Consider the following 113,247-nt stretch of genomic DNA (forward strand, 5'->3'; position numbering starts at 1 on the left):
AGACTGAGCGAGGCGGTAATGAAAAGGGGGAGCAGACCTAGTCTGCTCCCCCTTTTTTGCGCCTTGTAATCGCCGAAACCGGCTTACATGTCAGCCGTTGATTCCAGTTGCCTTACCTGCGCATTCACCCAGTCTTCGGCACGCTGATTGAGCTCGGCAACCGCTCGGGGCCCTTCGCTTTCAGCGTGCATGGGTGGGCCAATCACGACCTTGATCGTACCGGGCTTTTTTCCCCAGCCAGACTTCGGCCAATACACTCCAGCATTGTGGGCGATGGGCAGCACGGGCAGCTTGGCATTCACTGCGAGCGAGGCCCCACTACGAGAGAACTTGCCAGTCTGGCCGACCGGCACACGTGTACCCTCCGGAAAAATCAGCACCCAGGCGCCCTGATCCAAACGCTCTTGTCCCTGCTTGGCCACCTGACGCAGCGCTGCCTTGGGGTTTTCACGGTCGATCGCGATGGGCTTGAGCAGCATGATTGCCCAGCCGAAGAAGGGCACATAGAGCAACTCTCGCTTGAGAACCTGACTCAGCGGTTCAAAGTACGCCGAGAGAAAAAATGTCTCCCAGGTGCTCTGGTGCTTGGAGAGAATCACGCAGGGCTTCTGCGGGATGTTCTCCTGTCCGCTGACTTCGTAGCGCAACCCGACCACCGTCTTGGCCAGCCAAATTGCACTGCGGCACCAGGTCTGCACCACGAACCGGTAGCGCTTACGAAAAGACAGGAAAGGCGCGAAGACCAGGCTGATCAGGCACCAGGCGAATGCAGTGAATGCCAGCAGCAAGTAGAACAGCACCACGCGTATTGGCAGCAACGCACTCATGCGCCCGCTCCCAACAGGTGTTCGGCCACTGCAGCCAGGTCATCGAACACCTGAGTACCTGGAGGTAGCTCGCCCTTCTGGGTCTTCAGACCTTTACCGGTACGAACCAGGTAGGGTGCCCCTCCCAGTTGCGTTCCAGCTTGCAAATCGCGAAGGCTGTCACCCACCACCGGAACTCCATCGAGGTTGTCCAGATGAAAGTGGTCAGCGACCTGCTGGAACAAGCCAGGCAGCGGCTTGCGGCAGACGCAACCGTCATCGGGCCCATGAGGACAGTGCACGATCAGATCGACGCGGCCGCCCTCCTCCATCGCCAGCCGCTGCATCTTGAAATGCATGTCGTCGAGCGTCATCGGGTCGAACAACCCGCGCGCCAGGCCCGACTGGTTGGTGGCGACCGCCACTGTCCAGCCTGCCTCGCACAGCTTCGCTATAGCCTGGAGCGAACCCGCTATAGGAATCCATTCATCCGGGTTTTTCACGAAAGCGTCGGAGTCTTCATTGATGACTCCGTCGCGGTCGAGCACGATGAGTTTCACCGGTTTAGCCAAGTGCGGAAATGTCGGCGACGCCAAGGAACAGTCCTCTCAACCGGGCAAGCAAGGCATAGCGGTTGGCACGTACCGAAGCGTCTTCGGCATTGACCAGTACCGCCTCGAAGAAGGCATCCACCGGGCCGCGTAGATGCGCGAGACGCTCTAGCGCCTCACGATACTGACGCGCAGCTGCAAGTGGCTGAACAGCCTGCTCGGCCTGTTGCAAGGCCGAGTACAGCGAGAACTCGGTGGCATTATCGAAGTAGCGTGGTTCGACCGTCTCAGGCAGCTTCGCCTCGAACTTGCTCAGAAGATTCGAAACTCGCTTGTTGGCCGCCGCCAGGGCGTCGGCCTCTGGCAGCCTGCGGAATGCCTGCACGGCTTGCACACGCTGGTCGAAGTCCAGTGCTGAACCAGGTTGTACTGCACGAACGGCGAGATAGGACGCTACCTCGACGCCCTCGTCCTCATAACGGGCGCGAAGGCGATCGAAGATGAATTCCAGCACTTGGTCAGCCAGGCCTTGGGCCTTGACCTGATTACCGAACTGGCCAACGGAGAAGCGCACGGCCTCAACCAGATTCAGGTCCAGCTGCTTCTCGATCAGGATCCGCAGAATGCCTAATGCCGCACGGCGAAGCGCATAGGGGTCTTTGCTTCCGGTTGGCAGCATGCCGATGCCGAAGATGCCCACCAGCGTGTCGAGCTTGTCGGCCACGGCGAGGATGGCACCGGTACCGGTTTTGGGCAGTTCAGCGCCCGCTCCCCGCGGCATGTACTGCTCGTCGAGCGCGGAGGCGACGTCTTCGGGCTCGCCATCATTCAAGGCGTAGTAGTAACCGGCCACACCTTGCATCTCAGGGAACTCACCAACCATTTCAGTGGCGAGGTCGCACTTGCTCAACAGGCCCGCACGGGCTGCCCACTGCGCGTTGCCTGCTGTGCGCTCGGCGATGAACGACGCGAGCCTGGATACCCGCACGGCTTTGTCGTACACCGTGCCCAGCTGGGCCTGGAAGATCACATTCTTGAGGCGTTCGTTGAAGGTTTCGAGCTTCTGCTTCTTGTCCTGCTTGAAGAAGAATTCGGCATCCGTAAGACGAGGACGCACGACCTTCTCGTTGCCTGCAACAATCTGAGCCGCATCTGTGGATTCGATGTTGGCCACGGTGATGAAGCGTGGAAGCAGCTTGCCGTTGCCGTCGAGCAGACAGAAGTACTTCTGATTGTCCTGCATGGTGGTGATGAGCGCTTCCTGCGGCACCTCAAGGAAGCGTTCTTCGAATGAGCAAACCAGCGGCACCGGCCATTCGACCAGTGCGGTGACTTCATCGAGCAGCGCAGGCGGCACGATAGCGCTGCCGTTTTGTTCGCCAGCAAGATGCTCGACGCGCTTTGCGATCAGCTCACGGCGTTCGGCGAAATCGGCGATCACGTGGGCACTACGCAAATCCTCCAGATAACTCGTCGGCTTGCTGATACGAACCGGACTCGGGCTGTGGAAACGATGGCCACGGGATTCGCGACCTGCGCGCTGAGTGAGGATGGTGCAGTCAACGACCTGATCACCGAACAGCATGACCAGCCATTGGGTCGGCCGAACGAACTCTTCCTTGCGCGCCGCCCAACGCATGCGTTTGGGGATCGGCAGGTCATTGAGGGAAGTCTCGACGATGGTCGGCAACAGCGTGGCGGTCAGCTGGCCGGGGATCGAACGGCTGTAGCGAAGTTTCGGCCCGCTGCGATCGATTTCCGCCAGGTCCACCCCGCATTTACGGGCAAAGCCCAGCGCAGCCTGGGTCGGCTCACCTTCGGCGTCGAATGCTGCCTGCAGCGGCGGGCCATCGAGGTTGATGCTGCGATCAGGCTGCTCGGTATCGAGCTGCTCGATCAGCACTGCAAGTCGTCGCGGCGCAGCAAATGCCTGTACCCGACCATGCGCGAGGCCGGCTTCCTTCAAGCCCTTTTCGATGCCGGAACGGAAGGCGTCGGAAAGCTTGCCCAGCGCTTTGGGTGGCAGCTCTTCGGTGCCGAGCTCAACCAGAAAATCCAATGCACTCATTCTGCAGCCTCCAGCTTGGCCAATACTTCGTCACGCAGATCGGGGGTCGCCATCGGGAAGCCCAACTTGGCGCGCGCCTGCAGGTAACTTTGTGCGACGGAGCGAGCCAGTGCACGTACGCGCAGGATGTATTGCTGACGGGCCGTGACCGAAATGGCCCGACGGGCATCAAGCAGGTTGAAGGTATGCGAGGCCTTGAGCACCATTTCGTAGGTCGGTAGAGGCAGCTCCAGCTCAATCAGGCGGTTGGCCTCGGACTCGTAGAAATCGAACAGTTCGAACAGTTTGTCGACATTGGCATGCTCGAAGTTGTACGTGGACTGCTCGACTTCGTTCTGGTGGAACACATCGCCATAGGTAACCTTGCCGAACGGGCCGTCGGTCCAGATCAGGTCGTAAACCGAATCCACGCCCTGCAGGTACATTGCCAGACGCTCGAGGCCATAGGTGATCTCACCGGTAACCGGATAGCACTCGATGCCGCCCACCTGCTGGAAATAGGTGAACTGGGTGACTTCCATACCGTTCAGCCAGACTTCCCAGCCGAGACCCCAGGCGCCCAGCGTCGGTGACTCCCAGTTGTCCTCGACGAAGCGAACGTCATGCACCAGCGTGTCCACGCCAATACGGCGCAGCGACTCGAGGTAAAGCTCCTGAAAGTTTTCAGGGTTTGGTTTGAGTACCACCTGGAACTGGTAATAGTGCTGCAGGCGGTTGGGGTTCTCGCCATAGCGGCCATCGGTAGGGCGGCGTGAGGGTTGCACGTAGGCAGCATTCCAGGTCTCCGGGCCAATGGATCGCAGGAACGTGGCCGTGTGGAATGTACCGGCACCCACCTCCATGTCATAGGGTTGCAGAACGACGCACCCCTGCTCTGCCCAGTAACTTTGCAGGGCGAGAATCAGGTCTTGGAAGGTGCGCACGGCAGGCGTAGGCTGGGTCAAAATTTCACCTGTGCTGGCTTCGACAGAAAGCTCCGGAGTATACCCGATAACCGCTTCAACCCGTGGCGGCGCTTGCCCTGCGGGTGTAGCCAGGAAGATGCTACCGGTCTGTTTAGCTGCACATTCAAGGATGGGAAAATGCCGCGTTGCGCCTGGTGCAGTGACGATCCGCTGTACATCGAGTACCACGACCATGAGTGGGGCGTGCCCACCCGTGATCCGCAAATGCTTTTTGAGTTTCTCATTCTCGAGGGCGCCCAGGCTGGCCTTTCCTGGATCACCGTGCTGCGCAAGCGAGAGCGTTATCGCCAGGTGCTGTTCGGATTCGATCCCGCGCGCTTGGCGCGGATGACCGATGCCGAGATCGACGAGCGCATGCTCGATCCGGGCATCATCCGTAACCGCCGCAAGCTCGAGTCCACCCGCCGCAACGCGCAGCTCTGGCTGGAATTGGACGATCCGGCTGGCTGGCTCTGGTCATTCGTCGGGGGTGAGCCAAAGATCAATCACTTCACGTCCATTGCTCAGGTTCCGGCGGTGACGGTTGAAGCACAGGCCATGAGCCGCGCGCTCAAGAAGGCTGGCTTCAGCTTTATCGGCCCGACCATCTGCTACGCCTTCATGCAGGCCTGCGGCATGGTCATGGATCACACCCTCGACTGTGATCGCTACCGGGTTCTTGCCGCACCTGAAGCCAGCTAAAAGCCGAGACTTCCGGATGACTAGCGCAACGCCCTAAGCAGTTACACTAGCGCCTTTGATTTTTCGGGAGAGATCCTTGGACAAGTTCAAAGGTGCCCTGTTGGTCGGCTTTCTGCGTCTGTTCGCCCTGCTGCCCTGGGCTGCGGTGCAGGCATTAGGCGGCTGCATCGGCTGGTTGATGTGGAAGCTGCCCAATCGGTCCCGCGAGGTTGCCCGAACAAACCTGTCCAAGTGCTTCCCCGAACTTGGTCCCGCCGAGCTGGACCGGCTGCTCGGGCAGAGCTTGCGTCAGATCGGCAAGACCTTCACCGAAAGCGCATGCGCCTGGATCTGGCCAGCCGACAAGACGTTGCGGCTGATAAAGGAAGTTGAGGGCCTCGACGTTCTGGAGCAGGCGCTTGCCTCTGGCAAGGGTGTTGTTGGGATCACCAGTCACCTCGGTAACTGGGAAGTGCTCAATCACTTCTACTGCGCGCAGTGCAAACCCATCATTTTCTACCGTCCGCCAAAGCTCAAGGCCGTGGATGATCTGCTGCAACGCCAGCGAGTTCAGCTAGGTAACAAAGTTGCGCCTTCGACACGCGAAGGCATCATCAGTGTGATCAAGGAAGTGCGCAAAGGCGGCGCTGTGGGGATTCCAGCCGACCCGGAGCCCAGCGAGGGCGCCGGCGTATTCGTGCCCTTCCTCGCTACGCAAGCCCTGACCAGCAAGTTCGTGCCCGGCATGCTCACGGGTGGCAAGGCAGTGGGTGTCTTTCTTCACGCGTTGCGTCTGGAGGACGGTTCGGGCTACAAGGTGATACTCGAAGCGGCGCCGCCGGCCATGTACGACGAAAACGTTGAAGTCGCGGTCGCGGCCATGAGCGGGGTTGTCGAGCGCTACGTTCGTACCTGGCCGAGCCAATACATGTGGACGATGAAGCGCTTCAAGAAGCGTCCGGCCGGTGAAAAGCGCTGGTATTGACCACAGCTAACGCAACACAACAGGGACAGTCATGGGAAACCCGAATCAGCGTCAACATCCCCGCGCACCGATGAAGTGCCGCATCCGCATCACGCATGAATCCTTCGGCGAGGTGTTTGCGCATACCCGCGATCTGTCGGACGGTGGGGTCTATGTAAAGCATCCACAGCTGACTGAATTGCAGCTTGGAATGATCGTCAGCGGCCAGGTGCAGGATCTACCAATCCCTGCACCCGTACTGCAGATGGAAGTCATGCGGGTTGATGGTGAAGGCGTGGGGCTGCGCTTCATTCAGGATGAGTAGGTTGAACCGAAAGCTTTGCTTAGCCGGGCGGTTGCAGCCCGGCCTGCTTGTCGAGTTTGCGTAGAAACACGGTCATTTCCTTCTCTGCCTGCTTGTCGCCCTGCGCTTGAGCGGTAGCCAAGCCCTGCTCCCAGGCGCGACGTGCGCCCTCTTCGTCAGCATTGGCCTGCAACGCCTTGCCGAGCAGCTTCCAGGCCGCCGAGTATTTCGGATTTTGTTCAACGCATCGCTGCAGATGCGTTGCCGCCTGGGTGGCCTCACCCGCGTCCAGATAACCCTTGCCAAGGCCGAAGCGCAGCATGGGATTGTCCATGCCTTGGGCCAGCATCTTCTGCAGTGATTCGAGCATTGTGTTCCCCTGAAAAAGCCTATTGCGTGTCTGCGTCCATCTTGAACGACACGCCTCGCTCTAAGCCTAGCTCGCCTGGGTCACCGCACTGAGAAATTCCTGCGTACGGGTTTCCTGCGGGTTGCCGAACAGCTCATCCGGCGTGCCCTGTTCATGAATTCGGCCTTCGTTGAAAAAGCATACGCGGTCGGCGAATTCCCGGGCAAAACCCATCTGATGCGTAACCATCAGCATCGTCAGGCTGTGTGCTTCCCCAAGCCGGCGTATGACATTGAGCACTTCGCCGCAGAGTTCCGGGTCAAGCGCCGAGGTGACCTCGTCGAACAGCATTACCTTGGGCCGCATTGCCAGTGCCCGGGCGATGGCCACCCGCTGCTGCTGGCCGCCGGACAGTTGCGATGGATAGTGATCGAGCTTGTCGTCCAGGCCCACCATGGCCAGTAATTCTTCGGCACGCTCACGGGCTTCTTTCTTCGATAGGCCCAGCACCTGCACCGGCGCCTCCATCACGTTCTGCCGGGTGCTCATGTGCGGAAACAGGTTGAAGCTCTGAAATACCATGCCGACCTTTCCCCGAACGCGGCGAAGATGCCGCGCATTGGCGCGCACCAGCTCGCCGTTGGTGTCCGGCATATGGGTCAACGGCTCGTCGTCGACCATGATCACGCCTTCGTCGATGTCTTCTAGCGTCATCAGAGCACGCAGCAGCGTGGATTTGCCTGAGCCGCTGGGGCCGATGATGGCGACTTTCTCACCCGTTCTGACATCTAGATCGAGGTGGTTCAGGACGGTCAGATCACCGAAGTGCTTGCTCACATCGCGAAACTGCACCATCAGCTCGGGTTCGTTGGAAGTGCTGGTCGGGTCGCCGGCAGTAATCGGTGCGTTCATCGGGCTAGCTCCATACGGTGTTCCAGTCGGCGCACGAACCAGGCGAGGCCGAGGCTGAGAATGAGGAAGAACAGGCCGACCATGGTGATCGGTTCAAGATAGCGAAAGTGTTCCGAGCCGATGTTCTTGGCCCGTTGCATGATCTCCACCACGGTGATGGCCGATAGCACTGGCGTGTCTTTGAGCATCGAGATCATGTAATTGCCCAGCGCCGGCAGAATCGGTCGCAGTGCCTGTGGCAGGATCACCTTGCGATAGGCCACCAGCGGCTTCATGTTCAGCGCCGTCACCGCCTCCCACTGCGCGCGGGGCACCGCATCGAGCCCGGCGCGGTACACCTCTGCCGTGTAGCAGGCGTAGTGCAGCGCAATGCCGATGATGCCCGCCTGCAATGCAGTGAGATTGAAGCCGTAGTTGGGCAGCACGAAAAACAGGAAATACACTTGGATCAGCAATGGCGTGCTGCGGATGAACTCGATCAGGCCGGTCATCGGCCAGGACAGCCAGCGGTAACGGCTGCGGCGTCCAACCGCCAGGAACAAACCCAGGACGATGGCGATGGAAAAGCCGGCAATGGTGATGCCGATGGTTTTCAGCGATGCGTCGAGCAGTCTGGGAAGAATTTCCCAGGCGAACTGCCAGTCGAAGAAGTTCATGACATTCCTCCGCGCATGCGTCCGCGCGCCAGGCGTTTCTCCAGCGTGCGCATGGAAAAGTTGATGATCTGCGCCAGGATGAAATACATCACCAGCGCGAGGCCGAAGATTTCCAGAGTCATCAGCGTGGCCTGGTCCAGCTGACGCGCGCGGAAGGCCAGATCCGACAGGGTGATCAGCGAAACCAGCGAGGTGTTCTTCAGCAGCTCGATCAGCAGATTGGTGCCTGGAGGGATCGCGGCCAGCAGCGCTTGAGGCAGGATGACCCGACGCAAACGCTGCCAGGCGGTCATGTTCAGCGCCTGGCACGCCTCGTATTGCCCTTCATGGACAGACCGGATGGCGCCGCGCAGCACCTCTGCCCCGTAGGAGCCGATGTTCAGGCCCAGCCCTATGACTGCCACGTTGAAGGCACTCATGCTGATGTTGAAAGGTGGCATCGGCAGGACGAAGTAAAGCCAGAACAATTGCACCAGCAGTGAACTGCCTCGGAACACTTCGATGTAAGCGATGGCCAGCCAGCGCAGCGGAGCGATGGGCGAAAGGCGGCCCAAGGCGCCGATCAGCGCAGCGACGATCGCCAGCAAGGAGCCCCAGAAGGTGATCTGCACGGTCACCCAGGCCCCTTCCAGCATGAGGGGGAGTAGTTCGTTCATCTTGGATATCCGGTTTGGCGGCGCGACAACGCGAGCAAATCGCCGGTCAGGCTTTGCTGCGTGAGGAGAAATGACCCCGCGCCGGGAAGCGTTCTGGGACTGCCTAGAGGCCAGTCGAAAGCGGTCACGTCGCGGTGTTGCGACGGGGCCGAAGAGGAGGCGTGGAGTTATCTGAAGGCTATTCACATGGAAGGCCGGCGTGGGCTGATACCCACGCCGATTCCTTGTTTATGCACCACTGGCTCAGGCGCTGCAGAGTTCCTCGGCGGTCTTGTCGGTGACGTTGGAGCGGTCGAAGCCAAAGGGTTCGACGGTCTTCAGGTGATCATCACTGCCGAGCCACTTCTTCAGCTCGGCATTGACTGCATCGCGCAGCTCCTTGTCCTGCGGACGGAACGCCAGTGCGCCGTAACCGGTGTTGGCCGGATCGTCCTTGAAGTCGTCCGTAGCTTCGACCTGGTCGCCTGCCTTCTCGGCCAGGCCTCTCATGGTCAGCTGCGTGCCGACCGCTGCGTCGGCTCGCCCGGTGCGCACGGCTTGCAACTGAGAGGTGGTGTCGGGCACCTGGACGATCTGCGAATCCTTGATGCCTGCCTTGCGCGCGTAGTTGAGGTTGACGGTGCCGGACATGATCGCGAGCTTGATCGACTCGTCCTTGGCAATGTCCTCATAGCTGCCCAGTTGCTTGGGATTGCCGGCCTTTACCAGCAGCGTGTCCTGAAGCTGATAGTGCGGGTCGGTAAACAGCACCTGCTTGCAACGCTCGGGCGTGATGTACATGCCGGCGGCAATCAGATCGAAACGGCTGGCGCGCAATCCGGGGATCAGCGAGCCCCACTCGGTAAGCACCGGATTGATGGTTTCGATGCCCATCTTCTGGAAGATCTTCTCGACGATTTCCGGTGACTCGCCTGTCACGCTGCCGTCGGTGGCGGTGTACGCGAAGGGCGTCTCGTTGGCATAGCCAATGCGGACGCTGCTGTCCGACTTGATCTTGTCGAGCGTGTCAGCCTGTGCCAGACCGCCGATGGAGAAGCCGGTCAGTACGGCGGATGCCAACAATAGCTTTCCGAAATGGAATGGTCGTGCGCGATTCATCATGAATTCTCCTGTGCTTTTTTATGGTCCGCAGGCGAGCCTGCTATTCGGAGGGCAGCTTCAAGAGCATCAGGACAGGGCGCTCCCTGCCTCGGCGCGGCTTCTATCGTCTTTTAATCGAAGACGTGCCGCGTTTCGCTGACCGAGGATAGCAAAGGCAGTTTTCTCCATAGGATTGCACTAGGACAATTGCATGACATTGCGCTTCGCCTGATCCTGTCGCCTCGACAGAGGTGGACCCCATGCGTAATTGGAAAGAGGCCTTGGTTGCCGATCATGGCGGCGGGTCGAAATACAAGCTGTTGGTCACGGCCATCGCGACCGATATCGAGCGGGGCGAGTTGAAGGATGGCGATCGCCTGCCGCCGCAGCGGTTGCTGGCTGCGGAGCTTGGGATCAGCGTGCAAACCGTCACAAACGCCTATAAGGAGCTGGAGCGCCAGGGCTGGGTGCGCTGTGAGGTCGGCCGTGGCAGCTTTGTCAGCCGGCGGATCAGTGAGCGGGTGGCCACGTCCATGCTCGACCGCGGCGAGCACGCGCTGCTCGACTTTTCTACCGTGCGTATCGTTCATACCGAGCTTCATGACCGCTACTGGCGACAGACCTGCGCGGAGCTGGCAGCCGAGCATGAGCAGCCGTGGATACACGCCTGTCGCCCCATCGCTGGTTTCGAACATCATCGCGAGGTCGGCGCGCGATGGCTCGCTGGCCTGGGACTCACCGTAGAGCCGCGGGACCTGCTGCTGACCAACGGCACTTCCCAGGCCATTTTCCTCGCGCTGGCGTCCTTGGCGGGGCCGGATGATCTGGTGCTCTGCGAGAGCTGCACCGACCACGGCGTGATCGGCACTGCGCAAGTGCTCGGCTTCAAGCTCCAGGGTGTGGATGCCGACCGCCATGGGCTAGATCCGGAACACTTCGAGGATCTCTGCGGTAATGAGCGCGTCACTGCGTTAGTGTGCACGCCGAATCTGAACAACCCCACCAGCAGCCTGATGCCCGATTCGCGCCGGCGCGAGATAGCCGAGATCGCCCGGCGCTATGGTGTCTTCGTGATCGAGGACGACGTTTACGGGCCTCTGCTTGGTGATGCTCGGGAAGCGCCGCCCATCAGCCACTATCTGCCCGAACTGTCTTTCTATTGCACCAGCCTGACCAAATCGGTTTTGACCGGCCTGCGTCTCGGTTACCTGGCCATGCCTCGGCGGCTGGCGCTGCGCACCGAAAGCATCTTCCGGGTGAACAGCTGGATGGCCGCTCCCCTGCTCGGCGAAATCGCCACGCGCTGGATAGAGCGGGGTCGTGCTGCCGAATTGGTGAACCTGCAGCGCAATCTGATCGCCGGTCGGCAGGCTGCGGTGACTGCAGAATTGGGTGATTACTTGCGCGGCAACCATCCTGCATCACTCAGCGCCTGGCTCGAGGTGCCCGAGCATTGGGAGCTCGATGCCCTGCAGCATGAGTTGCGGGAACGCGGCATTGCGCTGACGTTGCCTGATCCCTTCTTGCCGCCGGGTAGCCAGCGGCCAAGGGCGATGCGCCTGTGCATAGGTGCAGAGTGCGGGGATGAACGGCTGCGCAAGGGTTTGGCGAGCATCCGCGACGTCTTCGAGCAGTACCCGGAAATTCACGAATTTCGCGGCGCGCGTTGATCCGACAGATGCGCAGCCGCCGTTATCCGGTGCGGCTAGAGAGACCTAGCCAGATGACATTCCGACCGGCGCGCTACCGTCAGCATCGAAATGCCACTAGAATGCGCGCCGCTCCGGCCATGTCGGTCGGGCAATGGGTTCCCTAACCCCATCACTCCAAAAAGGAAATGCCATGTTGCAGATCCCTTCAACGGTCCGCCGTGCCACGCTGGCCGGGCTGATCGCGTTTCACATTCTCATCATCATCGCCAGCAACTATCTGGTACAGCTGCCAATCACCCTGTTCGGCTGGCACACCACCTGGGGCGCATTCAGCTTTCCGTTCATCTTTCTGGCCACCGACCTGACCGTGCGCCTGCTGGGCAAAGGCCCGGCGCGACGGGTGATCGCTCAGGTCATGCTGCCGGCGCTGGTAGCGTCCTACGTGATATCGGTGCTGTTCCATCAGGGCGCATTTGCCGGCCTTGCGTCGCTGGGCGAGTTCAACCTGTTCGTTTTCCGCATCGCGATTGCCAGCTTCCTCGCCTATGCGCTTGGCCAGATTCTCGACATTCAGGTGTTCGATCGCCTGCGCGGCTTGCGCCAGTGGTGGATCGCGCCGAGCGCCTCGACCATTTTTGGCAACCTGCTCGACACCTTCCTGTTCTTCTCTATCGCCTTCTGGCATAGCGACGACCCGTTCATGGCGGCGAACTGGGTGGAAATTGCCAGCGTCGATTACGCCATCAAACTGATCGTCAGCCTGGCGTTGTTTGTGCCGCTGTACGGCATGTTGCTCAACGCTATCGTGCGCATGCTGCCCGGTCAGCGGACCGCTACGGTTTAGGCCTCACGCCGCCCACAGGCACTGATGAGCTACTAGAAATGACCACTCGCCGCGGGTGGTCATTCGGCGCTGCCGGAACCGGCAGCCGCATCAGAAGAACGTCAAGCCGGCCTGGAACAGCCGCTCCACATCACGGATGTGACGTTTATCCACCAGGAACAGGATGACGTGGTCGCCCGATTCGATGACGGTGTTGTCATGGGCGATCAACACTTGCTCGTCGCGGATGATGGCGCCGATGGTGGTGCCCGGTGGCAAGGCAATCTTGCCGATGGCGCGACCGACCACTTTGCTCGAGCGCGAGTCGCCGTGCGCAATCACCTCGATGGCCTCGGCCGCGCCCCGGCGCAATGAGTGGGCGCTGACGATATCGCCACGGCGCACGTGGGTCAGCAGCGTACCGATGGTGGCCAGCTGCGGGCTGATGGCGATATCGATCTCGCCGCCCTGGACCAGGTCGACATATGCCGGATTGTTGATGATGCACATCACCTTGCGCGCGCCCAGCCGCTTGGCCAGCAGCGAGGACATGATGTTGGCCTCATCGTCGTTGGTCAGGGCCAGGAAGACGTCGGCGTCGTTGATGTTTTCTTCAACCAGCAGATCGCGATCCGACGCGCTGCCCTGAAGGATGATGGTGCTGTCGAGGGTATCGGAGAGATAGCGGCAACGCGCCGGATTCATCTCGATGATCTTCACCTGGTAGCGGCTTTCAATGGCTTCGGCCAGGCGCTCGCCGATGTGCCCGCCGCCAGCGATCACAATGCGCTTGTAGTTGTCATCGAGGCGACGCATCTCGCTCATCACCGCACGGATATGCCCGCGAGCAGCGATGAAAAACACCTCGTCATCGGCTTCGATCACCGTGTCGCCCTGCGGCAGGATGGCCTGATTCCGGCGGAAGATCGCAGCGACACGGGTATCGACATTCGGCATGTGGTTGCGCAGCTGGCGGAGTTCCTGCCCCACCAGCGGCCCGCCGTAATAAGCCCGTACCGCGACCAGCTGAGCCTTGCCACCGGCGAAGTCGATGACCTGCAACGAGCCCGGGTGCTCGATCAGACGCTTGATGTAGTTGGTCACCACCTGCTCGGGGCTGATCAGAACGTCGACTGGTATCGCCTCGTTGCTGAACAGGCCGGAGCGGGTCAGGTAGACCGACTCGCGTACCCGGGCGATCTTGGTAGGGGTATGGAACAGCGTGTAGGCGACCTGACAGGCGACCATGTTGGTCTCGTCGCTATTGGTCACTGCCACCAGCATGTCGGCGTCGTCCGCACCCGCCTGGCGCAGCACGGTTGGAAAGGACCCACGGCCAACCACGGTGCGAATGTCCAGGCGATCGCCGAGGTCCCGCAGACGATCGGCATCGGTGTCCACAACGGTAATGTCGTTGGCTTCACTGGCGAGGTTCTCCGCAAGCGTGCCGCCTACCTGCCCTGCACCGAGAATGATGATCTTCACGCGATCGCTCCTGAAAGGCGGCTGTTACCCGCCACTTCCATGATGGCCAAGGCGTCTGCCTGGCTCATTGACTGGTTCCGGCCTTGGGTTGGGCCGCGATTTTGATCAGTTTGGCGTAGTAGAAACCGTCGTGGCCTTCATCCTGCGGCAGCAACTGACGCCCATGAGACTGCGCGACGCCGAATCCGCTCGGCAAATCCAGCTCCCTGGCACCGGGCATGCGTGCCAGAAATGACGCGATGACCTCGCGGTTCTCGGTCGGTAGCACCGAGCAGGTGGCATACAGCAGCACCCCTCCGACCGCGAGCGTTGGCCAGAGTGCATCGAGCATCTCGCCCTGCAGAAGGGCCAGCGGCGCGATGTCATCAGCCTGGCGGGCAAGTTTGATGTCGGGGTGGCGCCGGATCACACCGGTTGCCGAACAAGGTGCATCGAGAAGAATGCGTTGAAACGGCTGCCCATCCCACCATTGCTCGGTTGCGCGTGCATCAGCCGCCACCAGCTTGGCCCCGAGTTGCAGGCGATCAAGGTTTTCCTGCACGCGCTGGAGCCGTTTGGACTCCAGATCCAGTGCGACAACCTCAGCCAGGCCTGGCTCGCGTTCGAGGATATGACAGGTTTTCCCGCCGGGCGCGCAACAGGCGTCCAGCACTCGCTGGCCGGCGGCCAGGTCGAGCAGGCCCGCGGCCAGTTGCGCGGCTTCGTCCTGGACACTGACGTGGCCTTCGGCAAATCCCGGCAACTGCGTGACGTCGCAAGCCTCGGCCAAACGTATGCCGTCCTCGCTGTGGTGGCAGGCGAAGGCTTCGATGCCGGCGGCCTGCAGCTCGGCAAGATAGCTGTCACGGTTGGCCTTACGACGGTTGACCCGAAGCATCATGGGAGGGTGCGCATTGTTGGCGACGCAAATCGCTTCCCAGTCGTCAGGCCAGTGCGCCTTGAGCGACTTCTGCAGCCAGCGTGGGTGGGCGAAACGGATGACCGGGTCACGCTCGAGCTCGGCAAAGATCGCCTCGCCTTCGCGCTGGGCGTTGCGCAGCACGGCGTTGAGCAGCCCCTTGGCCCAAGGCTTCTTGAGTTTTTCAACGCAGCCGACGGTTTCGCCTATGGCGGCGTGTGGCGGTATGCGTGTGTAGAACAGCTGGTAAAGACCGACAAGCAGCAAAGCCTCAACGTCGCGATCGGCAGCCTTGAACGGCTTTTGCAACAGTCGCTCGGCAAGGCCCGAGAGACGCGGCTGCCAGCGGGCAGTGCCGAATGCCAGCTCTTGGGTGAGGCCACGATCACGGGCGTCCACCTTGCCCAGTACATCGGGCAGGCTGCTGCCCAGCGATGCCTTGCCGGAGAGCACGACGCTCAATGCGCGGGCAGCGGCCAGGCGCGGATTCATCGACATTATTCGAACGCCTTGCCGGGTGTGAATTGCTCTCGCCTGCTATTGAACAGATCGCTGAACGCCAGTGGCTTGCCGCCAGCCAATTGAATACGTGTCAGCCGCAGCGACCCGGCACCGCAGGCCACCTCCAGGCCATCCTTACCGACGTCGATGATCTGCCCTGGCGCCCCTTGCCCGGAGGCCGACTCGGCGGCGTGAACTTTCACAGCGGCGCCATCGAGCACGCTGTGGCAGATCGGCCAGGGATGGAAGGCTCGTACTAGCCGTTCGAGCTCGACCGCCGGGCGTGTCCAGTCAAGGCGTGCTTCGTCTTTGTTCAGTTTGTGGGCGTAGGTTGCCAGGCTGTCGTCCTGCACCTCGCCAACGAGCGTGCCAGCTTCTAGCGCGGCGACCGCATCGACCACGGCGCTGGAGCCCAGCGTTGCGAGCCGGTCGTGCAGGCTGCCGCCGGTATCGTCGTCGGCAATCGGCGTGCTGACCTTGAGCAGCATTGGCCCGGTATCGAGCCCTGCTTCCATCTGCATCACCGTCACCCCGGATTCGGCATCACCAGCTTCAACGGCGCGCTGAATCGGCGCGGCACCCCTCCAGCGCGGCAGCAGCGAAGCGTGGCTGTTGATGCAGCCTAAACGCGGCATGTCCAACACGGCTTGCGGCAGAATTAAGCCATAGGCCACCACAATCATCAGGTCCGCCTGCAGAGAAGCCAGTTCAGCCTGGGCGTCAGGATCGCGCAGCGTTTGCGGCTGATGAACCGGAATCTCGTGTTGCAGTGCGAGCTGTTTGACCGGGCTGGGCATCAGCTTCTGACCGCGACCGGCTGGGCGGTCCGGCTGGGTGTAAACCGCGATCACGTTGCGACCGGTCTCGATCAGGGCCTGCAAGTGCTGGGCGGCAAATTCCGGAGTACCGGCAAAAACGATGCGCATTGAATAACTCGTCAATAAAAAAGGCTTGCTGCTGCAAGCCTTTGGGTCGGAATCAAGCCTGCTGACGATGAAGCTTTTCCAGCTTCTTCTTGATCCGGTCGCGCTTGAGATTGGACAGGTAGTCGACGAAAAGCTTGCCGTTGAGGTGATCGCACTCATGCTGGATGCACACGGCGAGCAGGCCTTCGGCAATCAGTTCGTAGGGCTGGCCGTCGCGGTCCAGCGCCTTGATCTTCACCTTCTGCGGCCGATCGACATTTTCATAGAAGCCAGGTACCGAAAGGCAACCTTCCTGGTACTGCTCCATCTCGTCGGTCAGGTATTCGAACTCGGGATTGATGAAAACCCGCGGCTCGGACTTGTCCTCGGACAGATCCATCACCACTACCCGCTTGTGCACGTTTACCTGCGTAGCTGCCAGGCCGATGCCCGGCGCGTCGTACATGGTCTCGAACATGTCGTCGATGAGCTGACGAATGCCGTCGTCGACCACGTCCACCGATTTGGCGATGGTGCGCAGGCGCGGATCAGGAAATTCTAAGATGTTCAGGATTGCCATATGCGTTTGTGATGCACTTATGGAATAAAGTCAAAAGCCGCTGCTAAGATGCCGGGCAGCTTGTAAACGGCTTAACGCCGCTTTCCACAAGGGTTTCTGCGGCGCTAGGGCGCTTTACGTGAAGGCACATCATAAAGGGATTCACCACATGAGGAAATCACTACTCGCCCTGCTGCTGGTGGCGGTTGGCGGCATGGCGCAGGCCGCTGTGGAGCTGAAGGATGGCCATCCTGAGCAATACACCGTAGTGAAGGGCGACACACTCTGGGACATATCCGCTCGTTTCCTCAGCGAACCGTGGAAATGGCCGGAGCTTTGGCATGCCAACCCGCAGGTGGAAAATCCACACCTGATCTACCCAGGCGACAGCCTGAGCCTGGTCTACGTCGACGGCCAGCCGCGGGTCATGCTCAACCGCGGCACATCGCGCGGCACCATCAAACTTTCTCCATCCGTTCGCAGCACGCCCATGGCCGAGGCGATCAGCACGATTCCGTTGGAAGCGATCAACAGCTTTCTGCTGAGCAATCGCATCGTCGACAGCGCAGCCGAGTTCCAGGCAGCGCCGTATATCGTTGCCGGCAATGCAGAGCGGGTGATCAGCGGCTCCGGTGATCGGATCTATGGTCGCGGCGAATTCCAGGACAACATCAACATCTACGGCATCTTCCGCCAGGGTAAGACCTACGCTGATCCCGAAACCAATGAGTTTCTGGGCATCAACGCCGATGACGTCGGCACGGCCGAGCGGCTCGAGATGGAAGGTGACATCGCCACCATGATGCTCACCCGAGTCACTCAGGAAGCGCGCATCGGCGATCGCATGTTCCCAAGCGAAGAGCGTGCGGTTAACTCGACCTTCATGCCGAGCGAGCCGAAGGAAGAGGTCAACGGTGTGATTCTGGACGTGCCTCGCGGCGTTACCCAGATCGGCCAGTTCGACGTGGTTACGTTGAACAAGGGCGCGCGGGATGGCCTGAAGATCGGCAACGTCCTGGCTGTCTACAAAACCGGTGAAACCGTCCGTGACCGCGTTACCGGCGAGAACGTTAAGATCCCGGACGAGCGTTCCGGTTTGCTGATGGTCTTCCGCACCTACGACAAGCTGAGCTATGGATTGGTATTGCAGGCGACCCGCTCGCTGGCGGTGATGGACAAGGTCCGCAACCCCTGAGTTACCCGAGCCCCGCACAAGCGGGGCTTTTTTCTGCTGCCCTCACCGCATGGATGCGGTGCGACGAGACAAGGACGTTCTCTGATGCCCTCGATTTCCCCTGCCGAACTTGAAGCCCGCCTACGCCTGCATTTGCTGCCGGAGGTTGGTCCTCGGCGTCTGCAAAAGCTGTTCAGCGCATTCCCCAACGCCTCATCTGCACTCAGCGCGCCTGCCTCCGCCTGGCGTGCGCTTGGGTTGCCAGCAAGCTGCGCCGAGCCCAGACGCAGCCCCGAGATCCGCGAGCGTGCCGCACTGGCGTTGAGCTGGCTTGAGCAGCCTGGCCATCAGGTGCTGATGTGGGACGACGCGCACTATCCTGCATTGCTGGGAGAGCTGCCAGACGCGCCGCCACTGCTATTTGTTGATGGAGACCCAAGCCTGCTCGAGCGACCCCAGCTGGCCATAGTGGGTAGCCGTCGTGCTTCCCGACCCGGATTGGACAACGCCACGGCCTTCGCAAGAAGCCTGGCGGGCGGCGGCTTCGTGATCACCAGCGGGCTCGCCTTGGGCATCGACGGCGCCGCGCATCAGGGCGCGCTGGATGTCGGCGGGAAGACCATCGCGGTGCTGGGCACCGGTCTGCAGCAACTATACCCACGTCGGCACCTTGGTCTTGCCGCCCGGATCGTCGAAGGCGGTGGCGCCCTGGTTTCAGAATTTCCGCTGGACTGTCCACCGCAGGCGACCAACTTCCCACGCCGTAATCGAATCATCAGCGGCCTTTCGCTGGGCGTGCTGGTGGTCGAGGCCAGCCCGTCCAGCGGGTCACTGATCACAGCTCGCCTCGCCGCCGAGCAGGGTCGAGAGGTCTACGCGATTCCTGGGTCGATTCATCATCCCGGCGCCCGCGGCTGTCACCAGTTGATACGACAGGGCGCGGCGTTAGTAGAGAGTGTCGAAGACGTGCTGCAGGCGCTGCGCGGCTGGCAGCAGGCACCTGTCACTTCCCAGCCGCACCATTCTCGACACTCTCATCCGTTGCTTGATCAACTGCACGCGGCGCCAATGACCAGCGAGACCCTCGCCATTGCAGTTGAGCAACCCTTGGCAGAGGTATTGGCAGATCTTACCGAGCTGGAGATCGAAGGGCTGGTCGCCTGCGAGAATGGCGTCTGGATCGCGCGCGCAAGCTGAGCCTGCTGGACGGCAACATGCGCTTGGGTACACTGCGCCGAACAAATCAGCGGAGGTCGCAATGGTCGGCAATTGGCGTGTGCAGCAGGCAGCCCGGGTGGTCCGGCGTGGCGGGGTAATCGCCTATCCGACCGAGGCGGTTTGGGGGTTGGGTTGCGATCCATGGGACAGCGACGCGGTGCACCGGCTGTTGGCCCTCAAGGAGCGCCCGGTGGAGAAGGGACTGATTCTGGTGGCAGATTGCATCGAACAGTTCGATTTTCTGCTCGAAGATTTACCCGAGCGCTGGTTGGATCGCCTGACCGGCACCTGGCCTGGGCCTAACACCTGGCTGGTGCCGCATCGAGATCGCCTGCCGGACTGGATCACGGGCAAGCACGACAGTGTAGCGTTGCGTGTCAGCGACCATCCGCTGGTGGCGCGACTCTGTGCCTTTACCGGTCCCCTGGTATCCACTTCCGCCAACCCTGCCGGTCGGCCTTCGGCACGCTCGCGGTTGCGGGTCGAGCAGTATTTTCCTGGCCAGCTGGACGGCGTACTGGGTGGCTCCCTGGGCGGCCGGCGCAACCCCAGCACCATCAGGGACCTGCGCAACGGCGAGGTGATTCGGCCGTCCTGAGCCGGGCCAGGGAGATACAGCCTACGGATGTATGGCTCAGGGCAGCAGGATCGTCGAACCGGTGGTCTTGCCTGCTGATAACTGTCGCTGCGCCTCGGCCGCGTCTGACAGGGCGTAACGCTGACCGATCTCAACCTTGATCTTGCCGCTGGCAATCATGTCGAACAGCTCGGTCGCCATGGCGCGCAGGCGCTCGGCGGTGTCCGCGTAGCCGGCCAGCACCGGACGAGTCACGTACAGCGAGCCTTTTTGCGCCAGCACGCCAAGATTCACGCCAGTAACCGCGCCCGAGGCATTGCCGAAGCTCACCAGCAGCCCGCGCGGCGCGACGCAATCAAGCGAGGTTTCCCAGCTGCTCTTGCCTACCGAGTCATAGACGACGGGACATTTCTTGCCATCGGTCAGCTCCAGCACGCGCTGCACGATATCTTCCTGGCTACGGTCGATGGTCGCCCAGGCTCCTAGTGATTTGGCCCGCTCGGCTTTTTCTGCCGAACCCACCACACCGATCAGCTGCGCGCCGATAGCCTTTGCCCACTGACAGGCGATAGAGCCAACTCCGCCTGCGGCGGCGTGGAAGAGCACTGTTTCGCCCGCTTTAAGCTGATAAACCTGCCGCAGCAGATATTGAGTGGTCAGGCCTTTGAGCATGACGGCCGCTGCTTGCTCGTAGCTGATGCTGTCGGGCAATTTCACCAGATGCCGGGCCGGCAAGCTGTGGTGTTCGCCATAAGCGCCCAAGGGCCCGGTGGCATAGGCGACACGGTCGCCAACCTGGAAGTCCGTGACGCCCTCGCCCACCGCCTCGATTTCTCCGGCACCTTCTGTACCCAGGCCTGACGGCAGGCTTGGCGGGACGTAGAGACCCCCCCGGAAATAGGTGTCGATGAAGTTCAGGCCTATCGCGTGGTTGCGTACACGAACCTCGCCTGCGCCTGGTGCGGCGACGGGCGCATCCACTTGCTCGAGAACCTCGGGACCACCGTGCTGGCTGAACTGGATGCGCTGCGACATATCGACTCCTGGGCAAATGCAAAGGAGCCTATCCAACGCTTCTGGGCCGCATTCGTCAATTGGACGGGTGATATGCTTGCCGGCCCAACCGTTCCAGCACTGGCGAACCGGTCCTGCCGAGGCGTCCGTGCAGCCACATTGCCAAGGTGAATTCGTGAACGAGCGTACCGAAGCCGTCAAAGCCTACCTGCTGGATCTGCAGGACCGTATCTGCGTTGCCCTTGAAGCCGAAGACGGTGGTGCGCGCTTCGTCGAGGATGCCTGGACCCGCCCCGCAGGCGGCGGTGGTCGGACCCGGGTGATCGAGAACGGCGCACTGATCGAAAAAGGCGGCGTGAACTTCTCCCACGTCCACGGCACGGGTTTGCCGCCATCGGCCAGTGCTCATCGCCCCGAGCTGGCAGGCCGCGGCTTCGAGGCGTTGGGTGTGTCCTTGGTGATCCACCCGGAAAATCCCTATGTGCCGACGTCTCATGCCAACGTGCGCTTTTTCATCGCCGAAAAGGAAGGCGAGGAGCCGGTCTGGTGGTTCGGTGGCGGTTTCGACCTGACGCCCTATTACGGCAACGAGGAAGACTGCCTTCATTGGCATCGGGTCGCCCGTGACGCCTGCGCGCCCTTCGGGGCCGATGTCTATCCGCGCTACAAGGAGTGGTGCGACCGCTACTTCCACATCAAGCACCGCAATGAGCCGCGCGGCGTTGGCGGATTGTTCTTCGACGATCTGAACGACTGGGACTTCGACACCAGCTTCGCCTTCATGCGCGCCGTCGGTGATGCTTACCTCAATGCCTACCTGCCTATCGTTCAGCGTCGCAAGGCGTTGGCGTTCGGCGAGCGCGAGCGCGAATTTCAGGAGCTGCGCCGCGGGCGCTACGTGGAATACAACCTGGTCTATGACCGCGGCACCCTGTTTGGCCTGCAGTCAGGTGGGCGCACCGAATCGATCCTCATGTCGCTGCCGCCGCTGGTGCGTTGGGGCTATGACAAGCACCCCGAGCCCGGCACCCCTGAAGCGCGACTGACTGATTACTTCCTGCAGGATCGCGACTGGCTCGGCGAGCAGCACTGACCCGCCCTTTTTGCTGTAATCGCACTGTATTCAGGAGCTTTCATGGACCGCTACGGCGTCTTCGGTAACCCCATCGGCCACAGCAAATCGCCACAGATCCATCGCCTGTTCGCCGAGCAGACCGGCCAGAGCCTCAGCTACGAGCCGCTCCTGGCGCCGCAGGATGACTTCCCAGGTTTTGCTCGGGAGTTCTTCTCGCACGGGCTGGGTGCCAACGTCACCGTGCCATTCAAGGAGCAAGCCTTTCGCCTGGCCGACCAGTTGAGCGAACGAGCGCAGCGAGCTGGCGCGGTCAATACCCTGAAAAAGCTCGATGACGGCACGCTTCTGGGCGACAACACAGATGGCATCGGCCTGGTTCGAGACCTGCTGGATAACGCCGGCGTGGCATTGCAGGGAAAGCGCATCCTGCTGCTTGGCGCGGGTGGCGCTGTGCGTGGCGTGCTGGAACCGCTGCTGGTGCAAAGGCCGGCAGAGCTGGTGATAGCCAACAGAACCTTGAGCAAGGCGCAGCAGCTGGCAAGCGAATTCGCTGAGCTGGGGCCGCTACGCGCCGCTGCCTTCGACCAACTGACCGGCTCGTTCGATGTGATCATCAACGGCACTTCGGCCAGCCTTGGTGGAGCGCTGCCACCGCTGAACGAAAGCCTGGTTCGCGCCGGTGAAACCTTCTGCTACGACATGATGTACGGGGCCGAACGGACGCCATTCTGCGCCTGGGCTGAGGGTCTTGGCGCGCTGGCGCGCGATGGCCTGGGCATGTTGGTCGAGCAGGCCGCGGCGGCATTCGAATTGTGGCGAGGGGTGCGACCGGAGTCGGCAGGCGTATTGGCGCAACTGCGCAGTCAGCTGACGGGCTGATTCAGCACTAGAGAACCTGGATCAGAAGCGGAAGTGAATCTGCTGATGCAGGTGCTGCGGGCTCTCCAGCTCATCAACCATGCCAGCAGCGATGCGCCGTAGCTGTACGCGACGATCCTCGGCAGCTAGCCCTTCAAGATTGCTGAAGTCCTCGATCGACAGGTCTTCACCCTCGGTTAGGGCGTCCACCAGCGTCCACTTGAGCGGATGTTCGGCCAGTCGCTGAAGGGCAGCGGCAACGTCCGGCTCTTCGCTGTGGGCGCTCAAGTCAGCCGTCAGCAGAAGCCGCTCGACACCGACTTTTGGAAGCCCGGTGAGCAAAGCATCTACCGCCTGATAGAAGCCCTGATGTTGCCCGGATTCGGCACGACCCGATGCGGTAGGAACCGACGGGCTGTCGAACAGGCAGATAACCGCGTCCATTCCAGCGACGCTCTGCGACACACTGATGCCGTCGAACAGGTCGCCGGGTTTGGCCCTGAGGCCCGGACGCACGGTCATGGAGTTGAGGTCGTCGACGAGCGCGACGACCTCATGCTGACGAGTCAGCAACTCACACAACAAGGCGTTGCCCAGACTCGAATGCGCTCCATAGAGCGCAAACTTGAGCCGGGGAGTCTCTGCGTTGAGCATGAGCGCAGCGGCTCTTAGCGGCGTGTAACCAGATAGCCGATCAGCGCTACAGCGCCGGCGGCCAGAGCCACAGTGCTCAGCGGATGTTCACGGGCGCAATCCTTGGCCATGCGGCTGGCTTCGCGGCTGCGCTTGGACAGATCACGGCGGTGCGAGTCGAAATCTGTGTCATTCCACAGCGACTCCGCGCGGGAACGCAGCGAATCGAAGCGATGCTTCGAGCTGCGGGTCGCGTCGTCCTTCAGCTCGTCGAGAGCAGCCATCAGGTTGTGGATTTCGCTTTCGATTTCGTCGCGGGTGGTGGGCTTGCGGCTGAAGCGGGACATAGTCTTTCTCCCCAGTGAGTGTGCAGGTTGGACCCCATCGTCGTCTGAAGGTGCAGCGACATTAGCGGCCCTGATAGGTAGCGGACCCGCTCTGCGCTTGGTGGTTCCCGTCGGTCAGCCCGATTCCTGGCAAGCGCTCTGACGCCGATAAGAGCTAAGCGCCCCCATTCGCATGCTTGGGCTCACCGGGGCTGCGGGCGCGGTGCGCTGGATCTTCTTCTACACTTCGATTGCACCGCGGCCGGTGCGCTGAATTGTCGCCCCGGTTGTTGCACCACTCGCCGTAGCTGAACCGAACAAGCGAAGCGGCGTGTCGTGAACAGGGCGGGAATGGCGTTGAACGCGCCGAAATTTAAAGCTGCAACCCCCTTATTTGTGAACGGGGTTTACCTATAATGCGCGCTGCGTCTGTTGTTGATCGGCGCTTCGTATTCAATTGCCAATTCATCGGTGTCTATCTTGAAAGTACGTCAAACCATCCTCGGCCTGCTGCTCGCGTGCGGCGGTGTCATGTTGTCCCCCTCCGTCACCGCTGCATCACAAACTGCCATGCAGCAGGAACTCGCCTCCGGCAGCGCGTTGGTCATCGACCTTAAAACCAACGAAGTGCTTTATTCCAGTAACCCTGACTTCGTCGTGCCTATCGCTTCGGTAACCAAGTTGATGACCGCCATGGTCACGCTGGATGCCAATCTTCCCCTGGATCAACGCCTGCCCGTGACCATCCGCGATGCGCGCGAAATGCAGGGCGTGTTCTCCCGAGTGCGGATCGGCAGCGAGATCAGTCGCCGGGAAATGCTCCTATTGACGCTGATGTCGTCCGAGAATCGCGCCGCTGCGAGCCTGGCACACCATTATCCGGGCGGCTACGGCGCCTTCATCAAGGCGATGAACGACAAGGCCGCGGCGCTGGGCATGACCCACACGCGCTATGTCGAACCCACCGGCCTGTCCGAACTGAACGTGTCCAGCGCGAATGATCTGGTCAAGCTGCTCAAGGCCAGCCAGGGCTACTCGCTGATCGAGCAGTTCAGCACTACCTCCGAGAAAACGGTCGCCTTTCAGAAGCCCAACTACACACTCGGCTTTCGTAACACCAACGCGCTGGTGCGCAAGCCCGACTGGAGCATTCAGCTGACCAAAACCGGCTTCACCAACGCCGCCGGGCACTGTCTGGTGATGCGCACAGTGATGAACAAGCGGCCGGTGGCCTTCGTGGTTCTCGACGCGTTCGGCAAGTACACCCACATGGCTGACGCCAACCGGCTCAAGAAGTGGATGGAGACCGGAAAGGTGACCCCGGTGGCACCGGCTGCGCTGGCCTACAAGCAGCAGAAAATGGCCGAGCGCCAGTTGGCTGGCCAACCGGGCGACGCGGCTGCTGCGGTATTGGGTACGCGTTGATAGGGCAAGGCCGTAACGCAACGCCTGGCTATTGTAGCCGGACGAAGATCGCTGCCACGCGGTAACGGCTGACCGGCTCGACGGCGACATCAGCCGCCGCGGTTGTCGTAGGCCGCTTCGCTGCTGTCCTGCTCCGCGGCCGCGTTCAATTCTTGCGTGAGGTGGGCTTTCAGGCGAATCAAGCCCTCCTCCCCCCAGCCTTCCGGCTCGGTCACTGTCATCCAGGCATCTATGTAGTCGCTTGGTGCATAAACGTGCCCGAAACCTGGTGGCGTGGGTGTCGTCACGGCCATGTCCACCGCCAGCTGCAGCATCGTGACCAGCGGAAACCAGCGCAGGCTGGGCGCGACATCCGGGCCGCGCGGTGCGCTCAGCCAGTCCGGACGGCGCCAGGCGTAGCGGTAGTCGAAGAAGGTGATGGGGTCACTGGCGTATTGCAGATAGAGCAGCCGCATCGGCCCCCAAGGGGCATCAGGCGGCTCAGGTGTTCCGTGCTGATTCATGAAGCGCACGAAGCGGCCGTCGCGGAACTGCGGTCGCCATTGCGGGCTGTCCGGGTCGCGGTCATTGGTGATCCGTCGCCACAGCTCGCTCTTGAACGGCGGGCCACTCCATAGCGCACCCTGGAAAGGGTCGCCGAGCAGCTCATGCAGCTCCCATGAACGTTGCGAGTGCAGCGCCCCGAGGCTCAGGCCGTGAAGGTATAGCCGTGGCCGCTGATCGCCAGGGAGCGCGCTCCAGTATCGGTACACCTCGGCAAACAACGCGCGTGCCACATCGGCGCCGTACTCGGCCTCTACCAACAGTGAGAGCGGGCTGTTCAGATAGGAATATTGCAGAGCAGCGCTGGCGATATCGCCGTCATGCAGGTACTCGACCGTATTCATGGCGGCGGGGTCGATCCAGCCAGTGCCGGTCGGAGTGACGAGCACCAACACCGAGCGATCGAATGCGCCGGTGCGCACCAGCTCGCGCAGGGCGAGCCGGGCACGTTCGGCAGGGGCCTCAGCGGCACGCAAGCCGACATAGACACGGATCGGCTCTTGCGCCGCACGCCCGGTCACCGCAGCGATTTCTTCGGCTGTCGGGCCAGATGCAATGTACTCGCGGCCGGTGCGGCCCAGTTCGTCCCAGCGCAGCAGCGACTCGCTGCTGCCACTTCTGAGCGGCGACTCGGGTTGCGCAGATTCCGGCTCGATCAGCGCATCGTACTGCGCAAAGGAGGCGTCCAACGCACGCAGCGCCTGGGTCACCAGCACATCGCTCACCAATGACCAGAACAGCGCCAAAGCCAGCAGCACACCCAGAACGTTGGCCACGCGACGCGGCAGGAAGCGATCCGCGTGGCGCGAGATGTAGCCCGACAACAGACTGTAGATACGGGCCAGGATCAGCAGAACCAGAAAGGTCGTCAGCGCGGTCAGCACCACTTCCAGCAGATGACCGCTGGTGACCGGTGCCATGCCCATCAGCAGGCGGACCGAGTTCTGCCAACCCGTCACCTGGCTGAGGAAGTACCCCGCAAGAGCTGCGCAGATGATGGCGATGACGACGTTTACGGGGCTGCGCAGGCGCTCTGGTGGCTCCGACAACCCCAGGTAGCGCCACAGCCAACGGAAAAACACGCCAACGCCATAGCCTGCGGCCAAGGCCGCACCGGCGAGCACACCTTGGCTCAGGGTCGAGCGCGGCAACAGCGAGGGCAGCAGCGCGGCACAGAAAAACAGCGTGCCCAGTAACAGGCCAAAACCGGACAACGTGCGCCAGGCGGATAACGATGCGCGAAGCCTCATCTGAACTCCCAAGCTTCGACAATGAGTGAAATGACGGCGGCTGCCGCTTGGTCTTTTCGAGGCGTCCGGGCCGTTGCGGTTCCCTTCTCAATCGACTCCCGCCTTGTTAGTGGCCAACGATATCCATCAGCCAGTACCGCCCCGCGCCGTCTGTAGGAGCCAGCTTGCTGGCGATCTTTTTGGGACACCGCGCAGGCGCTGATCGCCAGCAAGCTGGCTCCTACGAAAGCGTGGCCCGCGGTTTGACGTTGAGCTGGGTAGACGTGCTGCCGTCGCTGAAGGGGTGACCGTAAAAGAGCAACGATGTCCAGGATCTAGAATCACTCCGGCGCCGTCTGTAGGAGCCAGCTTGCTGGCGATCTTTTTGGAACACCGCGCAGGCGCGGATCGTCAGCGAGCTGGCTCCTACGAAAGCGTGGCCCGCGGTTTGACGTTGAGCTGGGTAGACGTGCTGCCGTCGCTGAAGGGGTAACCGGAAAAGAGCAACCATGTCCATGATCTTGAATCAGTCCGGCGCCGTCTGTAGGAGCCAGCTTGCTGGCGATCTTTTTGGAACAACGCGCAGGCGCGGATCGCCAGCGAGCTGGCTCCTACGAAAGCGTGGTGCGTGGCTTGGCGTTGAGCGGGGTGCAGCCATCCAGCTTTCGCTGAAGTGGTGATCCATGCGATTTCAATGCAACGATGCCGACCCGCTCTACTCAAACGTCTACATTTCCCCTCAGCGCACCGGGAACCAGACATCGTTATGAGCACACCAGACAACACCTATATCGAGTGGCTGGAAAGCCAGTCCATGCTAAAAGCCGCCCGCGACCGGGCCCGACTCTATGCAGGCCAGGCTCGCCTCTGGCAGCGGCCCTACGCGCAGGCGCGACCGCGCGATGCCAGCGCGATCTCCTCGGTATGGTTCACTGCCTACCCTGCGGCGATCATCACGCAAGAAGGTGGTTCGGTGCTGCAAGCGCTGGGGGATGATCGTCTCTGGAGCGCCTTGTCCGAGCTTGGCGTGCAAGGCATCCACAACGGGCCGATGAAGCGCTCCGGTGGGCTGCGCGGGCGTGACTACACGCCGACCATCGACGGCAACTTCGACCGCATCAGTTTCGAAATCGACCCCAACCTCGGCACCGAGGCGGAAATGCAGCAGCTCAGCCGTATGGCCGCTGCGCACAACGCCATCGTCATCGATGACATCGTGCCGGCGCACACCGGCAAGGGCGCGGATTTCCGCCTCGCCGAGATGGCCTACGGCGATTACCCCGGTCTCTACCATATGGTCGAGATCAACGAGGAAGACTGGCCGCTGCTGCCCGAAGTGCCCAAGGGACGCGACGCGATCAACCTGCCGCCGCCGGTGGTCGATCAGCTCAAGGAAAAGCACTACATCGTCGGTCAGTTGCAGCGGGTGATCTTCTTCGAACCCGGCATCAAGGACACCGACTGGAGCGTGACCGGCGTGGTGACCGGGGTCGACGGCAAGCGGCGGCGCTGGGTCTATCTGCACTACTTCAAGGAAGGCCAGCCGTCGCTCAACTGGCTCGACCCGACGTTTGCCGCCCAGCAGCTGATCATCGGCGATGCGCTGCACGCCATCGACGTATCGGGCGCGCGGGTGCTGCGCCTGGACGCCAACGGCTTCCTCGGTGTCGAGCGCCGCGCGGAAGGCACCGCCTGGTCGGAGAGCCATCCGCTTTCGGTGACCGGCAACCAGCTGATCGCGGGCGCCATTCGCAAGGCCGGCGGCTTCAGCTTCCAGGAGCTGAACCTGACCATCGACGACATCGCTTCGATGTCCCACGGCGGGGCCGATCTCTCTTATGACTTCATCACCCGCCCGGCGTATCACCACGCCCTGGTCACCGGCGATACCGAGTTCCTGCGGCTGATGCTGCGTGAGGTCCACGCGTTCGGCATCGACCCCGCTTCGCTGATCCACGCGATGCAGAACCACGACGAGCTGACCCTGGAGCTGGTGCATTTCTGGACGCTGCACGCGTACGACCATTATCACTACCACGGGCAGACCCTATCCGGCGGCGTGCTGCGCGAGCACATCCGCGAGGAAATGTACGAACGGCTGACCGGCGAACATGCGCCCTATAACCTCAAGTTCGTCACCAACGGCGTGTCCTGCACCACCGTTAGCGTCATCACCGCGGCACTGGGCATACGTGACCTCAACACCATCACCGCAGCGGATATTCAACAGATTCAGCGCCTGCATATCCTGCTGGTGATGTTCAATGCCATGCAGCCTGGCGTGTTCGCCCTCTCCGGCTGGGATCTTGTCGGCGCATTGCCGCTGGAAGCCGAGCAGGTCGAACATCTGATGGCCGAAGGCGATACCCGCTGGCTGCACCGCGGCGGCTACGACCTGGCCGATATCGCGCCGGAAATGGAAACCTCAAGCGAAGGCCTGCCCAAGGCGCGTTCGCTGTACGGCAGCCTGGTCGAGCAGCTGAAGAACACCGGTTCGTTCGCCTGCCAGCTCAAGCGCATCCTCAGCGTGCGGCGTGCCTACGACATCGCGGCAAGCAAGCAGATCCTGATTCCCGATGTACAGGCGCCCGGCCTGCTGGTGATGGTTCACGAACTGCCCGCGGGTAAAGGCGTGCAAATCACCGCACTGAACTTCAGCGCCGAGACCATCAGCGAGACGGTCACCCTCCCCGGCGTGGCGCCTGGCCCGGTGGTGGACATCATTCATGAAAGCATCGAAGGCGACCTCACCGAGAATGGCGAGATGACCTTCAACCTCGACCCTTACGAAGGTCTGGCGTTGCGTGTCGTGAGTGCGGCAGCGCCGGTGCTCTGATCCGATCGCGGCTCTTCGCCTGGCAGGCCGGCGCAGCTATAGTGCGCGCCGGTCGCCATGCCGGCGTGCCGCTGACCTTGGCGAGCCCTTCTCGTGACATTGTTCCGCTATCTGCAGGCAGCTCTGGCTGCCGTGCTAGCCGCGTTGGCTATTCCGTCTCATGCCCAAACCGCCTGCCCCAGCGGTCAGCAACCGATCTGTCTCGGCAGCTGCGTGTGCGTGCCGGTTTCCCCCCAGAACTACGAAGCGCTATCCGAAAGGGTGCATTGGCTGGCGGCCGCCGGACTTGAAACCTGGATTCGGCAATCACGCGATCAGCTGGCGCTCCAGGAAAGCCACCCCATCCCCTTGCACATTCGCTCGCAGCTGGAGCCTTATTACGACCTGGCGGTACTGGAAACGGCCCGATACCGGGTCGGCGACACCAGCGTGCTGACGGCGGCCAACACCCTTCTTCGCAACCCCGACATCGTCGCGGTGACGCTGATCGACATCATCGTCTTCCGCAACGAGGCCGATGCGCTGGATAACGTGGCCCTCTGGGCGCACGAGCTCAAGCACGTGGAGCAGTATCTGGAATGGGGTGTGGGCGAATTTGCCCGTCGCTACACCCGCGATTTCCGCAGCGTCGAACAGCCCGGCTATGCCATGGAACTGCAGATCGAGCGGGAAGCGGCCATGCGCGACGCCGACCAGAGCCGGCCGTAGCGCCGCTCAGCCGATTGCGCCGCCGGGATGGATCGGTTCCAGCCCGGCCCGGTCACAACCTTATCGTCCATTAGGAGTGCGCCATGTCAGTCACCGTGACCAAGCTTCAAGGCAACGACATCCCGCCCGATATGCGTGGACCTGACGTCGAAGTCGTCTTTCGCGTGATCGATCAGCAGGGCAACGAGCAATACCTGTTCGACGATGTCGAGGCCGCACAGGTGGCGGTGCGTGCAAGCGACGAAGACCTGCCTTCAAATAGCTGAGCCGTTCAGCGAAACATGCCGGATACGGCTGGCCCAGCCTTGATCACAGCTACGGCATAGTCCATTCGTCCGCCGGGTCATTCGAATATGACTAACCCGAAGCGTGGCCTGAATGAAGCCGCGACCGGCGGGGCGCCGGTCCCGGTTCGCTCCCGTCAGCTCGCTTGTGCGTTATCGCCGACCCAGCCGAGCAGCGCGTCGGCTTCCATCGGGCGGGCGATGTGATAGCCCTGCCCGTCATCACAACCCCACTCGGCCACGAGATCGCACACCGCTTGGGTTTCGATGCCCTCGGCCACAACTCGTAGTTCGAGGCGCTTCGCCAGGTCGATGATGGTCCGCACCAGGCGTCGATCCTTTTCATCGTCGCTCAGGTTGCGGATGAAGGACTGGTCCAGTTTGACCGTCGTGGCTGGCAGGTCGCGCAAATAGGTCCAGTTGCTGTAGCCCGTCCCGAAGTCATCGATCGCCACCTCCATGCCCAATGAGCGAAACCTCTGCAGCTGTCGACTTACTTCCTCAGGGTTCACCATCAGCGCGCTTTCGGTGAATTCCACTTCCAGATTTCGCGGGTCCAGTTGGTAACGGGCCAGCACCGCCGTGACGTGATCGGCAAACGCGGGGCCATCGAGATCGGATGCCGATACATTTATCGCAACCTTGAACGTCGCTCCATGCCGCTGCCACGCTGCCGACTGTTCGATCGCCCGTTCGGCCACCCAGAAGCTCAGCTCGCGGATCAGTGCGGTCTTTTCCGCCAGCGGGATGAATTCTGCAGGCCCGACCGGGCCGAGGGTCGGATGCGTCCAGCGCAACAGCGCTTCGACCGAGGTGCAACAGCCGCTCGCCAGGCTGATGCGCGGCTGATAGACAAGCCTCAGCTGGCCACCCGCATGCAGGGCTTGAGAGAGCCCGCTGAGCAATGTAAACGAGCGTTGCTGAGCGGCATCCAGCTGCGGCTCGTAGGCCGACCAACCAGTGCCGCATTCGCGTGCGTCATCGGCCGAGCTGATCGCCAGCCGCAGCCAATCCTGCTCGAGTACGCCTGTCTGTAGCGGCAGCACCCCCACACCAATCCGGGTTTTGACGGGGATGCCGTTGCACTGAATGGACGGCTCGAACGCGGCGATGATCTGGTCATACAAGGACGTCGGAGCTCCGTCCGGCCCTTCGGCAGTGAGAAAGGCAAATCGCGTTGGGCTGATGCGATACAGGCAGCTGCCTTCGGGAAGTTGCGCCTGCAGCCGCTCTTTCATGCTATGCATCAAGGCTTGAGAGAATTCGTAGCCCAATACCCGGACGATGTCGTTCAGGCGCGTCGGGGCGATCACGTCTGCCACCACCAGCACCATGCGCTGCTCGTCGTCGGCCGTGGCCTGAGCCACGTCGCCCTCCAGCCGTGCTCGATTGAACAGCCCGGTGGGTTGGTCGATGAAATTGGCCCGGCGCAACGACAGGATGCGAGCCATCGTCAACTTCGCCAGATGCCCCAGCATCGACAGTTCATGTGAACTCAAGGCGCCGCGTGGTTTGGTGTCGATCACGCAAAGGCTGCCCAGGCCCAGCCCCTCCGGGGTAACCAGGGGTACACCTGCATAGAATCGAATGCCCGGCTGGCCTGTCACCAACGGGTTGTCGCTGAAGCGGGGGTCCTGCGTCGCATCGAGTACCTGAAACGGCTCGTTAGCGAGGATCGCGTAGGCGCAGAACGAGTCCCGGCGCGGTGTCTCCTGCGCAGTGAGCCCCACCCTGGCGCTGAACCATTGCCGCTGCTCGTCGACGATCGAGATCAGCGCGATCGGCGCGTTGAAATACTCGGCCGTCATGGCGACGATCTGCTCGAACACGTCGTCAGGCGTCGAGTCCAGTCGACACAGCTGTGTCACCTGCAACTGACGCTGCGCTTCATTTATCGGGGTGGGGGCACCAGCCATAGGATCTACTGCCTGGAAACGAGTTGGCCGGCCATCCGGACAAGTGACGGGCGCGGCAAATGCAATGGATTCGAATCAAGACGCACTGATTGCGTCATTTCACGTATCGGCCGGCCCGCTTGTTCCTTGATGGGCGGCTCAACAAAGGATCATGTGGCGCAAAGATGTCCAACAGGCGATCCAGCCACTCCAGGCACTGAATTTCCGACCAACCGTCTGGCTGGGTCAATTACCGCCTTGTCCAGATTGCCGAATGGCAGTCGCAGTATGCGGCGATTGAACAATCGTGCCGGCACCCCAGCCTAATGGCTGGAACCCAAGGGTCAGCCCTGATCCGATAGCGCCGAGCCGGCGCGCGGGTTGGCATCGCGACCGCCGAGCACTACCGTGTGGCAACGACCCCTGAACGAAACGCGCCAATCTGGCATTGCAAAGGAGTAATTCATGACTGTGGAAACCATGCGCCATGTCGATCACCGTCCTGGTGGCGAAGCCGACTGTCTGCGGCTGGCCGAAGGTCCGGTGCCTGAGCCGGGCCCGCGCGACGTGCTGGTTCGCGTCGCCTACGCCGGGATCAATCGGCCGGACGTATTCCAGCGCTCGGGCAGCTACCCGCCGCCACCGGACGCCTCGCCATTGCTTGGTCTGGAAATCGCCGGAGAGATCGTTGCCCTGGGGGCCGAAGTCAGCGGTTGGAAAGTTGGCGACAAGGTCTGCGCCCTGACTCCTGGCGGCGGCTACGCCGAATATTGCGTTGCGCCGGCTGAACATTGCTTGCCGGTACCAACCGGGTTCTCCCTGCTCGAGGCGGCTGCCCTGCCCGAAACCTACTTCACCGTCTGGAGCAACGTCTTTGATCGTGGCCGTTTGCAGCCCGGCGAATCCTTCCTCGTCCACGGCGGCTCCAGCGGTATCGGGCTGACGGCGATCCAGCTCGCCAAACAGTTCGGTGCGAAGGTCTTCACCACCGTTGGCAATGGTGAGAAAGCCGAGGCCTGCCAGCGTGCCGGGGCGGATCGGGTGATCAACTATCACGAAGAGGATTTCGTCGAAGTGATCAAACAAGCCACCGACGGCAATGGCGTGGACGTCATCCTCGACATGGTGGGCGGCGACTACATCGCGCGCAATCTGAAGTCCCTCGCCATCGAAGGGCGGGTGGTACAGATCGCCTTCCTGAAAGGCAGCAAGGTCGAACTGGATACCTCGGCGATCATGCGTAAACGCCTCACCTTTACCGGCTCGACCCTGCGCCCCCGCAGCCGCGAGGACAAGGCAGGTATCGCCGATGCGTTGAAGGCGAAGGTCTGGCCGCTGCTGGAACAAGGCCTGTGTCACCCGGTGATCCACGCTACCTTTCCGCTGGCTGAGGCTGCGGATGCGCACCGGCTGATGGAAAGCAGCAAGCACATCGGCAAGATCATGCTCGAAGTCGCCCCCTGATCAGGGCAGCCAGCCCTGGAGCATTACTCTGCCGGGGCTGGCTGGCGTTAACGCGCCAGTCACGGCGGTGAATGTTACCGCCCTGCCCTCGGCACCGGGATCAAACCGCTCGTACAGCCCGGACGGACAGGATCAACCGCTGGTCAAGGGCGCCGAGTTCTGACTGGGGTGAAGCGCCGTAGTTGCATTATGCTTCCATGGCATGAACCCTTGAGCTGCCTCGCTTTCCAACCGCACAGCGGTCGTACACTGAGATGAGCGCGCGAAAGTGCCTGGATAGGCGCGTTCCACATTCCCATGCTGCCGCAACGCTGGCTTCAATACAGATCACCTGACCATGTCCGATTCGAGCATCAACCAGCCCGCCTTTCTTCTAGGCGGAGGTGAAATGGGCGCGCTGATGCGGGCACAGGATTGGGCGGCCACGCCCTTCGGTCCCGTAGATGGCTGGCCGCAATCCCTGCGCTCGATGGTCGGCGCCTGCCTGAACTCGCCATTGCTGGGTACGCTGCTCTGGGGCCCGGAACTTCGGATGCTCTATAACGATGCCTATGTTCCGTCCTTGGCCGACCGTCATCCGGCTGCGCTGGGCCGCCCGGTGGCGGAAGTCTGGGGTGAGGCCTGGGACATGGTCGCGGCGCCTTTCCATCATGCGATGCGCACCGGCGAAGGCTTCGCTCAGGACCGGGTCGAGCTGCCCATGGTGCGTAACGGTCAACCGGAAATCACCTATTGGAACATCAGCGCCACGCCAATCTACGGCGAGGACGGCAGCATCGTCGGCTTGCTCAACCAGGGCATCGAAATCACCGGCCAGGTCATTGCCGAGCGCCAACGCGAGGCGGCCAAGCAGCAGTTGCGTGAGATGAACAAGCACCTTGCACATGAGGTCGTCATCCGCACGGAACAGCGCAACCTGATGTGGGACACCTCCCTCGACCTGATGATCGTGATCGACTTCAACGGCGTAATCCAGCGGGTCAACCCGGCCTGGACGACGCTGCTCGGGTATGAGCCTGACGAGTTGATAGGCCATCACGTCAACGAGTTCATCGCCCAAGAGGACCACCAGGATACGGTCAATGCCTACCTTTCCACCGCCGTCGGCAACCCTGTGCGTATCGTCAATCGCTACCGTCACAAGAACGGATTGCTGCACTCGATTTCCTGGGTAGCCGCACCAGCCGGGGATATGACTTATGCCACCGGCCGCGACATCACGAAGGACATCGCGCGCCAGGCCCAACTCGAGTCGACCCATGAACAGCTGCGTCAGGCGCAGAAGATGGAAGCGGTCGGCCAGCTTACCGGTGGCCTGGCCCACGACTTCAATAACCTGCTCGCGGGCATCTCCGTCAGCCTGGAAATGATCGATCACCGTATCTCCCAAGGCCGACTGGACGATATTTCCAAGTACCTGACCGTTGCCCATGGCGCTACCAAGCGTGCCGCCGCCCTGACTCACCGGCTGCTGGCTTTTTCCCGCCGTCAGACGCTGGCGCCGAAGCCCACGGACGCAGCGGCATTGGTCAATGACATGCTCGACATGATCCGCCGCACCGTGGGCCCGAACATAACCGTGGATAGCGTCCCTGCGCCGGATTTGTGGCCCGCGCTGGTCGATCCTTCGCAGCTTGAGAACGCCCTGCTCAACCTGTGCCTCAATGCCCGTGATGCGCTGGTGGACAGCGGTTGTATCGTCATCGAGATGAGCAATCGAGTGATCGACGCCGAGGTCGCCCGGCAGCAGGACATTCCCGAAGGGCAATACCTGGTAATGCACGTAACCGACAATGGCACCGGCATGTCGCCCGAGGTGCTGTCCAAGGTCTTCGAGCCGTTCTTCACCACCAAGCCGATCGGCGAAGGCACCGGCCTCGGTCTTTCGATGATCTATGGCTTCGCGCAGCAATCTGGTGGGCAGGTGCGAATCACCTCGGCGCTAGGCGCCGGCACCACGGTCAGCCTGTACCTGCCGCGCTATCAGGGTGCCGCTGAGGTAGAAACCAGTATCGCCGCACAGGCGCCCGCCGCCGCCGGCACAGGCAGTGGCACCGTGTTGGTGGTGGAGGATGAGCCCGCCATCCGGTTGCTGGTCGCCGATCTACTGCAGGATTTAGGCTATCGCACCCTTGAGGCCGAGAATGGCGCCGCTGGCCTGCAAATACTGCAATCCAATGTCGGCATCGACCTGCTGATTTCTGACGTCGGCCTGCCCGGTGGCATGAACGGCATGCAACTGGCCAATGCCGGGCGCCTCAATCGGCCCGAACTGCGGGTGCTGTTCATCACCGGTTATGCCGCAGATGCCCTGCCCATCAGCCTCGAGCCCGGCATGTCCGTGCTCACCAAGCCCTTCGCCGTAGCCAGTATTGCCGACCGCATCCGTGCGTTGATCGGCTGATCTGCCCCAAAGCCGCCGACATGGCGGCGAATTCCAGCGTTTTAGTGGCACTCGTCGGCCTCCCGTCCAGAAGCTGGAACCATCGTGCGCTTCCCTGCCTCTGCTCTATACAGGGTGCGAATTGCATCGAACCGCGCTGAGGCGGCGCCCCAGAAGCCTCGGCACACGATGAGGGCAACGACATGAGCGACGAACAACGTATTCGCGACAGGGCTTACGAAATATGGGAAGCCAACGGCCGACCTGAAGGCCAGGACAGCGAGCATTGGGCGCAAGCGCGTGACGAGATGGAGCCTTTCTACAAGGAAGGCGACGCCACCGCCGGCAGCGTGGAGAGCAGCGTCTCCATCCCCATGCCGAAGTCGGACCGGGCTGACTGAAATGGCCTCGACCGGCGCAGCGCCAACAGTGCCTGCTCCCCGGTCAACGGATCCACCGGCTTACCCCGCGTTCGAGCGGCGTTCGTGCCCATCCAATCACAGGTCCCCTTTCGTACCGATTATGCAAACACCCGACTACCAGGCCATCTTTGAGGCTGTGCCCAACTTGCATTTGATCCTGGCACCGGATCAGGGTTTCACCATCCTCGCCGCCAGCAACGCGCAACTGCGCGCGACCCACACAAGTCGGGAGCAAAGTATCGGCCGGCCAGTTTTCGAGGTGTTCTGCAAGAATCCTGATGAGCCGGAAGAGTTCGGGACCAGCGTGCTGCGCGCTTCGCTGGAGCGCGTCCTGCGTACCCGTGCGCCTGATCGGATGGCAATTACCAAGTACGACATCCGGCGGCCGGAAGCCGAGGGCGGCGGGTTCGAGGTGCGCTACTGGAGCCCTTTGAACGTGCCGGTGCTCGACGGTAATGGTGAAGTTCGTTACATCATCCATCAGGTCGAAGACGTCACGGCCGGAGTCCTCCAGCGCGACGCCGGCTCGCTCAACCACCCGGACGAGCGCTTTCGCGCCGCCCTGCTGGCTTCCGGCACCGGCACCTTCAACTGGACCCTGAGTGACGGCAGCCTCTACTTCGACAGTGCCCTCGAACAGATTTTTGGCCTGACGCTGGGGCAGAAAGTCACCAGCCTCGACGACTTCGTTCGACACGTAAACCCAGAAGATGCCGAACAGGTCCGCCTGGCCTTCGAGCATTACGCCCATGGCGAAGATTTCACCGTTGAATTTCGTATTGCCCGCGCCGGTACTGACAAATGGCTCGCATGCAAGGCCAAGGCATTTCGCGATGCCGACGGCAAGCTCTCCTACGTCGCCGGCGCCTGCACTGACATCAGCGCGCGCAAGCGCGCCGAGCATGCCTTGCGCGTCAGCGAAATTCGCCTGCGCCAGCTCAACGAACACCTCGAAGCCCGTGTGGCGGCCGAGGTCGCCGAGCGCACCCGGACCGAAGAAGCGCTGCGCCAGGCACAGAAGATGGAAGCCGTCGGCCAACTCACCGGCGGCATCGCCCACGATTTCAACAACCTGCTGACCGGCATCATCGGCAGCCTCGACCTCATGCAGCGGCGCCATCGACGCGGCGATACGGGCGATGTCGAGCGCTATATATGCGCGGCCGTCACCTCTGCCCAGCGTGCAGCAGCACTGACCCAACGGCTGCTGGCCTTTTCGCGGCGCCAGGCCCTCGACCTGAAGCCCGTAGACGTCAATCGTCTGGTGGCATCCCTTGAAGACCTGCTGCACCGCACCACGGGTGAAAACATCAAGCTCGTCACCTCGCTCAGCGGTGGCCTGCAACCGGCCTGCATGGACGTCAACCAGCTCGAAAGCGCCTTGATCAACCTCGTCATCAACGCCCGTGACGCCATGCCTCACGGCGGGCAGATCCACCTGTCCACCAGCAGCTACTACCACGGCGTCGTGCCCGACCCGAAGAAACGCGGCCTGACCGAGGGCGAGTACATACTCTTGCGCGTCACCGACACCGGTACCGGCATGCCGCCCGAAGTGATCGAACGGGCATTCGAACCCTTTTTCACCACCAAACCCATCGGCCAGGGCACCGGCCTTGGGCTGTCCATGGTTTATGGCTACATCAAGCAGGCCAAAGGCTATATCCAGATTGAATCCGTTCCCGGCGCCGGGACCAGCGTCTGCCTGTACCTACCCGTTCACAAAGGCGAAACCACGCCGGTGGAGGTCGAGCCAGAACGCGCGCCCCAGGGCATGGGCGAAACCATCCTCGTGGTCGAAGACGAATCAGTGGTGCGCTCGCTGGTAGTCGAAGTGCTCAACGACCTTGGCTACCAGACGCTCGAAGCCGGGGAAGCCACCGAAGCCCTGACCATCACCGAGAGCAATCAGCGCATCGACCTCATGGTTTCCGATGTCGGCCTGCCCGGCATGAACGGCCGCCAACTCGCCGAGATCGTCCGCCAGCAACGCCCCGGCCTAAAGGTACTGTTCGCCACCGGCTACGCCGAAAGCTTCATCGCCAACGACTTCCTCGGCCCGGACATGGGCGTGATTACCAAGCCGTTCGCCATCGACGCCTTCGCCACCAAGGTCGGCGAAATGCTTGGCCCGCAGGACGAGTGAACGGGCCGCACGGCCCGCTAAAGCTCAACCACCCTGCCCCGCGTTTCGCCCAAGCGAAACCGTACATCCGGTAGCCCTATAAAAAACGTGGATTAAGCCTTTTGCTGCTTTACCAGCGCTATTGCCGTGGGTAACGTGGCGAAGCAGCGCCTCGTGCGCACCGCATCGCACTCCCCGCCCAGGCTTGGGCTCAGCGGCATTAGCTCGGGCAGTCGCCCGAACACCATGGAAGGTACAGATGGCCCGCTTTTTCCCCGTTCGGTCCCAATGCCAGTTCGATACCGCTGGCGAGCGTCGCTTTGCCGAGCGGCTGGAAAAGCTGCTTGAGGACGACTACCTCTGCTGGAGCAACGTCCCGGTCGGGCCTAAAGCCCGTTATCCCGATTTCGTCGTCCTGCACCCGCGCCGCGGCATCCTCGTGCTAGAGGTCAAGGACTGGAAGCTCGCGACCATCCAGAGCATGACCCACGGCAAGGTCACGCTGCACACCAGCAGCGGGATCAAGACCGTCGCTAATCCCATGTTGCAGGCCCGCTCCTATGTCGTTGAGGTCGACATGGTGCTAAAGAAAGACCAGCTGCTGCGCCAAGGCAAAAGCTCGCCGCGACCAGGCGAACTGATCATGCCGTGGGGCTGGGGCGTGGTGCTGACCAACATCACTCGCCGCCAGTTCGAAGAGACAGACCTGCACGACGTGCTCGACCCGCAACGCGTTATCTTTCAGGACGAGATGACCGAAAGCGCAGACCCGGAAGCCTTCCAGCAGCGCCTGTGGAATATGTTCCCCCACGTCTTCCCCTGCACCTTGACGCTGCCGCAGATCGACCGCGTGCGTTACCACCTCTACCCCGAGGTCCGCGTCAGCGCCCTGCCCGGCCAGTTCGGCTTGTTCGCCGATAACGACGCGCCGATCCCCAGCCTCATCAAGGTCATGGACCTTCAGCAGGAACAACTCGCCCGCTCCCTTGGCGAAGGCCATCGCGTCATCCACGGTGCGGCGGGCAGCGGCAAGACGATGATCCTCGGCTACCGCTGCGAGCAACTGGCCAAGGTTTCGCCCAAGCCGATTCTGGTGCTCTGCTTCAATCGCTCGCTCGCGGGGCGCTTGCGTCAGGTGCTTGTGGAAAAGGGGCTGGGTGAAAAAGTCACCGTGCAGCACTTCCACGGCTGGTGTTCAGAGATGCTGACCACCTACAACGTCGATAAGCCGAAATGGAGTCCGTCCGCAGCGAAATACGCGGCCGAACAGGTGGAGAAAACCATCGATGGCGTCGACCGTGGCCAGATCCCGCGCGCGCAATACTCTGCCGTGCTGATTGACGAAGGCCACGACTTCGCGCCCGAGTGGTTCAAGCTGATCGTGCAGATGGTCGACCCGGCCACCAACGCCCTGCTGGTGCTCTACGACGATGCCCAGTCCATCTACCGCGGCAAGGGCAAGAAGACCGGGCTGGACTTCAGCTTTGCCAGCGTCGGCATCCAGGCACAGGGCCGCACTACCATCCTCAAGCTCAACTACCGCAACACGCTGGAAGTGCTCTCGGTCGCCCGCGCCTTCGCCACTGAACTGCTCTCCGGCCGTGACGCCGGCGAAGACGGAATCCCCATCATCGTCCCCGAAAGCGCCGGCCGCCGCGGCGCCTTCCCCGAACTCATCCACTGCGAAGGCCACTGGCAGGAATGGGACTGCCTCGTCACCCGCATCCGCGACGAACAGGCCAACGGCCGCGTCCTCAACGACATGGCGATCATCTACCGCAATAACGCCCAGGCCGAAGCCGCCGAACGCGCCCTGACCCAAGCCGGCATCGCCTACGCTTCAGGCACCAGCTCCAAAGGCCGCGGCGAACTCTACAGCAGTGAAGACAGCGTCAAGATCGTCAGCATGCACTCCAGCAAAGGCCTTGAGTTCGGGCTGGTGCTGATACCGGGCTTAGGCGAAATGCCGAAAAAAGGGGAGGCGGAAGCGGATGAAGCGCGGTTGTTGTATGTGGCAATGACACGAGCGATTGATCGATTGGTGATGACGTATCAAGCGCACTCGGATTTTACGAGAAGGGTGCATGAGGCGATTGGCGGGGTTAGGAAGGGATTAAATTAGATGAATAAGGGGTTGCGCATTGAGTGAAATGTTTGAGATTGCGTATGCAACTGTAACGAATAGGCTTTGTATTTTCACAGGCACAGGCTTTTCAAAAGCAGTTTCAGAGAATGATGCGCCGAGTTGGCAAGAACTATTGGAAGACCTCTGTGACCTATTGCCTGACGGCGATGAGATAAAAGATTCGCTTTTTCCAAAGAAGAAGCCAGCTCTCCTTAGTCTAGAAGAAGCGGCGCAAGTGATATCAATAAAACTGGCCGCCAACGACATAAACATACATGAAGTAATTGCTGCGATCATCGATAAAGTTTCGCTAAAAGGTAATTATAAAGAAATCGAAAGCTTTTTCTCTAGTAGGGCATTTAGAGTAGTAACCACAAATTATGACAATCTAGCTGAAAGACTTGCGGGCAATGAAGAATGCCAATCCATTGCACCTGGGTTCCCAATTCCAAGAGCTTCCGCGAGAGTTAAGGTGTACCACGTGCATGGGTCCACTAGGTCGCCGGAAAACATGGTGGTCACCTCTGAGGATTATTTCAATTTTATAAATAGTGACTCGTATTTTTCTCGTAAATTAAGCACAGTTTTGCATGAAAATACGGTTGTTATTCTTGGCTACTCACTTGGTGATACTAATTTAAAGGCGATAATTAGCGACTACAAAGGTTTTTCAAAAAGTCATGTAATCGGATCAAATATATTTTTTGTCTCAAGATCTAAGGTGAATCAGAACATAAAAGATTATTACGCTCATTCTTATGGTATTCGAGTTTTAGATGAGGTGGATACACATGATTTTTTTACAGAGTTAAACGAAAAGATACCGAAAGCTGAAAATATTGCAGAAAAGTCTTTAAAAAGCCTTCGGAAAGTCGTTTACGACGGGATGCATTTTAAAGATACATATATAAAGCTTGATGATTCTTTTTACAGGATAGTATCTGCTCTGTCTGCAGAGGGTCTGAGTTTGAATGATAAACGCGTCGTAGCGATGATGGGAGACGTGATTGATGCGAAAAAAAAGTTGACCTTGGCACACAATGCCTGGCCGCAATACGAGCAGCTGGCAGGTTGGCTTGCCTACCTCGGATCCATTTTTGAGGTCAAAGGAACATCTATTGAAAATATTTATTTAGCTGCGGTTTTGCGGTCCATGAAAACAATGAGAAAAGAATCCTATACTGGATATTCATGGCATGCCTACAAGATATGGAAGAAACGATGGCCGTCAATTGTTGCGTCGAATAGGTTGCTTATTAAGAAACATATCGAAGCTGAGACAGCGTGGCCGGACGCATTAGCTGTAGTTAATAGCTTAGGTTCGTAACAAAGCAAAAAAAGGAGCACTTTATTTGGCGGCTCGCTTTGCAGAAAACAGCAAACACCAGTATGAATTAAGCTTTACATGGCGCTTTCCTTCAGGATTGTTTAATGGCATCTCTCTTTCACTACACCGATCTGAACGCTGTCATGAGTATTCTACAAAATCTGAAACTCAGGGCGACGAGCATTCAATACCTCAATGATTCTGAGGAGTATAGAAACGGATTTCAGCTGATTAGCGAACACATAAAGAGTTCGCTTGAGCATGATCCTGATAAAAATTTTGGTTGTTACTCGAACAGAGAGGGCGCTTTACAATTCCTCAAGAGCTATGTGGCTGATGATATGGAGATGTGGTGCTCAATTAGAGATTTCTTCTTCGTGACATCATTCAGCCGCTCGCCTGACCAGCTGAGTCAATGGAGGGGTTATGGCTCGTATTGCTTGGAATTCGATGAGGCGACCTTAGGTAAGTATCTTCCGCTATATAGTTGCATTTATGATGATGAAGTGAAACAAAGCACCGCAAGTGCAACAGTAGAATCTGTGGTTACTGAAATTATCCGAGAAGCTAAGAGTGAAGAGCTAGAGGCTGTTCACTGGAATACATCATATAGGATGTTAAAAAACCCAACGATTTACAAGCACTCTGGCTTTTCTGAAGAATCTGAAGTTCGAGCGGTGCTTGAATGTCATAGCGACTTCATTCGAGAAAATATACTATATCGAATAAGAGGTGACATGTTGGTGCCCTATGTTGAAATGCCGATCGGCGCCGAATGTATTAAGTCAATTACAGTTGGGCCAATGAGATATCAAGATCTTGCTGCTGCGTCTCTTCAAGAGCATCTCTATAAATGGGCGGCCGATCACAGCAGTTCCGAGATGCTTAGTGCCCGGAAAGTTCATCTATCCCGTATACCGTACCGCGCTAATTAAGAGCACGGCTTGCAGGAACCGCTTGCCAAAAAGGTAGGGAAAGGGGACAGATTTATTTTTTCTGTCTGTCCCGTCGTGAATATCGGCGCGGCTGAAGCGGTCTGGCACCGCTGCGGAATCATGTCCGACCGATCTCACTCCAGCCATGTTGCACTCAGCTTCAACGACCCTCTCTTGTGCGGAAAAAGGGGGACAGATTTATTTTTCACAGAAATGCAAATATCTTAGCCCAAACGCCCTGTTACACAGCGGCCGATGTTGTTCACGACGATTCAAATGCTAGGTGCTTAACGCTATGAGTGTGCTTAAGCGGTTCAAGAAAGTGCGACGCGAAAGTTCATTCGATAAGCAAGCTGAATTAGATGAAATTGTCAGCGACGCCAAGGGCTACAGAGAAAGCGTAGCCGAGAGGGTTCTCTCCGTTGATCAAGGTTATGCCTTAGATGAAAACGGAAATTTGAAAGGGGTCCGAAGATTTACATGGGGACTTCGCCTTTTCGCATTTGTATTGTCTGTTATCGTTGTGTTCTTTCCCGAAGCCAATAATCTGGTTCCTTGGTTAGCAGTAGCGTTTATTCCTATAGTAATTTGTATCTCATTCTTCCAAAGAGATACATTTGTTCTCTTGGAGAAAAAAGCTCCTTGCAATAAGGTTAACCTGTTCGGTCCATTCATGTGGGTGTCAGCGGCGTTATGTTTAAACAGTCTTCTTTACTATCCTGGTACAGGTTATAACGAAGAGTTGCTTAGGTGCCTAATACTCACTGCATGTATAGCTTTTGTAGTTATTGTTTTTCTGTTCTTCTCAATTAAAGTTGCTGGGCTTGGCGCCGTCGCTGTGGTGGCGCTCTTTTTATCATTCTTTCTGTTAATAGCTGTCAATTCAATTCCGCCGTTTAGCGAAGAAGTCCTTTACCATGGAAAGATTGCTCGGAAGCATACCAATTACAGGTCGCCTCCTACGATTTACATTCAAATCCCTAACGATACGATTGTTGTTTATGTATCTAGTAGTCAATATGATAAATATCGAGTGGGAGATTTGGCATGCGCGTACCAAAAAACGGGGCGACTTGGTTTGATCGTCCGTCGGGCGACTACTTGTGATATCTAGCCTTTTCTAAAGCTGATTGGCTTAAATGACGTCTAGTGGCTTCGACGCGATCCAGTGCGCGTCAATTGCGCGAGAAAAAAGGGGACTGATTTATCTACCTCAGGTAGCTAGCTCCAATAAATAAACATGTCACCTTATTCGGCGTAGATTTACCTCTAACTCACAGGGTAAGAATCCATGCAGCTAACGACTCTCCTAGTTCCAACCTATACACAAATGCTCAAAACCCTCTCCGGCTGGCTGAAGAAGGCGCAGACCCAGTTGCCGGAAGCAGAGGCGCAAGCGCTGTTATCCGCACGGCTGGCGCCCGATATGTACCCGCTGTCCACCCAGGTTCGCTTTGCTTGTGTACAGGCGCGAGAAGCCATAAGCCGTCTGAGAGGCGAGGCGTTCACGGCTTCGATCACCGATCTGTTGGATGAAGGGCGTCAGGCTGTCAAACAACCCGGATCGCTTGCGGATGCTCATGCGCGGATCGATGAAACGGTCGCGTTACTAGACGCTCTCTCAGCCGATGGTCTGGACGCAGATGCGGATAAGCCAATCGCGCACCAACTGCCAAACGGAATGATTCTCGACCTGAGCGCAGAGCAATACGCCCGTGACTGGACGCTGGGTCAGTTCTATTTCCATGTCATGACTGCTTATTCCATATTGCGTAACCAAGGGATCAATCTCGGCAAAGCGGACTACGTGGCCCACATGCTGCCCTATGTGCGTCCAGAGTCGATTCCGAAGGGCTAGCGAAATCGCCGGATGAGAGGATCGATTTATATACCCGTCCTCTCCGCTTGCTGGACGTTCTCAATCAAATCCAGACATCATTCACCGCCGTCCGCTCATTCGTTTCATCACCGGTATTCAACACGCCCCTGGGCTCGATCACCAGAAGCTTCGTTTCCCGCGCAGCACTGGGTTTGTGTTCGACGCCTTTCTTCACCACATACATCTCGCCTGCGCCAACGGTGACCTCGCCGTCTCGAAATTCGATCACCAACTCGCCCTCCAGCACGATGAAGGTTTCATCGGTTTCGGCATGCCGGTGCCAGATGAACTCGCCCTCTAGCCGGGCGAGTTTGAATTGGTAGTCGTTCATTTCGGCGATGACCTTTTGCGCCCACTGGTCATGGAACAGTGCGAATTTCTCGGCGAAGTTGATGGCGGAATAGGGGGGCTGCTGATTGTTCATGGCGGGGCTCGTTAGTGGATGCGGTAGGTGCCCACTACGCTAACGCTGGACCGCTCGATCCGTATTGCACGATCGTGCAAGTACCACTCGGCCCGGCTACCGGCGATTGAGCATCTTTAGCCAACGGGCAGGGGAAATGCCAAAGGTCTGTGTGAACAGCCTGGTCATGTGGGCTTGATCAAAGAAGCCGCTCTCTAGCGCCGCATCGGTTAGCGGCTGGCCTGCGAGTAGCCGATAACGCGCCTCGGCGAGGCGCCGCTGAGTGATGTAGCGATAGGGGCTGGTGCCATACAACGCACGGAAGTCGCGCGACAGGCTCCAGCGGTCGCGCCCACTGGCCTGCACCAGATCATCTAACGTGATGCTCTGCTCCAGCGTGTCATGGATAAAAGTACGGGCGCGCTCGGCCGCCACGTAATCAACCGCTTTACGGCCACGCGGCTTGCCGCCGGCGACCCTGAGCGCCTGCGCCAGATCGTAGATCGCGTCGTCCTCTTCGAGCGGGTCGAGTACCGTGTCCAGGCTGTGAAGCAGGCGAGTGGTGGCAGCTAGCAGCCGAGGGTCGTGGGACAAACCGCCTGCTATGAAGGGCAACGGCTCGCCGCCCAGTACGTCCTGAATCAAAGACGGTTCGATATAGAGGATCCGGTAGCGAAAGCCCGCATCGGTGCCTGCCTCGCCATCATGGATCTCATCCGGGTGGAGCACGATGGTGCCGCCCGGCAGGCTGTGCCGCATCGCTTGCCGATAATGGAAGCTCTGCACGCCAGACAGCGTGCTGCCAATGGCGTAGGTGTCATGCCGATGCGGTGTATAGCCGTGCCCGCGAAAGTAGGCCTCGATGCGCTCCATCTTTGACGATGGCGTCGCGCGCGCAAGCCAGTCGCGGTCTGTGCTGGGTCGGTTCATCGAGCGGCGCTACATGGAGGAAGGGGGTTAAAGCATACCCATGGAGAAAAGGAACGGTCTCCTTTCCCGGCAGAGGTGACTCCAGGGGTAGGAAGATTCATCATCTGGTCAGCCGCTTAACGGTTCTGCTTTCCGCTACAGACCAAATCGCGCTGCTGTCATATGCACTTCGTGCGCTGTCGTGGAAATGGCTTCGCCTTTCCACCCTACGGAGCCAACTTCAAGGCCCGTGGGCGCGATGGGGCAGGGCGGGCCACACACTCGTTAGCCACGTTGGCGTTTGTTGAATCCAACATCATCGCTCTCAGGCTCTGCACTTAAAACGCTGTTCGCTTCTCACCGCACAGCGAGCCGCCTGTCAGACGTTTCACCCATACAGCACAGGAATGTGGCGGCGGGCCTTGTCATCAGCGAGGAATCAACTAAGTTGTACGATGACAGACAATCTGTCATCGGCACTTGCCGCGTTGCGTCTAACAATTAGAAGAAGGGTCATTTGCATGAGAAAGCTAACACTGGTCATGGGGTTTCTGTGCTTGTTCACCGGTTACGTGGCCGCGGCTCCCGCCGACGAAAGCGAGGTGGCGACTGCCGTTGATAAGCTCACCCAGGCCATGCTGCATAAAGACATCGACCAGCTCGAAAAGCTGACGGCAGACAATCTTACTTACGGCCATTCCAGTGGGAACATTCAGGACAAGAGGGCTTTCATCTCGGATATCGAGACCGGCAAAAGCGCGTTCAAAGAGCTGAAAATGCTCGATCAGAAGATCACGCTTTCCGGTGACGTGGCTATGGTGCGCCATCACTTCTCGGCTCAAGCCATCAGCAAGGAGAAAGGCATCGTTCCGACCGAGATCGAGAATTTTCAGATCTGGCAGAAACAGGACGGCCAGTGGCTATTGATCGGTCGTCAGGCGTTCCGCTTCTAGCACACCAATCGCAGTGAAGAAGGGATATATGGGGCGCGCACGTATTCTCCGGCGGGGTCAGGCTTGTAGGCTGCCCGCCGCCATCCGGGCCTCATAAATCCCAGTCCAGCTGCGCCGTCATTTCGCCGATGACGATGGCATGGATGCCAAGTCGGTCATGAAGGTGGTGGGGTTGCCGAACGCGTGGAAAAGGCTCCGCCGTTTTCTACGCTACGCAGCTTCAGCCCACCGGTGAACACTCATGAACCGATACGCATGCGATGCCCGCGAGCACGGTTAGGGATAACTGTTGGCCGACTCTGGCGGAGTGTTGATCGATCCTTAGAAGGTGACACCCGCGATCAGCGCGATATTGCTATACGGCCGGCACTCTCCGGTGCGTATCTGCACGCGAGCCTTCACGCACGCGGCTTTGAGTTCGTCATGGCTGACCAGCTGCCGCTCGCCCAAGTCCCCGGCCGCGTACAGCGCCTCGATTGCGTCCAGCCCCGAAGGAGCCACTTCCAGGGTTTCGCGGGCCAATAGATGACCCTGCACCTGCATCTCGCTCAGCACGACCCGCAGCGTGGTGGCGAAGTCCGGCACGCCGGCGGTCAGCGCCAGGTCGATGCAGGGTGTACCGGGTGGAACCGGCATGCCGGCATCGCCGATGACGATGATGTCGCCATGACCGAGCCGAGCGATGGCAGCCGAGAGTGCGGCGTTGAGCAGAGGCGTCTTCTTCATGCAGGCAACTCGTGACGGTAGGGAATCGAGGGTTGCGCGCCCGGTCGGGTGACCGCCAGCGCAGCGGCTTGCTGACCGAGGCCAATGGCAGCTTCCAGTGATTGCCCGGCAGCCAAGGCCGCGGCGAAGCCACCGACGAAGGTATCGCCTGCGGCTGTGGTATCGACCGCAACCACGGGGTCGACGGGCAGATGCAGGTGACGCGTTGAATCGGCGTAAAGCACGCCCTGGCTGCCAAGCGTGATCAGCACGCGGCGCGCGCCACGCTCCATCAACCTTTGCGCTGCAAGCAAGGCGCTTTGCGGCGAGTCGACCTGAATGCCGGTGAGCAGGGCGGCCTCGCTTTCATTGGGTATCAGGTAATCGACAAGGCCATACCAGTGAGCGGGCAGCGGACCAGTGGCCGGCGCCGGGTTGAGGATGACCGTGCGGCCCAGCTCGTGGGCGCGATAGAGGGTGGCCTCGACGGTCGGCAGGGGCACTTCCAGCTGCGCAATGACGATATCGGCAGCTTGCAGCAACGCATCGTGAGCGGTCAGTCGCGCTGGAGTCAGTTCAGCGTTACCGCCTGCTGCGATGATGATTGCGTTCTGGCCGGCATCGTCCACCAAAATCGCGGCGATACCGGTGGGTACGCCGGTCGCGCTCATGACCGCGCGGCAATCGATGCCCTCCGCGATCAGGCCGGCGCGCAGTTCGGCGCCGTAGGCGTCATCGCCAACACAACCAATCATGGCCACCTGGGCGCCCAGACGCGCCGCAGCGACGGCCTGGTTGGCGCCCTTGCCGCCGGGCGCCGTGGAAAAACCGTGCCCGGCCAGGGTTTCGCCGCCAACAGGGAGGCGAGGCGTGCGAACGATCAGGTCCATGTTCAAGCTGCCCACCACAACTACCTTTGCTTGCATTGCTGATCCTCTCTCTTGGCCAAACGCCGACTTCAAACCAATGTCACCGCTCAAGCCTGCGGCGCCGCGCTGGATTCGCGCAGCACGAGGGTGGGTTCGACGAGTTGCTGTTCGGCGCTCAGGTCGGGTGTGCGGATTCGCGCGAGCAGTCTCGCGGCCGCCGTTTCGCCAAGCTGGCCGATGGATTGGCCGACCGTGGTCAGCGCGGGATACAGGTAGCGGCTGACTTCGATATCGTCGAAGCCGACCACCGACAGTTGTTCTGGCACGCGAACACCGCGTTCGGCCGCTGCACGCAGCACGCCCAGTGCGATCATGTCGTTACCGGCGAAGATAGCGGTGGGTGGTTCATGGTCCGCCAACAATGCCTGTGCGGCCGCGTATCCGGCCGGGCTGGTGAAGGCGCAATCGACCACCGGCAGCGCCTCCACCTTCGCCCCCGCCAGCGCACGTCGATACCCCGCTGCACGCAACTGCACGACCTGGGTGCTGGCCGGGCCGCCAATGCAGGCGATACGGCGATGGCCCAGCTCGAGAAGGTGCTGGGTAGCGAGAAAGCCGCCGCGCTCATGATCGACCTGTACGCGGTCAGCGGTCACGCCATCCAGGGAGCGGTCGACCAGCATCAGCGGTACGCGCAAACCGGCGAGCGCCTCGGCAAAGGCCTTGTCACTGGCTACGGTAGCGACGATCAGGCCGTCGATACGGCGTTCCACCAGCACGCGCAGGTAGCGCAGCTGCTTGTCGATGTCGTCGTCAGAGTTGCACAGGATCACGCTGTAGCCGTTGCGCTCGGCGTGGTCCTCGATGCCCCGCGCCAGCTCGGCGAAGTAGGGGTTGCTGGCGTTCGGCACCAGCAACCCGAGGGTGCCGGTGGCGCGGGCCCGTAGCGAGCGCGCCACGCCGCTGGGCACATAGCCCAGCTCGGCAATGGCGGCCTCGACCTTGTCACGCACCGGGTCGCTCACCGGTCGTGTGCCGTTCACCACGTGGGAGACGGTGGTGTAGGAAATGCCGGCGCGCGCTGCGACGTCCTTGATAGTGGCCATGAACCCTCAGCCCCTGCGCTTGGCGCGATGGCTGCGGTAGGTATCGAGAATCACGGCCACCACGATCACTGCACCGGTAATGATGCGTTTGGTCGGCTCGGTGGCGCCGATCTGCGCCAGCCCAGCGGCCAGTACGGAGATGATCAATACGCCGAAAAAGGTGCTGATCACCGAACCGCGCCCGCCCATCAGGCTGGTGCCGCCGATCACCACGGCGGCGATCACCTGCAGCTCCAGGCCGGAACCGGCATTCGGGTCGGCCGCTTCCAGGCGCGAGATCTGGAACAGCGCGGCCAGGCCGGCGAGCAGGCCCATCAGCGCGAACACCGAAACCTTGTACGGCTTGGGGTTGATGCCTGCCAGGCGCACGGCCTCTACGTTGGTGCCGATGGCCACCAGATAGCGGCCGAACACGCTGCGGGTCAGCAGCAAATGCGCCGCGACGATCACCAGCAGTGCGATGACGAACGCCGGCGAAATCCCCGCCGCGACCGGCGTCGACAGCCAGGCATAGGCGTCGCCGATGTAGGCGGTGCGTGAGTCGGTGAGCTGGTAAGCCAGGCCGCGCGCCATCTCCAGCACACCGAGGGAGACGATGAACGACGGAATGCCCCAGGCGACTGTGATGGTGCCGGTCACGGTGCCGGCGAGTGCGGCGCAGGCCATGCCGAGCAGCGCAGACGGCACGATGCCCCAGCCAAAGCCGAGCATCGCCACGCTGACCACCGCAGCCGCCAGGGCCAGTACCGACCCCACCGACAGGTCGATGCCGCCGATGATCAGGATCAGAGTCATGCCCACCGACAGCACCATCAGATCGGGGATCTGGTTGGCCAGTGTGGTGAACGTCGCGTAGGACAGGAAGTGGCTGCTCAAGGACGAGAACAGCACGATCATCGCCAACAGCGCGCCAGCGAGGCCCAGGTAAGTGCCCAGGCCCTGGTGCGTGCCGCTGCGCTTGGCGGCAGGCGTGGCGGACGAAGTGGTCATTGGGAAAGCTCCTGTAACGGGGGCGCGACATCGCCGAGCATGGCTTCGCGGCTGCGGTAGCCCGCGAATGCGGCAGCCAGCAGACGGTCCTGGCTCCAGTCGTCGCGGTCGAAAGTTTCAATGAGGCGGCCGGCTGACAACACGCCGATGCGGTCGCAGATCAGCATCAGTTCACGCAGGTCGCTGGATACCACCACCAGCGCTTTGCCTTGGCGCGCCAGCTCGCCGAGCAGACGGTAAATCTCGAACTTGGCGCCGACATCGATGCCACGGGTGGGCTCGTCGAACAGCAGCACGCGGCAATCGCGCTCCAGCCAGCGGCCAATGACGACCTTCTGCTGATTACCGCCGGACAGCTCGACCACCGCTTGATGCGGCCCGTTGCAGCGAATGCGCATGGAATCTATCTGCCGCTGCGCCAGCGCCTGTTCCGCAGCCGGGCGCATCAGCCCGTGGCGTGACACGGCCGGCATGTTGCCCAGGGCCAGGTTGGCGGCGATGGGCTGGCTCAGCAGCAGGCCTTCGCCCTTGCGGTCTTCGGTGATCAACGCGATGCCGTGGCGCACGGCTTCGGCGGGGGAGCGCACTTGGACCGGCACCGGCGGGTTGCCAAGCGACACCTGCCCGCTGTCGGCGCGGTCGGCACCATAGATCAGGCGCAGCAATTCGGTACGGCCGGCACCGATCAGCCCGGAGATGCCGTAGATTTCCCCGGCGCGAACCGTGAAGGACACGTCCTCGACCTTGCCGCGGCGGGTGAGATTGCTCACCTGCAACAAGGGGGCGCCGATCTGTCGTTCGCCCAGATCGATGGCTTCGCCAACGTCGCGGCCGACCATCAAGGTGACCAGCTCGTCGCTGCTGTAACGGTCGATGGCTTCCACCGCAACGAGTTGGCCGTCGCGAAGCACGGCGACGCGCTGCGCCACTTTGGCCAGTTCTTCCAGGCGATGGGAGATGTACATGATGGCGACGCCGGCTTCGCGCAGCCGCTGGATCTGCGCGAACAGCAGGTCCACCTCGCGGGCGGTCAGCATGGCCGTTGGCTCGTCGAGCACCAGTACACGGCAATCACCGATCAGGTTGCGGGCGATTTCGACCATCTGCTGATGGCCGACCCCAAGCGCCGCCACGGGCGTATCCGGATCGACCGCTTCGAGGCCGACCTGAGCCATCGCCTGGCGCGCCATTTCGCGCAGACGACCGCGGGCAATCCAGCCGCCACGGTTGGGCAGGTTGTCGAGAAACAGGTTCTCGGCCACGGTCAGCGTCGGCAGCAGGTTGAGCTCCTGCAGCACCATGCGCACACCAAGGCGTTCAGCCTCGCGTCGGCTCGCCGGGGCATAGGGCTGACCGAGAAAGCTCAGCGAGCCGGTGGTGGGCTGTTCCAGCCCGCAAAGGATCTTCGACAGCGTGCTCTTGCCGGCGCCGTTCTCACCGGTCAGCGCCAGCACCTCGCCGGCGCGCAATTGCAGGTCGATTCCGCCCAGCACCGGCTGCGCGTAGGTCTTGCCGATGCCGCTGGCGGCGAGAACGGTCTCGCCACCTACTGCCGCTGGGCTCACGGCTTGGTCACGAGTTCGACGGGGGTTTCGATCACGCCGTCTTTGGCATCGGTAGGCTCGCCTTTGACCAGCTTGAGCGCCGCTTCGATACCGAACACAGCCTGCTGCGCGGCGAACTGGTCGGCGGTGGCGAGTACACGGCCGTCCTTGAGCATGGGCTTGATGGCATTGATGTTGTCGTAGCCGACTACCTGTACCTGGCCCTGCTTGCCGGCTGCACGCACCGCCGATACCGCGCCAAGCGCCATGCTGTCGTTACCGGCCAGCAAGGCCTTGAGGTTGGGGTGCTCGTTGAGCATGGCCGAGGCCACGGCGTTGCCGCGGTCGATCTCCCAGTTGCCCGACTGCACGCCAACGATCTTCATGCCTGCCGCTTCCATCGCATCCTTGAAGCCTGCGGTGCGTTGCTGGGCATTTGTGGTGGTCGACACGCCTTCGATGATGCCGACCTCGTCACCCGCCTTGAGCTTGTTCTCGGCCAGGTATTCGCCGACCAGACGCGCGCCTTTGCGGTTATCCGGGCCGACGAAGGGCACATCCAGGCCCTTGCTCTTCACCACGTCCGGATCCAGGCGATTATCGATATTGACGACCTTGATCCCGGCATCACTGGCCTTCTTGATCACGGACACCAGGGCCTTGGAGTCGGCTGGCGCGATGACCAGCGCATCGACTTTGGCGACGATCATCTGCTCGATGATACGGATTTGCGCAGAGGTGTCCGTTTCATCCTTGATGCCGTTGGCGATCAACGTGAACTGGTCCGGATTCTCTTTCTGGTAGGCCTTGGCACCGTCTTCCATGGTGCGGAAGAACTCATTGGCGAGGGATTTCATGACCAGTGCCACCTGAGGCGTATCACCTTCGGCAGCTTGAGCATTGGAGAGACTGACAAGGGCGGCGGCACCTAGAGCGATGGCGGCGCAGAGACGGGCAGGACGGAGACCGAACATGGGAAAACTCCATGGTTATTGTCATTATTTTGGGTACGCAAACGTTTGCGCGTACTTAAAACTATGAAATAGCCTGGATTTTGTCAAATCAGGTATCACTACCGATTGTCGGGCATGGCGCTGCAAGTGTTGGCGAAGCAGCGGGCTACGATGTGCGCTGAACGTTGAGCCTTAGAAAGGCCGTAAGCTCGGATTTCTTCGCCATGGCATCTCGGTAACCCAGTTCGATCAGCTCACTGCAGTAACCGGGTTCGAACAGCAGATAGCTCAGCAGCCCACCGCCGCCTTCGCGCGTGCCACCCGGGCCGCGCAGGAACAGCCTCAGGGCTGCAGGCAGCTCTTGCCGGTGGCGGGCGGCGATCTTGTCCAGCGGCTGGCTGGGCGAAATCACCAGCACCTCGACGGGGGTCAGTCCATAGGCGCGCTTGCGCTGTTCGGCAGGCACCAGCTGCCCCAGTAGATTGAGGCGCTCCAGCAGTTCTATATCGCTCTCGACGTTGTCGATGAAGGTGCTGTTGAGCATGTGCCCGGCGATCTGCGCAAGACTCGGGATGGCGCCTGTCGGTCTCGGGGTTGGCGCGGTCCTGCTCTGGTCATCCACCGGATTACCACTGACCCCGACCACCAGCACACGCGTGGCGCCCAGGTGCAAGGCGGGGCTGATGGGTGCGGTCTGGCGAACCGCGCCATCGCCAAAATACTCGCGGTTGATCTTCACCGGCTCGAAGATCAGCGGGATGGCAGTGCTCGCCAGCAAATGGGGTATCGCCAGCCGGGTCGGCACACCTACCCGCCGATGGCGAAGCCATGGATTGATGGCGCCATGGCCCTGGTAGAAGGTCACCGCCTCCGCCGACTCGTAGCCGAATGCCGTTACCGCTACCGCGCGCAGTTGCCGGTGGCGCATTGCCGCGGCGATGCCTGAAAAATCCAGTTCGCGCTCGAGCATCTTGGCCAATGGCGAACTGTCCAGCAGCGCCACGGGCACCTGCTTGCCGATACCGAGCACGCTGTGGCCGAGAAATCGGCCGGCCTGGTGCAACACGCCCGGCCAGTCGCTGCGGTACACCTGATCGGTATGGAAACTGCGCCACACGGTGCTCAGTCGTCGCACTGCCTCGCGAAAATGCAGCGCGCCGCACGCCAGGCTGACGGCATTGATCGCGCCCGCCGAAGTGCCGACGATCACCGGAAATGGGTTACCCGACGAATCGGGCAGCAGATCGGCAATCGCCGACAGGACACCGACCTGATATGCCGCCCGCGCGCCCCCGCCCGAGAGGATGAGCCCGGTAGTACCTGGGTTGGTTGCCGTGTCCTCGGTCATCGACGATTCCACTTCGAGGGTTTCGGTAGCGCTTGGGCTCGCCAGAACAATGATTTCATCCCGGGTACTTATCACATGACGATCGAGACCGCGAATGGAGTGAAGCCGGTCGACCCTGCATCCGTACCTTGACGTTCTCGCCGTTTGGCTTACCGTGCGGCAGAACCAGCTGTGCTGTCCCATCGGGTTAGGTCGTGCAAGTACACGTGGCTATGTGACATGGCGTACTGCATGGAATACAACCAGGTTGCATTCAATTTAACTTCCCTCTCTTGCGGCTCAGCCGTTCGGCACGACCTCGTAGGGCGTATTGCTGATGAAGATGTTGCGCCAGTCCGGGCGCCATTGAGGGATGCTCAGGGTAAAGCCCTGGGCGCGCTTGTCGAAGTCGATCCAGGTCACGCCCAGGCTTTGGCTGTCCTCGCTCGCCCGCATGTCCACGGAGCGCGAGGTAAAGAGTGGGCTGCGAAATACCTTCGACCGATCCGAACGGTCGACGATGCGCAGATATGACACACCACCGCCAGGGGCCAGCAGGCCCTGTACCGGCACGCTCTCGATGAGATGGCCACCTTGCGGGCTGACTTGCGAAACCGACGGCGGCGCGTTCAGCGCACTGTTCAGGCTCCAGCCAAAGAGCAGGGCGAGCGCGGCGAGAAGGCTGCATACAGCGAGAATGGCTTTGTTCATGTCAGCGTTTCGGCAGGGTGATGGCGGGTGTGCCAGGTGGCAGGGGTTCGCGTAGCAGATCGGAAAACACGCGGAAGTCTCCGCCTCGCTTGTATCTTGCCCGGTAATCGGCGAAATGACTGTTCAGCACAAGCATGTAGCGTTTGCGCTGCTCGTCCATGTAGCGCCTTTGGTTCTGAGCACTCATTCCGAACAGGGACTGCTGTGTGATGCCACGGGAGACCGCATCGACACCGGCATTGTGCGCCGTGGCCTCGAGCAGGCTGGGAGCGATACCATCGAAGTTCCAGAAGCCCAGTGGCTGGCTGAACACCGAGCCATCGTCGTTGAAATCGTAGTTGTCCTCGGCATAGAACAGCAAGGTTCTCGGGCGAAACAGGATGCGATCTGCATGGACCTCTACGTCACCCTCGGCGGCCACTCGCAGGTTGAAGTCCGCCAGCGCTCCGCGCAGATCGTTGAGGCCTTCGTTGCCCCACTTGGAAAAGGTGATCGTGCGTGAGTTGAAGTAACCGAAGCGCTCCACCGCGCTTGCCAGGTTAGGGAAAAGCAGGGGGTAGCAGCCAAGCCCCTTGTCGCCGTAGGCCTTGAGCAGATGCTTGCGAATCTCACCAATCGCGGCGGCGTTGTTCCAGCTTCGGCGCAGCTCGGCGAGAATCGGCTGGACCTTGTCGAAACTGACCACCCAACTCATCTTGACGATGCTTTCCTCGATGTACTGCGCTGGGGGCCATTCGGCGTGTTCCTTTACCTGCTGCAACATGCCGCCATTTTCCGTCGGCCAGGGTTGTCCCTGAAACCAGTGGCGCATCAGTGCGGCGGAAACAGGCCAATCAATGGCATCCATGGCTGCCGGAATATCGGTGATCTTGAACAGCCTGGCCCGAACTGGGGCGCCTTGCGTATTGCTCGCAGGGCTAAGGTTAGATTGTGCGACGACTGGGTCAGTGCTCGACATGCTGCGCCCTCAGCCGATGTAGATTTCGGTTTGTGGCGCGAATTCGACGGATACGGTCTCGGCCGTATAGGCCGCAGCACGTTTGGTCTTGCCGTTCTCGTCAGTGACCCCTTCGATGACTTTTCCGGAGGCCGTCTTTAGCTTGTAAGGGCGGTTGGCCAAAGGCAGGTCCGTATCGCGATCGCTGAGCACGAAATGCTCGTCTAACTGGTTGGGTATCGGCGCTGGCGCAGTGAAGGGCGCCGTGCTCACCGACGAGCCGACTAGCATGTTGCCGGAGCCAGTCACGATGCTGCCTCCGTGCGTCGTGGGGCTGCCGAGGAAGGCAACCGGCTTGCCGTTTACTAAGATGGTGGCTTCGCCTTCTGATATCGCGCCACCACAGCTACTGGTGTCACCGACTCGGGCAGCAGGTAAATTGTTGAACAACACGTCCGGCGAACCAACCGCTATCGGGTTGGAGCCGTGGCCGGAGATGGGGCAGGAGTGGGTGTCGGATAAGCGAGCAGCGGATTGGCCATACGAGTTCCTTTCGTATCTAAAAGTGAAGGGTCAAAACCCTAACAAGTCTGCGGGCGTTCATCGACTCCGCCATCCCAAGGAATCCGACGTTGTTAACGTTTTTGCCTTCCATGGGGTGTCCGGATTGCGCCGCATCAGTGTCCACCGCTTGCCGTATCATGCGCACCCCTTTTTCTTTCATCAGCCCATGACCACCCTCGAACTCATCGCCTCCGCCCTCGGCGTTCTTGCCGTCTGGCTTACCGTGCGGCAAAACTCGCTGTGCTGGCCCATCGGGTTGGTGATGGTGTCGCTCTATGCCTGGTTCTTCTTCGAGGCGCGGTTGTATTCGCAGGTGTTGCTCAACGGAGTGTTCGCGGCCATGCAGCTGTATGGCTGGTGGCAGTGGACGCGTGGCAGCAGCGGGGAAGGCGGCCGGCCAGTGGTGGGCGCGTCCGCGATGGAGGTTGGCGCAGGCCTGCTGGCGGCGGCGCTGGGCAGTGTCGCGCTGGGTTTGTTGATGGCGACGGCTACCGAAGCGGCCTATCCCTGGCCGGACGCCGCGTTGACGGCGTTCAGCCTGCTCGCTCAGCTGTGGATGGCGCTCAAGCGCTGGCAGTGCTGGGTGTTGTGGATTGTGGTGGACACGCTCTATGTGGCGTTCTTCGTGTATCAGGAGTACTGGCTCACCGCGGGGCTGTACGGCTTGTTCACCGTGCTGGCAGTGATGGGCCTGCGTGAGTGGCGCCAGTCGAGGCTCGCAGCGCAATGAAGCACGTGGCGACGAATCAACAGGCCTGTGCGTGTGAGCGCCGTGGCGGCAGGGTCGCGTTAGACTGGCCGAAACGGTCCCCGCGTGACGAGGGGCTTTTCACCCTTCGACAGGACCACAGGATGCTCTCCAGCAAACGCGACCAGACCCGTACCGAGCGGCAACTGTCCAGCTGCCTTACTGAAGCCTGCGAGGTGGGCAAGGCGCAGATCGTCGGCTTTAGCTGGCTCACCCACGAGGTGGATTACGGTCGCTTCCCCGAAAGCCTGCAGGTCACCTGGATCTTCAACACCGAAGCGCAAAAAACCGATGCGCTCGCCCAGGGGCAGGACGTCCTCATGCGAACCCTTACCCGAGCGGCGCTGGATGAAGCCGGAGTCGACATGGAGAAGCTGATCGCACCGGTGCGCTTCGACAGCGAAGAGGCGTGCAAACGGGCTGATGGTGGTGACTGGCAGCGTCGCTTGGCTCGCAGTGCCAAGACTCGGCACTGACCATGGCCAAGGACATCGAAAACCCCTGCATTTCCGTCTGCCAGTTGAGTGGCGAGCTGTGCGTCAGCTGTGGGCGAACCAAGGAAGATATTCGCAAGTGGAAGCGGATGAAGCGCCCGGAAAAGATGGCTGCAGCTCAGCGCGCAGCCTCGCAGCTGAAACGCCTGCAGGCTGGCAAAGGGCGTTGACAGTCGGCTAGGTTGTTGCCGTGCAGCATCCTCTCAGAGCCTCTGGCCAGTGACCCGCGTTGGTTGGGCTGCGATCAGGACTCGGCATTCAGTTGGTGATTTACGGACGACCCGAATGCGTGACCGTTGAGCGGAATGACCATCGCCAGGCACGCGGTCGCCGCGAAGGCCGCTAGCGCAGCCAGTGGTCCCGCGCCCGCCAACGTTGCCCCGAACAGCGGCGTCCCCACGCTTTGACCGAGCGCAAGGACGAGAAAGGGAATGCCAAGACCCAGGTCGGACCGGTCAGGCAGCAGGTCGATGCCCTGGATCAGGTAGGTGCCGCTCGAAACGATATAGGCCGCGCCGAACAGGCCCATGGCTGCGAACCCATAGGCGGTCGAGAAGGACGTCGCTGCCAGGCCGATGGTCCCGACGGCCATGCCAGCGAGGGCCAGACGCTGAACCCGCTTGGTGCCGAGCCGGTTGGTTAGCAGGCCGGTCAGTGAGCCGCTGATGCCAGCGGCGCCCAGGGCAATCCAGGCCCACGCGATATGGGCGTCGGTGAAGCGGAACCCACCGCGCAGGATGTCCGCGCCGAACGTCCAGATTGCCGTGCTCGATAGGCCCATCAGAAACGCACTCACGCAGAGCGCAAACAGGCCCGGCCGCTTGAGGGCCGCGAAGGAAAATCCTTTCCCGCCATCATCCTTGCCAGCCGGCATTGCGAACCACAGCCATACCGACACGCCCGCGCCGATGATCGCGAACAGCGTGTAGAGCTCACGCCAGGCGCCGGCGGCCAGCAGCGCCGCCATGCCGGAGAACACGATCCCGGCGGCCGTTCCCGCGTTGATCGTCCCGTTTGCCTTGGGGCGGCCGTCATGGCTGAACTGCCTGGCAACTGCGGAGGCGAGTGGGGGAGACGTCAGCCCGGTGCTCAATCCCGCCAGCGCGATACCCAGGCCCAGCATCCATCCCGAGCTGGAGGCGGCCACCAGTGCCATGCCGCAGGTTGCGGCAAGACCTGCCAGGACGGCGATGGAGCGGGGGCTGAGCGTGCCGTTTGCCAGGAATGTGAAGACGATCCCCAGGCAGTAGGCCACGAACGCGCTACCGCCGATCCAGCCCGCGGTGATCACATCGAGAGAGAGGTCCGCGCGGATCTGCGGCAGCAGCAAGCCATAGGCGAAGCGTGCCAGGCCGTAGGAAAGGGCCGTCAGCGCGAACGCAGCGGCGACAAGATTGATGCCGCGTTTCATGAAAGACGCTCGCTGGCGTGGGCGAGCAGCGCGAGCGCGGCACCTTTGGCATCGTCGATGACCGAAGCGTCCGCCACGCTGGCCGCCGCAGTGGCACCTTCGAAGAGCAACCAGACCTGAGTGGCCAGCAGCGCATCGTCTTGTCCGAGGGCGATCCGGACGCGGCGGGCAACCTCGGCGCGAAATTCATCCTTCTGCTGGTGCACGAGCGAGACGATCGGCTCGCACGCCGATGCATATTCGCTGCGGGCCCTGAGCAACATGCACCCGCGCGAACCGTGCGTCTGCATCCAGGCCGCAAGCGTATCGAACATCAGGCCGACCGGATCGGCGCCCTCGTCGTCACCTTCGAGCAGATCCATGAATGCACGGTGCCGCGCCTCGAGCACGGCGATGACCAGCCCGTCACGGGAGCCGAAGTGCTTGTAGAGCGTGCGGGTGGAAGCCCCGGACGGCGCGATCACACGATCGATGCCGACCCCCCGGAAGCCCTCTGCCTCGAATATGCGGACTGCGCCCGCGATCATTTCATTGCGCTTATCCATGATCTGGAGTGTAAAGCGATCGTTTTACCTGTCAACCTGCCTCGATGTGCGGCAGCACCGCCTGACGGTCGAGGTGTCTACTGCGAGCAGCGCGTTATCAGGTCATATCGAGGGCGCATGATCATCGCTTTGTGGTCTTGAACCCGCAGTCCAGGGCAGTTTGTTGCCTTCGCGCTTGACGATTGCCCTGGCGCGCGATGTCATCGACCGCCTCCGCCCGCCGCTCGCCAGACGTAAAAACCCCCACTCGCCAGAGCAGACCTTTCCCAATGTTGTTCAGCCGTTTCGAAAACCTGATCGATGTATTCAAGCCCAGCCCGGACGTCGCGCCGCCCGCCGGCATGCTTCGCTTCTATGCCCATTACCTGAAACAGGTCTGGCCGTTGATGGTCGCCGTGCTGGTGATCGGCTTCTTCGCCGCGTTGATCGAAGTTGCGCTGTTCAGCTTCCTCGGCCAGCTGATCGACATGGCACAGACGACCGATGACGCGCGGACCTTCTTTACCGAGCACCGCAACGAGTTGCTGTGGATGGCGGTGGTGGCGCTGATCATCCGGCCCCTGGTGTTCGGCCTGCACAACCTGCTGACACACCAGGCGATCAACCCGGGGCTGACCAATCTGATCCGCTGGCAGAACCATTGCTATGTGCTCAAGCAGAGCCTGAACTTCTTCCAGAACGACTTTGCCGGACGCATCGCCCAGCGCGTGATGCAGACCGGTCCTTCGCTGCGCGATTCGGCCATGCAGGTGATCGATGCGCTCTGGCATGTGGTGGTTTACGCCGGCAGTGCGCTGTACCTGTTTGCCGCGGCTGACCTTCGGCTGATCGTGCCCCTGGTGTTGTGGATCATCAGCTACAGCGCCGCGCTCTGGTATTTCGTGCCGCGTATCAGGGCGCGCTCGGCGGCGGCTTCCGCTGCGCGCTCCAAGGTGATGGGCCGGGTTGTCGACGGCTACAGCAACGTTGCCACGCTCAAGCTGTTCGCCCACTCCAAGGAAGAAGAAAGCTACGCCCGAGAGGCCATGCAGGAGCTGCTCGGCAAGTTCCGCTTGCAGTCACGCATCATCACCAGCCTGGATTTCCTGATCACCTGCATGAACGGTCTGCTGATCGTCGGCACCGGCGCGCTGGCGCTGTGGTTATGGAGCGAGGCGCTGATCACCACCGGCGCCATCGCCCTGGCGCTGGGTTTGGTAATCCGCATCAACAACATGTCCGAGTGGATCATGTGGGTGGTCAACGGCATCTTCGAGAACGTCGGCACTGTGCAGGACGGCATGCAGACCATCGTCCAGCCGCGGCATGTGGTCGACCGCGAAGATGCCAAGCCGCTTGAGGTGGCGCAGGGCGGCGTGCGCTTCGATGACGTGCACTTCCACTACGGCAAGAGGGGCGGCGTGATCGGTGGCCTGTCCATCGACATCCGTCCAGGCGAGAAGATAGGTCTCGTCGGGCCGTCCGGCGCCGGCAAGTCGACGCTGGTCAACCTGCTGCTGCGCCTCTACGACCTGGAAAGCGGGCGCATCCTTATCGACGGGCAAAATGTCGCCGAGGTCAGCCAGGAAAGCCTGCGCGCCAATATCGGCATGGTCACGCAGGATACTTCGCTGCTGCACCGGTCGATCCGCGACAACCTGCGTTACGGCAGGCCCGACGCCAGCGACGAGGAGCTTTGGGCCGCGGCGCGCAAGGCTCGTGCGGACGCCTTCATCGCCACGCTGGACGACAGCCAGGGCGGCCTCGGCTTCGAGGCCAAAGTCGGCGAACGGGGCGTCAAACTATCAGGCGGCCAGCGCCAGCGCATCGCCATCGCCCGGGTGCTGCTCAAGGACGCGCCCATCCTGGTTCTGGACGAAGCCACCTCGGCGCTTGATTCGGAGGTCGAATCGGCGATCCAGGAAAGCCTGGATACCCTGATGGAAGGCAAGACGGTGATCGCCATCGCGCATCGGCTATCGACCATCGCCCGTATGGATCGGCTGGTGGTGATTGACGAAGGCCGGGTGATCGAGACCGGCACCCATGCCGAACTGATCGAGCGAGGCGGCCTCTATGCGCGCCTTTGGCAACACCAGACGGGTGGTTTCGTGGGGGTCGACTGATGGGCCTGGTGAGGGTGACCGTGCAATGAAAGTGCTGGTGCTCACGGGGGCCGAATCCACTGGCAAGAGCTGGCTGGCCGCACGGTTGCAACTGCGCTTCGGCGGTGTGGTGGTGGGTGAGTATGTCCGCCACTTCATCGATCGGGAGAAGCGCGATACCTGCCTGGGCGACATCCCTGCTATCGCCCGTGGCCAACTGGCCTGGGAAGACGCTGCGCGGTGTCAGGCGCCTGAGCTGCTGATCCTCGATACCCACCTGCTGAGCAACATGATCTGGAGCCAGACGCTGTTCGGCAGCTGCCCAGCGTGGCTGGAAGACGAACTGCTCGCGCGTCGTTACGACCAGCATCTGCTGCTGTCACCCGAAGGCGCCGAGTGGCACGCCGACGGCCAGCGCTGCCAACCAGAGGCCGCCGAGCGTTGGCGCTTTCATGAGGCTTGCCGCGGCTGGCTCCAGCGCCACCAGCAACCTTTCGTGGAGATCGTGGGAGGCTGGGCCAGCCGCGAGGAGAAGGCTATCGCTCAGGTGCAGGTGCTACTGGGTCGTTGATTCGCTGGGCGGCACTCGCAGGGGGCGGCTGTGTGCATTTCATAATTACCGGAGATCTGGCATGAACATCTTTCTGACCTCTTCATTCGCCGACGTCGCGGATTTGTTCGTCACCTTCACCAAAGGCGAGTGCCGGGGCAAGACGATTACGCTGATTCCAACGGCAAGCCTTGCCGAGGAAGTGAATGCGTACCTTATCGCGGCGAAGGATGCGCTCATCGAAGCGGGGATGGCGATTGATGAGCTTGAGGTGTCGACCGCCAGCCAGCAAGACATCGCCGATAAGCTCGAACGTAACGAATTCATCTATGTGGCCGGCGGCAATACCTTCTTTCTGCTGCAAGAACTGAAGCGGACCGGTGCGGACAAGCTGATCGCCGAGCAGGTCCGGGCCGGCAAGTGCTATATCGGCGAGTCCGCCGGCTCCGCTGTGCTCGCCCCGAGTATCGAGTATCTGCAGAGGCTGGATGACCCCAGCGCCGCGCCAGATCTCGACTCGTTTGCGTCGCTCGCATTGGTGGAGTTCTACCCGCTTCCTCATTACGGCAACGCGCCATTCAAAGACGCAGTCGACCAGGTATTGATCGAGTACGGCGATAGCCTGGACTTTCGCCCATTCAGCAATCACCAGGCAATCGCCATCGTGGGTGATAGCGTCGATATCCTGACGAGCGCGAGATCCCGCTGAGTAACGGGCGGAGTGATGATTCCGCGGGATTGACGATCGGCCAGCGTCACGGTGAAAAACCACGTGCCGCCACGCACGAGACTGTGGCGGTAGTTGGACATGGAGGCCTCCTTGCCTTCACGAAATGCATGCCGGGCAACGGTGGGCTGAAGCCCACCCTGCGGCGGTGGTTTCCGGCAACGGCTTTGCGTAACGAGGTAGTTCAGATCATAGGGTGGCTTTAGCCCACCGATCGCCAGGCCAACGGCGGGATTTATCGAGACCGCTGAGGCTCTCATGTGGATGGCCACCGTGGTACCTGAGGTCGAGCTGTTTGACCGAAGGGTTGGCGTTTCGATAAAGGGGAAGCGCGTGGATAGTCGAGAGTTTGTTTGGGCGCATTTCAAGCTCAATGCCGAGCAGCGCCTTCGGGGGTTCAACTTCTTCGTGGTGCTGGCGATCTTCGCCGATGGCGGTGTGTTGGCTGCACTGGAACGAGGCTTCTCCGCGGGCCTGCTGGTGCTGCTGGGGGCCTTCACCGTCCTGCTGGCCCTGGTGTTCTGGCTCGTCGACGCCCGCAGCCGCCAGCTGTTGCAATTGACCATCACGGCACTCAAGGAAATGGAGACCGAGTTTCCCGCCAGCCACCGCCTGTTTGCCCACGACGCGTTGGGGCAAAGCTGGATCATCAGCTACACCTTCGCCATTCGCGCACTTCTGCTGGCGCAGATGGGCTTTGGTTTGGGTGTGCTTGCTTACGGGCTGTACCAGTGGTGAGCAGGTCTTGAGTTGTCGCCACGTTCTCACCCTTACCATCACATTGCATGGCGTGCTGGAGCCTGCACAGCCGCACTGCTAGAGTGCCGCCGCTTGCCAACCACCGGCTGACAGGACGTCTGCCCAGCCGCCGCACAGGACGCTTTCATGAAAAAGCTCGCACTCGCCGTTGCCGTTCCTCTGGCCCTTATCGGGGCCGCCACCATTTACACCAGCACCCAGGTCGAATCGACCGCCCGCGATGCCGTCGACCAGGCCAATCTCAAGCTGAGCCAGATGAGCCTCGGTGCCGGCGCGGACGTCACTTTGAAGATGCTCAGCTTCGAGCGTGGCCTGCTGGCCAGCGACGCTCGCTACCAGATCGACATCGAAGTACCGGACGACGAGGGCAATACGCAGCAGTTCGCGGTGATCGTCCAGGATCGACTCGAGCATGGGCCATTCCCTGTTTCCCGTCTGGCGCGTGGCCGGTTGATGCCGGTCGCTGCACAGAGCCACCTTCAGCTCGAGCGTACTCCGCTGACCGAAAAGCTGTTTGCGGCCGCCTCGGGCGCAGACCCGCTGACGGGTGACGTCGCCATCGGCTATGACGGTAGCCAGCACGGTGAGCTGCGCTCGGCGGCTTTCCTCGTCACGGACGAGTCGGGCACGGTGCGCGTTTCTCCTGGGACTGTTGCCTTCGAGGCAGCAGAGAATGCCACCGCGTTCAGCATGGAAGGTCAGCTGAAAGAGATCGACCTGAACCTCACCGGCACGGCGGGCAAGCCGGTACAGATGAGCATCCGCGGCATCCGCATGACTGCAGACAAGGAGGAGGACGCCAATGGCTTTGCGCTGGGGCCTTCGGCTCTTACCGTCGAGCGCATGGATGTGCAGGCTGGCGAGGCCCCGGCCGTGATCGTTCAGAACGCGTCGTTCGAAGAGGTGCTCGGCGTGGGCAGCCGTGGACTCGACCAGTCCGCTGCTTACCGCGTCGGCCAAGTCGAAGTGCAGGGCCAGACCCTGCGTAACCTGACGCTGGCTTTCAGCCTGCGCAATCTGGAGCAAAACAGCCTCAAGGCCCTGGTCGACAGCTACACGGCATTGCTGGCAAGCGGCCCGAATCAGGAAGAGGCCATCGCCAACATCACCGACGCCCAGCAGAGCGAACTTCAAGCTCAGGCGATGCAACTGCTGGAGCACAAACCCACTCTGGCGCTTGACGAGTTCGGCTTCGAAACCGCTAACGGCGCTGCTCGTTTGTCCGTCGTGCTGGATCTGCAGAGTCCGAGTGCGGACAGCTTTACCCCCGACGCCATGATTGCCGGCATGTTCGCTTCGCTCAAAGCCGACGCTGGCATCGACAAAGGCCTGGTGCGCGACGTTGCCAGCCTGATCGTCCAGCACCAGAGCGGCGGCGATTCCGACGCTGCTGCACTGCAGCAGAAGACCGATGCCGCTACCGACATGTTCACCGGGATGGCGCTCGGCACCGGTTGGTTCCAGCTGCAGGGCGAGCGCCTGGCCAGCGCTCTGCACTATGCCAATGATCAGGTGACCCTGAACGGTCGCCAGATGAGCGTGCAGGAGTTCGTTGGCTTTGCGTTTGGTTCGGCACAGAGTGCAGGACTGCTCGGCCAGTAACATCGGGCCGGTATGAAAAAGGCGACCTTCGGGTCGCCTTTTTCGTTCATGGGGTGGAGCGGGCGAGAGGAACAGATTGCGCCCCTTGCCCGGTCTGCTTCGAGCCTGATCAATCCACCCGCTGAATCCGCCCCTCGACGGCTGCACCGAACGGCTGCGGGAGCGATTCAATGTAGTCCACGAGTGCATCCAGATCCACCGGGCCGACTACGCGGTTGGTGCCTTCGGTGAGCACGGTGAAGTTGTCGCCGCCGCCTGCGAGGAAGGAGTTGACTGTCACGCGGTAGGTCGCCGCTGGGTTGATCAGCGCGCCGGTTGCATCACGCATCTCTACCACCCGGTTGCCTACGGGGCGGCTGGCGGACCAGCTGTACTGAATGCCGGAAGGCTTGAGCAAGCGCGCATAGCTCTGGCCGCTCCACTGCTGTTCGAGCATGGTCTTGAGCTGTGCACCGGTCAGGTCCATGGAAACCAGATCGTTGGCGAACGGCTGGATGGCAAACAGCTCGCCCCAGGTTACTTCGCCGCTGTCCAGGTCAGCGCGGATGCCGCCCGGGTTCATGAAGCTGATCTGGGCGTCAGTCGCGACGCGCTGGGCATCGGCGATCAGGTTGCCAAGAGCGGATTCGCCGGCCGGCGTTTCGCTGCGACTAAGCGCACCTTGGGCCAGACCCACCACACGCTCGACCAGCGGTTTGACCCGTGCATCGGCCTGCGCGACCAGCGTCGCGACCTCGGCATCCGGCACCAGCCCTGCGCCCTGGTCTGCCCAGGTGGTATGAACGGCGGCGGACTTCTCGACGATGTCTCGGCTGCGGCGGCTCACCACCAATTCGATATCCGAATAAGCGGTGCCCGCCGAGAAGGCCTGCGTCACCAGAATGGGCTTGCCGTTGGCATTAGGCACCAGCGCATTGGTGAAGCCGTGCGCATGGCCGGAAATCACCACGTCGACGTCATCGTCCAGGCGTTTGACGATATCCACGATCGGGCCGGTGACGGTGTCCGCCTCGGGCTGGGTCGGACCCTCGTAACTGGTCTGCTGCCCGCCCTGGTGCAATGCGACGACGATGGCCCGCACGCCGTGCCGGCGCAGTTCGGCCACAGATTGGTTGATGGCATCCGCCTCGTCGATGAAGCGCAGACCGGCCACACCGCTTGGCGAAACGATGGACGGGGTGTCCTTCAATACCGCACCGATCACGCCGATGCGTACCCCTTCGCGGTAATAGATGGAGTAGGGCGGCAGCAGGGAATCGCCGGTGGTCTGGTCGATCACGTTGCTCGACACCATGGGAAAGCGCGCGCCTTCCCATTCGTCTTCGAGGAAGGGGCCTTTGCGATGGTTGCCGCCGGTGTGCAGGCGCAACAGCTCGGAGCGGCCGTCGTCGAACTCGTGATTGCCGAGGGTACCGATCAGGTTGCAGCGCTGCTGGGCGAATGGCTGAACGCTACGGGGCATCTGCATTTGCCGGCTGAAAGGGCGGCAGTGCGGATTGGCCAGAAGATTGAAGAAGCTGATCGTGGGTTCGTCTTCCAGCAGGGCCGAATTTGGCGGCGAGGCGCCAACCTGGTCGCCGTCGAGCACGATCAGGGTGCTCTCGTTGCTGGCCGCTTTGAGGTAGGCCGCAAGCACCGCTGCACCGCCCGCTGGGCGTCCTGCCACCGCACGCGGCGACAGCTGGCCGTGGAAGTCATTGACGCTGAGCAGGTTGATCGACACCACCGGCTCCGGGCGCCAGTCCGGTGCACGCCAGCTGCGGCGTTGGGCGGCCTGCTGGCGCGCCTGAAGGCCTTCGAGTCGTTCCTCACGGTAGTCCTGCTCGATGGAGCCATGCTCGGCTTGTACTTGTGCAATCGCCGGGGCGGCGATGCCGGCCAGGGTGGCGGCGAACAACCAGTCCAGTATGCGCGTGCGCATTTGCGAATCCTCGGGGCGGTGGGGTGCGACCGAAACTAGAAAGCGCAGGTGGCAGGTTGATGACGACTTGTTGGCGATTTCGCTAGAGGCGACGTACGGCCGTCTGTTACTGGCAGGGCTCTCGGGTTGGGCAGCATGAGCAAAAGCAACGGGCCGCTGCTCATCCGTCGCTCCCTGCCTTATTCGCCGAACGTACCCGTCAGGCGGCCGGTCGGTATTAGAGACCACTCGGAGATCATGATGACTATTTCCAGCAATCTGTTTTGGGGCGCCTTGGCGCTTGGCGCGGTGACTGGCATGCGTAGCATGCTGGCGCCGACCATGGTCAGCCGTGCGCTGGCCGCACGTGACGACATCGAGCAAGCCGACGAGCCGGCGCAAAGGTTGGCATCGCACCGTGCGCAGCAGTTTCTGATACCGATGGCTGCTGCGGAATTGTTGGGGGACAAGATGCCCTTCGCGCCGGATCGCACGATCATCCCGTCGATGATGTTTCGGGCATTGTCCGGCGGCGTGACGGCAGCGGCCCTTGCTGGCGTAAGGCGAGAGCCGGTATGGCTACCCGCGCTTGTCGGCGCGACGGCCGCGCTGGTGGCATCCGAAATCGGGCTTCGACTGCGCAAGCCGTATCAGGAGAATGCGGTGATGAATGCCGCGTTGGGGCTGACCGAGGATTGCGTCGCGCTGGCGATCGGAAACGCTGGAATACAGCATGCGTTGAGTGAGCAATAACTGGAGGTGCCATGTATTGGCAGGCTCTAGCAACGCCAGTCAGGGGGCGAGCTTTGCTGGGTTGAGTAAGTGCGCCTGCGACCTGTCTCCCATGCGCTCGTTGGCTGGGTTCTGATAGTCAGCTGCGCATAGGTGCTGCCTGCTGATAAGCGGCGAGATATGAGTCTTTCACCCTTCTGCATACCGCTCACGGGCCGCATCGCGCGACCCGTGTCATTACGTCCGGTGATCAGCTCGGTCGGCGAATCACGCATACCCGGTCGGTGCATGCGGCCGCTTGGGTAGCGTCCGTGCTTTGCATGGCATCGCGAGTGCCGACGGTTTCACCGGCAAGCCCACCACCGGTCGGAGCTGCAGTCGCAGCCGTCTCTGGATAGCCTGTACCGGCGCGTTTGGCAGCACCGCCCACTTCATACTGGCTGCTATCAGCGGAGCTGCTGTCCGTGGTCGTGCTGGCTGTGTGGCTCGTGCCCACCGGAGTGCCTGCATCGAAATGCCCCGAGTGGCGCACGTCCGCCCCTGCCATGGCAGTCTCGTTGGCGAAGTGCTTGTCCATATGGCTGTCGCCACCTGTTGCACCGGCATAGGGGCTGGTCGCCCCGGCATAGCCCGGTGTTGCGGCCGTTGCCGTCGATCCGTCCTGATCGATGCTGATCGCGCCGTTGTACTCCAGCGCATCGCGCGCGCGGATCAGTTGATCCTCGTCGTACACGTCGACCGCAATCACCAGGGAGCCGCGACGTACCGCTTCTGGATAGGCCGAAGCGTGACGGCGATGGTCGCCATGCGGCTCATGGCCGAAAAGCGATTTGAAGAAGTGTGCGACCTTGGAATCATGATGCTCGCGATCCACCGTGCTGTCGGTGGTGGAATAGGGCTCATCGTAGGCATGAATGTGCGCCGTGTCGGCACCCACGGAATGGATCTGCTCGCGCGCGATGCCGCGGGACATCAGATCGCCCTGTGTGCGGGTGGCGTCGGTCAGTGTTGCGAACGCTGCTACCAGTGTGTGTTTCATGGTTCACCTCGTGTTGTATCGAACAACTTGGGTATGCCGAACGCTGCGTTCTGAAGCCAGACCAGGACAGCAGCCATCAGCAGGCTGGAAGGGCAGCCAACAAGTGCAACGCCCATGAATATTGGGTCTGGCGCGGCTCCCTTAGTTCACGAGGGAGGATCAGCGGTTGTGAGACGGGGAAGACCCGCGATGAGAAAAATGACGGAACGGCCAAGGGGTTCGTTCGAAATTGGCAACGGGGCGAGGGTGCTGTGCACTAACGTCCGCCTATGCTGCGGGAGCGGGGGAAGCTGCAAAGCTCACCCCGTTCCCGGAGCGCGGGTTAGTCCAAGTCTGCCGCGCTGTGCCGCTCGGGCGCTTGCTCAGACTCATCACCCCAGGTGCGGTTGACCTTGCGGCCGCGGATCACGGCGGGGCGCTCGGCTATTTCTGCCGCCCAGCGCTGGACATGCTTGTAGTCCTGCACCGAGAGGAATTCGCCGGCTTCGTACAGCTCGCCGCGTACCAGTACTCCGTACCAGGGCCAGATGGCCATGTCGGCGATGCTGTAATCGTTGCCTGCAATGTAGCGGTTTTCGGCGAGCTGGCGGTCGAGTACGTCGAGCTGGCGCTTGACCTCCATGGCGTAGCGGTTGATCGGGTATTCGAACTTCTCCGGCGCGTAAGCGTAGAAGTGCCCGAAGCCGCCACCGAGGAATGGCGCCGAACCCATCTGCCAGAACAGCCAGTTCATCGTTTCGGTACGCGCGCGGGTTTCGGTGGGCAGGAAGGCGCCGAACTTTTCCGCGAGGTAGACCAGGATCGAGCCGGACTCGAACACCCGCACCGGCGGGCCGTCGACGCTGTGATCGGCCAGCGCCGGGATCTTGGAGTTCGGGTTGATCTCGACGAAACCACTGCCGAACTGGTCGCCGTCACCGATCTTGATCAGCCAGGCATCGTACTCGGCCCCAACGTGCCCGAGGGCAAGCAGCTCCTCGAGCATGATGCTCACCTTGACGCCGTTGGGCGTGGCCAGTGAGTAGAGCTGCAGCGGATGCTTGCCGACCGGCAGTGCCTTCTCTTCCCGAGCCCCGGCGGTGGGGGCATTGATGCTGGCGAACTTGCCGCCAGAGGGTGCGTCGTGGGTCCAGACCTTGGGCGGTGCGTAGGTGTCGGGCATGGCAATCTCCTCGGATGGGTTCTGGGGATGTGCAGGGCATCCTACGCGTTTGGCGGGCAGGGTCGAATCAAGCTGATTGATATTAGCCATCGACTTTGCGCAGGCGAGTGACTGTCGCAGGAGTCAGCTTGCTGGCGGTCCGGGACGGCGGGGAGTATTCGATCGCCAGCAAGCTGGCTCCTGGAGGGGCGTGCTCGCTGCGGATACGAAAAAGCCGCAGCCCTTGAGCAATAGGGCCTGCGGCTTTGGGTTTCGGTATTGCTAGGGGCTCAGTTGGTAGCTTGCTTCACGCCTCAAGCGGTGGGCCAACCTTACGCAAAGCGGATCAGCTTCTTGCGCTACGCACGCCTTCGCTCAACTCCCGACACAATCCCAATACACCATCGACCGCCTGCTGGCCGCTCTCGGCACTGGCGATGTGGTCGATCAGTGCGGAGCCGACCACCACGCCATCTGTCAGTCGAGCGATGGCGGCGGCCTGTTCCGGCGTGCGGATGCCGAAGCCGACACACACCGGCAGGTCGGTGTGGCGCTTGAGGCGCGCTACGGCTTCTTCGACGTGTTCCATCGTCGCCGAACCAGCACCGGTCACGCCGGCCACCGAGACGTAGTAGACGAAGCCCGAGCTGCCGTTGAGCACCACCGGAAGGCGCTGATCGTCGGTGGTCGGTGTGGTCAGACGGATGAAGTCGATGCCGGCGGTCTGGGCCGGGTCGCAGAGTTCGTCGTTATGCTCCGGCGGCAGGTCGACGACGATCAGGCCGTCGACCCCGGCTTCTTTCGCATCGCTGACGAAGCGCTCGACGCCATAGGCGAAGATCGGGTTGTAGTAGCCCATCAATACCAGCGGGGTGCTGCTGTTGGTTTCGCGGAATTCACGAACCATCTGCAGCGTTTTCGGCAGGTTCTGTTTCGCCGCCAGGGCGCGAATATTGGCCAGCTGGATCGCCGGGCCGTCGGCCATCGGGTCGGTGAACGGCATGCCCAGCTCGATGACGTCGGCGCCGGCATCCGGCAGGCCCTTGAGGATGGAGAGCGAGGTGGCGTAGTCGGGGTCACCGGCGGTCACGAAGGTCACCAGCGCGGCACGGTTTTCCTGTTTCAGCTGTGCGAAGCGCGACTGCAAACGAGTGTTCACCGAGCTCATATGTGTTCTTCCTGTTCGTCGTAGTGGTGCATGACGGTTTGCATGTCCTTGTCCCCGCGACCGGAGAGGTTGACCACCATCAGGTGATCCTTGGGCAGCTTCGCCGCGCGCTTGAAGGCTTCGGCCAGCGCGTGGGCCGACTCCAGCGCGGGGATGATGCCTTCCAGGCGGCAGCACTGATGGAAGGCGGCCAGGGCTTCGTCATCGGTGCAGGGCACGTATTCGACGCGCTTGATCTCATGCAGCCAGGCGTGCTCAGGGCCTACGCCTGGGTAGTCGAGGCCGGCGGAAATCGAATGCGCGTCGGTGATCTGGCCGTCGGCGTCCTGCAGGAGGAAGGTGCGGTTGCCGTGCAGCACGCCCGGCGCACCGCCGGCCATGCTGGCGGCATGCTTGCCGGTTTCGATGCCGTGACCGGCTGCTTCGACGCCGACGATCTGCACGCCCTCGTCATCGAGGAACGGGTGGAACAGGCCGATGGCGTTGGAGCCGCCACCGATGCAGGCGACCAGCGAGTCGGGCAGGCGCCCTTCCTTCTGCATGATCTGCTCGCGAACCTCGTTGCCGATCACCGATTGGAAGTCGCGCACCATGGCCGGGTAGGGGTGCGGGCCGGCGGCGGTGCCGATCAGGTAGAAGGTGTTGTGGACGTTGGTCACCCAGTCGCGCAGGGCTTCGTTCATCGCGTCCTTCAGCGTGCCGGTGCCGGCGGTGACCGGGATCACTTCGGCGCCCAGGAGCTTCATGCGGAAGACGTTGGCCTGCTGGCGCTCGATGTCGGTGGTGCCCATGTAGACCACGCACTGCATGCCGAAGCGCGCGGCCACGGTGGCGGTGGCCACGCCGTGCATGCCGGCGCCGGTCTCGGCGATGATGCGCTGCTTGCCCATGCGCTTGGCCAGCAGGATCTGGCCGATGCAGTTGTTGATCTTGTGCGCGCCGGTGTGGTTCAGGTCTTCGCGCTTGAGGTAGATCTTCGCCCCGCCGAACTGCTCGGTCAGGCGCTCGGCGAAGTACAGCGGGCTGGCGCGGCCGATGTAGTCACGCTGGAAATAGGCCAGCTCCTCGAGGAAGGCCGGGTCGCTCTTGGCCTTCTCGTATTCGGCAGCCAGCTGGTTGATCAGCGGCATCAGTGTTTCGGCGACGAACTGGCCGCCGAAGCGGCCGAACAGGCCCCTGGTATCGGGGCCGCTGCGGAATGAGGTCATGGTCATCTCCTGCATAAAAGAGTAGGCAGCACGCCGAGTTCGGCGGCAGTACGCGATGGATCAGAAATTAACCGACCTGAGCCGAGATAAAAAGCGATAAGATCGCCGCGACTCGTCAGGAAATCTCACCTATGCGTGAAAGCCTCCCTCCTCTCAACGCCCTGCGAGCGTTCGAAGCGGCGGCGCGTCTGCAGAGCGTAAGCCAAGCGGCAGCAGAGCTCAGTGTGACCCACGGTGCCGTCAGTCGGCAGATCCGATTGCTGGAAGACGATCTTGGCGTCGCGCTTTTCAGCAAGGATGGGCGCGGCGTAAAACTCACCGATGAAGGGCTGCGGTTACGTGATGCGGCAGGCGATGCGTTCGAGCGCCTGCGCAGCACCTGTAGCGAGCTGCGCCAGCAGACGGCCGATGCGCCTTTCGTGCTTGGCTGTCCGGGCAGCCTGCTGGCGCGCTGGTTCATCCCGCGATTGGACAGGCTCAATCGTGACCTGCCAGGTCTGCAGTTACAACTTTCTGCCAGTGAAGGTGATCTGGATCCGCGGCGGCCCGGCCTGGATGCCACTCTTCTCTATGCCGAGCCGCCCTGGCCGGCGGATATGCAGGTATTCGAGCTTGCCGGCGAACGCATTGGCCCGGTGCTGAGTCCGCACCATCCTCAATGCGCTGCATTGCGTGATGCACCAGCGTCGGCATTGCTTGGCGAGGCGCTCTTGTATACCGCCTCCCGACCCCAGGCGTGGCCGGCCTGGGCGAAGGCCAACGGTCTCCAGCCGGAGGCGTTACGAATGGGGCAGGGTTTTGACCACCTTTATTTTCTGCTCGAGGCGGCGTTGGCGGGTTTGGGGGTGGCGATCGCACCGCATCAGCTGGTGGCTGATGATCTACGTCAGGGGCGTTTACTAGCGCCTTGGGGCTTCGTTGAAACTCGGGCGATGCTCGCGCTATGGGTTCCATTACGACGAAAAGACCAGAGAGCTGAACGCTTGGCGGGCTGGCTGCGCCAACAGCTCGACTGATTCGGCTCAGGGACAGGTCAGCAGCCCGCGCGGCGCGGCGTTGACTAATCCTTCCTATGGCGACCAGCGGTAACGCCGCCGGTCTGGCGCCACTAAAACGACATCATGCTTGCCGATACATTCTCTACATCCGTGGAGCGGCCCGGCGCACTGGTGTCAGGGCTGTCAGCAGTCGTTCGAGGAGAACAGTGATGGTCCAAAAAAAACGTGCGTACATTTTTGCCTCCGCGATGCTTGCTATCGGGGCGGAGCAGGCTGCAGCCAAGCCAAACGCGGCAGTAGATGCTTCGTTGAAGGCCGGTCGGCCTTTCGTCGAGGGCGAGTTGCTGGTGCAGTTCAAACCCGGCGCCACCGAAGCGGCCACAAGCGCCGCCCTGAGCAAGCAGGGTGCTAAAAGCGCGCAGAAGCTGCTGGATAAAGCGCTGCGCAAAGATGCCAAAGGCGATCTCGTTCAGGCTACTCTCGGGAAGGGCAAGAAGGTAAACGCTGCGCTGATTGCGCAACTTGCTTCCGACCCGGCGGTGGATTTCGTCGAGCCCAACTGGACCTATAGCACGCAGTTGGCCAACCCGAACGATCCTGGCATCAACATGCTTTGGGGTATGCAGGGCGCGACTACATCACCTGCCTCGCCTTATGGCAGCGGTGCCCTGGCGGCCTGGAATGCCGGAGCGCTGTGCTCGGACAAGATCCATGTCGGCATCATTGACGAAGGCGTGATGACCACTCACGGCGACCTGCGTAACAACGTATGGATCAACCCGGGCGAGGGTGTTCGTGCCGACCGCAAGGACAATGATCGCAACGGTTTTATCGATGACATCCATGGCTGGGATTTCGCCGACAACAATGCTAGCGTGTACGACGGCCCAGCCGATGATCATGGCACCCATGTGGCCGGCACCGTTGCGGCAGTGGCCAACAACGGCGCCGGAGTGTTCGGTGTATGCCCAACGGCTAAGCTGATCACCGCGAAGTTTCTTGGAGCCAATGGCGGCACGACGGCAGGGGCTGTAAAGGCGATCAACTACCTTACCCAGCTGAAACTGGCGAAGAAGATCAATCTGGTTGCGACAAACAATTCGTGGGGCGGTGGTGGATATTCGCAGGCGTTGCATGACGCCATTCAGGCCGCTGGAAACGCCAACATCCTGTTCATCGCGGCGGCGGGCAACAGCGGACTCGATATCGACAGCACGCCTGGCTACCCCGCGAGCTACAAGCTGCCAAACGTGATTTCAGTAGGGGCTATCGATAAGAACGGACGCCGTGCGGGCTTCTCGAATTACGGCGTCAACAACGTGCATATCGCCGCACCAGGCGTTGATATCGTTTCGACTGTGCCGACGTCGACCGGAGTTGCGGGCTATGCCTATATGAGCGGAACGTCGATGGCGGCCCCGCATGTCACCGGTGCGGCCGCGCTGTACGCCTCGCTCAATCCCTGCGCCACCAGCGCTCAGATTCGAGAAGCGCTGCTGAGGCTGGCTGTACAGGACCCTCAACTCACAGGTGCGGTGCAACTCAATCGCAGACTTGACGCGTCCAAGATCCGCCGAGAGCTGGCCTGCGCGCCCTGAGCGCGCAGATATGCTTGCCTATTGCGCTGGGCCTTAGCTGGCCAGCGCGGTTTCGGTAGCTGTGTCGGCCTTCTTGGTAGCGGTAGCGGCTTTGTCCACGCCGTAACCCTGGGGGTTGCGGCTCTGCCACCTCCAGGCGTCGGTGAGCATGGTGAGGAGCCCTTTTTTCGCCTCCCAGCCCAACTCATCGCGTGCCTTGGTCGTGTCCGACCAGCACTGTGCAATGTCGCCCGGGCGACGCGCCTTGTATATATGGGGCAGCGGCCGACCAATAACCTCTTCGAACGCGGTGACCATCTGTCGAACTGAATAGCCGCGGCCGGTGCCTAGGTTCCACGTGGAAACACCATGAACAAGGCTCAGGCGCTCCAGCGCTTTGAGGTGACCCTTGGCGAGATCCACTACATGGATGTAATCGCGAACGCCGGTACCATCTGGTGTTGGGTAGTCCGCACCATAGACACTAAGGTGTTTGCGACGGCCAATTGCAACCTGAAGCATATAGGGCAGGAGGTTGTTTGGGATGCCATTTGGGTCTTCGCCAATCAGCCCTGATTCGTGCGCGCCGATGGGGTTGAAGTAGCGCAGCAACGCAATCGACCAACGCGGGTCAGACTCGGCCAAGCCCCTGAGCACGTTCTCGGCCATCAGCTTGGATTGGCCATAGGGATTGGTTGGTATGCCGGTTGGGCAATTCTCGGTGATCGGCATGCGAGGGGAGTCGCCATAGACCGTGGCCGATGAGCTGAACACCAGCTTGAAGATGCCGGCTTCGGCCATTGCCTGACACAGCGCGATGCTGCCACTGACATTGGTCTCGTAATAGCGCAGCGGCTCGCGCACGCTCTCACCCACAGCTTTTAGGCCAGCGAAGTGCAGCACGGCTTCTATGGGATAGGAGGCGAACAGCGCGTTGAGCAGGGAGCGATTGCGCACGTCGCCTTTGACGAACTGTACAGTGCGACCGGCCAGGTGCTCGACTCGATCCAGCGCGACCTTCGAACTGTTGCAAAGGTTGTCCAGGACGAGCACTTCGTGCCCGGCCTGGAGAAGCTCCAGTACTGCATGGGAGCCGATGTAACCGGCTCCACCCGTTACCAGAATCATGTGTCTTCCTCGCATAACAGAATTTTGTCGACGCGCAGGGAGACTGCGGCTGGCCGTTAAAGCTCGGTCGCTGCGTGCATCTCCAGGGTTAGGGTCGGCAGATCGGTAGGTGCTGAATGCATGAAGCACGCGTCACCGATGCCGGGGTAAAACTGGCGTCCTGTGATAAGGACGGGGGAAGCGGCAAGCAAGTTCCAACGAAACGGCAGTCACCCGATGACCGACCTCCACAAGCGCAAAGGGAACCTTGTATGGCACGGTGCCGTCCATAACCGGCGGATGGTGCTTGCGTGTCGGTCGTTTTTCTGATTCCAAAAGCGCTTTTTTAATGTTTGCCACGCGCAGGAGCGCGGGTTTTGCGATGCGGCGGAAAGGACTCAGGAGCGGCTTCGCCAGATGACGAGGTTTCCATGAGCTGGGCCGGCCCGTACCAATATGAGATTGGCAAATCACCCGACAAGCAGGAGACGCCGCCCGAGGTCATCTTCGACGAGCAGGTCCCTACCCTGCTGTGTTTGTCCCACCTGCGCTGGAGTTTCGTCTATCAGCGCCCGCAGCATCTGATGTCGCGTTTCGCTCGTGATTTCAACCTGTTGTTCTGCGAGGAGCCCATCCCTACCGAGGATGAGCAGCCCTGGCTGGAAGTGCGCCCTGAAGAGAACGGTGTGCAGGTACTGGTACCGCGTCTGCCCCATGGCTGCGAAGGCGAAACGGCCCTGCGCGTACAGCGCGAGCTCCTCGATGGCTACCTGAGCAAGCTGGGTGTCGACGAGCTGATGCTCTGGTTCTACACGCCCATGGCCCTTGATTACGCGGGTCATCTGCAACCGTCGTTGACCGTCTACGACTGCATGGACGAGCTTTCAGCGTTTCGCGGCGCGCCACCGGAGCTGGTCGAGCGCGAACGCGAACTGCTCAAGCGTGCCGATCTGGTCTTCACCGGCGGTTACAGCATCTGGGAAGCCAAGCGCGAGCTGCATGACAACGCCCACGCCTTCCCCAGCAGCGTCGACGTGGAGCATTTCGCAGAAGCACGGCGGATCCAGGCCGACCCCGCCGATCAGGCCGAAATTCCCCATCCACGGCTGGGCTTCTACGGCGTGATCGACGAGCGCTTCGATATCGAGCTGGTCGCCGAGGCCGCCAAGCAGCGCCCGGATTGGCAGTTCGTGCTGGTCGGCCCGGTGGTCAAGATCGACCCGGCTGACCTGCCGCAGCGCGACAACATTCACTACCTCGGTGGCAAGACTTACGACGAGTTGCCCAAGTACCTGTCCGGATGGGACGTGGCGATCATGCCCTTTGCGATGAACGAGTCGACACGGTTCATCAGCCCCACCAAGACCCCCGAATACCTGGCGGGAGGTTGCCCCGTGGTGTCCACGCCGATCAAGGACGTGGTACGCACCTACGGCGACACCGAGATCGTCTACATCGCCGACGGCGCCGATGCGTTCATCGCTTCGGTGGAGAAGGCGCTTGTTGACGGGGAAGACCGCGACCGTCTGTTGAAGATCGCCGATGAGATTCTTGGAGACATGTCTTGGGACCACACCTGGGCCCTGATGAAGGAGAAGATGCAATGCGCGAAGTGAGCCTGCGAGACAGCAATCCCGAGCAAGCAGGCGGTGGCGCCAGCGAGGAATCTTCCAACCGTCGACGTGGATTCGATTACCTGATCGTTGGCGCCGGCTTCGCTGGCAGTGTGCTCGCCGAGCGCCTGGCTACTGGGCTGAACAAGCGCGTGCTGGTGGTCGATCGCCGCCCGCACATCGCCGGTAACGCCTACGATCACTACGATGAAGCCGGCGTGCTGATCCACCGTTACGGCCCGCACATCTTCCACACCAACGCCCAGCGCATCGTCGACTACCTCTCGCAATTCACCGAGTGGCGCCCCTACGAGCACCGCGTGCTGGCGCAGGTGGATGGCCAGGAAGTACCGATCCCGATCAACATGACTACGCTCAACAAGCTCTACGGTCTGAACATGACGACCGAAGAGCAAGCGGCAGATTTTCTCGCCAGCCGTGCCGAGCCGGTGGAGAACATCCAGACCAGCGAAGACGTGGTAATCAACGGCATCGGCCGCGAGCTTTACCAGAAGTTTTTCCGCGGCTACACCCGCAAGCAGTGGGGGCTGGATCCGTCGCAGCTGGACAAGTCGGTGACCTCGCGCATTCCGACGCGCACCAACACCGATGATCGCTACTTCACCGATACCTTCCAGCAAATGCCCAAATACGGCTACACCAAGATGTTCGAGAAGATGCTCGCGCATCCGAACATCAAGGTGATGATCAATACCGACTACCGGGAAATTCGCGATGAGGTGCAGTTCGACCATCTGATCTTCTGCGGCCCGATCGACGAATACTTCGACTACCGCTTCGGCAAGCTGCCGTACCGCTCGCTGAAGTTCGAGCACAAGCAGCTCGACCAGGAACAGTTCCAGGCGGTGGGTACGGTCAACTACCCCAGCGAGGACGTGCCCTATACGCGCATCAGCGAGTACAAGCATCTCACTGGGCAGGTCCACCCGAAAACCAGCGTCACCTACGAGTACCCCGCGGCCGAGGGCGACCCCTACTACCCGATCCCGCGTCCCGAAAACGCCGAACTGTACAAGCGCTATCAGCAGCTGGCGGACGAGACGCCCGGCGTGACCTTCGTCGGCCGTCTGGGCACGTACAAGTACTACAACATGGATCAGGTGGTGGGCCAGGCGCTGGCGGTGTACAAGCGCATCGAAGAGGCCGAGCAGGGGCCGGCGGCAGGCGAGAGCGCCGAGCATGCGCGCAGTCTCGCCGACCAGGCCCCGTGATGGAGAGCACCTGATGCATCAGCCATCGTTGTTCAAAAGCTTCTTTCTCGGCGGCTTCGAATGCTCGACCCATCGGCGCAGCGACGGCAGGCGTCTGGACCTGCTTGCGGCCACCGGCCACGATCGCTGGGCGGCCCACGACTACGCCGTGCTGCACCGGCATGGCATACATGGCATCAGAGATGGCGTGCGCTGGCACTTGATCGAGCAGACGCCCGGCCACTACGACTGGTCGAGCTTCTTGCCCATGCTCCAGGCGGCGCAGCGACAGGGCACCCAGGTCATCTGGGACCTGTGCCACTACGGTTGGCCGGACGACATCGATATCTGGCGTCCGCAGTTCGTCGAACGCTTCGCCCGATTCGCTGCAGCGACCGCGCAACTGGTCAAGGACGAGTCCGATGGCGTGCCGTTCTATGCGCCGATCAACGAGATCTCGTTCTGGTCCTGGGCGGGCGGCGACGAGGCGTATTTCAATCCCATGGCACGGGGGCGGGGCTTCGAGCTCAAGCACCAGTTGATTCGCGCGACGATTGCGGCCATCGACGCCATCCGGGAAGTAGACCCGCGTGCGCGCTTCGTGCAAGTTGACCCGGCCATTCACGTCACCGCTCGCAATGATCGCCCCGGCCCGCGACGGGATGCGGAAAACTTCCGCCTGTCGCAGTTCCAGGGTTGGGACATGCTTACCGGTGAGCTGTGGCCAGGGCTAGGCGGCGCGCCGGAGTATCTCGATATCCTCGGGGTGAATTACTACTCCGATAACCAGTGGTATCACAACGACGGCAGCACCATCGAGCGGGATAGTCCGGACTACCGCCCCTTCAAGGGCATCCTCAGCGAAATCTGGCAGCGCTACAAACGACCCCTGCTGATCGCCGAAACCGGGGCCGAGGGCGATGTGCGCGGCGACTGGTTGCGTTATGTGAGTGAGCAAGCCGGGCTCGCCATGCAGCGCGGCGTGCCGATCGAAGGGATATGCCTTTATCCCGTACTCGACTACCCCGGCTGGACCGATGATCGCCACTGTCCGGTGGGTTTGCTGGGCTTTCCTGATGAGCACGGCAACCGCTGCGTACACGAAGGCCTGGCCGACGAGCTTCATCTGCAGCGAGTGCGCTTCAAACAGATGAGCGCCGCGCTGCGGCCTGCCGAAACCCTGACATGAACGCGCCGGCCGGAGTGCCCAACGCCAAACCAAGAGCGGCGCCGTTGCCCAGCCGGCCGGTAGCCTTTCTCTGGCGTTACGTATGCGCTCGGCCGTGGCATTTCAGCGGGTTGCTGGCCCTGATCATCGGCGCGTCCAGCTGCGCGGTCGCGGTGCAGTACGGCATGAAGCTGCTGGTGGACGCCATGGCACAAGGTGGCTCGGACCGCGCCAGTGCGAATGTCTGGTTCCCGCTGGGTCTGTTCATCGGGCTGATCGTCACTGAAAACGTATTCTGGCGCCTTGGCGGCTGGTTGGGTTGTCGCACCGTGGTCGCCAGCGTGGTGGATATCCGCGTCGATCTGTTCAAGCACCTGACTGGCCACCCGATGCGTTACTTCACCGAGCATTTCGCCGGCTCGCTGGGTAATCGGATTTCCGCACTGGGCGCGGCGGCTGGCGCTATCTACGGCGGCCTGGCCTGGAAGATCGTGCCGCCTATCGTCGACTTCATCGGCGCGGTGGTGGTGCTGCTCACGGTGGATGTGCGGATGGCGGTGGCGCTAATCCTGTTCGTCGCCATCGTGGCGGTGCTGATCACCGGCTTCGGTATTCGCGGGCGTGCCAAGCACCAGCGCTTCGCCGCACAGTCGGCGAGGGTGGGCGGGGAACTGGTGGATGCGGTATCCAACGTCTGGACCATCAAGGCGTTCTCTGCGCGTGATCGCGAGGCCGAGCGCCTGGCGCACGAAATCGGATACGAAGCTCGCGCCCAGCGGCGGAGCTGGATGTATCTGGAAAAAGCCAGGGTGATGCATGATATCTGCCTGTCCGTCATGGCCGGCGGCATGCTGATCTGGGCAATCAATCTCTGGGTGGGTGGCGAAGTTACCGCCGGTGACGTGGTGCTGGTCAGCGCACTGACCTTCCGCATTCTCCACGGCTCGCGAGACCTCGCGCTGGCGCTTGTGGACGCCACCCAGCAGATCGGCGCCATTGACGACACCCTGCGCATCATTGTTCAGCCCCATGGCCTGGAAGACAGCGAAAACCAACTGCTGCTGGCTGAGGGCGATATCACCTTCGAGAAGATCAGTTTCAGCTACGCCGGGCGCAACTCGGTGTTCGAGAATCTGGATCTGCATGTCCCGGCCGGGCAGAAGGTCGGGGTGGTGGGTACCTCCGGTGCCGGCAAGTCCACGCTGATCAACCTGATTCAACGCCTTGACGACGTTCAGAGTGGGCGCGTGCTCATCGATGGTCAGGATGTACGCAGCGTCAGCCAGGACAGCCTGCGCGAGAAGATCGCGGTCGTTCCGCAAGAGACCGCGCTGTTCAACCGCAGCATTCGCGAGAACATCCGCTACGGCCGACCCGATGCCACCGATCAGGAAGTGGTGGAGGCGGCACGCAATGCCTTCTGCGACGGCTTCATCCGGCAACTGCCTCAGGGCTACGACACGATGGTGGGCGAGCGCGGGGTAATGCTGTCCGGGGGGCAGCGTCAGCGTCTGGGTATTGCCCGTGCGTTTCTCAAGGATGCTCCGATCCTCATTCTCGACGAGGCCACCTCGGCGCTGGACACCCAGTCGGAAGGGGAAATCCAGGCGGCGTTGAACAACCTGGTGCATCACCGCACGGTAGTGGCGGTTGCGCACCGGTTATCGACGCTGTCGAGCTTCGATCGGATCATCGTGCTGCGTGACGGGCGCATCGTCGAGGACGGCGCACCGATGGAGTTGCGGAACCGCGGCGGTGAATTCGAAGCACTGTGGCGGATGCAGGCCGAAGGCTTCAAGCCACAGGCCGACCCGGCAGAATGAAGCGCGCCGCGGTGAACTCGAGCAGCCTCCGGGAGCTGGGTTATGACCCCGACAAGCAGGTGCTGGAAGTGCTGTTTCACAACGGCTCGCTGTACCGCTACGAGCAAGTGCCGGCCGAAGTGGTGCAGGCACTGCTAGAGGCTGACTCGCTCGGGCGGTATTTCAATCAGGTATTCAAAGCCCGGGATTACCGCTACCGGCGGGTCGAGTGACGTGCCGGTGAGCTGACACCCACCCTACAGGCTGTGCGTCGATGAACGCGGGCAAGTTGCTGGTCGGTGCCGCGTGGAAACTGCGAAGCGTATCCACCACTGAGATTCGCCGCCCGCCATCGGCGGATCGACCGCTCCGCTGAACTTCCGAGGCCCTTCGCAGGCCTCAATGAAAGGACGCGTCATCACCGAGCGGAGGCTCCTCAGACCAGCAGGGGATTTATTCATGTCGGATCATCACACGTACAAGAAGATCGAAATCGTCGGTTCCTCGCGCAACAGCGTCGACGAGGCGATTCAGAACGGCATCGCCGAGGCCAGCAGCAAATTGCAGAACGTCGAATGGTTTGAAGTGGGCGAGATCCGTGGCCACGTCGAAGATGGAAAGGTTGGCCATTTCCAGGTCACCATGAAGGTCGGCTTCCGCCTCGCCAACAGCTGATCAACTGGCCGGGCGGCCCGGCAGCGGCTTTCTCAGCCAGCTGCCCGGGATGCCGCCGGTCAGCCGTGGCCCGTGGGTGTATCACCGCGGCTGCGTTCATAGCGACGCAACAGCGGCTGAGTGCTCAGCCCGTGAATCACGATGCTCAAAACCACTACCGAAATCACTAGCTGGATGATTGCCTCGGCCTCGTCTGGCAGCAGCCCGTGCGTTACGGCATAGCTGAGGTAGTAGAGGCTGCCGATGCCGCGGATGCCAAACCAGCCGACCGTGAGGCACTGGGTACGATCCAGATAGCGGCGAGGCATCAACAGCCACACGCTAAGCGGTCTGATGACCAGGAACAGGGCCAGCGCCAGAGGCACTGCACGCCAATCCCAGTGCACTGAGACCAGCACGCCGAGCATGGTCACCAGCAGCACTTCGAGCATGCGCTCCAGCTGCCCGCCAAAGGTCAGGATGTCGCCCACCATCACGCCAGCTGCCACCTTGGGCTCAGCGATTTTCCCACCTTCGAGCGGTAGCTCCCGAGGCGCCAGACCGCCTTCGGCCATGTGCGGCACAGCGTTTGCGATCAACTCTTCGGATGGCGTCTCCGACTCGTCTGCGGCGTCCTTTTCGGCGTGGCGCAAGCCGAGGCCGGCGGCAAACACCGCCAGGAATCCCCAGGCTCCGATCAATTCTGCACCCACGTAGGCCAGAGCGATAAGGGCCAGGGCCAGTGAGTCATTGGGCGACATCGAAGTGTCTGCGTTGCGTGCGCGGAGGAAGATCGCCAGTTTGCCGATCAGCCGACCGAGCAGGTAACCGGACAGCAATCCAGCCGGCACCGCCCAGAGCAAGCGATGCACGGCCCAGTCGCTCACCCAGCCCGACGCCAGCGTCTCCTGTTCGATCAACAGCAGGCCGAACACCACGAAAGGAAAGGCCGTGCCGTCATTGAAGCCTGCCTCACCGGAGAGCCCGTAGCGCACGCGGTCGCTGTCCCGTGAGTTGTTCACTTGCACCAGGCTGGCCAATACCGGATCGGTGGGCGCGAGGATGGCGCCGATCAAAACCGCGATGCCCCAGCTCAGTCCCAGTGCGAAGTGACACAGCAGCGCGACACCGGCGATGCATGCCAGCATCACCGGCCCGGCGAGAATATATGCGCTCTTCCAGGCTGGGTCGCGCAGCGGCATTCGTAGCTTCAGGCCGCTGACGAACAGGGACACCAGCACCGCGATTTCAGTGAGATGCTCCATCCAGCCTGCGATATGCAGGAAATCCATGTCCCACAAGCCGACCCCCAGCTGGCCGATCAGCAAGCCGAAGCCGAGATAAATCAAGGATGTGGTGACGGGTAGCCAGCGCAGATACGCCGACGCCAGCGCTAGTATCAGTAGCAGGATGCCGAGTACAGCCATCCATTCGAGAAAATTCATGCAAGGTTCCGAGGCTGATGCGCCTGATCTTGTTCGGCGCGGAGTGACGCATTCGAACCGGCCGCTCCTGCAGGGTTCAGGGTCGCTGGCGGATGGCACCAGTGGCGTACCGCTATGAGCCAGCCGTCCATTGCCTGGAATTGCCCGTGCATGGCCCTGTCACTAGAAGGCAACTACAACCTTCCAAGTGTCTGCCGTCGGTGCTGCGGCAGTGGAGTGAGCATTCATGACAGATTCAAAAGTGGCACTGGTGGTCGGCGCCAGCGGCATCATCGGCCATGCCCTTGTGGAAACGCTGGTCCAGGACGGGAGCTGGAGCGTGCGGGCGCTTCGCCGCACCTTAGTGCCGGATGTCGAAACCCTCGACGTCGACCTGACCGATGCCATTGCCACCCGTGATGCGCTTGCGGCGGCCGGTGACACCACCCATGTGTTCTACGCCGCCCTAAAGCCAGATGGGAACCTCGGTCGTGAAGCCGAGATCAACGGTGCCATGCTGCGCAACCTGCTCGACGGGCTGAAGGCGGCCGGCGCCAAGCTGCAGCGCGTCGTTCATTATCAGGGCGCAAAAGTCTATGGCGTGCATCTGGGGCCAAGCACGGCGCCATTCTATGAGGACGAGACGCCGCGTCATCTGGGCCCGAATTTTTATTACGACCAGGAAGACCTGCTCCGTGAGCGCGGCGAACGTGGCGACTTCGAATGGTCGATCCTGCGGCCCGACGTGGTGGTCGGCGACATTGCCGGTAATCCGATGAACATCGCGCTGGTCATCGGCGCATTCGCTGCGCTCAGCCAGGAGACCGGTGTGCCGCTGCGTTTTCCGGGCTCAGTGCGGACCTATCGTGAGGTGCTGGCGCAGCTGACCGACGCGCGCTGGCTGGCGCGGGCGAGCCTCTGGGCGGCCCTCGACCCGGCGGCGCGAAACCAGGCATTCAATCTGGTCGGCGAGCCGTTTCGCTGGGAGCGCATCTGGCACAAGGTGGGCGAGGCGCTGGGTCTGGAGGTTGCCGAGCCGCTGCCGTTCTCCCTCGGGCAGCAGATGCCGGAGATGGCGGGTGTCTGGCAGCGAATCGCTGAGCGCCATGGATTGGAACCTATCCCGTTCGACAAGCTGGTGGGCTGGCCCTTCGGCGATTTCATTTTCAACACCGAATTCGACATGGTTTCGGACATGGGCAAGATCCGCCGTGCCGGCTTCACCGAAGCTGTCAGCACTGAAGACTGCCTGATCGCCGCGCTGCGGCGACTGGGCGAGAAAGGCTACATCCCCACATTCGCAAACCTTCAGCCATGAGGAACGATCAATGAAAGCCATGACCTACGAGCGCTACGGCGAGCCCGATGTGCTGCAACTGACGGAGCAGCCCATGCCCAAGGTGGCGCCCGGTGAGGTGCTGATCCGCGTGCGCTGTGCTGCGGTGAATCCGGTGGACTGGAAGCTGATGTCCGGCAAGCTCGATGCGGTGATGCCAACCTTCTTCCCGGTCATCCCCGGCTGGGACGTGGCGGGTACGGTGGAGGCGGTGGGCTTCGATGCGCCCGAATTCGTGCCGGGCGACGAGGTGTTGTCCTACGCGCGCAAGGATTTCGTTCAGGGCGGCACCTATGCCGAGTTCGTCAGCGTCCCGGTGCGCATGGTGGCGCACAAGCCGCAAGCGCTCGGCTGGGACGAGGCAGCGGGCCTGCCGCTTGCGGGGCTGACGGCCTATCAGCTGCTCACCCGTCTGGGTACGCAACGCGGTGACGTGGTGCTGGTGCATGCGGCCTCAGGCGGCGTCGGCGTGATGGCTGCTCAGATTGCCCGCAATCTGGGCGCTCGGGTAATCGGCACGGCGTCGCAGAAGAACCACGCGTTTCTCGGTTCGCTTGGCATCGAGCCGGTGGAATACGGTGATGGTCTGGCCGAACGTGTGCGCTCATTGGCGCCGGAGGGCGTCGATGTGGTCGCGGACTTCATCGGCGGCGTGCTTCCGATCACCCAGGCAGTGCTGCGCGATGGTGGGCGTCATGCCTCTATCGTCGACGACTCGGTGCAGGAGGCGGGTGGACATTACATCTGGGTGCGTCCCAGCGCAGAGGATCTACAAGTGCTGGCGGGCATGGCCGCCGAGGGGCGCCTGGAGGTGCCCATCGCCGAGCGTTTTGCACTCGAGCAGGCGGCCGATGCGTTTCGTCTCAACCAGACCGGGCATGTGCGCGGCAAGATCATCGTGCAGGTCGCCGGCGATTGATGCAAAACAGCGCCCAGCCGTGGCCGGGCGCTGCCATGGGGCCTAGCGCAGCCCGGCGAGGATTTCGAACGCGCGGTGGCGGTCGGCGGTTTCATAGAAGTCGCAGGTGAAAATCAGCTCATCGGCCTGGGTCTGCTCCAGCAGTACATCCAGGCGGGCGCGGATTTTTTCCGGGCCGCCGATCATGGCCATGCCAAGGAAGCTGCCGACGGCATCCTGCTCGTGGGGTAGCCACTTGCCCTGCATGCTTTTCACCGGCGGCACCAGCACCAGGCTCTGGCCGCGGATCAGCGCGAGAATGCGCTGGTAGGCAGTCGTCGCGAGATACTCGGCTTGCTCGTCGGTATCGGCCGCCATCAGCGGCACGCCGAGCATCACGTAAGGTTTTTCCAGCGTCTCGGAAGGGCGGAAGTTGTCCCGATAGAGGCGTATCGCATCGTGCATGTAGCGCGGCGCGAAATGGGACGCGAAGGCGTAGGGCAAGCCCTTGGCGGCGGCGAGCTGAGCGCTGAACAGGCTGGAACCCAGCAACCAGATTGGCACGTTGCTGCCAACGCCGGGCACTGCGATCACCCGCTGATTGGGCTGGCGCGGGCCGAGCAGCAGTTGCAGCTCCTCGACATCTGCGGGGAAGTCATCCGCGCTGCCCATGCGGTCGCGGCGCAGCGCATGAGCGGTGAACTGGTCGGCGCCGGGCGCGCGACCCAGACCCAGCTCGATGCGGCCTGGGTAGAGGGCATCCAGGGTGCCGAACTGCTCAGCGATCACCAGCGGAGCGTGGTTGGGCAGCATCACGCCGCCGGAGCCGAGACGGATACGCGAGGTGCCGCTGGCCAGGTAGCCCAGCAGTACCGACGTGGCGGCGGAGGCGATGCCGTCCATGTTGTGGTGTTCGGCTACCCAGAAGCGCTCGAATCCGAGCTGCTCGACATGTTGGGCCAGGGCCAACGAATTACGCAGGGCGAGGCCGGCATCGCCGTCATCGCGGATGGGGGCCAGGTCGAGGGTGGAAAAACGCGTGTTTTCGATACGGGACATCGTCTACCTCTTTGCTGACGGATAGTGAGCGGCGCGGCTCAGTAGCAGTGCTCGGCCTCGGCGCGAGCCAGCACTTCGTTCTGCTCGTCGCGCAGCCAACCTTGAGGGGTGAAGCCCAGCGAGCGCGCGTGGAACAGGTAGCGCCGGCCGGGCTGAAAATCGTCGTAGCGGATCACCATGGTGCAGCGCAGATACTGGGTATCGCCGAAATCTCCGGAGCCGCCCTTGCTGATTTCGAATTCATAGCGCGCTTCGAGTTCATGCGCGCCGGGGCTAACCTGGAAATAGCGACCGTCGGGGGTGCGCTTGCCATCCAGGCGGTCGGACATGAAGGTATCGATGCCGTCAGCGCGCAGGTCGACCCAGGCCATTTGCGGGTCCGGCGCGGGCAGGGGACCGGCGCAACCGCCGATACCAACAGCGAGGCCCAGTGACAGGATGGGGGCAACGAGCAGACGCATGGTGATTCCTCCGGCTGACCGCAGAATCAGCGCCTGCTGTTGCGGTCAGTCATTGAGCCTGAGCCAGATGGGGCTCTTTTTCAACGACTGCACCGCGGCGCAAGCGTTCACCACCGCATTCAGCGAGCGGCAACGCCTCCGCATCCGCGCTCGCTGGCCTTGGCCAGCAGTTGGTTTCGCTCATCATAGAGACGCGCCCAGGGGCGGAATCCGTAGCCGCCGGCGACCAGCCGATATCGCTCACCGGCGCTGAAGCCGTCGTAGTCCAGCGTTAGACGGCAGTCACGCTCCAGTGTTTCGCTGTCGCGTCCGACATTGGCGGCGCCGACTTCGAAGCGATAACGCATGCCCAATTGATGGCTACCGGGTGTGACCTGAAAGTAGCGGTGGTCATCCAGCGGTTTCTCGTCCACGGCCACCGCTTTGAGCTCGGTTTCACCGCTTGGCACCAGTTCGACCCAGGCCTGGCTGGGATCGGGCGAGGGCATCCACAGGGCGCAGCCACCCAAGGTGGACAGGGCGAGAGCAAGAATCAGGATTCGCATTGAACAGAGGTCTCCGACCGTTGGTGCTCCGGCTCCTGGCCTCGGCGTGCTCGGTGGTTGGGTAGGCTTCGATGTCGTTGTAGGCTCAGCGCACCGACCCCGGAGGTCATGCATGCAGGTGAGCGATTGTTCATTTCGAAGCTTAAAAGCGCCCCAATCGACAACCGATCGCTGTGTTGGGTTCCCCTGTTACTGGTGATCGGTCTGGGCGGTTGCAGCACCTATTACGGGCAACTGGCGGCCGGTCAACTGAGCCTGCTGAGCAAGCGCGAACCCGTTGCCGCAATTATCGAGAACCCTGAAACCGACCCTCAGCTGCGTCAGCGGTTGGCTGCGGCGCTCCAGGCCAGAGCCTTCGCCAGCAGCGCATTGGCCTTGCCGGATAACGGCAGCTATCGGGTTTACGCCGATATTCAGCGGCCCTATGTGGTGTGGAACGTGTTTGCGACCGAGGAGTTTTCCGTGTTGCCGCTGACCCACTGTTTTCCGATCGCCGGTTGCGTGGCATATCGCGGCTATTACCAGGAGGGCCGCGCTCGGGGAGCGGCAGCGCTGCTCAAGGTGGACGGTTACGACACCCTAGTTGCCGGCGTGCAGGCCTATTCGACGCTCGGCTGGTTCGACGACCCGCTGCTTAGTTCCATGCTGCGCTGGGACGATGAGCGCCTCGCTGGGCTGATCTTCCATGAGCTGGCCCACCAGCGGTTGTACGTGGCTGACGACACCGCGTTCAACGAGTCCTATGCGTCCTTCGTAGAGCGCGAGGGAATGCGACAGTGGCGAGCGAGTCGCGGACTGCCAGCAGCTCGCGACGCGGCACGAGAGCATTACGCTGACCTGTCCCGGCTGGTGCTCGACACCCGGGAGCGCCTTGCCGCGCTTTATGCCTCGGGTGTGGGCGAAGACGCGATGCGCGCAGGCAAGGCTGCCGAGTTCAGCCGCATGCGTCAGGCTTACCGGCAGCTACGTAACGGGCCCTGGAAGGGCGACGGCCGGTTTGATCGTTGGATGGCACAGCCGTTGAACAATGCCAGCCTGGTGCCGTTCGGCCTTTATGACGGATGGGTGCCGGCCTTCGCTGCGTTGTTCGAGGAAGTCGGCGGTGATTGGCAGCGTTTTCATGCAAGGGTCCAGGCAGTGGGAAGTCTGTCGTCCGACGAGCGGACAAGGCTGCTGGACTCGCTTCGCTGAAACACGCGGCGTACCGTTCAAAGCCAGCCACGGCAAGCGTTGGCCGTACTCTCGGAAAGTCTGATAGCGACTCGTTCGGCGAGGTTGGCTACTGCCGCTTATCGTGTTCTGCGATTTTCGAGCGGCGGGTTACGGAATTGTTTTGCCTATGCCTCCGTCCATTTTCTAGACCGTCAGCCCACGCTGATCCGTGATTGAGCCGTGCGTGCAAGCGCGACTACTTAGAAAAATCCGTCTCAACGGAGGCTCCATGGACAACTTGACCGGTATCCTCGACAACAAGGGTACGCCACTCGACAAGCAGAAATTTACCTGGAAGGAGATGGCGGGCAAGCCTATCAGCAAGCTCGACGACGACGCCTTCACTCGTGTGCGCATCATCCTGATGAATGGGATCGAAACCGACGCGCTGCGTCTCAAGCATGGGATCGCCCGGATTACCGGCCAACTGCGCGGCCCGCTCGCCGAAATCCGCCGGGTCGAGCAACACCAGGCCACGATGATCAACTGGTTGATCTCCGCCGACCACTCGCCGCTGGAAACCACCGTTGCCTACGAGCAGGTCGCCATCGAGGTCACCGCCGCCGTCGCCCAGACCGAGCTCGATCCTTATCAAGCCCAGACTTATCGCTTCGGCCTGCTGGAAGACTTCGACCACCTGTACCGTTACTCGGCCATGCTCGATCGCCTCGAAGGCAAGGATGCAAACAACATCCTGCAGGGCTACACCGATATCGTGCCGGGCCGGCAGACGTCCGAGCACCATCGCCACCCTGAGAACGACCTGCGCGAAAGCTACGAGAAAGAACAGGCGGCGCTGATCACCAAGATTCATGCGGCGATGATCACCGCGGCTGAATTCCAGACCCACGATTACTACATGAACATCGGCCCGCTGTTTGCCGACCCCCTTGCGCGTCAGCTATATGCCGAGATCGCCTCGGTCGAAGAGCAGCACGTGACCCAGTACGGCTCGCTGGCCGATCCGCAGGAATCCTTCATGGAGAAGTGGCTGGTGCATGAGGCGATGGAAGTCTATGCCTACGCCAGCTGCGCCGAGCAGGAAACCAATCCGCGCATCAAGGCGATCTGGGAACGCTTTCTCGATTACGAGCTGGGCCATCTTCAGGTTGCCTGTGAGCACTTCAAGAACATCGAGCGTCGCGACCCGGCGGAGATCCTTGGCGGTCCGCTGCCGAAGATGATCGAGTTCAAGAGCCAGCGTGAATTCGTCCGCCAGGTCCTGGCTGCCGAAGTCAATCTGCGCACCAGCGGCACCCAGTACGTAGACAAGAGCGAAGAAGCCCAGAGCTCCCTTGATTACCGCGCCCAGCTCAATTCGGAAGGCATCGCCTCGAATATCGTTTCGGCGGGCTACCGGTGGGCACCCGGCGGCGAACTCATGCAAATGCGCAAGGTTCCTTGAGGAGACTGACATGGCGACTTCAGCAAAATTAGGTCACAACGTCACCGGCGTGCAGATGTCCCCGAAGGACACCAAGAGCCTGCTTGAGGCGGTCAACGAGATTCACCCAGACGTGCCCGGCGACTCCAAGGGCATGATGCTCGAGCGCACCAACCGCGCCGAAGAGGCTGAACGCATCGGTTCGGTACCCGTGCCGGGTTCTGCCAAAGGCATGCTCAAGTCCACCTTCGACATGGCGCTGGGCAAGAGCCCGGAGCTGCTGGTCGATAAGCTCGGCGAGCGCCTGGCTTTCGAGCGCAGCGGCGTGCGCCTGTACGACGCGATGATCGCCAAGGCCAAGGCGCTCGAAACGGCTGAGTCCGATCTGGTGCAAGTGCTGCAGCACATCCGCGACGAAGAGTTCGAGCACATGAACATGGTCGCCGATGCGATCGAAACCCTGGGCGCCGACCCGACGGCCCAGACCCCCTGCGCCGACATCGTCGGGGTGAAGTCCATGGGCGTGATGCAGGTCCTAACCGACCCGCGTACCAATATTTCCCAGGGCATCAATGCACTGCTGACCCTCGAACTCGAGGACAACGCGGCCTGGGAGCTGCTGATCGAACTGGCCGACGCGGGTGGCCATCCGCACATAGCCAAGGGCTTTCACAAGGCGAAAGAGCAGGAAGATGATCATCTGATCAAGATCAAGACCCTGCTGCGACGGGACCTGATCAGCCAGATCAAGTAATACGCGTGCGCTTCAACTTTTGGCGCGCCTTAGGGCGCGTCTTTTTTTTGCATAGAAGAAAAGAACGACAAGCTGAGCTCTTGTCGTCTGACGCGTCGCCAGCGGCAAAACCATCCTAAGGCTGGTATCGGTAATGTGGCGTTGCGCGCGTAGGGTGGATGACGTTCTTCATCCACCTTTGCCGCTGCCCGCGTACGGCAAAGGCGAACCGGCGGCGTTCGTTACACTCTGATGCTCTACCTTAGCTCGCGAGCCGTGCATGCCGACCCCTGCGCCATCCAGTGCCTCGTCCTCCCTTCCGCTCGTTATCGCCGGCCCTCTACTGCGCCGGTTGGAGAGCGATCGGCTGGTGCTCTGGCTGGTCGGCAGCGAGCCGCTGGCGCTGCGCCTGGCACTGCAACCTGAGGGTGAGGTTGAGCGCAGCGTGACGTTGGTTGGTGAATCCTGCCACCAGCTACGGCTCGGCACCTCGGCCTGGCTGCACCTGATCGATGTTCAGCTGGATGGCGCGCTGCCAGTCGATCACCTGATCGAATACGACCTGCTCATCCAGCAAGATGGCTCCGAGCAGCGCATCGCCGATTGGGCGCCGCATCTTATTCATGATGGCGCGCATCGCCCGGCCTTCGTCGTTCGATCGCGTTATGACGATCTGCTGCACGGTTCCTGCCGCAAACCTCATCACCCATCGCCGGATGGACTGGTGGTGGTCGATTCGCTTATCCAGGACGCACGCCACACCCCCGAGCGCTGGCCGGCTGCTCTGTTGATGACCGGTGATCAGGTGTACGCCGACGACGTGGCCGGCCCGATGCTGGTGGCGATCCATGCGCTGATCCGTCGGCTTGGCCTATACGGCGAGTGCCTCGAAGGCGCGACCGTTGCCAATAGCGATGAGCTGATGGAGCACACGGCCACTTACTATCAGCGCGAGCAGCTGCTACCGGCATTCAAGTCCAACGAGGCGTTGCGCGAGCGCTTCTTCGGTGGTGTCGAGAAGCCGGTGTTCACCACCTCCAATGCGCACAATCACCTCGTGACCCTAAGCGAGGTGCTGGCCATGTACCTGCTGGTCTGGTCGCCGGTGCCCTGGACGCTGATCGAACTCAAGGCGCCACCGCTGGATGATGAAATGGCCCAGCGCTATGCCCGTGAAGCCGCTTGCATCGAGGCGTTCCGCCAGGGTCTGCCGAATGTCGCGCGTGCGCTGGCGCATCTGCAATCACTGATGATTTTCGATGACCACGACATCACCGATGACTGGAACCTCAGCGCACGCTGGGAGGAGACCGCCTACGGCCATCCGTTCTCCAGGCGCATCGTCGGCAACGCGCTGCTCGGCTATCTGCTGTGCCAGGCCTGGGGCAACGCGCCGGATGCCTGCGTTACGTCATTGCATACGGTCGAGAAATTGCTGGGTAGCGGGGAGAGCGGCCAGCTCGACTGCGCCCTGCACGACGGCGTGGTGGACGAGCTGCTGCAGCGCGGCGACTGGGGCTACGTCATTCCCAGCGAACCGGCACTGGTAGTGCTCGACACCCGCACCCGGCGCTGGCGCAGCGAGCGCAACCTCAGCCGCCCTTCGGGGCTGATGGATTGGGAGGCACTCACCGATCTGCAGCAGCAGATTCTTGGTCACCGCTCGGTGATCATCGTCTCGCCGGCGCCGATGTTCGGCGTCAAGCTGATCGAAACCGTGCAGCGCGTGTTCAGCTGGGCGGGGCTGTCATTGCTGGTGGATGCGGAAAACTGGATGGCGCATCGCGGCGCTGCGCAAGTGATGCTCAACATCTTCCGCCACACACGCACGCCCGGAAATTACGTGGTTCTCTCTGGCGATGTACATTACTCGTTCGCCTACGAGGTGCATGTCCGCGGGCGGGAGGAAGGGCCGAAGATCTGGCAGATCACCAGTAGCGGGGTGAAGAACGAGTTTCCACGCCGTCTGCTGGATCTGTTCGATCGGCTGAATCGCTGGTTGTATTCACCGCACTCGCCCTTGAACTGGTTCACCAAGCGCCGCCGCGTGCGGGTCCAGCCATGGCTGCCGAGCCGCAGCCGGTCCGGCGAGCGCCTGTGGAACGGTTCGGGTATAGGCCGCGTCCGGCTCGATGTGGAAGGCCGCCCGGCACGGGTGGAGCAGATCAACGCGGATGGATCGCCCCCGGTGACCTTCGCCCCGGAGCGCAATTAGCGGTGATCAGCTGAAGCCTGCGCGCAGCGCCGGCAGAGTCGCGTAGTAGTAGGCCGGCGACTCGGCCATCAGCTCGGCATGGCTGCCAAAGCCGTACCCCACGCCAACCGCCTGCAAGCCGTTGCGGTGAGCGCCAATCAGGTCGTGCTTGCGATCGCCGATCATCAGCGTGTGCTCGGGATCAAGCCTTTCTTCGGCTATCAGGTGGGCAATGAGCTCGACCTTGTTGGTACGAGTGCCGTCCAGTTCGCTGCCGTAGATCACCTTGAAATGGTGATCGAAGGCGAAGTGCCGGGCGATCTCGCGGGCGAAAACCGATGGTTTGGAAGTCGCGACATAGAGCGTCCTACCCTGACTGCGCAAGTGTTCGAGCATCTCAAGCACGCCATCGAACAGCAGGTTTTCGTACAGGCCGACCGTCTTGAAACGCTCGCGGTAATACCCAACCGCCTCCCAGGCGCGCGCTTCGTCGAAGCCGTAGAACTCCATGAAGGCCTGCAGCAGCGGCGGCCCGATGAAGGGTTCGAGCTTGGTCAGATCCGGCTCGTCGATGCCGAGCTTGGCCAGCGCATGCTGGATGGAGCGGGTAATGCCTTCGCGCGGGTCGGTGAGGGTGCCGTCGAGGTCGAAAAGGATGGTCGAATGATGCATGAAGGCGAGCCGGCTGCTGGGTGGCCGCCGATTGTCCCGTACTCGCCCGCTTCCCGGCAAACCTGCGCCTCGGCGCGATGGCTCAGCGTGCGGTGGCATGCAGACGCGGCGCCAGTGTCTGTGCCGCTTCAATGTCCTGCTCGATCAGCGCGGCCAGCCAGTCCATGAATGCCCGGACCCGACGCGGCAGGTTATGCCGGTGAGCATAGAGCAGCGATGCGTCCATTGATGGCGGAACATGATCTGGCAACACCAGTTCCAGCTCCCCTGACTCTAGCGATTCGCGCACACCGGCAAGCGGCACCTGGATCAGACCGAAGCCGTCCAGGCACGCCAGCTTATAGCTGTCGCTGTTGTTCACCGTGACCCGGCCTTGCATCGGCAGGCAGCGCAGCTTGCCGTTTTCCATGTATTCGAAGCCTGTCGAGCGGGCACCAAGCACCGGCACGTAATGGACCAGATGATGGTTGGCCAGGTCGTCGAGGGTTAGGGGTCGGCCGTATCGCTTTAGGTAGGCGGGGCTAGCGCAGTTGGCTTGCGGATAGCGCCCAAGCCGTCGAGCCACCAGGGACGGATCCGTCACTTCTCCGATTCGCAGCACACAGTCGAAGCCTTCACGCACCAGGTCCACGCGACGGTCGGTGGCGCTGACTTCTACTTCGAGCGCCGGGTGCAGATTGAGAAACTCGCTCAGGCGCGGCATCACCAGATTTCGGGCGAGGGCGATCGGTAGATCGATGCGCAACCGCCCAGCGAGCGTTTTGCCTTCGCGGAACAGCCCTTCCACTTCGTCCACCTGATCAAGCATGTCTCGGCAGCGTCCGTAGAGCAGGAGGCCGTCCTGGGTCGGCTGAACCTTGCGCGTGGTGCGCTGAAGGAGTCGGGTGCCGAGCCGTTCTTCCAAGGCGCGGATCTGCTCGGAAACGGTCGAGCGAGGCAAGCCAAGGCTGTCGGCAGCGCCGGTGAAGCTGGCCAGTTCATACACTCGGACAAAAGTACGCAGCAATTCGATGAGATTCACGGGTTGCTCCTACTTGCCGGTTGAGCCGAACAGTCTATTCGGATCTGGACGATTTATCCGGATAGCTATGACCAATAAGGTGGTCCCGACATTCACCCACTGGAGACGCACAATGAAAGGCAAAATCGCATTGATTACCGGGGCCAGCCGCGGGCTCGGACGCAACGCCGCTCTGCAGCTGGCTGCAAAGGGCGCCGATATCATCGGCACCTATCGAAGCAAGGCCGATGAAGCAGGGGCCGTGGCCGAGGAAATCGAACGCTTCGGTGGGCGGGCGCTTATGCTGCAACTGGATGTCGGCGACAGCCCCAGCTTCGCACCCTTCGCTGCTCGGTTGCGCGACGAGCTTCCTCAGCACTTCGGCCGGCAGAACATAGATTTCCTGGTCAACAACGCTGGCATCGGTCAGACCGCCAGCTTTGCTGAAACCAGCGAGGCGCAATTCGACCTGCTGATGAATATCCATCTCAAAGGCCCGTTTTTTCTGACCCAAGCGCTACTTCCGCTGATTGCCGACGGCGGGCGCATTCTCAACGTCTCGAGTGGGCTGGCGCGCTTCTCTCTGCCGGGTTACGCCGCCTACGCAGCGATGAAGGGTGGAGTCGAAGTGCTGACTCGCTACCAGGCCCGTGAGCTGGGTGTGCGTGGCATCAGTGTCAACGTGCTGGCCCCCGGCGCAATCGAAACGGACTTTGGCGGAGGAGCGGTGCGCGACAATGCCGAGCTCAACGCTTTCGTCGCCAGCAATACGGCCTTGGGGCGGGCGGGTCAGGCCGAAGACATTGGCCTTGCGATAAGTGCATTGCTCGGCGAGGGTGGCCGCTGGATCACCGGTCAACGCATCGAGGCGTCCGGCGGCATGTTTCTCTGAAAACTGCCGCGTCAGTCAATCCATCAGTGACCGGTGCATCACATGGCAGTCCACTCGACCGAGGCTGCGGTGGCGGTAAGCGCGAGGCAGGGTGCCGACAATCTGGAAGCCATGCTTCTGCCACAGCGCTATGGCCACGGTATTGCTGGCAACCACACTGTTGAACTGCATGGCCTCAAAGCTGAGCTCGCGAGCGATCTGGAGCGAGTGGCTGCATAGCCGACCCGCGACGCCTTGACCGCGCGCTGCTGGGGCGACCATGTAGCCGCAGTTGCAAACATGGTCGCCTGGCCCGGCTGCGTTGGGCTTGATGTAGTAGCTGCCGAGGATCCGGCCGTCTTGCTCTGCTACGTAGGTAGCTTGAGGCAGCTCCACCCAGATCCGCCATGCCGCTTCGCGGTCCATGTCGGGGTCGAAGGCGTAGGTCTCTTGCGCCTGGACCACCTCGCGGATAATCGGCCAGACCTGATCGAAGTCGTCTTCGGCTATCGGGCGTATGTTCATTCATGGTCCTCGGGTGGAGCGTGGTCAGTCAGCGTAAGCCTGCTCCAGATGCTGATCCTTGAGCTTCACGTAGTTACCCGCGGTATAGCTGAAGAAGCTGCGCTCCTTGTCCGTGAGCGGCCGGGCTTGTTTCACCGGGCTGCCGACGTAGAGGTAGCCGCTTTCGAGCGTTTTGCCAGGCGGCACCAGGCTGCCGGCGCCGATGATGACCTCATCCTCGACCACCGCACCGTCCATCACGATGGAACCCATTCCCACCAGAATGCGGCTGCCCAGGGTGCAGCCGTGCAGGGTGACCTTGTGGCCGACGGTCACCTCGTCACCGATGGTCAGCGGAAAGCCGTCCGGGTTGTATGGCCCGGCGTGGGTGATGTGCAGGACGCTACCATCCTGAATACTGCTGCGTTTGCCGATGCGGATGCGGTGCATGTCGCCGCGGATCACGGTGAGCGGCCACACGGAGCTGTCCTCCCCGATCTCGATATCGCCGATAAGCACCGCACTGGGGTCGACAAAGACGCGCTCACCCAATTCGGGCGTGTGGCCCTGATAGGTTCGGATGCTCATGAGGTGCTCCTGTAGGCTCAAAAAAGGTTCAGGCGATTCTAGTGGACAGGGTCAGCGGCAGAAGTGCTGCCAGAACGGAAGAATTCGCCTGGCGTGGCACCGAATTGTTCGCGAAAGGCGGCGATGAAGGCTGACAGGGATTCGTATCCGCAGCCCAGCGCGACGTCGGTGACCCGTTCGCCTCGCTCCAGCGCCGGCAGGGCGCTGAGCAGCCGCAGGCGCTGGCGCCATGCACGAAAGGTCAACCCGGTTTCGCGGAGAAACAAGCGGCTCAGTGTACGTTCGGAAACCCCAAGGGTTCGGCTCCAATCGGCCAGCCCTTCCTGCGACTCCGGCTGCGCCTGCAGGCTTTTGCATAGGCGATGCAGGCGCGGCTCGGCCGGCAGCGGCAACACCAATTCGACTTCCGGCGCGCAACTCAGCTGATCCAACAGGACCTGTACCAATCGCCCCTCGGCACCGTCTTCGGCATAGGCCTCAGGCAGGGTGCTGAAATGCCGGATGAGTTCTCGCAGCAGGGGGCTCACCTGCAATACGCGACAATGCTCCGGCGCATCGCCCGCTACAATGCGATCGATATAAAGGCTACGGATGCAGGTATCCGGCGCGCAGAACACTTGATGGGTAACGCCCGCCGGAATCCACACCGCGCGCAGCGGCGGGGCGATGAAGCGGCCACTGTCGGTGCGCACTTCCAGCACCCCTTCGACCGCATGGGACAGCTGCACCCAAGGGTGGCTGTGGCGGTAGCCGAGCTTGAGGTTGGGCGGGGAGTCCAGCTGGCCATACACCGGTCGAGGGAGTGCTTTGAGTTCGCTGAGACGGGTGATCAGAACGGCTTCTTGTCCGATTGGCGACATTTCATGCCTGCTTGGCGTTAGTCGGAAGGCAGCGCCCACGTTAAGGTCCGTTCCTGTTGCCTGCAAGCCCCAAGGAAATCACCCATGGCCAAGCTCCGTCTTCTCTTCGATAACTTCACTCTGGCCCTGCTCGCGGTGGTCGCCATTGCAACGCTGTTTCCCTGCGAAGGACAGGTCGCGGTGTTCTTCGAGTGGCTCACCGCCGCGGCCATCGCGCTGCTGTTCTTCATGCACGGCGCCAAGCTGTCGCGGGAAGCGATCATTGCTGGCGCCGGCCACTGGCGTCTGCACCTGCTGGTCTTTGCCTGCACGTTCGTGATGTTTCCGTTGCTGGGGCTTGCGCTCAAACCGGTCCTGACCCCGATGGTCGGTACCGAGCTGTACCTGGGCATGCTCTACCTCTGCGCATTGCCAGCCACGGTGCAGTCGGCCATCGCCTTCACATCGCTCGCACGTGGCAACGTGCCGGCGGCAATCTGCAGCGCGGCGGCGTCGAGCCTGATCGGTATCTTCCTCACGCCGTTGCTGGTGTTGCTGCTCATGGGCGTAGAAGGAGAGAGCGGTTCGACCCTGGATTCCATCGGCAAGATCGTCCTGCAGCTGCTGGTTCCGTTCATCGCCGGGCAGATCGCTAGGCGCTGGATTGGTGCCTGGGTGACGCGCAACAAGACCTGGCTCAAGACCGTCGATCAGAGCTCCATCCTGCTGGTGGTCTACACCGCATTCAGCGGCGCAGTGGTGGATGGCCTGTGGCAGATCGTGCCGCTGGGTCATCTGTTGGGACTGACAGTGGCCTGCTGCCTGTTGCTGGCGATCGTCCTGTGGCTGACCAGCGTCCTGGCCAAGATCATGGGTTTCAACCTCGAAGATCGCATCACCATTTTGTTCGCCGGTTCGAAGAAGAGCCTGGCGACAGGCGTGCCCATGGCCCAGGTGCTGTTTGCCACCAGCGCGGTCGGCATGATCATCCTGCCGTTGATGCTCTTCCACCAGATCCAGCTGATGGTCTGCACGGTGCTGGCCCAGCGTTACGCGCGCCGGCCTGAGGTGCCGGTGGAATCGCCTGCGGCTCAGTAGCGCCGCTATCGGGCACGCATCTACGGTACCGGTAGGAGCCCGCTTTGCTGGTAGCTCATATCGCAGCAAATTTGAATGTAGGAGCTAGGGGGCGCCCAGTGCTTGCTGGCGATCCATGCTGACGGAACGTAACGCGGTTGAGGCGGCGCACCTTTGATCGCCAGCAAGCTGGCTCCTACAAGAGCGACCACGGAACCGGCGCAGCAGGAAATCGTCGCAGTTACAGGTACTCGGTCGGTAGGGGCGGGTTCGGTGATGCCGTTTGGCGGTACCAACTTGAACGCTTGGGCCCTGCGGAGTGGTTGACCATAGCGCCACTCTATCGCGCTGTTTGCTGGCTGCGCGGCCGGGCAATTGGCTTTAACATGCCTGGCTGATCACTTATTCAAAGGGGCAACTGCCGTGACCGATACCAACCCGCTGCTTCGGGAATTCGACCTGCCACCTTATTCCGAAATCCGCCCCGAGCATGTCGAGCCGGCGGTGGACGCCATCCTCGGCGACAACCGTGTCGCCTTGCAGGAATTGCTTAGTCGTCCTGCCGAAAGCCTCGACTGGAGCACTCTGGTGGTCGGCCTGGACGAGATGAACGAGCGCCTAAGCCGCGCCTGGGGTCCGGTCAGCCATCTCAATGCCGTGCGCAACAATGCTGAATTGCGCAGCGCCTACGAGGCCTGTTTGCCCAAACTGTCCGCCTACGCCACCGAATTGGGCCAGAACGCTGACCTCTTCGCCGCTTACCAGGCGCTTTCGCTTAGCCCTGAGGCAGACGGATTCGATGTCGCGCAGAAGACCATTCTCGAACACGCGCTGCGCGATTTCCGCCTGTCCGGTATCGATCTGCCGCCCGCCGAGCAGCAGCGCTTCGGCGCGATCCGCATGAAGCTCGCTGAACTCGGCAGCACCTTCTCCAACCAGCTGCTCGACGCCACCCAGGCCTGGACCAAGCACGTCACCGATGAAAGCCTCCTGGCCGGCATCACCGAGTCGTCCAAGGCGCAGATGGCCGAGGCTGCCAAGGCCAAGGAGCTGGACGGATGGCTGATCAGCCTGGAATTCCCCAGCTACTTCGCCGTGATGACCTACGCCGACAACCGTGCGCTGCGTGAAGAGGTCTACGTTGCCTATTCCACCCGCGCCTCCGATCAGGGGCCGAACGCCGGTCAGTTCGACAATGGTCCGGTGATGGAGCAGATCCTCGATCTGCGTCAGGAGCTGGCCCAGCTGCTGGGCTTCGGCAACTACGCCGAGCTGTCGCTGGCGACCAAGATGGCCGAGAGCACCGATCAGGTGCTGAGCTTCCTGCGTGATCTCGCCGAGCGCAGCAAGCCGTTCGCCGAGCGCGACCTCAAGGAGCTGCGCGCCTTCGCCGCCGAGCACGGCATCACTGATATGCAGAGCTGGGACGTCAACTACTTCGGCGAGAAGCTGCGCCAGGCGCGCTATAGCCTGAGCCAGGAAGAGCTGCGAGCTTACTTCCCGGTGGACAAGGTGCTGTCCGGCCTGTTCGCCATCGTCAAGCGCCTGTACGGCATCGAGATTCACGAGCTGGAAAACTTCGACAGCTGGCATCCGGATGTTCGGCTGTTCGAGATCCGCGAGAAGGGCGAGCACGTCGGGCGCTTCTTCTTCGACCTCTATGCGCGGCCCAACAAGCGCGGCGGAGCCTGGATGGATGGCGCCCGCGACAAGCGCCGTACCTGCCTCGGTACCCTGCAGACGCCGGTGGCCAACCTGGTCTGCAACTTCACTCCGCCGGTGGGCGAGCGCCCGGCGCTGTTGACTCATGATGAAGTGACCACGCTGTTCCATGAGTTTGGCCACGGCCTGCATCACCTGCTCACCCAGGTCGAGCATGCCGGCGCCTCGGGTATCAACGGAGTGGCCTGGGACGCGGTCGAGCTGCCGAGCCAGTTCATGGAAAACTGGTGCTGGGAGCCGGAAGGGCTGGCGTTGATTTCCGGGCACTACCAGACGGGCGAGCGCCTGCCGCAAGACAAGCTGGACCAGATGCTGGCGGCAAAGAACTTCCAGTCCGGCCTGGTGATGGTGCGCCAGCTTGAATTCTCGTTGTTCGACTTTGAATTGCACGCGACTCACGGCGACGGCCGCAGCGTGCTCGAGGTGCTCGAAAGCATCCGCGACGAGGTCTCGGTGATGCGTCCGCCGGCCAGCAATCGCTTCCCCAACAGCTTCGCGCACATCTTCTCCGGTGGTTACGCAGCTGGTTATTACAGCTACAAATGGGCCGAAGTGCTGTCGTCCGATGCCTTCTCGCGCTTCGAGGAAGAAGGCGTGTTCAATGCCGAGACCGGCCGTGCGTTCCGCGACGCGATCCTCGCTCGTGGCGGCTCGCAGGAGCCGATGGTGCTGTTCGTCGACTTCCGTGGGCGCGAGCCGTCCACCGATGCGCTGCTGCGCCACCTCGGCCTGACCGAGGAAGTGGCATGAGCGACCAACCCGAAGTGACCACGAAACGCTTTATCGCCGGCGCCGTGTGCCCGGCGTGCAGCGCCAGCGACAGCATCAAGATGTGGGACGTCGACGGCGTTCCCCATCGCGAATGCGTGGAGTGCGGCTATGCCGATACGCTCAATGCGCAGGGTCAGTCGGTGCCGTCCGAGCTCGGCACACGGGTCAATAAGGCGCAGCCAAAAGCGCCCGATCCGCAGGTGCAGGCCGTGCAGTTCTTCCCCAATCCAAAGCTGAAGAAAAAAACCGACTGACCGGCGGAGCATCGCCATGTGGCATATCACCTGTGGCGATCTCGCCGCTGACAGCGTCCGGCAGCTGCTGGCCGAAGGCAACGAGGTCCGCATCCTGCGCGACGATTTGGCGGTCGGCCCGCTTGCTGACATCGAATCCCCTCCATGCAAGGCGCGCATGGCGTTCTGGGAAGGGGTCTGGCCTTTCGGGTTGGAGCCACGGCCGGATTTTTCGGGCATTGCCAATGATGCCGAGTGGCTGGCGCGATTGGCCGATCAACCGCGACAGGTAACGGTCTGGCATGGCGACAGCGCTTCGGAGCAACTGATGCTCGCGCGGGTGGCAGCGGCCTTGGAAGATTCAGCAGTGCCGCTGCATGAGGTCAGCTGCGGCACCGGCGACAGTCGAGTCGGCGCGCGCATGGCGGTGTCGATGCATGCCCCGGATGCATTGGCAGCGCTCTACCAGCCTCGCCTCGTCAAGCCCGCCCGCATCGCCGACCTCTCCAACCAATGGCGGGCCGCCATTGAAGAGAACGCAGCGATACGTCGCTGGGTCGACGGGCGTTTTCTCGGTGAAGACCATTCGCGGATCGATAGCGAGCTGCTGGCGGCCTGCGGCAATGACTGGATGCCGCTGGCCCGCGCCATGGCTGAGGTCATGGCCCATTGCAACGGATTTTTCGCGACCGACCTGTTTCTCTACTGGCGCGCACGTGAGCTGGCGAAACGCGGCGAGATACTGATCAGCGATGTTGCCGGTGTTGGGTACAGCAAGGCGCAGGTACGGCGCCCTTTGGGTTAGCCACTAGCTTTTGGATGCAGAGCGTGCAGGATGCTGCTGCGCCTGGCCTACTCTGGCGCAGGCGACAGTCGGAGTTGGCGAAAAATGATGATTACCTGATACTGTATCTATATACAGTATTTCGAGGCTCGTCATGTATCCGCCAGTCAGCACGCCGCGCGGTCGCGGCACCGCCATCAATCCTGACAACCGATTCGCCCCGACCCGCAGCGAGGCGTGCGACGACGGCTGGGAGCAGGACGTGCCTCCGACGCGCGCCACCGAGGTACGGTTCGAGACGGCCAAGAGCGTACTCACCCGTAATCAGTCGCCGGATGTCGGCTTCGACCGCTCGGTCAATCCGTATCGGGGCTGCGAGCACGGCTGCATCTACTGTTTTGCACGTCCCAGCCATGCTTATTGGGACATGTCGCCCGGGATCGATTTCGAGACGCGGTTGATCGCCAAGACCAACCTAGCCGAGCGCCTGGAGCAGGAGCTGAGCAAGCCCGGCTATGTGCCGCAGCCCATCGCGCTGGGGGTCAACACCGATGCCTATCAACCCATCGAGCGCGAACAGCAGTTGACCCGCCAGGCGCTGGAGATCCTGCTGCGCTTCAAGCATCCGGTGCACATCATCACCAAGGGTTCGCTGGTGCTGCGCGATATGGACCTGCTGGTGCCGCTGGCGGAGCAGCGGCTGGTCAGCGTCTCGGTAAGCCTGACCACTATGGATGACGAACTCAAACGCATCATGGAACCGCGCGCGGCGTCACCCTCGGCGCGTCTGCGGGTGCTGCGTACCCTGCACGAGGCGGGCGTACCGGTCAGCGTGATGTGCGCGCCGATGATTCCGATGATCAACGACATGGAGCTGGAGCGCATGCTCGAAGCCGCACGGGAAGCCGGTGCGCGCTCGGCCGGCTACGTGCTGCTGCGGTTGCCGCACGAAGTGGCGACGCTCTTCGATGAGTGGTTGCAGGAGCATTTCCCACAACGTGCAGGCCATGTCATGAGCCTGGTGCGCCAGTCGCGGGGCGGCAAGGATTACGACAGCCGTTTCGGCAGCCGCATGCGCGGTGAAGGCCAGTTCGCACAACTGCTCGCCCAGCGCTTTCAGCTTGCATGCAAGCGGTTGGGCTACAACCGGCGAGATCAGAATTACGGTCTGGACTGCACACGTTTCGTTGTACCGGGCTCGCAGATGTCTCTGCTTTGAATCATGGCAACAGACTGGTCAGGTCTCTGGTGCCATTATTCGGCGATCGGGCAGCTGTCTGTAAATGCCGTGTTAGAGCGGTTCGTTCAGCTTCACTTAAGACTAACTGACTAGCCTGGCGGCAAATGTGACCAGGCAGTCACCGGGCCGCTCCCAGCTCGATGACCCTGGCATGCCTTGCCCCGCACCAGGAGACCATCATGCCCGAATTCAATTCTGCTCGCGTATCCACCGTCTCACCTGCAAGAGGCGAAAGCGCCGACGAGTCGTTCGCTCACCTCGTCGACGGCTTTCGTCGATTTCGTAAAGACGTCTATCCAGAACAGCGAGCACTGTTCGCTCGCTTGGCCAAGGCACAGTACCCCCGTGCCATGTTCATCACCTGTGCCGACTCGCGTATCGTTCCGGAGCTTATTACCCAGAGCTCGCCGGGCGATCTGTTCGTAACCCGCAATGTCGGCAACGTAGTTCCGCCTTATGGACAGATGAATGGCGGTGTGTCGAGCGCCATCGAGTACGCGGTCATGGCGCTCAACGTGCAGCACATCATTATTTGCGGCCACTCAGAATGCGGCGCAATGAAAGCAGTGCTCAACCCGGAAGGCCTGCAGCGGATGCCGACCGTAAAGGCCTGGCTGCGGCACTGCGAGGTGGCACGTAGCATGGTCGAGACCAACTGCAACTGTGGTGTCGAAGACTCACTCGGTGTGCTCACCAAGGAAAACGTCGTGGCCCAGCTTGACCACTTGCGCACTCATCCATCGGTCGCTGCCCGGCTGGCGGGCGGCCAGCTGTCCATTCACGGCTGGGTCTACTGCATCGAGACCAGCGAAATCCTTGCCTATCACGCCAGTACCGGCCGCTTCGCGCCGCTGGATGGTGATGGGCCATCACCAGTGGCAACGCCCGCTCCGCGATATCTGCAGGCCTGACACCGCCGGCCTCTTTTGGCCGATGCATCGATTGATCGCGCGACGCTGTCGGCGTCGCGGCGTGCTCGAGGATTTCTGAATGAATGCAGAAGCTATCAAAGCTACGCTGCCGCGTGACCTGATGGCGTCCGTGGTGGTTTTTCTGGTGGCGCTGCCACTGTGCATGGGTATTGCCATCGCGTCCGGGATGCCCCCGGCCAAGGGCGTGGTGACTGGCATCATTGGTGGGCTGGTGGTGGGTTGGCTCTCAGGCGCGCCGCTGCAGGTCAGCGGTCCGGCTGCCGGCCTGACGGTGCTGGTGTTCGAACTGGTGCAGCAATATGGCGCGGCCATGCTTGGGCCTATCCTGCTGCTGGCTGGGGCGCTTCAGCTGCTGGCGGGGCGGCTGAAGCTGGGCTGCTGGTTTCGGGTCACGGCGCCGGCGGTGGTCTACGGGATGCTCGCCGGTATCGGCATTTTGATCGTGCTTTCTCAGCTGCACGTGATGATGGATGCCAAGCCACAGGCGTCGGGTCTGGATAACCTGAGTGCTTTCCCTGCCGCGTTGTGGGCAGCGCTGCCGTTTGCGGGCGATGGTGATGGCTTGGTTGCGGCGTCCCTGGGGCTTCTGACCATCGCCTGCATGTGGGTGTGGGATCGGCTGAAGCCGCAACGGTTACGCCTGTTGCCTGGCGCTTTGCTGGGCGTCGCGGCGGCAACTCTGTTGGGCTTGTGGATGGGGCTCGACGTGCGCCGTGTCGAGGTGCCGGACAACCTTGCCGATGCCATTACCTGGCTGCAGCCGGCGGACCTGCTGGCCTTCGCCGATCCAGGGCTGCTGGTCGCCGCGTTGGCTGTGGCCTTTATCGCCAGTGCCGAAACACTGCTCTCCGCCGCTGCAGTCGATCGCATGCATCAAGGACCGCGAGCAGATTTCGATCGCGAGCTTTCAGCGCAGGGCATCGGCAACATGCTCTGCGGCATGCTCGGCGCGCTGCCAATGACCGGCGTGATCGTGCGCAGCTCGGCCAACGTACAGGCCGGTGCCCGTACGAGAGTTTCGGCCATGCTGCATGCGGTCTGGCTACTGGCGGCCGTGGTGCTGCTTGCAGCGCTGCTGGAGCGCATTCCCGTGGCAAGCCTGGCTGGCGTTCTGGTCTATACCGGGCTCAAGCTGATCGATCTCAAAGCGCTGCGCCAGTTGGGTCGTTACGGCCGCATGGCCATGCTCATCCATGTCGCCACTGCGCTGACCATCGTCGCCACTGATCTGTTGACGGGGGTGCTGGTGGGCTTCGCCCTGACGCTGATGCAGCTGGCCTGGCAGGCTTCGCGCTTGAAAATTAATGTGGTTCAAGACGGACGTCGGGTCGAGCTGCGCATGCAGGGCGCGGCGACCTTCCTCAAGGTGCCGCAGATGTCGCGCGCGCTGGCTGGGGTGCCGCAAGACGCTTGGCTGTATGTGCCAATGGAGCACCTGCGTTATATCGACCACGCCTGCATGGAGCTACTGGAGGAGTGGCAGCGCTCTAACCAGGGCAATGGCGCTCGCCTGATCATCGAGCCACGAGCACTGGTCCGACGGGTGGAAGGCGGGCGCCGACAGGCTGCATATCTCGGCACGCTCCCGGAGGGGAACTAATCACAGCGGCGAGCCCCTGATCTTCAGACACAGGCGTGCGTTCGGCGCGCCTTTCTGCCAGCAGCGCATCGGTGGTCCCGTTGCGCTGCTGTTCATTCTGGAGGACGGATTTGGAAGTCTTTATCGATCTGCTGCAATGGCCGGCGATGGTCGTCACGGTGCTGGCAGCCTGGCTGATCGGCTCGCTGAAGCCCCGTCGGCGAACCGTTGGATTCTGGTGTTTTTTGCTGAGCAACCTGCTCTGGGTGATCTGGGGCTGGCACGCCGAGGCGTGGGCACTGATCACCCTTCAGGTGTGCCTGGCACTGATGAATATTCGGGGGGTGAAGAAGAACGACCACGACGCCGCAGAGGCCGAGACAAGCCCCGGCACCTGACGAAATTGCCAGTCCGGGATCGCTGTCTATACTCCGATCGTAAGCGTACCGATTGATTCCGACTGCGCGTGCAAAGCGAGGACTGGCAACCAGGAATTGGGGGGAGCCAGATCGGAGCGTGGTCAGGCAGTAGTTGCGAGCGTTTTGCTCAGCTCTGCTGCCGGACAGGCGGTCGGCGGGATAACAAGAACCATAAGGGGAACCCGCAATGTCGCGACATCCACGAGCCTGGATGGGGATTGGATTGTGTTCGCTATTCGGCCAGGCCCAGGCGGCTTGGGACGTGAATATGCGTTCCGGTGCTACAGACGTCAGCCGCTCCGTTTTCGATCTGCACATGACCATCTTCTGGATCTGCGTGATCATCGGCGTGCTGGTATTCGCAGTGATGTTCTGGTCAATGTTCGCCCATCGCCGCTCCAAGCGGCTGGAGTCAGCGCACTTCCATGAAAACACCAAGGTGGAAGTCCTCTGGACCATCATTCCCCTGCTGATCCTGGTCGGCATGGCGGTGCCAGCCACACGCACCCTGATCCATATCTACGATTCGAGCGAATCGGACGTGGACATCCAGATCACCGGGTATCAGTGGAAGTGGCACTACAAGTATCTGGGTGAGGACGTCGAGTTCTTCAGCAACCTCACCACACCCCGTGATCAGATCAACAACGTCGCCCCCAAGGGCGAACACTACCTGCTTGAGGTCGACGAGCCTCTGGTGATTCCGGTCGGTGCCAAGGTGCGCTTTCTGATCACCGCGGCGGACGTGATCCACTCCTGGTGGGTGCCGGATCTGGCGGTGAAGAAGGACGCCATCCCCGGCTTCATCAACGAATCCTGGACGCGTGTTGAGCAACCCGGCATCTACCGTGGCCAGTGCACCGAATTGTGCGGCAAGGATCATGGCTTCATGCCCGTGGTCGTGGAGGTCAAGTCCCAGGAGGATTACGCCGCCTGGCTTGGCGAGAAGAAAGCTGAAGCCGCCAAGATTGCCGAACTGACGAGTAAGGACTGGACGCTGGAGGAACTGGTCGAGCGTGGCGAGAAGGTCTACCAGACCAATTGCTCGAGCTGCCACCAGGCCAATGGCGAAGGCCTGCCACCGATGTTCCCGGCACTCAAAGGCTCCCCCATCGCCACAGGCGAAGCCGCTGCTCATATCGGGATTGTCGTGAATGGCAAGAAGGGCAGCTCGATGCCTGCATTCGGCCCGCAACTCTCGGAAGTCGACATCTCCGCGGTCGTGACCTACGAGCGACACGCCTGGGGTAACGACACGGGCGACATGGTCACGCCGAAAGACGTGCTCGACTTCAAACAGGCCGAAGAAGCCAGTCAATAAGAGGAGTGGCGGCGATGAGTGCAGTGATCGACGATCATGGTCATGCCGGGCATGACCATCACCATGGCCCGGCCAAGGGGTTATCCCGTTGGCTGTTGACCACCAACCACAAGGACATCGGCTCGATGTACCTGTGGTTCAGCTTCTGCGCGTTCCTGCTGGGCGGTTCGATGGCGATGGTCATCCGCGCCGAGCTGTTTCAACCGGGCCTGCAGATCGTGCAGCCGGAGTTCTTCAACCAGATGACCACCATGCACGGCCTGATCATGGTCTTCGGTGCGGTGATGCCGGCCTTCGTCGGCCTGGCCAACTGGATGATCCCGCTGATGATCGGCGCGCCGGACATGGCGCTGCCGCGGATGAACAACTTCAGCTTCTGGCTGTTACCCGCGGCGTTCGGGCTGCTCGTCTCGACGCTGTTCATGGAGGGCGGAGGGCCGAATTTCGGCTGGACCTTCTATGCGCCGCTGTCCACGACCTATGCGCCCGAATCGGTGACCTTCTTCATCTTTGCCATCCACCTGATGGGCATCAGTTCGATCATGGGGGCGATCAACGTGGTCGCCACCGTGCTCAACCTGCGCGCACCGGGCATGACGCTGATGAAGATGCCGCTGTTCGTCTGGACCTGGCTGATCACAGCTTTCCTGCTCATCGCGGTGATGCCGGTGCTGGCGGGTGTGGTCACCATGATGCTGATGGACATCCACTTCGGAACCAGCTTCTTCAGTGCCGCAGGTGGCGGTGACCCGGTGCTGTTCCAGCACGTGTTCTGGTTCTTCGGCCATCCGGAGGTGTACATCATGATCCTGCCGGCGTTCGGCGCGGTCAGTTCGATCATTCCGGCATTCTCGCGCAAGCCGCTGTTCGGCTACACCTCGATGGTCTACGCCACCGGCGCCATCGCCTTTCTGTCGTTCATCGTCTGGTCGCACCACATGTTCACCGTCGGCATTCCGCTAACCGGTGAGCTGTTCTTCATGTACGCAACCATGCTCATTGCGGTGCCCACCGGGGTGAAGGTGTTCAACTGGGTGTCGACTATGTGGCGCGGCTCGCTGACCTTCGAAGCGCCGATGCTCTTTGCCGTGGCGTTCGTCATCCTGTTCACCATCGGCGGTTTCTCCGGGTTGATGCTGGCCATCGCGCCGGCGGACTTCCAGTACCACGACACCTACTTCGTGGTTGCGCACTTCCACTACGTGCTGGTGCCCGGTGCGATCTTCGGGATCTTCGCTTCGGCTTACTACTGGCTGCCGAAGTGGACCGGCCACATGTACGACGAAACCCTGGCCAAGCTGCACTTCTGGATGAGTTTCGTGGGCATGAACCTGGCGTTTTTCCCGATGCACTTCGTTGGTCTTGCTGGCATGCCGCGGCGGATTCCCGACTACAACATGATGTTCGCGAACTTCAACATGGTCTCCAGCATCGGTGCCTTCATGTTCGGAGCGACGCAGCTGTTGTTCCTGTTCATCGTCATCAAGTGCATTCGCGGCGGCCCCGCTGCTGCGGCCAAGCCGTGGGACGGTGCTGAAGGTCTGGAGTGGAGCGTGCCTTCGCCGGCGCCGTATCACACCTTCAGCGTGCCACCGAGCCTGGAGGAGTTGCATGAACACCGCACTGGCCCCAAGCATGACTAGCCCGTTGGGTACTCGCCATGAAAGCTGAGCTGCCACTGGGTCGCCTGGTCGGCCGCCTGCTGCTGGTGGTGGTCGCCATGTTCGGCTTTGGCTTCGCGCTGGTGCCGATCTATGACGTGATGTGCCAGGCGTTCGGCATCAACGGCAAGACGGCGGGCGCTTACAGCGGCACGCAGACGGTCAATGAGGCACGTGAGGTGCGGGTGCAGTTTCTCGCCACCAATGCATCCGGCATGGTCTGGGAGTTCAAACCCATGTCCGACCAGCTCAGCGTGAACCCAGGCTCCAGCCGGGAGATGCGCTTCGTCGCCTACAACCCTACGGACAAACCGATGACGGCGCAGGCGGTGCCCAGCGTGTCGCCGTCGAAGGCGGCGGCCTATTTTCACAAGACAGAGTGCTTCTGTTTTACCCAGCAGGTGCTTCAACCCGGTGAACGTATCGAAATGCCGGTGCGCTTCATCGTGGATCAGGATCTGCCCGCTGACGTGCGTCATCTGACGCTTGCTTACACCCTGTTCGACATCACGTCTCGCCAACCTCCCGTCGCCGTCGTTTCCCAGGCGTCTGCGGTGGTGGCCAAGGAGAGTCTGCAATGAGCCAACAGACCACCACGCACGAGAACTACTACGTTCCCGCCCAGAGCAAATGGCCCATCGTCGGGACGCTGGCGTTACTGACCACGGTTTACGGGCTCGGGAGCTGGTTCAACGACCTCAAGGCCGGTCGCGACGAGCTCAGCGGGCCGGTGATTTTCTTCGTTGGCGCACTGCTGATCGCTTACATGATGTTCGGTTGGTTTGGTGCCGTCGTGCGCGAAGGGCGGGCGGGGCTTTACAGCGCGCAGATGGATCGCTCGTTCCGCTGGGGCATGAGCTGGTTCATCTTTTCCGAGGTGATGTTCTTTCTCGCGTTCTTTGGCGTGCTGTTCTACATCCGCTACTGGGTCGGCCCTTGGCTCGGTGGCGAGGGGGACAAAGGGGTGAGCGCCATGCTCTGGCCGAATTTCGAATACAGCTGGCCGCTGCTGAACAATCCCGATCCCAAGCTCTATCCTGCTCCGGAGGGCACCATCAGCCCTTGGGGCCTGCCGCTGATCAACACCATTCTGCTGGTGACCTCCAGCTTCACCCTGACCTGGGCGCACCACGCGCTGCGCAAGGGCAACCGCAAGCATCTCAAGCTCGGGCTGGGCCTGACCGTGCTGCTGGGCGCTGCCTTCCTGATACTGCAGATCGAGGAATACATCCACGCCTATACCGAGCTCGGCCTGACGCTGGGGTCAGGCATCTATGGCGCGACCTTCTTCATGCTCACCGGTTTCCATGGTGCCCACGTGACCATGGGCGCAATCATTCTGACAGTGATGCTGGTGCGCAGCTTTCGCGGCCATTTCACGCCTGAACAGCATTTCGGCTTCGAAGCGGCGGCATGGTACTGGCACTTCGTGGACGTGGTGTGGATCGGTCTGTTCGTCTTCGTTTACGTGATCTAGCGATGCATCAGGGGCCGAAGCCGGGTTGCAATTGACCCGAATGGAAGCCCCAGGCAATCAGCGCGACGGTCAATGCAGTCAGGGAGACGCGAACGAAAAGGGCGGTCACCACACGTGAAGTGCGACCCTCGTCTTTGACCAGGAAGAAAAGACCACTGAACAGACTGACCAGCGTGGCTACTAATAACAGAACAATCGCCGCCTTGAGCATGAGCGAGTCCGTAGCAGGGGAACTGGGGGTGCAGTATAGCCAGTCATTTCGACACGCCGCGGGGCGTGGCATGAGCCGGTTCAAACCCGGCCTCGTGCCAACCCTGGTGGTCTTTCTCTTGTTGCCGATTCTGATCTGGCTGGGCATCTGGCAGCTCGAACGCGGCGAGCAGAAGCGCGACATGCTGGCGCGCCAGGACGCTCGCCAACAAGCTGCACCAGTTGGGCCGGAGCAGATCGAGTCGCTTGAGGAGCCGGCCTACAGCCGCATTTTCCTGCAGGGCAGTTTCGACGCCGAGCGCAGCTTCCTGCTCGACAGCCGCACCCGTGATGGCCAGGTCGGAGTGGAATTGCTGCAGCCGTTTCAGGATCAGCCGAGCGGGTTGTGGGTACTGGTCAATCGCGGTTGGATTCCCTGGCCTGATCGCCGCATCCCACCAAAATTCGACACGCCAGATCAGCCTCTGAAGCTGGCCGCCTGGGTGTACGCCCCTTCCGGCAAGCCGTTCGTGCTCAACAGGCGCCAGGCCGAAGGCTGGCCGCGGTTGGTCAATCACGTCGATGTCGAGGAAATCTGGGGTGTGCTCGAACGCGATGGGGTCGCTTACGAGTTGCGGTTGGAACCAGGCCCGACGGCGTACCG

General features: G+C 61.6%; 109 protein-coding genes and 1 pseudogene (1 of these 110 only partly in view). 61 read left to right on the top strand and 49 right to left on the bottom strand.

What is annotated here, in order from left to right; all coding sequences use genetic code 11:
• Positions 1–83: 83 nt before the first annotated feature.
• The 4 genes from EA797_RS18080 to glyQ are packed head-to-tail and all read right to left on the bottom strand — an operon-like array spanning position 84 to position 4,369.
• Positions 84–827 (bottom strand): lysophospholipid acyltransferase family protein, encoded by a 744-nt coding sequence (locus EA797_RS18080; RefSeq protein WP_122167761.1) that lies wholly within the window; start codon positions 825–827, stop codon positions 84–86.
• Positions 824–1,366: a D-glycero-beta-D-manno-heptose 1,7-bisphosphate 7-phosphatase gene (gmhB, locus tag EA797_RS18085; RefSeq protein ID WP_122167763.1), complete on the bottom strand. Its 543-nt coding sequence runs from the start codon at positions 1,364–1,366 to the stop codon at positions 824–826. The genes EA797_RS18080 and gmhB overlap by 4 nt, the downstream gene beginning before the upstream one ends.
• Before the next feature lie 4 nt (positions 1,367–1,370).
• Positions 1,371–3,425 (bottom strand): glycine--tRNA ligase subunit beta, encoded by a 2,055-nt coding sequence (glyS, locus tag EA797_RS18090; protein ID WP_122167764.1) that lies wholly within the window; start codon positions 3,423–3,425, stop codon positions 1,371–1,373.
• On the bottom strand, positions 3,422–4,369 hold the full coding sequence (glyQ, locus tag EA797_RS18095) for a glycine--tRNA ligase subunit alpha (protein WP_122167766.1): 948 nt from the start codon (positions 4,367–4,369) through the stop codon (positions 3,422–3,424). Before glyQ ends, glyS begins: the two co-directional genes overlap by 4 nt.
• A gap of 138 nt (positions 4,370–4,507) precedes the next feature.
• Between glyQ and EA797_RS18100 the strand changes: the two genes are divergently transcribed.
• From EA797_RS18100 to EA797_RS18110, 3 genes are all read left to right on the top strand, one after another.
• Positions 4,508–5,071 (top strand): DNA-3-methyladenine glycosylase I, encoded by a 564-nt coding sequence (locus tag EA797_RS18100; protein WP_122167768.1) that lies wholly within the window; start codon positions 4,508–4,510, stop codon positions 5,069–5,071.
• A 76-nt stretch (positions 5,072–5,147) separates the two neighbouring features.
• On the top strand, positions 5,148–6,035 hold the full coding sequence (locus EA797_RS18105) for a lysophospholipid acyltransferase (protein WP_122167770.1): 888 nt from the start codon (positions 5,148–5,150) through the stop codon (positions 6,033–6,035).
• Positions 6,036–6,066: 31 nt separating this feature from the next.
• On the top strand, positions 6,067–6,339 hold the full coding sequence (locus EA797_RS18110) for a PilZ domain-containing protein (protein ID WP_122167772.1): 273 nt from the start codon (positions 6,067–6,069) through the stop codon (positions 6,337–6,339).
• A 19-nt stretch (positions 6,340–6,358) separates the two neighbouring features.
• On the opposite strand, the gene EA797_RS18115 is transcribed toward EA797_RS18110, so the two are convergent.
• The 5 genes from EA797_RS18115 to ehuB form a co-directional block, all read right to left on the bottom strand.
• Positions 6,359–6,688 carry a tetratricopeptide repeat protein gene (locus EA797_RS18115; protein WP_122167774.1) on the bottom strand — a complete coding sequence of 110 codons (330 nt, stop codon included), beginning with the start codon at positions 6,686–6,688 and terminating at the stop codon, positions 6,359–6,361.
• Between the two features lie 66 nt (positions 6,689–6,754).
• A complete protein-coding gene (ehuA, locus tag EA797_RS18120) occupies positions 6,755–7,579 on the bottom strand; it encodes an ectoine/hydroxyectoine ABC transporter ATP-binding protein EhuA (RefSeq protein WP_122167776.1) in 825 nt (274 codons plus the stop codon).
• Positions 7,576–8,235: an ectoine/hydroxyectoine ABC transporter permease subunit EhuD gene (gene ehuD, locus EA797_RS18125; RefSeq protein WP_122167778.1), complete on the bottom strand. Its 660-nt coding sequence runs from the start codon at positions 8,233–8,235 to the stop codon at positions 7,576–7,578. The genes ehuA and ehuD overlap by 4 nt, the downstream gene beginning before the upstream one ends.
• Positions 8,232–8,891 carry an ectoine/hydroxyectoine ABC transporter permease subunit EhuC gene (ehuC, locus tag EA797_RS18130; RefSeq protein ID WP_122167780.1) on the bottom strand — a complete coding sequence of 220 codons (660 nt, stop codon included), beginning with the start codon at positions 8,889–8,891 and terminating at the stop codon, positions 8,232–8,234. Before ehuC ends, ehuD begins: the two co-directional genes overlap by 4 nt.
• A gap of 243 nt (positions 8,892–9,134) precedes the next feature.
• Positions 9,135–9,989: an ectoine/hydroxyectoine ABC transporter substrate-binding protein EhuB gene (ehuB, locus tag EA797_RS18135; protein ID WP_122168118.1), complete on the bottom strand. Its 855-nt coding sequence runs from the start codon at positions 9,987–9,989 to the stop codon at positions 9,135–9,137.
• Positions 9,990–10,231: 242 nt separating this feature from the next.
• Between ehuB and ehuR the strand changes: the two genes are divergently transcribed.
• Complete coding sequence (gene ehuR, locus EA797_RS18140) at positions 10,232–11,641, top strand: MocR-like ectoine utilization transcription factor EhuR (RefSeq protein WP_122167782.1); 1,410 nt, start codon at positions 10,232–10,234, stop codon at positions 11,639–11,641.
• 172 nt (positions 11,642–11,813) lie between these two features.
• Positions 11,814–12,467: a 7-cyano-7-deazaguanine/7-aminomethyl-7-deazaguanine transporter gene (locus tag EA797_RS18145; protein WP_122167784.1), complete on the top strand. Its 654-nt coding sequence runs from the start codon at positions 11,814–11,816 to the stop codon at positions 12,465–12,467.
• Positions 12,468–12,557: 90 nt separating this feature from the next.
• Here EA797_RS18145 and trkA read toward each other — a convergent pair whose 3' ends face one another.
• The 4 genes from trkA to def all read right to left on the bottom strand — a co-directional run bounded on the left by trkA (position 12,558) and on the right by def (position 16,815).
• On the bottom strand, positions 12,558–13,931 hold the full coding sequence (gene trkA / locus EA797_RS18150) for a Trk system potassium transporter TrkA (protein WP_122167786.1): 1,374 nt from the start codon (positions 13,929–13,931) through the stop codon (positions 12,558–12,560).
• Positions 13,932–13,995: 64 nt separating this feature from the next.
• Positions 13,996–15,321, bottom strand: coding sequence for a 16S rRNA (cytosine(967)-C(5))-methyltransferase RsmB (gene rsmB, locus EA797_RS18155; RefSeq protein ID WP_122168120.1), 1,326 nt, complete (start codon positions 15,319–15,321; stop codon positions 13,996–13,998).
• Between the two features lie 5 nt (positions 15,322–15,326).
• Complete coding sequence (gene fmt / locus EA797_RS18160) at positions 15,327–16,256, bottom strand: methionyl-tRNA formyltransferase (RefSeq protein WP_122167788.1); 930 nt, start codon at positions 16,254–16,256, stop codon at positions 15,327–15,329.
• Between the two features lie 52 nt (positions 16,257–16,308).
• A complete protein-coding gene (def, locus tag EA797_RS18165) occupies positions 16,309–16,815 on the bottom strand; it encodes a peptide deformylase (protein ID WP_122167790.1) in 507 nt (168 codons plus the stop codon).
• A 148-nt stretch (positions 16,816–16,963) separates the two neighbouring features.
• Between def and EA797_RS18170 the strand changes: the two genes are divergently transcribed.
• The 3 genes from EA797_RS18170 (at position 16,964) to tsaC (ending at position 19,784) form a co-directional block, all read left to right on the top strand.
• Positions 16,964–17,989, top strand: a complete 1,026-nt coding sequence (locus EA797_RS18170; protein ID WP_122167792.1) for a LysM peptidoglycan-binding domain-containing protein — start codon at positions 16,964–16,966, stop codon at positions 17,987–17,989.
• A gap of 84 nt (positions 17,990–18,073) precedes the next feature.
• The gene (gene dprA / locus EA797_RS18175) at positions 18,074–19,165 is read left to right on the top strand and encodes a DNA-processing protein DprA (protein WP_122167794.1); all 1,092 of its coding nucleotides are present in this window, start codon (positions 18,074–18,076) and stop codon (positions 19,163–19,165) included.
• A 61-nt stretch (positions 19,166–19,226) separates the two neighbouring features.
• Positions 19,227–19,784, top strand: coding sequence for an L-threonylcarbamoyladenylate synthase type 1 TsaC (gene tsaC, locus EA797_RS18180; protein ID WP_122167796.1), 558 nt, complete (start codon positions 19,227–19,229; stop codon positions 19,782–19,784).
• Between the two features lie 36 nt (positions 19,785–19,820).
• Here the strand turns inward: tsaC and EA797_RS18185 are convergent, their stop codons facing one another.
• Positions 19,821–20,798 (bottom strand): quinone oxidoreductase family protein, encoded by a 978-nt coding sequence (locus EA797_RS18185; RefSeq protein ID WP_122167798.1) that lies wholly within the window; start codon positions 20,796–20,798, stop codon positions 19,821–19,823.
• Positions 20,799–20,952: 154 nt separating this feature from the next.
• On the opposite strand from EA797_RS18185, the gene hemF reads away from it, so the two are divergent.
• Together hemF and aroE are read left to right on the top strand one after the other, a co-directional pair.
• A complete protein-coding gene (hemF, locus tag EA797_RS18190) occupies positions 20,953–21,870 on the top strand; it encodes an oxygen-dependent coproporphyrinogen oxidase (protein ID WP_122168122.1) in 918 nt (305 codons plus the stop codon).
• 42 nt (positions 21,871–21,912) lie between these two features.
• A complete protein-coding gene (gene aroE / locus EA797_RS18195) occupies positions 21,913–22,731 on the top strand; it encodes a shikimate dehydrogenase (RefSeq protein WP_122167799.1) in 819 nt (272 codons plus the stop codon).
• Positions 22,732–22,752: 21 nt separating this feature from the next.
• On the opposite strand, the gene EA797_RS18200 is transcribed toward aroE, so the two are convergent.
• The gene (locus EA797_RS18200) at positions 22,753–23,364 is read right to left on the bottom strand and encodes an NAD(P)-dependent oxidoreductase (RefSeq protein WP_122167801.1); all 612 of its coding nucleotides are present in this window, start codon (positions 23,362–23,364) and stop codon (positions 22,753–22,755) included.
• Between the two features lie 14 nt (positions 23,365–23,378).
• Positions 23,379–23,690, bottom strand: a complete 312-nt coding sequence (locus EA797_RS18205) for a glycine zipper domain-containing protein (protein WP_122167803.1) — start codon at positions 23,688–23,690, stop codon at positions 23,379–23,381.
• Positions 23,691–24,149: 459 nt separating this feature from the next.
• Between EA797_RS18205 and pbpG the strand changes: the two genes are divergently transcribed.
• Entirely contained in the window at positions 24,150–25,094 is a 945-nt protein-coding gene (gene pbpG, locus EA797_RS18210; protein ID WP_122168124.1) for a D-alanyl-D-alanine endopeptidase, read from the top strand.
• A gap of 89 nt (positions 25,095–25,183) precedes the next feature.
• Here pbpG and EA797_RS18215 read toward each other — a convergent pair whose 3' ends face one another.
• Positions 25,184–26,887 carry an alpha/beta hydrolase gene (locus tag EA797_RS18215; RefSeq protein WP_122167805.1) on the bottom strand — a complete coding sequence of 568 codons (1,704 nt, stop codon included), beginning with the start codon at positions 26,885–26,887 and terminating at the stop codon, positions 25,184–25,186.
• A 745-nt stretch (positions 26,888–27,632) separates the two neighbouring features.
• On the opposite strand from EA797_RS18215, the gene treS reads away from it, so the two are divergent.
• The 3 genes from treS to EA797_RS18230 all read left to right on the top strand — a co-directional run bounded on the left by treS (position 27,633) and on the right by EA797_RS18230 (position 30,676).
• Positions 27,633–29,702 (top strand): maltose alpha-D-glucosyltransferase, encoded by a 2,070-nt coding sequence (treS, locus tag EA797_RS18220; RefSeq protein WP_122167807.1) that lies wholly within the window; start codon positions 27,633–27,635, stop codon positions 29,700–29,702.
• A gap of 99 nt (positions 29,703–29,801) precedes the next feature.
• Positions 29,802–30,410 carry an eCIS core domain-containing protein gene (locus EA797_RS18225; RefSeq protein WP_244214162.1) on the top strand — a complete coding sequence of 203 codons (609 nt, stop codon included), beginning with the start codon at positions 29,802–29,804 and terminating at the stop codon, positions 30,408–30,410.
• Positions 30,411–30,493: 83 nt separating this feature from the next.
• Positions 30,494–30,676 (top strand): hypothetical protein, encoded by a 183-nt coding sequence (locus EA797_RS18230; RefSeq protein ID WP_122167809.1) that lies wholly within the window; start codon positions 30,494–30,496, stop codon positions 30,674–30,676.
• 155 nt (positions 30,677–30,831) lie between these two features.
• On the opposite strand, the gene EA797_RS18235 is transcribed toward EA797_RS18230, so the two are convergent.
• Positions 30,832–32,610: a sensor domain-containing phosphodiesterase gene (locus tag EA797_RS18235; RefSeq protein WP_122167811.1), complete on the bottom strand. Its 1,779-nt coding sequence runs from the start codon at positions 32,608–32,610 to the stop codon at positions 30,832–30,834.
• Positions 32,611–33,054: 444 nt separating this feature from the next.
• Here EA797_RS18235 and EA797_RS18240 point away from each other — a divergent pair, with 444 nt between their 5' ends.
• From EA797_RS18240 to EA797_RS18275, 9 genes are all read left to right on the top strand, one after another.
• Positions 33,055–34,053: an NAD(P)H-quinone oxidoreductase gene (locus EA797_RS18240; protein WP_122167813.1), complete on the top strand. Its 999-nt coding sequence runs from the start codon at positions 33,055–33,057 to the stop codon at positions 34,051–34,053.
• Between the two features lie 337 nt (positions 34,054–34,390).
• Entirely contained in the window at positions 34,391–36,457 is a 2,067-nt protein-coding gene (locus tag EA797_RS18245) for a hybrid sensor histidine kinase/response regulator (RefSeq protein ID WP_244214157.1), read from the top strand.
• Between the two features lie 182 nt (positions 36,458–36,639).
• The gene (locus EA797_RS18250) at positions 36,640–36,837 is read left to right on the top strand and encodes a DUF2934 domain-containing protein (protein WP_122167815.1); all 198 of its coding nucleotides are present in this window, start codon (positions 36,640–36,642) and stop codon (positions 36,835–36,837) included.
• A gap of 121 nt (positions 36,838–36,958) precedes the next feature.
• Entirely contained in the window at positions 36,959–39,004 is a 2,046-nt protein-coding gene (locus EA797_RS18255) for an ATP-binding protein (protein ID WP_305127560.1), read from the top strand.
• 238 nt (positions 39,005–39,242) lie between these two features.
• The gene (locus tag EA797_RS18260) at positions 39,243–41,105 is read left to right on the top strand and encodes a 3'-5' exonuclease (protein WP_122167817.1); all 1,863 of its coding nucleotides are present in this window, start codon (positions 39,243–39,245) and stop codon (positions 41,103–41,105) included.
• Between the two features lie 28 nt (positions 41,106–41,133).
• Positions 41,134–42,435: an SIR2 family NAD-dependent protein deacylase gene (locus EA797_RS18265; protein ID WP_244214163.1), complete on the top strand. Its 1,302-nt coding sequence runs from the start codon at positions 41,134–41,136 to the stop codon at positions 42,433–42,435.
• 143 nt (positions 42,436–42,578) lie between these two features.
• Positions 42,579–43,370, top strand: coding sequence for a DUF2971 domain-containing protein (locus EA797_RS18270; RefSeq protein ID WP_167468830.1), 792 nt, complete (start codon positions 42,579–42,581; stop codon positions 43,368–43,370).
• 295 nt (positions 43,371–43,665) lie between these two features.
• A complete protein-coding gene (locus EA797_RS21715) occupies positions 43,666–44,484 on the top strand; it encodes a hypothetical protein (protein ID WP_147456825.1) in 819 nt (272 codons plus the stop codon).
• A 177-nt stretch (positions 44,485–44,661) separates the two neighbouring features.
• Positions 44,662–45,228, top strand: a complete 567-nt coding sequence (locus EA797_RS18275) for a DUF1993 domain-containing protein (protein ID WP_122167823.1) — start codon at positions 44,662–44,664, stop codon at positions 45,226–45,228.
• A gap of 64 nt (positions 45,229–45,292) precedes the next feature.
• Here the strand turns inward: EA797_RS18275 and EA797_RS18280 are convergent, their stop codons facing one another.
• Together EA797_RS18280 and EA797_RS18285 are read right to left on the bottom strand one after the other, a co-directional pair.
• Positions 45,293–45,673, bottom strand: a complete 381-nt coding sequence (locus EA797_RS18280; RefSeq protein WP_122167825.1) for a cupin domain-containing protein — start codon at positions 45,671–45,673, stop codon at positions 45,293–45,295.
• Between the two features lie 96 nt (positions 45,674–45,769).
• Complete coding sequence (locus tag EA797_RS18285; protein WP_122167827.1) at positions 45,770–46,582, bottom strand: AraC family transcriptional regulator; 813 nt, start codon at positions 46,580–46,582, stop codon at positions 45,770–45,772.
• 500 nt (positions 46,583–47,082) lie between these two features.
• Between EA797_RS18285 and EA797_RS18290 the strand changes: the two genes are divergently transcribed.
• On the top strand, positions 47,083–47,514 hold the full coding sequence (locus EA797_RS18290) for a nuclear transport factor 2 family protein (RefSeq protein ID WP_122167829.1): 432 nt from the start codon (positions 47,083–47,085) through the stop codon (positions 47,512–47,514).
• Positions 47,515–47,835: 321 nt separating this feature from the next.
• Here EA797_RS18290 and rbsD read toward each other — a convergent pair whose 3' ends face one another.
• From rbsD to EA797_RS22210, 11 genes and pseudogenes are all read right to left on the bottom strand, one after another.
• Positions 47,836–48,240, bottom strand: coding sequence for a D-ribose pyranase (rbsD, locus tag EA797_RS18295; RefSeq protein WP_122167831.1), 405 nt, complete (start codon positions 48,238–48,240; stop codon positions 47,836–47,838).
• Positions 48,237–49,145: a ribokinase gene (rbsK, locus tag EA797_RS18300; RefSeq protein WP_122167833.1), complete on the bottom strand. Its 909-nt coding sequence runs from the start codon at positions 49,143–49,145 to the stop codon at positions 48,237–48,239. The genes rbsD and rbsK overlap by 4 nt, the downstream gene beginning before the upstream one ends.
• A 50-nt stretch (positions 49,146–49,195) precedes the next feature.
• A complete protein-coding gene (locus EA797_RS18305; protein WP_122167835.1) occupies positions 49,196–50,194 on the bottom strand; it encodes a LacI family DNA-binding transcriptional regulator in 999 nt (332 codons plus the stop codon).
• Between the two features lie 6 nt (positions 50,195–50,200).
• Positions 50,201–51,184, bottom strand: a complete 984-nt coding sequence (locus EA797_RS18310; protein ID WP_122167837.1) for an ABC transporter permease — start codon at positions 51,182–51,184, stop codon at positions 50,201–50,203.
• Positions 51,181–52,749, bottom strand: a complete 1,569-nt coding sequence (locus EA797_RS18315) for a sugar ABC transporter ATP-binding protein (protein ID WP_122167839.1) — start codon at positions 52,747–52,749, stop codon at positions 51,181–51,183. The genes EA797_RS18310 and EA797_RS18315 overlap by 4 nt, the downstream gene beginning before the upstream one ends.
• Positions 52,746–53,702 (bottom strand): sugar ABC transporter substrate-binding protein, encoded by a 957-nt coding sequence (locus EA797_RS18320; RefSeq protein WP_122167841.1) that lies wholly within the window; start codon positions 53,700–53,702, stop codon positions 52,746–52,748. Before EA797_RS18320 ends, EA797_RS18315 begins: the two co-directional genes overlap by 4 nt.
• A gap of 145 nt (positions 53,703–53,847) precedes the next feature.
• Complete coding sequence (locus EA797_RS18325) at positions 53,848–55,029, bottom strand: patatin-like phospholipase family protein (protein WP_122167843.1); 1,182 nt, start codon at positions 55,027–55,029, stop codon at positions 53,848–53,850.
• A 279-nt stretch (positions 55,030–55,308) separates the two neighbouring features.
• A complete protein-coding gene (locus EA797_RS18330) occupies positions 55,309–55,719 on the bottom strand; it encodes a hypothetical protein (protein ID WP_122167845.1) in 411 nt (136 codons plus the stop codon).
• A 1-nt stretch (position 55,720) separates the two neighbouring features.
• Complete coding sequence (locus EA797_RS18335) at positions 55,721–56,677, bottom strand: DUF6402 family protein (protein ID WP_122167847.1); 957 nt, start codon at positions 56,675–56,677, stop codon at positions 55,721–55,723.
• Positions 56,678–56,686: 9 nt separating this feature from the next.
• Entirely contained in the window at positions 56,687–56,965 is a 279-nt protein-coding gene (locus tag EA797_RS22060) for a hypothetical protein (protein WP_244214158.1), read from the bottom strand.
• A gap of 9 nt (positions 56,966–56,974) precedes the next feature.
• Positions 56,975–57,184, bottom strand: a pseudogene (locus EA797_RS22210) (PAAR domain-containing protein); the annotation flags it as partial.
• Between the two features lie 202 nt (positions 57,185–57,386).
• Here EA797_RS22210 and pnuC point away from each other — a divergent pair.
• The 3 genes from pnuC to EA797_RS18355 all read left to right on the top strand — a co-directional run bounded on the left by pnuC (position 57,387) and on the right by EA797_RS18355 (position 58,632).
• Positions 57,387–57,950, top strand: coding sequence for a nicotinamide riboside transporter PnuC (pnuC, locus tag EA797_RS18345; RefSeq protein WP_122168132.1), 564 nt, complete (start codon positions 57,387–57,389; stop codon positions 57,948–57,950).
• Positions 57,951–58,072: 122 nt separating this feature from the next.
• The gene (locus EA797_RS18350) at positions 58,073–58,444 is read left to right on the top strand and encodes a hypothetical protein (RefSeq protein ID WP_122167851.1); all 372 of its coding nucleotides are present in this window, start codon (positions 58,073–58,075) and stop codon (positions 58,442–58,444) included.
• 2 nt (positions 58,445–58,446) lie between these two features.
• Positions 58,447–58,632 carry a DUF1289 domain-containing protein gene (locus EA797_RS18355; protein ID WP_122167853.1) on the top strand — a complete coding sequence of 62 codons (186 nt, stop codon included), beginning with the start codon at positions 58,447–58,449 and terminating at the stop codon, positions 58,630–58,632.
• A 74-nt stretch (positions 58,633–58,706) separates the two neighbouring features.
• Here EA797_RS18355 and EA797_RS18360 read toward each other — a convergent pair whose 3' ends face one another.
• Both EA797_RS18360 and EA797_RS18365 read right to left on the bottom strand, forming a co-directional pair.
• The gene (locus EA797_RS18360; RefSeq protein ID WP_122167855.1) at positions 58,707–59,873 is read right to left on the bottom strand and encodes an MFS transporter; all 1,167 of its coding nucleotides are present in this window, start codon (positions 59,871–59,873) and stop codon (positions 58,707–58,709) included.
• Positions 59,870–60,418: a TetR/AcrR family transcriptional regulator gene (locus EA797_RS18365; protein WP_122167857.1), complete on the bottom strand. Its 549-nt coding sequence runs from the start codon at positions 60,416–60,418 to the stop codon at positions 59,870–59,872. Before EA797_RS18365 ends, EA797_RS18360 begins: the two co-directional genes overlap by 4 nt.
• Positions 60,419–60,687: 269 nt before the next feature.
• Between EA797_RS18365 and EA797_RS18370 the strand changes: the two genes are divergently transcribed.
• The 5 genes from EA797_RS18370 (at position 60,688) to EA797_RS18395 (ending at position 66,140) form a co-directional block, all read left to right on the top strand.
• Positions 60,688–62,523 (top strand): ABC transporter ATP-binding protein, encoded by a 1,836-nt coding sequence (locus EA797_RS18370; protein WP_122167859.1) that lies wholly within the window; start codon positions 60,688–60,690, stop codon positions 62,521–62,523.
• Positions 62,524–62,548: 25 nt separating this feature from the next.
• On the top strand, positions 62,549–63,073 hold the full coding sequence (locus tag EA797_RS18375; protein ID WP_122167861.1) for an AAA family ATPase: 525 nt from the start codon (positions 62,549–62,551) through the stop codon (positions 63,071–63,073).
• Positions 63,074–63,134: 61 nt separating this feature from the next.
• Positions 63,135–63,761, top strand: coding sequence for a Type 1 glutamine amidotransferase-like domain-containing protein (locus EA797_RS18380; protein ID WP_122167863.1), 627 nt, complete (start codon positions 63,135–63,137; stop codon positions 63,759–63,761).
• Between the two features lie 351 nt (positions 63,762–64,112).
• Entirely contained in the window at positions 64,113–64,517 is a 405-nt protein-coding gene (locus EA797_RS18390; RefSeq protein ID WP_122168134.1) for a hypothetical protein, read from the top strand.
• Positions 64,518–64,664: 147 nt separating this feature from the next.
• Positions 64,665–66,140 (top strand): YdgA family protein, encoded by a 1,476-nt coding sequence (locus EA797_RS18395; RefSeq protein ID WP_122167865.1) that lies wholly within the window; start codon positions 64,665–64,667, stop codon positions 66,138–66,140.
• Positions 66,141–66,249: 109 nt separating this feature from the next.
• Here the strand turns inward: EA797_RS18395 and EA797_RS18400 are convergent, their stop codons facing one another.
• Positions 66,250–68,061 carry a bifunctional metallophosphatase/5'-nucleotidase gene (locus EA797_RS18400; RefSeq protein ID WP_122167867.1) on the bottom strand — a complete coding sequence of 604 codons (1,812 nt, stop codon included), beginning with the start codon at positions 68,059–68,061 and terminating at the stop codon, positions 66,250–66,252.
• A gap of 240 nt (positions 68,062–68,301) precedes the next feature.
• Here EA797_RS18400 and EA797_RS18405 point away from each other — a divergent pair, with 240 nt between their 5' ends.
• On the top strand, positions 68,302–68,793 hold the full coding sequence (locus tag EA797_RS18405; protein WP_122167869.1) for a DUF4126 family protein: 492 nt from the start codon (positions 68,302–68,304) through the stop codon (positions 68,791–68,793).
• Between the two features lie 229 nt (positions 68,794–69,022).
• Here EA797_RS18405 and EA797_RS18410 read toward each other — a convergent pair whose 3' ends face one another.
• From EA797_RS18410 to trpB, 4 genes are all read right to left on the bottom strand, one after another.
• Positions 69,023–69,811, bottom strand: coding sequence for a hypothetical protein (locus tag EA797_RS18410; protein WP_122167871.1), 789 nt, complete (start codon positions 69,809–69,811; stop codon positions 69,023–69,025).
• A 322-nt stretch (positions 69,812–70,133) separates the two neighbouring features.
• Entirely contained in the window at positions 70,134–70,973 is an 840-nt protein-coding gene (yghU, locus tag EA797_RS18415) for a glutathione-dependent disulfide-bond oxidoreductase (RefSeq protein ID WP_122167873.1), read from the bottom strand.
• A 325-nt stretch (positions 70,974–71,298) separates the two neighbouring features.
• A complete protein-coding gene (gene trpA, locus EA797_RS18420) occupies positions 71,299–72,120 on the bottom strand; it encodes a tryptophan synthase subunit alpha (RefSeq protein WP_122167875.1) in 822 nt (273 codons plus the stop codon).
• Complete coding sequence (trpB, locus tag EA797_RS18425) at positions 72,117–73,334, bottom strand: tryptophan synthase subunit beta (RefSeq protein WP_279635041.1); 1,218 nt, start codon at positions 73,332–73,334, stop codon at positions 72,117–72,119. The genes trpA and trpB overlap by 4 nt, the downstream gene beginning before the upstream one ends.
• Before the next feature lie 125 nt (positions 73,335–73,459).
• On the opposite strand from trpB, the gene EA797_RS18430 reads away from it, so the two are divergent.
• Both EA797_RS18430 and EA797_RS18435 read left to right on the top strand, forming a co-directional pair.
• Positions 73,460–74,344, top strand: coding sequence for a LysR family transcriptional regulator (locus tag EA797_RS18430; RefSeq protein WP_122167879.1), 885 nt, complete (start codon positions 73,460–73,462; stop codon positions 74,342–74,344).
• Between the two features lie 191 nt (positions 74,345–74,535).
• Positions 74,536–75,924, top strand: coding sequence for a S8 family peptidase (locus tag EA797_RS18435; RefSeq protein ID WP_122167881.1), 1,389 nt, complete (start codon positions 74,536–74,538; stop codon positions 75,922–75,924).
• Positions 75,925–75,957: 33 nt separating this feature from the next.
• Here the strand turns inward: EA797_RS18435 and galE are convergent, their stop codons facing one another.
• Positions 75,958–77,031, bottom strand: coding sequence for a UDP-glucose 4-epimerase GalE (galE, locus tag EA797_RS18440; protein ID WP_122167883.1), 1,074 nt, complete (start codon positions 77,029–77,031; stop codon positions 75,958–75,960).
• A gap of 410 nt (positions 77,032–77,441) precedes the next feature.
• On the opposite strand from galE, the gene EA797_RS18445 reads away from it, so the two are divergent.
• The 6 genes from EA797_RS18445 to EA797_RS18470 all read left to right on the top strand — a co-directional run bounded on the left by EA797_RS18445 (position 77,442) and on the right by EA797_RS18470 (position 83,479).
• Positions 77,442–78,626, top strand: a complete 1,185-nt coding sequence (locus EA797_RS18445; protein ID WP_122167885.1) for a glycosyltransferase family 1 protein — start codon at positions 77,442–77,444, stop codon at positions 78,624–78,626.
• A complete protein-coding gene (gene glf, locus EA797_RS18450) occupies positions 78,614–79,855 on the top strand; it encodes a UDP-galactopyranose mutase (protein WP_122167887.1) in 1,242 nt (413 codons plus the stop codon). Before EA797_RS18445 ends, glf begins: the two co-directional genes overlap by 13 nt.
• A gap of 13 nt (positions 79,856–79,868) precedes the next feature.
• The gene (locus EA797_RS18455) at positions 79,869–81,023 is read left to right on the top strand and encodes a glycoside hydrolase family 1 protein (protein WP_122167888.1); all 1,155 of its coding nucleotides are present in this window, start codon (positions 79,869–79,871) and stop codon (positions 81,021–81,023) included.
• Positions 81,020–82,825 carry an ABC transporter ATP-binding protein gene (locus EA797_RS18460; protein ID WP_122167890.1) on the top strand — a complete coding sequence of 602 codons (1,806 nt, stop codon included), beginning with the start codon at positions 81,020–81,022 and terminating at the stop codon, positions 82,823–82,825. Before EA797_RS18455 ends, EA797_RS18460 begins: the two co-directional genes overlap by 4 nt.
• Positions 82,822–83,037: a KTSC domain-containing protein gene (locus EA797_RS18465; RefSeq protein WP_122167892.1), complete on the top strand. Its 216-nt coding sequence runs from the start codon at positions 82,822–82,824 to the stop codon at positions 83,035–83,037. The genes EA797_RS18460 and EA797_RS18465 overlap by 4 nt, the downstream gene beginning before the upstream one ends.
• 226 nt (positions 83,038–83,263) lie before the next feature.
• Positions 83,264–83,479, top strand: coding sequence for a dodecin (locus EA797_RS18470; protein WP_122167894.1), 216 nt, complete (start codon positions 83,264–83,266; stop codon positions 83,477–83,479).
• A 59-nt stretch (positions 83,480–83,538) separates the two neighbouring features.
• On the opposite strand, the gene EA797_RS18475 is transcribed toward EA797_RS18470, so the two are convergent.
• Positions 83,539–84,903 (bottom strand): cation:proton antiporter, encoded by a 1,365-nt coding sequence (locus tag EA797_RS18475; RefSeq protein WP_122167896.1) that lies wholly within the window; start codon positions 84,901–84,903, stop codon positions 83,539–83,541.
• Between the two features lie 226 nt (positions 84,904–85,129).
• On the opposite strand from EA797_RS18475, the gene EA797_RS18480 reads away from it, so the two are divergent.
• Positions 85,130–86,200 (top strand): SDR family oxidoreductase, encoded by a 1,071-nt coding sequence (locus EA797_RS18480; RefSeq protein ID WP_122167898.1) that lies wholly within the window; start codon positions 85,130–85,132, stop codon positions 86,198–86,200.
• Between the two features lie 10 nt (positions 86,201–86,210).
• Complete coding sequence (locus EA797_RS18485) at positions 86,211–87,137, top strand: NADP-dependent oxidoreductase (RefSeq protein ID WP_122167900.1); 927 nt, start codon at positions 86,211–86,213, stop codon at positions 87,135–87,137.
• 42 nt (positions 87,138–87,179) lie between these two features.
• On the opposite strand, the gene EA797_RS18490 is transcribed toward EA797_RS18485, so the two are convergent.
• The 3 genes from EA797_RS18490 to EA797_RS18500 all read right to left on the bottom strand — a co-directional run bounded on the left by EA797_RS18490 (position 87,180) and on the right by EA797_RS18500 (position 89,181).
• Complete coding sequence (locus EA797_RS18490) at positions 87,180–88,175, bottom strand: LLM class flavin-dependent oxidoreductase (RefSeq protein ID WP_122167901.1); 996 nt, start codon at positions 88,173–88,175, stop codon at positions 87,180–87,182.
• 38 nt (positions 88,176–88,213) lie between these two features.
• Positions 88,214–88,636, bottom strand: a complete 423-nt coding sequence (locus EA797_RS18495) for a PA0061/PA0062 family lipoprotein (RefSeq protein ID WP_122167903.1) — start codon at positions 88,634–88,636, stop codon at positions 88,214–88,216.
• A gap of 119 nt (positions 88,637–88,755) precedes the next feature.
• Positions 88,756–89,181: a PA0061/PA0062 family lipoprotein gene (locus tag EA797_RS18500; RefSeq protein WP_122167905.1), complete on the bottom strand. Its 426-nt coding sequence runs from the start codon at positions 89,179–89,181 to the stop codon at positions 88,756–88,758.
• A 132-nt stretch (positions 89,182–89,313) separates the two neighbouring features.
• Between EA797_RS18500 and EA797_RS18505 the strand changes: the two genes are divergently transcribed.
• The 4 genes from EA797_RS18505 to EA797_RS18520 all read left to right on the top strand — a co-directional run bounded on the left by EA797_RS18505 (position 89,314) and on the right by EA797_RS18520 (position 94,725).
• Positions 89,314–90,372 (top strand): aminopeptidase, encoded by a 1,059-nt coding sequence (locus EA797_RS18505; RefSeq protein ID WP_122168136.1) that lies wholly within the window; start codon positions 89,314–89,316, stop codon positions 90,370–90,372.
• A 250-nt stretch (positions 90,373–90,622) separates the two neighbouring features.
• Positions 90,623–91,798: a hypothetical protein gene (locus EA797_RS18510; RefSeq protein ID WP_122167907.1), complete on the top strand. Its 1,176-nt coding sequence runs from the start codon at positions 90,623–90,625 to the stop codon at positions 91,796–91,798.
• A 10-nt stretch (positions 91,799–91,808) separates the two neighbouring features.
• On the top strand, positions 91,809–92,531 hold the full coding sequence (locus EA797_RS18515; RefSeq protein ID WP_122167909.1) for a ferritin-like domain-containing protein: 723 nt from the start codon (positions 91,809–91,811) through the stop codon (positions 92,529–92,531).
• 259 nt (positions 92,532–92,790) lie between these two features.
• On the top strand, positions 92,791–94,725 hold the full coding sequence (locus EA797_RS18520; RefSeq protein ID WP_122167911.1) for a metallophosphoesterase family protein: 1,935 nt from the start codon (positions 92,791–92,793) through the stop codon (positions 94,723–94,725).
• Positions 94,726–94,731: 6 nt separating this feature from the next.
• On the opposite strand, the gene EA797_RS18525 is transcribed toward EA797_RS18520, so the two are convergent.
• Both EA797_RS18525 and EA797_RS18530 read right to left on the bottom strand, forming a co-directional pair.
• Positions 94,732–95,376, bottom strand: coding sequence for an HAD family hydrolase (locus tag EA797_RS18525; protein WP_122167913.1), 645 nt, complete (start codon positions 95,374–95,376; stop codon positions 94,732–94,734).
• Between the two features lie 82 nt (positions 95,377–95,458).
• The gene (locus tag EA797_RS18530; RefSeq protein ID WP_122167915.1) at positions 95,459–96,397 is read right to left on the bottom strand and encodes a LysR family transcriptional regulator; all 939 of its coding nucleotides are present in this window, start codon (positions 96,395–96,397) and stop codon (positions 95,459–95,461) included.
• A gap of 112 nt (positions 96,398–96,509) precedes the next feature.
• Between EA797_RS18530 and EA797_RS18535 the strand changes: the two genes are divergently transcribed.
• Positions 96,510–97,268, top strand: coding sequence for an SDR family NAD(P)-dependent oxidoreductase (locus tag EA797_RS18535; protein WP_122167917.1), 759 nt, complete (start codon positions 96,510–96,512; stop codon positions 97,266–97,268).
• Between the two features lie 15 nt (positions 97,269–97,283).
• Here the strand turns inward: EA797_RS18535 and EA797_RS18540 are convergent, their stop codons facing one another.
• From EA797_RS18540 to EA797_RS18550, 3 genes are read right to left on the bottom strand one after another with little or no spacing between them, the layout of a single operon-like run.
• Complete coding sequence (locus tag EA797_RS18540) at positions 97,284–97,772, bottom strand: GNAT family N-acetyltransferase (RefSeq protein WP_122167918.1); 489 nt, start codon at positions 97,770–97,772, stop codon at positions 97,284–97,286.
• A gap of 24 nt (positions 97,773–97,796) precedes the next feature.
• Complete coding sequence (locus EA797_RS18545; RefSeq protein ID WP_122167920.1) at positions 97,797–98,339, bottom strand: gamma carbonic anhydrase family protein; 543 nt, start codon at positions 98,337–98,339, stop codon at positions 97,797–97,799.
• A 38-nt stretch (positions 98,340–98,377) separates the two neighbouring features.
• Positions 98,378–99,199 carry an AraC family transcriptional regulator gene (locus tag EA797_RS18550; protein ID WP_122167922.1) on the bottom strand — a complete coding sequence of 274 codons (822 nt, stop codon included), beginning with the start codon at positions 99,197–99,199 and terminating at the stop codon, positions 98,378–98,380.
• Positions 99,200–99,283: 84 nt separating this feature from the next.
• Between EA797_RS18550 and EA797_RS18555 the strand changes: the two genes are divergently transcribed.
• The 12 genes from EA797_RS18555 to EA797_RS18610 all read left to right on the top strand — a co-directional run bounded on the left by EA797_RS18555 (position 99,284) and on the right by EA797_RS18610 (position 112,394).
• Positions 99,284–100,276, top strand: coding sequence for a bile acid:sodium symporter family protein (locus EA797_RS18555; RefSeq protein WP_122167923.1), 993 nt, complete (start codon positions 99,284–99,286; stop codon positions 100,274–100,276).
• Between the two features lie 402 nt (positions 100,277–100,678).
• On the top strand, positions 100,679–102,727 hold the full coding sequence (prlC, locus tag EA797_RS18560; protein ID WP_122167925.1) for an oligopeptidase A: 2,049 nt from the start codon (positions 100,679–100,681) through the stop codon (positions 102,725–102,727).
• The gene (locus tag EA797_RS18565) at positions 102,724–103,002 is read left to right on the top strand and encodes a YheV family putative zinc ribbon protein (protein ID WP_122167927.1); all 279 of its coding nucleotides are present in this window, start codon (positions 102,724–102,726) and stop codon (positions 103,000–103,002) included. The genes prlC and EA797_RS18565 overlap by 4 nt, the downstream gene beginning before the upstream one ends.
• 16 nt (positions 103,003–103,018) lie before the next feature.
• Entirely contained in the window at positions 103,019–103,786 is a 768-nt protein-coding gene (locus EA797_RS18570) for a DUF1835 domain-containing protein (RefSeq protein ID WP_122167929.1), read from the top strand.
• Between the two features lie 133 nt (positions 103,787–103,919).
• The gene (locus tag EA797_RS18575; RefSeq protein WP_122167931.1) at positions 103,920–104,984 is read left to right on the top strand and encodes a PA0069 family radical SAM protein; all 1,065 of its coding nucleotides are present in this window, start codon (positions 103,920–103,922) and stop codon (positions 104,982–104,984) included.
• A gap of 200 nt (positions 104,985–105,184) precedes the next feature.
• On the top strand, positions 105,185–105,916 hold the full coding sequence (locus EA797_RS18580; RefSeq protein ID WP_122167933.1) for a carbonic anhydrase: 732 nt from the start codon (positions 105,185–105,187) through the stop codon (positions 105,914–105,916).
• Between the two features lie 79 nt (positions 105,917–105,995).
• Entirely contained in the window at positions 105,996–107,537 is a 1,542-nt protein-coding gene (locus EA797_RS18585) for a SulP family inorganic anion transporter (RefSeq protein WP_122167934.1), read from the top strand.
• 110 nt (positions 107,538–107,647) lie between these two features.
• On the top strand, positions 107,648–107,914 hold the full coding sequence (locus EA797_RS18590) for a hypothetical protein (protein WP_122167936.1): 267 nt from the start codon (positions 107,648–107,650) through the stop codon (positions 107,912–107,914).
• Between the two features lie 208 nt (positions 107,915–108,122).
• Positions 108,123–109,256: a cytochrome c oxidase subunit II gene (coxB, locus tag EA797_RS18595; protein ID WP_122167938.1), complete on the top strand. Its 1,134-nt coding sequence runs from the start codon at positions 108,123–108,125 to the stop codon at positions 109,254–109,256.
• A 14-nt stretch (positions 109,257–109,270) separates the two neighbouring features.
• Positions 109,271–110,899, top strand: coding sequence for a cytochrome c oxidase subunit I (gene ctaD, locus EA797_RS18600; protein ID WP_122167940.1), 1,629 nt, complete (start codon positions 109,271–109,273; stop codon positions 110,897–110,899).
• A 17-nt stretch (positions 110,900–110,916) separates the two neighbouring features.
• Positions 110,917–111,498 carry a cytochrome c oxidase assembly protein gene (locus EA797_RS18605; RefSeq protein ID WP_122167942.1) on the top strand — a complete coding sequence of 194 codons (582 nt, stop codon included), beginning with the start codon at positions 110,917–110,919 and terminating at the stop codon, positions 111,496–111,498.
• Positions 111,495–112,394 carry a cytochrome c oxidase subunit 3 gene (locus EA797_RS18610; protein ID WP_122167944.1) on the top strand — a complete coding sequence of 300 codons (900 nt, stop codon included), beginning with the start codon at positions 111,495–111,497 and terminating at the stop codon, positions 112,392–112,394. Before EA797_RS18605 ends, EA797_RS18610 begins: the two co-directional genes overlap by 4 nt.
• A gap of 7 nt (positions 112,395–112,401) precedes the next feature.
• Here EA797_RS18610 and EA797_RS18615 read toward each other — a convergent pair whose 3' ends face one another.
• The gene (locus EA797_RS18615) at positions 112,402–112,605 is read right to left on the bottom strand and encodes a twin transmembrane helix small protein (protein ID WP_122167946.1); all 204 of its coding nucleotides are present in this window, start codon (positions 112,603–112,605) and stop codon (positions 112,402–112,404) included.
• 70 nt (positions 112,606–112,675) lie between these two features.
• Here EA797_RS18615 and EA797_RS18620 point away from each other — a divergent pair, with 70 nt between their 5' ends.
• Positions 112,676–113,247, top strand: partial view of an SURF1 family protein gene (locus tag EA797_RS18620; protein ID WP_122168138.1) — the 5' portion only. 136 nt of this gene lie beyond the right edge of the window; the window shows 572 of its 708 coding nt (coding positions 1–572); the start codon lies at positions 112,676–112,678; its stop codon lies beyond the right edge, outside the window.

It is taken from the genome of Stutzerimonas zhaodongensis (genome assembly GCF_003696365.1).
GTDB lineage: Bacteria > Pseudomonadota > Gammaproteobacteria > Pseudomonadales > Pseudomonadaceae > Stutzerimonas > Stutzerimonas zhaodongensis.

Bases quoted from the DNA above. Each gene is read 5' to 3' on its own strand.
- EA797_RS18200 (WP_122167801.1), bottom strand. From the start codon at position 23,364: ATGCTCAACGCAGAGACTCCCCGGCTCAAGTTTGCGCTCTATGGAGCG.
- EA797_RS18555 (WP_122167923.1), top strand. From the start codon at position 99,284: ATGGCCAAGCTCCGTCTTCTCTTCGATAACTTCACTCTGGCCCTGCTC.
- EA797_RS18455 (WP_122167888.1), top strand. From the start codon at position 79,869: ATGCATCAGCCATCGTTGTTCAAAAGCTTCTTTCTCGGCGGCTTCGAA.
- glyS (WP_122167764.1), bottom strand. From the start codon at position 3,425: ATGAGTGCATTGGATTTTCTGGTTGAGCTCGGCACCGAAGAGCTGCCA.
- EA797_RS18230 (WP_122167809.1), top strand. From the start codon at position 30,494: ATGTCAGTCACCGTGACCAAGCTTCAAGGCAACGACATCCCGCCCGAT.
- EA797_RS18310 (WP_122167837.1), bottom strand. From the start codon at position 51,184: ATGACCACTTCGTCCGCCACGCCTGCCGCCAAGCGCAGCGGCACGCAC.
- EA797_RS18470 (WP_122167894.1), top strand. From the start codon at position 83,264: ATGTCGGATCATCACACGTACAAGAAGATCGAAATCGTCGGTTCCTCG.
- EA797_RS18330 (WP_122167845.1), bottom strand. From the start codon at position 55,719: ATGAACAAAGCCATTCTCGCTGTATGCAGCCTTCTCGCCGCGCTCGCC.
- EA797_RS18115 (WP_122167774.1), bottom strand. From the start codon at position 6,688: ATGCTCGAATCACTGCAGAAGATGCTGGCCCAAGGCATGGACAATCCC.
- EA797_RS18335 (WP_122167847.1), bottom strand. From the start codon at position 56,677: ATGTCGAGCACTGACCCAGTCGTCGCACAATCTAACCTTAGCCCTGCG.
- EA797_RS18170 (WP_122167792.1), top strand. From the start codon at position 16,964: ATGAGGAAATCACTACTCGCCCTGCTGCTGGTGGCGGTTGGCGGCATG.
- glf (WP_122167887.1), top strand. From the start codon at position 78,614: ATGCGCGAAGTGAGCCTGCGAGACAGCAATCCCGAGCAAGCAGGCGGT.
- EA797_RS18495 (WP_122167903.1), bottom strand. From the start codon at position 88,636: ATGCGTCTGCTCGTTGCCCCCATCCTGTCACTGGGCCTCGCTGTTGGT.
- EA797_RS18110 (WP_122167772.1), top strand. From the start codon at position 6,067: ATGGGAAACCCGAATCAGCGTCAACATCCCCGCGCACCGATGAAGTGC.
- rsmB (WP_122168120.1), bottom strand. From the start codon at position 15,321: ATGAATCCGCGCCTGGCCGCTGCCCGCGCATTGAGCGTCGTGCTCTCC.
- ehuA (WP_122167776.1), bottom strand. From the start codon at position 7,579: ATGAACGCACCGATTACTGCCGGCGACCCGACCAGCACTTCCAACGAA.
- EA797_RS18215 (WP_122167805.1), bottom strand. From the start codon at position 26,887: ATGAGGCTTCGCGCATCGTTATCCGCCTGGCGCACGTTGTCCGGTTTT.
- EA797_RS18355 (WP_122167853.1), top strand. From the start codon at position 58,447: ATGGCCAAGGACATCGAAAACCCCTGCATTTCCGTCTGCCAGTTGAGT.
- EA797_RS18320 (WP_122167841.1), bottom strand. From the start codon at position 53,702: ATGTTCGGTCTCCGTCCTGCCCGTCTCTGCGCCGCCATCGCTCTAGGT.
- EA797_RS18435 (WP_122167881.1), top strand. From the start codon at position 74,536: ATGGTCCAAAAAAAACGTGCGTACATTTTTGCCTCCGCGATGCTTGCT.
- EA797_RS18515 (WP_122167909.1), top strand. From the start codon at position 91,809: ATGGCGACTTCAGCAAAATTAGGTCACAACGTCACCGGCGTGCAGATG.
- dprA (WP_122167794.1), top strand. From the start codon at position 18,074: ATGCCCTCGATTTCCCCTGCCGAACTTGAAGCCCGCCTACGCCTGCAT.
- yghU (WP_122167873.1), bottom strand. From the start codon at position 70,973: ATGCCCGACACCTACGCACCGCCCAAGGTCTGGACCCACGACGCACCC.
- EA797_RS18275 (WP_122167823.1), top strand. From the start codon at position 44,662: ATGCAGCTAACGACTCTCCTAGTTCCAACCTATACACAAATGCTCAAA.
- EA797_RS18370 (WP_122167859.1), top strand. From the start codon at position 60,688: ATGTTGTTCAGCCGTTTCGAAAACCTGATCGATGTATTCAAGCCCAGC.
- EA797_RS18535 (WP_122167917.1), top strand. From the start codon at position 96,510: ATGAAAGGCAAAATCGCATTGATTACCGGGGCCAGCCGCGGGCTCGGA.
- EA797_RS18325 (WP_122167843.1), bottom strand. From the start codon at position 55,029: ATGACCGAGGACACGGCAACCAACCCAGGTACTACCGGGCTCATCCTC.
- ehuR (WP_122167782.1), top strand. From the start codon at position 10,232: ATGCGTAATTGGAAAGAGGCCTTGGTTGCCGATCATGGCGGCGGGTCG.
- EA797_RS18100 (WP_122167768.1), top strand. From the start codon at position 4,508: ATGCCGCGTTGCGCCTGGTGCAGTGACGATCCGCTGTACATCGAGTAC.
- EA797_RS18580 (WP_122167933.1), top strand. From the start codon at position 105,185: ATGCCCGAATTCAATTCTGCTCGCGTATCCACCGTCTCACCTGCAAGA.
- EA797_RS18350 (WP_122167851.1), top strand. From the start codon at position 58,073: ATGCTCTCCAGCAAACGCGACCAGACCCGTACCGAGCGGCAACTGTCC.
- EA797_RS21715 (WP_147456825.1), top strand. From the start codon at position 43,666: ATGAGTGTGCTTAAGCGGTTCAAGAAAGTGCGACGCGAAAGTTCATTC.
- coxB (WP_122167938.1), top strand. From the start codon at position 108,123: ATGTCGCGACATCCACGAGCCTGGATGGGGATTGGATTGTGTTCGCTA.
- galE (WP_122167883.1), bottom strand. From the start codon at position 77,031: ATGATTCTGGTAACGGGTGGAGCCGGTTACATCGGCTCCCATGCAGTA.
- EA797_RS18305 (WP_122167835.1), bottom strand. From the start codon at position 50,194: ATGGCCACTATCAAGGACGTCGCAGCGCGCGCCGGCATTTCCTACACC.
- EA797_RS18240 (WP_122167813.1), top strand. From the start codon at position 33,055: ATGACTGTGGAAACCATGCGCCATGTCGATCACCGTCCTGGTGGCGAA.
- EA797_RS18490 (WP_122167901.1), bottom strand. From the start codon at position 88,175: ATGTCCCGTATCGAAAACACGCGTTTTTCCACCCTCGACCTGGCCCCC.
- EA797_RS18430 (WP_122167879.1), top strand. From the start codon at position 73,460: ATGCGTGAAAGCCTCCCTCCTCTCAACGCCCTGCGAGCGTTCGAAGCG.
- EA797_RS18525 (WP_122167913.1), bottom strand. From the start codon at position 95,376: ATGCATCATTCGACCATCCTTTTCGACCTCGACGGCACCCTCACCGAC.
- EA797_RS18375 (WP_122167861.1), top strand. From the start codon at position 62,549: ATGAAAGTGCTGGTGCTCACGGGGGCCGAATCCACTGGCAAGAGCTGG.
- EA797_RS18615 (WP_122167946.1), bottom strand. From the start codon at position 112,605: ATGCTCAAGGCGGCGATTGTTCTGTTATTAGTAGCCACGCTGGTCAGT.
- EA797_RS18510 (WP_122167907.1), top strand. From the start codon at position 90,623: ATGGACAACTTGACCGGTATCCTCGACAACAAGGGTACGCCACTCGAC.
- EA797_RS18365 (WP_122167857.1), bottom strand. From the start codon at position 60,418: ATGGATAAGCGCAATGAAATGATCGCGGGCGCAGTCCGCATATTCGAG.
- fmt (WP_122167788.1), bottom strand. From the start codon at position 16,256: ATGCGCATCGTTTTTGCCGGTACTCCGGAATTTGCCGCCCAGCACTTG.
- ehuC (WP_122167780.1), bottom strand. From the start codon at position 8,891: ATGAACGAACTACTCCCCCTCATGCTGGAAGGGGCCTGGGTGACCGTG.
- trpB (WP_279635041.1), bottom strand. From the start codon at position 73,334: ATGACCATGACCTCATTCCGCAGCGGCCCCGATACCAGGGGCCTGTTC.
- EA797_RS18145 (WP_122167784.1), top strand. From the start codon at position 11,814: ATGTTGCAGATCCCTTCAACGGTCCGCCGTGCCACGCTGGCCGGGCTG.
- EA797_RS18400 (WP_122167867.1), bottom strand. From the start codon at position 68,061: ATGCGCACGCGCATACTGGACTGGTTGTTCGCCGCCACCCTGGCCGGC.
- EA797_RS18290 (WP_122167829.1), top strand. From the start codon at position 47,083: ATGAGAAAGCTAACACTGGTCATGGGGTTTCTGTGCTTGTTCACCGGT.
- EA797_RS18610 (WP_122167944.1), top strand. From the start codon at position 111,495: ATGAGCCAACAGACCACCACGCACGAGAACTACTACGTTCCCGCCCAG.
- EA797_RS18460 (WP_122167890.1), top strand. From the start codon at position 81,020: ATGAACGCGCCGGCCGGAGTGCCCAACGCCAAACCAAGAGCGGCGCCG.
- EA797_RS18285 (WP_122167827.1), bottom strand. From the start codon at position 46,582: ATGAACCGACCCAGCACAGACCGCGACTGGCTTGCGCGCGCGACGCCA.
- rbsK (WP_122167833.1), bottom strand. From the start codon at position 49,145: ATGCAAGCAAAGGTAGTTGTGGTGGGCAGCTTGAACATGGACCTGATC.
- EA797_RS18255 (WP_305127560.1), top strand. From the start codon at position 36,959: ATGCAAACACCCGACTACCAGGCCATCTTTGAGGCTGTGCCCAACTTG.
- EA797_RS18465 (WP_122167892.1), top strand. From the start codon at position 82,822: ATGAAGCGCGCCGCGGTGAACTCGAGCAGCCTCCGGGAGCTGGGTTAT.
- EA797_RS18585 (WP_122167934.1), top strand. From the start codon at position 105,996: ATGAATGCAGAAGCTATCAAAGCTACGCTGCCGCGTGACCTGATGGCG.
- EA797_RS18445 (WP_122167885.1), top strand. From the start codon at position 77,442: ATGAGCTGGGCCGGCCCGTACCAATATGAGATTGGCAAATCACCCGAC.
- ehuB (WP_122168118.1), bottom strand. From the start codon at position 9,989: ATGAATCGCGCACGACCATTCCATTTCGGAAAGCTATTGTTGGCATCC.
- EA797_RS18410 (WP_122167871.1), bottom strand. From the start codon at position 69,811: ATGAAACACACACTGGTAGCAGCGTTCGCAACACTGACCGACGCCACC.
- EA797_RS18235 (WP_122167811.1), bottom strand. From the start codon at position 32,610: ATGGCTGGTGCCCCCACCCCGATAAATGAAGCGCAGCGTCAGTTGCAG.
- pnuC (WP_122168132.1), top strand. From the start codon at position 57,387: ATGACCACCCTCGAACTCATCGCCTCCGCCCTCGGCGTTCTTGCCGTC.
- ehuD (WP_122167778.1), bottom strand. From the start codon at position 8,235: ATGAACTTCTTCGACTGGCAGTTCGCCTGGGAAATTCTTCCCAGACTG.
- EA797_RS18395 (WP_122167865.1), top strand. From the start codon at position 64,665: ATGAAAAAGCTCGCACTCGCCGTTGCCGTTCCTCTGGCCCTTATCGGG.
- EA797_RS18475 (WP_122167896.1), bottom strand. From the start codon at position 84,903: ATGAATTTTCTCGAATGGATGGCTGTACTCGGCATCCTGCTACTGATA.
- tsaC (WP_122167796.1), top strand. From the start codon at position 19,227: ATGGTCGGCAATTGGCGTGTGCAGCAGGCAGCCCGGGTGGTCCGGCGT.
- EA797_RS18540 (WP_122167918.1), bottom strand. From the start codon at position 97,772: ATGAACATACGCCCGATAGCCGAAGACGACTTCGATCAGGTCTGGCCG.
- EA797_RS18405 (WP_122167869.1), top strand. From the start codon at position 68,302: ATGACTATTTCCAGCAATCTGTTTTGGGGCGCCTTGGCGCTTGGCGCG.
- EA797_RS18080 (WP_122167761.1), bottom strand. From the start codon at position 827: ATGAGTGCGTTGCTGCCAATACGCGTGGTGCTGTTCTACTTGCTGCTG.
- EA797_RS18485 (WP_122167900.1), top strand. From the start codon at position 86,211: ATGAAAGCCATGACCTACGAGCGCTACGGCGAGCCCGATGTGCTGCAA.
- EA797_RS18545 (WP_122167920.1), bottom strand. From the start codon at position 98,339: ATGAGCATCCGAACCTATCAGGGCCACACGCCCGAATTGGGTGAGCGC.
- EA797_RS18550 (WP_122167922.1), bottom strand. From the start codon at position 99,199: ATGTCGCCAATCGGACAAGAAGCCGTTCTGATCACCCGTCTCAGCGAA.
- EA797_RS18205 (WP_122167803.1), bottom strand. From the start codon at position 23,690: ATGTCCCGCTTCAGCCGCAAGCCCACCACCCGCGACGAAATCGAAAGC.
- rbsD (WP_122167831.1), bottom strand. From the start codon at position 48,240: ATGAAGAAGACGCCTCTGCTCAACGCCGCACTCTCGGCTGCCATCGCT.
- EA797_RS18250 (WP_122167815.1), top strand. From the start codon at position 36,640: ATGAGCGACGAACAACGTATTCGCGACAGGGCTTACGAAATATGGGAA.
- EA797_RS18380 (WP_122167863.1), top strand. From the start codon at position 63,135: ATGAACATCTTTCTGACCTCTTCATTCGCCGACGTCGCGGATTTGTTC.
- EA797_RS18265 (WP_244214163.1), top strand. From the start codon at position 41,134: ATGTTTGAGATTGCGTATGCAACTGTAACGAATAGGCTTTGTATTTTC.
- EA797_RS18570 (WP_122167929.1), top strand. From the start codon at position 103,019: ATGTGGCATATCACCTGTGGCGATCTCGCCGCTGACAGCGTCCGGCAG.
- aroE (WP_122167799.1), top strand. From the start codon at position 21,913: ATGGACCGCTACGGCGTCTTCGGTAACCCCATCGGCCACAGCAAATCG.
- EA797_RS18565 (WP_122167927.1), top strand. From the start codon at position 102,724: ATGAGCGACCAACCCGAAGTGACCACGAAACGCTTTATCGCCGGCGCC.
- EA797_RS18480 (WP_122167898.1), top strand. From the start codon at position 85,130: ATGACAGATTCAAAAGTGGCACTGGTGGTCGGCGCCAGCGGCATCATC.
- treS (WP_122167807.1), top strand. From the start codon at position 27,633: ATGAGCACACCAGACAACACCTATATCGAGTGGCTGGAAAGCCAGTCC.
- EA797_RS18500 (WP_122167905.1), bottom strand. From the start codon at position 89,181: ATGCGAATCCTGATTCTTGCTCTCGCCCTGTCCACCTTGGGTGGCTGC.
- ctaD (WP_122167940.1), top strand. From the start codon at position 109,271: ATGAGTGCAGTGATCGACGATCATGGTCATGCCGGGCATGACCATCAC.
- EA797_RS18245 (WP_244214157.1), top strand. From the start codon at position 34,391: ATGTCCGATTCGAGCATCAACCAGCCCGCCTTTCTTCTAGGCGGAGGT.
- EA797_RS18575 (WP_122167931.1), top strand. From the start codon at position 103,920: ATGTATCCGCCAGTCAGCACGCCGCGCGGTCGCGGCACCGCCATCAAT.
- EA797_RS18280 (WP_122167825.1), bottom strand. From the start codon at position 45,673: ATGAACAATCAGCAGCCCCCCTATTCCGCCATCAACTTCGCCGAGAAA.
- trpA (WP_122167875.1), bottom strand. From the start codon at position 72,120: ATGAGCTCGGTGAACACTCGTTTGCAGTCGCGCTTCGCACAGCTGAAA.
- def (WP_122167790.1), bottom strand. From the start codon at position 16,815: ATGGCAATCCTGAACATCTTAGAATTTCCTGATCCGCGCCTGCGCACC.
- EA797_RS18260 (WP_122167817.1), top strand. From the start codon at position 39,243: ATGGCCCGCTTTTTCCCCGTTCGGTCCCAATGCCAGTTCGATACCGCT.
- EA797_RS18185 (WP_122167798.1), bottom strand. From the start codon at position 20,798: ATGTCGCAGCGCATCCAGTTCAGCCAGCACGGTGGTCCCGAGGTTCTC.
- EA797_RS18605 (WP_122167942.1), top strand. From the start codon at position 110,917: ATGAAAGCTGAGCTGCCACTGGGTCGCCTGGTCGGCCGCCTGCTGCTG.
- EA797_RS18360 (WP_122167855.1), bottom strand. From the start codon at position 59,873: ATGAAACGCGGCATCAATCTTGTCGCCGCTGCGTTCGCGCTGACGGCC.
- EA797_RS18520 (WP_122167911.1), top strand. From the start codon at position 92,791: ATGCCGACCCCTGCGCCATCCAGTGCCTCGTCCTCCCTTCCGCTCGTT.
- EA797_RS18270 (WP_167468830.1), top strand. From the start codon at position 42,579: ATGAGTATTCTACAAAATCTGAAACTCAGGGCGACGAGCATTCAATAC.